The 115,343-nt window shown below is 43.2% G+C and carries 104 protein-coding genes and 4 tRNA genes (1 of these 108 only partly in view); 18 read left to right on the forward strand and 90 right to left on the reverse strand.

What is annotated here, in order from left to right; all coding sequences use genetic code 11:
- Positions 1–73: 73 nt before the first annotated feature.
- From radA to PG766_RS06370, 16 genes are all read right to left on the reverse strand, one after another.
- On the reverse strand, positions 74–1,432 hold the full coding sequence (gene radA, locus PG766_RS06295) for a DNA repair protein RadA (RefSeq protein WP_118198693.1): 1,359 nt from the start codon (positions 1,430–1,432) through the stop codon (positions 74–76).
- Between the two features lie 157 nt (positions 1,433–1,589).
- Positions 1,590–2,000, reverse strand: coding sequence for a hypothetical protein (locus PG766_RS06300; protein ID WP_008368562.1), 411 nt, complete (start codon positions 1,998–2,000; stop codon positions 1,590–1,592).
- A gap of 101 nt (positions 2,001–2,101) precedes the next feature.
- Positions 2,102–4,549 carry an ATP-dependent Clp protease ATP-binding subunit gene (locus PG766_RS06305; RefSeq protein ID WP_117557036.1) on the reverse strand — a complete coding sequence of 816 codons (2,448 nt, stop codon included), beginning with the start codon at positions 4,547–4,549 and terminating at the stop codon, positions 2,102–2,104.
- 25 nt (positions 4,550–4,574) lie between these two features.
- Entirely contained in the window at positions 4,575–4,949 is a 375-nt protein-coding gene (locus PG766_RS06310; RefSeq protein WP_008368566.1) for a GntR family transcriptional regulator, read from the reverse strand.
- 196 nt (positions 4,950–5,145) lie between these two features.
- Positions 5,146–6,696 carry a hydroxylamine reductase gene (hcp, locus tag PG766_RS06315; RefSeq protein ID WP_416810412.1) on the reverse strand — a complete coding sequence of 517 codons (1,551 nt, stop codon included), beginning with the start codon at positions 6,694–6,696 and terminating at the stop codon, positions 5,146–5,148.
- 198 nt (positions 6,697–6,894) lie between these two features.
- Positions 6,895–8,241, reverse strand: a complete 1,347-nt coding sequence (gene glmM, locus PG766_RS06320) for a phosphoglucosamine mutase (protein WP_055156102.1) — start codon at positions 8,239–8,241, stop codon at positions 6,895–6,897.
- A 34-nt stretch (positions 8,242–8,275) separates the two neighbouring features.
- Positions 8,276–9,361, reverse strand: coding sequence for a tryptophan--tRNA ligase (gene trpS, locus PG766_RS06325; RefSeq protein ID WP_008368572.1), 1,086 nt, complete (start codon positions 9,359–9,361; stop codon positions 8,276–8,278).
- Between the two features lie 42 nt (positions 9,362–9,403).
- The gene (gene mscL, locus PG766_RS06330; protein WP_118198695.1) at positions 9,404–9,868 is read right to left on the reverse strand and encodes a large conductance mechanosensitive channel protein MscL; all 465 of its coding nucleotides are present in this window, start codon (positions 9,866–9,868) and stop codon (positions 9,404–9,406) included.
- Positions 9,869–9,924: 56 nt separating this feature from the next.
- Positions 9,925–10,788 carry a putative manganese transporter gene (locus PG766_RS06335; RefSeq protein WP_117557042.1) on the reverse strand — a complete coding sequence of 288 codons (864 nt, stop codon included), beginning with the start codon at positions 10,786–10,788 and terminating at the stop codon, positions 9,925–9,927.
- Between the two features lie 166 nt (positions 10,789–10,954).
- A complete protein-coding gene (locus PG766_RS06340; protein ID WP_118198696.1) occupies positions 10,955–12,835 on the reverse strand; it encodes a heavy metal translocating P-type ATPase in 1,881 nt (626 codons plus the stop codon).
- Between the two features lie 32 nt (positions 12,836–12,867).
- Entirely contained in the window at positions 12,868–13,086 is a 219-nt protein-coding gene (locus tag PG766_RS06345; RefSeq protein WP_117557045.1) for a cation transporter, read from the reverse strand.
- Positions 13,087–13,267: 181 nt separating this feature from the next.
- The gene (locus PG766_RS06350; RefSeq protein ID WP_117557046.1) at positions 13,268–13,831 is read right to left on the reverse strand and encodes a TetR family transcriptional regulator; all 564 of its coding nucleotides are present in this window, start codon (positions 13,829–13,831) and stop codon (positions 13,268–13,270) included.
- An 80-nt stretch (positions 13,832–13,911) separates the two neighbouring features.
- Positions 13,912–15,318, reverse strand: coding sequence for a radical SAM protein (locus PG766_RS06355; RefSeq protein ID WP_118198697.1), 1,407 nt, complete (start codon positions 15,316–15,318; stop codon positions 13,912–13,914).
- Between the two features lie 20 nt (positions 15,319–15,338).
- On the reverse strand, positions 15,339–15,929 hold the full coding sequence (locus tag PG766_RS06360) for a manganese efflux pump MntP (protein ID WP_117824543.1): 591 nt from the start codon (positions 15,927–15,929) through the stop codon (positions 15,339–15,341).
- Between the two features lie 275 nt (positions 15,930–16,204).
- Positions 16,205–17,383 carry a phosphoribosylaminoimidazolecarboxamide formyltransferase gene (locus PG766_RS06365; RefSeq protein ID WP_008373294.1) on the reverse strand — a complete coding sequence of 393 codons (1,179 nt, stop codon included), beginning with the start codon at positions 17,381–17,383 and terminating at the stop codon, positions 16,205–16,207.
- Between the two features lie 29 nt (positions 17,384–17,412).
- A complete protein-coding gene (locus tag PG766_RS06370; protein ID WP_008373293.1) occupies positions 17,413–18,126 on the reverse strand; it encodes an IMP cyclohydrolase in 714 nt (237 codons plus the stop codon).
- 213 nt (positions 18,127–18,339) lie between these two features.
- On the opposite strand from PG766_RS06370, the gene PG766_RS06375 reads away from it, so the two are divergent.
- From PG766_RS06375 to PG766_RS06395, 5 genes are all read left to right on the forward strand, one after another.
- The gene (locus PG766_RS06375) at positions 18,340–19,086 is read left to right on the forward strand and encodes an AzlC family ABC transporter permease (protein WP_118198698.1); all 747 of its coding nucleotides are present in this window, start codon (positions 18,340–18,342) and stop codon (positions 19,084–19,086) included.
- Positions 19,076–19,387, forward strand: coding sequence for an AzlD domain-containing protein (locus tag PG766_RS06380; protein ID WP_117824547.1), 312 nt, complete (start codon positions 19,076–19,078; stop codon positions 19,385–19,387). The genes PG766_RS06375 and PG766_RS06380 overlap by 11 nt, the downstream gene beginning before the upstream one ends.
- Positions 19,388–19,425: 38 nt before the next feature.
- Positions 19,426–20,688, forward strand: a complete 1,263-nt coding sequence (locus PG766_RS06385; RefSeq protein ID WP_243014373.1) for a sensor histidine kinase — start codon at positions 19,426–19,428, stop codon at positions 20,686–20,688.
- A complete protein-coding gene (locus tag PG766_RS06390; RefSeq protein WP_117557052.1) occupies positions 20,689–21,546 on the forward strand; it encodes a response regulator in 858 nt (285 codons plus the stop codon).
- Between the two features lie 245 nt (positions 21,547–21,791).
- Positions 21,792–22,856, forward strand: coding sequence for a PTS sugar transporter subunit IIC (locus tag PG766_RS06395; protein WP_117834639.1), 1,065 nt, complete (start codon positions 21,792–21,794; stop codon positions 22,854–22,856).
- A 149-nt stretch (positions 22,857–23,005) separates the two neighbouring features.
- On the opposite strand, the gene PG766_RS06400 is transcribed toward PG766_RS06395, so the two are convergent.
- The gene (locus PG766_RS06400; protein WP_243014375.1) at positions 23,006–23,140 is read right to left on the reverse strand and encodes an AsnC family transcriptional regulator; all 135 of its coding nucleotides are present in this window, start codon (positions 23,138–23,140) and stop codon (positions 23,006–23,008) included.
- Between the two features lie 413 nt (positions 23,141–23,553).
- Here PG766_RS06400 and PG766_RS06405 point away from each other — a divergent pair, with 413 nt between their 5' ends.
- Positions 23,554–23,757, forward strand: coding sequence for a cold-shock protein (locus tag PG766_RS06405; protein WP_008373270.1), 204 nt, complete (start codon positions 23,554–23,556; stop codon positions 23,755–23,757).
- Positions 23,758–23,845: 88 nt separating this feature from the next.
- Here PG766_RS06405 and PG766_RS06410 read toward each other — a convergent pair whose 3' ends face one another.
- The 10 genes from PG766_RS06410 to PG766_RS06455 all read right to left on the reverse strand — a co-directional run bounded on the left by PG766_RS06410 (position 23,846) and on the right by PG766_RS06455 (position 35,206).
- On the reverse strand, positions 23,846–24,847 hold the full coding sequence (locus tag PG766_RS06410; protein ID WP_270590623.1) for a dipeptidase: 1,002 nt from the start codon (positions 24,845–24,847) through the stop codon (positions 23,846–23,848).
- Positions 24,822–25,646 carry a class I SAM-dependent methyltransferase gene (locus tag PG766_RS06415; RefSeq protein ID WP_008373267.1) on the reverse strand — a complete coding sequence of 275 codons (825 nt, stop codon included), beginning with the start codon at positions 25,644–25,646 and terminating at the stop codon, positions 24,822–24,824. Before PG766_RS06415 ends, PG766_RS06410 begins: the two co-directional genes overlap by 26 nt.
- 22 nt (positions 25,647–25,668) lie before the next feature.
- The gene (locus PG766_RS06420; RefSeq protein WP_118198700.1) at positions 25,669–26,901 is read right to left on the reverse strand and encodes an MFS transporter; all 1,233 of its coding nucleotides are present in this window, start codon (positions 26,899–26,901) and stop codon (positions 25,669–25,671) included.
- Positions 26,855–27,721: a zinc dependent phospholipase C family protein gene (locus PG766_RS06425; RefSeq protein WP_118198701.1), complete on the reverse strand. Its 867-nt coding sequence runs from the start codon at positions 27,719–27,721 to the stop codon at positions 26,855–26,857. Before PG766_RS06425 ends, PG766_RS06420 begins: the two co-directional genes overlap by 47 nt.
- Positions 27,722–28,047: 326 nt before the next feature.
- A complete protein-coding gene (locus PG766_RS06430; RefSeq protein ID WP_117557064.1) occupies positions 28,048–29,604 on the reverse strand; it encodes an ABC-F family ATP-binding cassette domain-containing protein in 1,557 nt (518 codons plus the stop codon).
- 117 nt (positions 29,605–29,721) lie between these two features.
- Positions 29,722–32,220: an ABC transporter permease gene (locus PG766_RS06435; RefSeq protein WP_118198702.1), complete on the reverse strand. Its 2,499-nt coding sequence runs from the start codon at positions 32,218–32,220 to the stop codon at positions 29,722–29,724.
- Complete coding sequence (locus PG766_RS06440) at positions 32,213–32,914, reverse strand: ABC transporter ATP-binding protein (RefSeq protein ID WP_118198703.1); 702 nt, start codon at positions 32,912–32,914, stop codon at positions 32,213–32,215. The genes PG766_RS06435 and PG766_RS06440 overlap by 8 nt, the downstream gene beginning before the upstream one ends.
- A gap of 106 nt (positions 32,915–33,020) precedes the next feature.
- The gene (locus tag PG766_RS06445) at positions 33,021–33,950 is read right to left on the reverse strand and encodes a sensor histidine kinase (protein WP_118198704.1); all 930 of its coding nucleotides are present in this window, start codon (positions 33,948–33,950) and stop codon (positions 33,021–33,023) included.
- Positions 33,938–34,606, reverse strand: a complete 669-nt coding sequence (locus tag PG766_RS06450; RefSeq protein ID WP_117557072.1) for a response regulator transcription factor — start codon at positions 34,604–34,606, stop codon at positions 33,938–33,940. The genes PG766_RS06445 and PG766_RS06450 overlap by 13 nt, the downstream gene beginning before the upstream one ends.
- Before the next feature lie 336 nt (positions 34,607–34,942).
- Complete coding sequence (locus tag PG766_RS06455; protein ID WP_117557074.1) at positions 34,943–35,206, reverse strand: hypothetical protein; 264 nt, start codon at positions 35,204–35,206, stop codon at positions 34,943–34,945.
- 1 nt (position 35,207) lies between these two features.
- On the opposite strand from PG766_RS06455, the gene PG766_RS17085 reads away from it, so the two are divergent.
- On the forward strand, positions 35,208–35,354 hold the full coding sequence (locus tag PG766_RS17085; protein WP_271813960.1) for a hypothetical protein: 147 nt from the start codon (positions 35,208–35,210) through the stop codon (positions 35,352–35,354).
- Between the two features lie 96 nt (positions 35,355–35,450).
- On the opposite strand, the gene rpsI is transcribed toward PG766_RS17085, so the two are convergent.
- The 5 genes from rpsI to PG766_RS06480 all read right to left on the reverse strand — a co-directional run bounded on the left by rpsI (position 35,451) and on the right by PG766_RS06480 (position 41,244).
- On the reverse strand, positions 35,451–35,843 hold the full coding sequence (gene rpsI / locus PG766_RS06460) for a 30S ribosomal protein S9 (RefSeq protein ID WP_008373223.1): 393 nt from the start codon (positions 35,841–35,843) through the stop codon (positions 35,451–35,453).
- Positions 35,844–35,870: 27 nt separating this feature from the next.
- Positions 35,871–36,299 (reverse strand): 50S ribosomal protein L13, encoded by a 429-nt coding sequence (gene rplM, locus PG766_RS06465; RefSeq protein WP_022220779.1) that lies wholly within the window; start codon positions 36,297–36,299, stop codon positions 35,871–35,873.
- A gap of 185 nt (positions 36,300–36,484) precedes the next feature.
- Positions 36,485–39,028: an HD domain-containing phosphohydrolase gene (locus tag PG766_RS06470; RefSeq protein ID WP_118198707.1), complete on the reverse strand. Its 2,544-nt coding sequence runs from the start codon at positions 39,026–39,028 to the stop codon at positions 36,485–36,487.
- A 9-nt stretch (positions 39,029–39,037) separates the two neighbouring features.
- On the reverse strand, positions 39,038–40,654 hold the full coding sequence (locus PG766_RS06475; RefSeq protein WP_118198708.1) for a GH3 family domain-containing protein: 1,617 nt from the start codon (positions 40,652–40,654) through the stop codon (positions 39,038–39,040).
- 17 nt (positions 40,655–40,671) lie between these two features.
- Positions 40,672–41,244: a hypothetical protein gene (locus tag PG766_RS06480; protein WP_118198709.1), complete on the reverse strand. Its 573-nt coding sequence runs from the start codon at positions 41,242–41,244 to the stop codon at positions 40,672–40,674.
- 251 nt (positions 41,245–41,495) lie between these two features.
- Between PG766_RS06480 and PG766_RS06485 the strand changes: the two genes are divergently transcribed.
- Entirely contained in the window at positions 41,496–42,800 is a 1,305-nt protein-coding gene (locus tag PG766_RS06485) for an alpha-amylase family glycosyl hydrolase (protein ID WP_270590626.1), read from the forward strand.
- Positions 42,801–42,867: 67 nt separating this feature from the next.
- On the opposite strand, the gene PG766_RS06490 is transcribed toward PG766_RS06485, so the two are convergent.
- The 29 genes from PG766_RS06490 to PG766_RS06630 all read right to left on the reverse strand — a co-directional run bounded on the left by PG766_RS06490 (position 42,868) and on the right by PG766_RS06630 (position 79,956).
- Positions 42,868–43,470, reverse strand: coding sequence for a Maf family protein (locus tag PG766_RS06490; RefSeq protein ID WP_117557080.1), 603 nt, complete (start codon positions 43,468–43,470; stop codon positions 42,868–42,870).
- Positions 43,471–43,473: 3 nt separating this feature from the next.
- Positions 43,474–43,983, reverse strand: a complete 510-nt coding sequence (locus tag PG766_RS06495; RefSeq protein ID WP_055156082.1) for a flavin reductase family protein — start codon at positions 43,981–43,983, stop codon at positions 43,474–43,476.
- Between the two features lie 12 nt (positions 43,984–43,995).
- Positions 43,996–45,219: a tyrosine--tRNA ligase gene (gene tyrS / locus PG766_RS06500; protein ID WP_117557082.1), complete on the reverse strand. Its 1,224-nt coding sequence runs from the start codon at positions 45,217–45,219 to the stop codon at positions 43,996–43,998.
- A 775-nt stretch (positions 45,220–45,994) separates the two neighbouring features.
- A complete protein-coding gene (locus PG766_RS06505) occupies positions 45,995–47,398 on the reverse strand; it encodes an alanine/glycine:cation symporter family protein (protein WP_118198711.1) in 1,404 nt (467 codons plus the stop codon).
- Between the two features lie 201 nt (positions 47,399–47,599).
- Entirely contained in the window at positions 47,600–48,442 is an 843-nt protein-coding gene (locus tag PG766_RS06510) for a carbohydrate ABC transporter permease (RefSeq protein ID WP_118198712.1), read from the reverse strand.
- The gene (locus tag PG766_RS06515) at positions 48,442–49,293 is read right to left on the reverse strand and encodes a carbohydrate ABC transporter permease (protein ID WP_118198713.1); all 852 of its coding nucleotides are present in this window, start codon (positions 49,291–49,293) and stop codon (positions 48,442–48,444) included. Before PG766_RS06515 ends, PG766_RS06510 begins: the two co-directional genes overlap by 1 nt.
- 121 nt (positions 49,294–49,414) lie before the next feature.
- Entirely contained in the window at positions 49,415–50,734 is a 1,320-nt protein-coding gene (locus tag PG766_RS06520) for an ABC transporter substrate-binding protein (protein ID WP_118198714.1), read from the reverse strand.
- 165 nt (positions 50,735–50,899) lie between these two features.
- Positions 50,900–52,189 carry an ABC transporter substrate-binding protein gene (locus PG766_RS06525; protein WP_243014377.1) on the reverse strand — a complete coding sequence of 430 codons (1,290 nt, stop codon included), beginning with the start codon at positions 52,187–52,189 and terminating at the stop codon, positions 50,900–50,902.
- On the reverse strand, positions 52,179–53,960 hold the full coding sequence (locus tag PG766_RS06530; protein ID WP_117557092.1) for a sensor histidine kinase: 1,782 nt from the start codon (positions 53,958–53,960) through the stop codon (positions 52,179–52,181). Before PG766_RS06530 ends, PG766_RS06525 begins: the two co-directional genes overlap by 11 nt.
- Entirely contained in the window at positions 53,957–55,555 is a 1,599-nt protein-coding gene (locus tag PG766_RS06535) for a response regulator (protein ID WP_118198715.1), read from the reverse strand. Before PG766_RS06535 ends, PG766_RS06530 begins: the two co-directional genes overlap by 4 nt.
- Positions 55,556–55,776: 221 nt before the next feature.
- Positions 55,777–60,942, reverse strand: a complete 5,166-nt coding sequence (locus PG766_RS06540) for a penicillin-binding Tp47 domain C-containing protein (RefSeq protein ID WP_243014378.1) — start codon at positions 60,940–60,942, stop codon at positions 55,777–55,779.
- Between the two features lie 67 nt (positions 60,943–61,009).
- Positions 61,010–61,525, reverse strand: a complete 516-nt coding sequence (locus PG766_RS06545; RefSeq protein ID WP_270590629.1) for a Gx transporter family protein — start codon at positions 61,523–61,525, stop codon at positions 61,010–61,012.
- A 14-nt stretch (positions 61,526–61,539) separates the two neighbouring features.
- A complete protein-coding gene (locus tag PG766_RS06550) occupies positions 61,540–61,938 on the reverse strand; it encodes a NusG domain II-containing protein (protein ID WP_270590630.1) in 399 nt (132 codons plus the stop codon).
- 3 nt (positions 61,939–61,941) lie between these two features.
- Positions 61,942–62,805 (reverse strand): 4Fe-4S binding protein, encoded by an 864-nt coding sequence (locus tag PG766_RS06555; RefSeq protein ID WP_117557238.1) that lies wholly within the window; start codon positions 62,803–62,805, stop codon positions 61,942–61,944.
- Between the two features lie 10 nt (positions 62,806–62,815).
- Positions 62,816–63,250 (reverse strand): FMN-binding protein, encoded by a 435-nt coding sequence (locus PG766_RS06560; protein ID WP_270590631.1) that lies wholly within the window; start codon positions 63,248–63,250, stop codon positions 62,816–62,818.
- Positions 63,251–63,252: 2 nt separating this feature from the next.
- On the reverse strand, positions 63,253–65,022 hold the full coding sequence (locus tag PG766_RS06565; RefSeq protein WP_270590632.1) for an FMN-binding protein: 1,770 nt from the start codon (positions 65,020–65,022) through the stop codon (positions 63,253–63,255).
- A gap of 28 nt (positions 65,023–65,050) precedes the next feature.
- On the reverse strand, positions 65,051–66,142 hold the full coding sequence (locus PG766_RS06570) for an FAD:protein FMN transferase (RefSeq protein WP_270590633.1): 1,092 nt from the start codon (positions 66,140–66,142) through the stop codon (positions 65,051–65,053).
- Between the two features lie 177 nt (positions 66,143–66,319).
- A complete protein-coding gene (locus PG766_RS06575) occupies positions 66,320–66,844 on the reverse strand; it encodes a GNAT family N-acetyltransferase (protein WP_270590634.1) in 525 nt (174 codons plus the stop codon).
- 9 nt (positions 66,845–66,853) lie between these two features.
- Entirely contained in the window at positions 66,854–68,005 is a 1,152-nt protein-coding gene (locus tag PG766_RS06580) for a double-cubane-cluster-containing anaerobic reductase (RefSeq protein WP_117557104.1), read from the reverse strand.
- 5 nt (positions 68,006–68,010) lie between these two features.
- Positions 68,011–68,781, reverse strand: coding sequence for an acyl-CoA dehydratase activase (locus tag PG766_RS06585; protein WP_117557240.1), 771 nt, complete (start codon positions 68,779–68,781; stop codon positions 68,011–68,013).
- A gap of 248 nt (positions 68,782–69,029) precedes the next feature.
- Positions 69,030–69,776: a tRNA pseudouridine(38-40) synthase TruA gene (truA, locus tag PG766_RS06590; RefSeq protein ID WP_270590635.1), complete on the reverse strand. Its 747-nt coding sequence runs from the start codon at positions 69,774–69,776 to the stop codon at positions 69,030–69,032.
- Between the two features lie 11 nt (positions 69,777–69,787).
- A complete protein-coding gene (locus PG766_RS06595; protein WP_117557106.1) occupies positions 69,788–70,612 on the reverse strand; it encodes an energy-coupling factor transporter transmembrane component T family protein in 825 nt (274 codons plus the stop codon).
- Positions 70,609–71,472 (reverse strand): energy-coupling factor transporter ATPase, encoded by an 864-nt coding sequence (locus PG766_RS06600; protein WP_270203299.1) that lies wholly within the window; start codon positions 71,470–71,472, stop codon positions 70,609–70,611. The genes PG766_RS06595 and PG766_RS06600 overlap by 4 nt, the downstream gene beginning before the upstream one ends.
- Positions 71,457–72,308, reverse strand: coding sequence for an energy-coupling factor transporter ATPase (locus PG766_RS06605; RefSeq protein ID WP_118217488.1), 852 nt, complete (start codon positions 72,306–72,308; stop codon positions 71,457–71,459). The genes PG766_RS06600 and PG766_RS06605 overlap by 16 nt, the downstream gene beginning before the upstream one ends.
- A 140-nt stretch (positions 72,309–72,448) precedes the next feature.
- Positions 72,449–73,138 (reverse strand): GTP pyrophosphokinase, encoded by a 690-nt coding sequence (locus tag PG766_RS06610; RefSeq protein WP_270590636.1) that lies wholly within the window; start codon positions 73,136–73,138, stop codon positions 72,449–72,451.
- Positions 73,139–73,227: 89 nt separating this feature from the next.
- Entirely contained in the window at positions 73,228–74,871 is a 1,644-nt protein-coding gene (locus PG766_RS06615; RefSeq protein WP_270590638.1) for a PucR family transcriptional regulator, read from the reverse strand.
- Between the two features lie 178 nt (positions 74,872–75,049).
- Positions 75,050–75,457 carry a hypothetical protein gene (locus tag PG766_RS06620; RefSeq protein ID WP_270203298.1) on the reverse strand — a complete coding sequence of 136 codons (408 nt, stop codon included), beginning with the start codon at positions 75,455–75,457 and terminating at the stop codon, positions 75,050–75,052.
- Between the two features lie 16 nt (positions 75,458–75,473).
- Complete coding sequence (locus PG766_RS06625) at positions 75,474–77,327, reverse strand: ATP-dependent helicase (protein ID WP_330674485.1); 1,854 nt, start codon at positions 77,325–77,327, stop codon at positions 75,474–75,476.
- Entirely contained in the window at positions 77,248–79,956 is a 2,709-nt protein-coding gene (locus PG766_RS06630; RefSeq protein ID WP_270590639.1) for a DEAD/DEAH box helicase, read from the reverse strand. The genes PG766_RS06625 and PG766_RS06630 overlap by 80 nt, the downstream gene beginning before the upstream one ends.
- A 276-nt stretch (positions 79,957–80,232) precedes the next feature.
- On the opposite strand from PG766_RS06630, the gene PG766_RS06635 reads away from it, so the two are divergent.
- The 4 genes from PG766_RS06635 to PG766_RS06650 all read left to right on the forward strand — a co-directional run bounded on the left by PG766_RS06635 (position 80,233) and on the right by PG766_RS06650 (position 83,739).
- On the forward strand, positions 80,233–81,171 hold the full coding sequence (locus PG766_RS06635) for a phosphate ABC transporter substrate-binding protein (RefSeq protein WP_117834671.1): 939 nt from the start codon (positions 80,233–80,235) through the stop codon (positions 81,169–81,171).
- Positions 81,172–81,307: 136 nt separating this feature from the next.
- Positions 81,308–82,183: a phosphate ABC transporter permease subunit PstC gene (gene pstC / locus PG766_RS06640; protein ID WP_270590640.1), complete on the forward strand. Its 876-nt coding sequence runs from the start codon at positions 81,308–81,310 to the stop codon at positions 82,181–82,183.
- On the forward strand, positions 82,173–83,006 hold the full coding sequence (locus tag PG766_RS06645) for a PstA family ABC transporter permease (RefSeq protein WP_270590642.1): 834 nt from the start codon (positions 82,173–82,175) through the stop codon (positions 83,004–83,006). The genes pstC and PG766_RS06645 overlap by 11 nt, the downstream gene beginning before the upstream one ends.
- Position 83,007: 1 nt before the next feature.
- Positions 83,008–83,739, forward strand: a complete 732-nt coding sequence (locus PG766_RS06650; RefSeq protein ID WP_173699427.1) for a phosphate ABC transporter ATP-binding protein — start codon at positions 83,008–83,010, stop codon at positions 83,737–83,739.
- Between the two features lie 83 nt (positions 83,740–83,822).
- On the opposite strand, the gene gatB is transcribed toward PG766_RS06650, so the two are convergent.
- The 7 genes from gatB to PG766_RS06685 form a co-directional block, all read right to left on the reverse strand.
- Positions 83,823–85,256 (reverse strand): Asp-tRNA(Asn)/Glu-tRNA(Gln) amidotransferase subunit GatB, encoded by a 1,434-nt coding sequence (gatB, locus tag PG766_RS06655; RefSeq protein WP_270590644.1) that lies wholly within the window; start codon positions 85,254–85,256, stop codon positions 83,823–83,825.
- Positions 85,257–86,747, reverse strand: a complete 1,491-nt coding sequence (gene gatA, locus PG766_RS06660) for an Asp-tRNA(Asn)/Glu-tRNA(Gln) amidotransferase subunit GatA (protein ID WP_118218548.1) — start codon at positions 86,745–86,747, stop codon at positions 85,257–85,259. It lies immediately after the preceding gene.
- Positions 86,748–86,761: 14 nt separating this feature from the next.
- On the reverse strand, positions 86,762–87,055 hold the full coding sequence (gatC, locus tag PG766_RS06665; protein ID WP_118218546.1) for an Asp-tRNA(Asn)/Glu-tRNA(Gln) amidotransferase subunit GatC: 294 nt from the start codon (positions 87,053–87,055) through the stop codon (positions 86,762–86,764).
- A gap of 14 nt (positions 87,056–87,069) precedes the next feature.
- Positions 87,070–88,254, reverse strand: a complete 1,185-nt coding sequence (locus PG766_RS06670) for a hypothetical protein (protein WP_270590645.1) — start codon at positions 88,252–88,254, stop codon at positions 87,070–87,072.
- A 64-nt stretch (positions 88,255–88,318) separates the two neighbouring features.
- Entirely contained in the window at positions 88,319–89,650 is a 1,332-nt protein-coding gene (gene aspS, locus PG766_RS06675; protein ID WP_270590647.1) for an aspartate--tRNA(Asn) ligase, read from the reverse strand.
- Positions 89,651–90,265: 615 nt separating this feature from the next.
- Complete coding sequence (locus PG766_RS06680; RefSeq protein WP_270590648.1) at positions 90,266–91,534, reverse strand: chloride channel protein; 1,269 nt, start codon at positions 91,532–91,534, stop codon at positions 90,266–90,268.
- Positions 91,535–91,826: 292 nt separating this feature from the next.
- Positions 91,827–92,267, reverse strand: a complete 441-nt coding sequence (locus PG766_RS06685; RefSeq protein WP_022220806.1) for an Rrf2 family transcriptional regulator — start codon at positions 92,265–92,267, stop codon at positions 91,827–91,829.
- 127 nt (positions 92,268–92,394) lie between these two features.
- Between PG766_RS06685 and PG766_RS06690 the strand changes: the two genes are divergently transcribed.
- Positions 92,395–93,171, forward strand: coding sequence for a 4Fe-4S binding protein (locus PG766_RS06690; protein ID WP_270590649.1), 777 nt, complete (start codon positions 92,395–92,397; stop codon positions 93,169–93,171).
- A gap of 107 nt (positions 93,172–93,278) precedes the next feature.
- Positions 93,279–93,842, forward strand: a complete 564-nt coding sequence (locus PG766_RS06695) for a hypothetical protein (protein WP_270590650.1) — start codon at positions 93,279–93,281, stop codon at positions 93,840–93,842.
- Between the two features lie 85 nt (positions 93,843–93,927).
- Here the strand turns inward: PG766_RS06695 and PG766_RS06700 are convergent, their stop codons facing one another.
- From PG766_RS06700 to eno, 8 genes are all read right to left on the reverse strand, one after another.
- On the reverse strand, positions 93,928–94,893 hold the full coding sequence (locus PG766_RS06700) for a carbohydrate kinase family protein (RefSeq protein ID WP_055247651.1): 966 nt from the start codon (positions 94,891–94,893) through the stop codon (positions 93,928–93,930).
- A gap of 334 nt (positions 94,894–95,227) precedes the next feature.
- A complete protein-coding gene (locus PG766_RS06705) occupies positions 95,228–96,904 on the reverse strand; it encodes a M3 family oligoendopeptidase (protein ID WP_270590651.1) in 1,677 nt (558 codons plus the stop codon).
- A 212-nt stretch (positions 96,905–97,116) separates the two neighbouring features.
- Positions 97,117–97,190: transfer RNA gene (locus PG766_RS06710), tRNA-Pro, on the reverse strand.
- 62 nt (positions 97,191–97,252) lie between these two features.
- Positions 97,253–97,323, reverse strand: a tRNA-Gln gene (locus tag PG766_RS06715).
- Between the two features lie 65 nt (positions 97,324–97,388).
- Positions 97,389–97,462 (reverse strand) — tRNA-Pro (locus tag PG766_RS06720).
- A gap of 53 nt (positions 97,463–97,515) precedes the next feature.
- Positions 97,516–97,586 (reverse strand) — tRNA-Gln (locus PG766_RS06725).
- A gap of 136 nt (positions 97,587–97,722) precedes the next feature.
- Entirely contained in the window at positions 97,723–98,166 is a 444-nt protein-coding gene (locus PG766_RS06730; protein WP_270590652.1) for a GNAT family N-acetyltransferase, read from the reverse strand.
- A gap of 153 nt (positions 98,167–98,319) precedes the next feature.
- Positions 98,320–99,627, reverse strand: coding sequence for a phosphopyruvate hydratase (eno, locus tag PG766_RS06735; protein WP_117557142.1), 1,308 nt, complete (start codon positions 99,625–99,627; stop codon positions 98,320–98,322).
- Positions 99,628–99,844: 217 nt separating this feature from the next.
- On the opposite strand from eno, the gene PG766_RS06740 reads away from it, so the two are divergent.
- A complete protein-coding gene (locus tag PG766_RS06740; RefSeq protein WP_270590654.1) occupies positions 99,845–100,687 on the forward strand; it encodes a YitT family protein in 843 nt (280 codons plus the stop codon).
- Between the two features lie 103 nt (positions 100,688–100,790).
- The gene (locus PG766_RS06745) at positions 100,791–101,504 is read left to right on the forward strand and encodes a GTP pyrophosphokinase (protein ID WP_243006456.1); all 714 of its coding nucleotides are present in this window, start codon (positions 100,791–100,793) and stop codon (positions 101,502–101,504) included.
- A gap of 77 nt (positions 101,505–101,581) precedes the next feature.
- Here the strand turns inward: PG766_RS06745 and PG766_RS06750 are convergent, their stop codons facing one another.
- Positions 101,582–102,583 carry an asparaginase gene (locus PG766_RS06750; RefSeq protein WP_022220814.1) on the reverse strand — a complete coding sequence of 334 codons (1,002 nt, stop codon included), beginning with the start codon at positions 102,581–102,583 and terminating at the stop codon, positions 101,582–101,584.
- Positions 102,584–102,612: 29 nt separating this feature from the next.
- Positions 102,613–103,149 carry an HD domain-containing protein gene (locus PG766_RS06755; RefSeq protein WP_008371469.1) on the reverse strand — a complete coding sequence of 179 codons (537 nt, stop codon included), beginning with the start codon at positions 103,147–103,149 and terminating at the stop codon, positions 102,613–102,615.
- A gap of 156 nt (positions 103,150–103,305) precedes the next feature.
- Here PG766_RS06755 and ymfI point away from each other — a divergent pair, with 156 nt between their 5' ends.
- On the forward strand, positions 103,306–104,040 hold the full coding sequence (gene ymfI / locus PG766_RS06760) for an elongation factor P 5-aminopentanone reductase (protein ID WP_270590656.1): 735 nt from the start codon (positions 103,306–103,308) through the stop codon (positions 104,038–104,040).
- Between the two features lie 3 nt (positions 104,041–104,043).
- On the opposite strand, the gene PG766_RS06765 is transcribed toward ymfI, so the two are convergent.
- From PG766_RS06765 to PG766_RS06805, 9 genes are all read right to left on the reverse strand, one after another.
- Positions 104,044–104,799, reverse strand: coding sequence for a hypothetical protein (locus PG766_RS06765; RefSeq protein ID WP_022220815.1), 756 nt, complete (start codon positions 104,797–104,799; stop codon positions 104,044–104,046).
- 205 nt (positions 104,800–105,004) lie between these two features.
- Positions 105,005–105,757: an exodeoxyribonuclease III gene (locus PG766_RS06770; protein WP_022220816.1), complete on the reverse strand. Its 753-nt coding sequence runs from the start codon at positions 105,755–105,757 to the stop codon at positions 105,005–105,007.
- Positions 105,758–105,786: 29 nt separating this feature from the next.
- Entirely contained in the window at positions 105,787–106,566 is a 780-nt protein-coding gene (truA, locus tag PG766_RS06775) for a tRNA pseudouridine(38-40) synthase TruA (protein WP_270590658.1), read from the reverse strand.
- Between the two features lie 54 nt (positions 106,567–106,620).
- Positions 106,621–107,385, reverse strand: coding sequence for a type III pantothenate kinase (locus PG766_RS06780; protein WP_008371460.1), 765 nt, complete (start codon positions 107,383–107,385; stop codon positions 106,621–106,623).
- Positions 107,386–107,388: 3 nt separating this feature from the next.
- Positions 107,389–108,054 carry an ECF transporter S component gene (locus tag PG766_RS06785; RefSeq protein ID WP_270590659.1) on the reverse strand — a complete coding sequence of 222 codons (666 nt, stop codon included), beginning with the start codon at positions 108,052–108,054 and terminating at the stop codon, positions 107,389–107,391.
- Positions 108,055–108,110: 56 nt separating this feature from the next.
- Positions 108,111–109,310 (reverse strand): bifunctional phosphopantothenoylcysteine decarboxylase/phosphopantothenate--cysteine ligase CoaBC, encoded by a 1,200-nt coding sequence (gene coaBC / locus PG766_RS06790; RefSeq protein ID WP_270590660.1) that lies wholly within the window; start codon positions 109,308–109,310, stop codon positions 108,111–108,113.
- Between the two features lie 14 nt (positions 109,311–109,324).
- Complete coding sequence (nrdR, locus tag PG766_RS06795) at positions 109,325–109,774, reverse strand: transcriptional regulator NrdR (protein ID WP_022220817.1); 450 nt, start codon at positions 109,772–109,774, stop codon at positions 109,325–109,327.
- A gap of 118 nt (positions 109,775–109,892) precedes the next feature.
- Entirely contained in the window at positions 109,893–110,588 is a 696-nt protein-coding gene (locus tag PG766_RS06800) for an NUDIX hydrolase (protein ID WP_270590661.1), read from the reverse strand.
- Positions 110,589–110,669: 81 nt separating this feature from the next.
- Positions 110,670–110,927: a PRC-barrel domain-containing protein gene (locus tag PG766_RS06805; RefSeq protein ID WP_270590675.1), complete on the reverse strand. Its 258-nt coding sequence runs from the start codon at positions 110,925–110,927 to the stop codon at positions 110,670–110,672.
- Between the two features lie 278 nt (positions 110,928–111,205).
- On the opposite strand from PG766_RS06805, the gene arcC reads away from it, so the two are divergent.
- A complete protein-coding gene (gene arcC, locus PG766_RS06810) occupies positions 111,206–112,135 on the forward strand; it encodes a carbamate kinase (RefSeq protein WP_117557150.1) in 930 nt (309 codons plus the stop codon).
- A 650-nt stretch (positions 112,136–112,785) separates the two neighbouring features.
- Here the strand turns inward: arcC and PG766_RS06815 are convergent.
- The 3 genes in view from PG766_RS06815 to PG766_RS06825 are tightly spaced (at most 21 nt apart) and all read right to left on the reverse strand, a layout consistent with a single transcriptional unit that may run on beyond the window.
- On the reverse strand, positions 112,786–113,919 hold the full coding sequence (locus PG766_RS06815; protein WP_055262143.1) for a toxic anion resistance protein: 1,134 nt from the start codon (positions 113,917–113,919) through the stop codon (positions 112,786–112,788).
- Between the two features lie 21 nt (positions 113,920–113,940).
- A complete protein-coding gene (locus tag PG766_RS06820; protein WP_270590662.1) occupies positions 113,941–115,317 on the reverse strand; it encodes a 5-bromo-4-chloroindolyl phosphate hydrolysis family protein in 1,377 nt (458 codons plus the stop codon).
- A gap of 14 nt (positions 115,318–115,331) precedes the next feature.
- On the reverse strand, positions 115,332–115,343 hold the 3' portion of the coding sequence (locus PG766_RS06825; RefSeq protein ID WP_055156041.1) for a hypothetical protein. Its footprint extends 540 nt past the window's final position; 12 of the gene's 552 nt are visible here — the last part of the coding sequence; its start codon lies beyond the right edge, outside the window; the stop codon is at positions 115,332–115,334.

Here is a 115,343-nt window from a genome sequence, read left to right on the forward strand (position 1 = left end):
TCCAACATCATTGCTATGTAAAAGAGGGAACAGAAATTATCACATCTATCCTGTTTCCTCTTTACATGTTCTCCTACTCAATCAGTCCGATTGCCTCGTTAATGCTTTTCACTCCAATGATTTTGATCCCACCAATACTCTTCACGCTATCCAGAGATACTTCCGGCACAATACACGTCTCAAATCCAAGCTTCTTCGCCTCTGCCACCCGCTGTTCCGGCATATTTACCGCACGGACTTCTCCACTTAATCCAACTTCTCCAAACACAATCGTCCGTTCATCAAATGGTCTGTTCTTATAGCTTGATACGATCGCCATCACGATTCCAAGGTCTATCGCGGGTTCATTGATCTTGATACCTCCGGCAATATTTACATAGGCATCATAATTTCCAAGATGATATCCAATCCTTTTTTCCAAAACCGCCATCAGAAGGTTCACCCTGTTGTAATCTGTTCCTGCTGCTGTTCTTCTTGGCATTCCAAAATTGCTTTCGCATACCAGCGCCTGGATTTCCAGCAAGATCGGACGTGTTCCTTCCATAGAACATGCCACAACAGATCCAGATGCATTTTCCGGGCGCCCATTCAGCATAAATTCTGATGGATTTTCCACCTCCCGAAGACCATCTCTTCGCATTTCAAATACACCAATCTCATTCGTCGAACCAAAACGATTTTTCACTCCTCGAAGAATCCGGTAAGATGCATGCCTGTCTCCTTCAAAATACAGAACCGTATCTACCATATGTTCCAATACTCTTGGACCGGCGACAGTTCCTTCTTTTGTAACATGTCCGACAATAAAAATCGAAATCCCAAGCCCTTTTGCAAGCTGCATCAGCGTATTTGTTGCCTCTCTGACCTGCGACACACTTCCCGGTGCGGAACCGACTTCTTCACTGTACATTGTCTGAATCGAATCAATGATCACGGTATCTGGTTTTTCCTTTTCAATCACATTGCGGATCAGTTCCAGATTAGTCTCACAAAGCAAAAGCAGATGATCATTAAATTCTCCCATCCTCTGTGCACGCAATTTAATCTGGCGAAGCGATTCTTCCCCTGATATGTACAAAACCTTTCGTTCTTTTTTTGCCAGTTTCTGACACACCTGCAGGAGCAGCGTTGACTTACCGATTCCCGGATCACCGCCTACCAGAATCAGGGAACCCGGTACGATTCCGCCTCCCAGTACACGATCCAGTTCTTTAATCTCGGTTGTCACCCGCTCTTCATTCTCTGTCTTTACTTCTGACAATGGTACAATACGAATCTCTTTTGCCGCTTTAACCGCTGCCGTTTTCGACGTTGTCACACACTCTTCCACGAAAGAGTTCCATTCCTTGCACATTGGACACTGCCCCAGCCATTTTGATTCTTCATGCCCACAATTCTGGCAGAAAAAAACCGACTTTTTTGCCTTCGCCATATTCCATCTCCTTATCTATCTTAAAAAATTACCAACTGCTTCTCTTGCCTGTTCCCAGTTTATATACTTTCGGTAAAGAAAGAGCCTGCCGAAGCAGACTCTTTTACTTTTCTTAAATACCTATGTACTTCAAACAACTCTTGCTGTAATCATTGTCCTATTTTCTTACAACCTTGATCTCAACGCTTTCTTTTCCAAGTTCCGCACTTACACTAAGCTTTGCGCTTAAGTTTGTCTTCATATCACCAACATTCATATCATTCATATATACGATATAGTCTGTATCCGGTTCAAGTTCCAGTGTGATCTGTGCATCTCCTGTCCCTGATACCTTGAATGAGATCACATCTTCTGATACTTCAAAATGCTCTACTGCAGTTCCCGGAACAGATTCATATACGAACATTCCATTCTTTTCAAGCTTTGTAATCTCTTTAAATGTCTTTACTTTATATATATCTCCCTGAAATTCAAATCCATCCTTTTTTGTCTTTGTATCCAGAGTGTAATCGCCGAAACTGAGTGTTCCGTCTAATTCACTTCTGATAAGTTCTTTGACTACTGTCATTGTTCAAATCCTCCTAATGGTCTTTCTCTTTCGACTTGTGGACTGTGAATTTTCCACATCCGAACCGTTTTTCTTATTATATAATAAAACTTCTTCTTTTGCTAGCTGTTTATCTCTCTGACTGTAAATTTTATTTCCTTTTTAGAAATACCGGCTTCCACATGGTCTCCACGTTTGATCTCACCATTCAAAAGTGCTTCCGCAAGTTTGTCTTCCAACTGGCTCTGTACTGCCCTTCTCAGCGGTCTTGCACCATACTTCTTGTCACTTCCGGTCTCAACGATATGCTTCTTCACAGAATCACGCACAACCAGTATAATTTCAAGCTGCTCTTTTGCTCTCTGCACAACTTCTTTACACATCAGCCCTACGATCTTCTTCATATTGTCCTCATTCAGCGGATGGAATACGATGATCTCATCAATACGGTTCAGGAACTCTGGGCGGAATAACTGCTTTACTTCATCCATCACATTTGCTTTCATACGCTTGTAATCCGCCTTCTGGTCTTCCTGCTGGGTAAATCCAAGCTTCTTCGGTTCAATGATTGCCTTGGCACCTGCATTGGACGTCATAATGATAACCGTATTGCGGAAATCTACTTTTCTTCCCTGCGAATCCGTAATATGTCCGTCATCCAGTACCTGAAGTAAAATATTAAACACATCCGGATGTGCTTTCTCAATCTCATCAAACAAAATGACAGAATATGGATTTCTGCGTACTTTTTCGCTGAGCTGTCCGCCATCCTCATGTCCCACATACCCCGGAGGCGATCCGATCATCTTGGATACACTGTGCTTCTCCATATATTCGGACATATCTACCCGGATCATATCCTCTTCATTGCCAAAGAGTGCTTCTGCAAGAGCTTTGGAAAGCTCTGTCTTTCCGACACCTGTAGGACCAAGGAATAAGAATGAACCAATCGGACGTGCCGGATCTTTCAATCCCACTCTTCCTCGTTTTACCGCTTTGGAAAGTGCCTGGATTGCCTCTTCCTGACCAATCACACGCTTCTCCAGTGTTTTATCCAGCTTTTTCAGGCGTTCGCTCTCAGATTCATTCAGTCTTGTTACCGGGATTCGTGTCCACATGGAAATTACATCCGCAACATCTTCTTCAGTTACCGGAACTTTTTTCTTTTCATTCTTTTTATTGAAACGCTTTTTCGCCTGCTCTAATTTCTTTTCTGCTTCCTTCTGTTCTCTATGGAGCTCCGATGCTTTTTCAATATCTCCTGCTTTCAGTGCCACTTCTTTTTCCTGCTCCAGCTTTCCACAGCGGATTTCTGTCCCAACAATATTCTCCGGCACTTTAAATCCACGAAGTTTTACTTTTGAACAGCTTTCATCCAACACATCAATTGCCTTATCCGGAAGGAAACGGTCATTGATATAACGGCATGACATATGTACTGCCGCTTTCAACGCATCCTCTTCGATCTCTACATCATGATGAGCCTCATATTTTTCTTTCAGGCCTTCCAGGATCCGGATACACTCGTCTTCTGTCGGTTCTTCAACCGTAACCGGCTGGAATCTTCTTTCCAGAGCCGCATCCTTCTCAATATACTTGCGGTATTCCGTAAGAGTTGTTGCACCGATCAGCTGCATCTCCCCTCTTGCCAGAGATGGTTTCAGAATATTGGATGCATCAATCGCGCCCTCTGCACCACCGGCACCGATAATGGTATGAAGTTCATCTAAGAAAAGGATAATATTGCCCGCCGTCTTTACCTCACGGATCAGTTTTTTCATGCGCTCTTCAAATTCACCACGATACTTGGAGCCTGCAATCATCCCCGGAAGATCCAGCACCATGATCCGCTTATCTTTCATGCTTTCCGGAACAATTCCTTCCGCGATCTGTCTTGCAAGTCCTTCCACGATTGCTGTCTTACCGACTCCCGGCTCTCCCACAAGGCACGGATTATTCTTGGTCCGTCTGCTCAGGATCTCCATGATACGTGCAATTTCTTTTTCACGTCCAATAACCGGATCCAGCTTTCCTTCTCTTGCTTCCTGTGTCAGATCCGTACTGTACTGGTCTATAATTCCGCCAACAGTTTCCCCATCCTTCTGATTTTCCATATACTCTTTCGGATCAATTCCCGCCGCAAGCAGAAGATCCTGAAAAAGTTTTTGAATATTTACATTCAGGGTCATCAACATACGGGTAGCCACACAATCTCCATCTTTGAGCATTGTAAGCAGAAGATGTTCGGTTCCGACTTTTTCAGATGCAAGCTGCGCTGCCTCATTCTGGCTTTCTTCCAGAATATATCGAAGTCTCGGACTGTACTCCAGATGCTTTCTTTCCTTCTTAGCTGCCTCAGGAGCAGATACAAGGATATCCATTGCTTTTTCCATCTGTTCTTCATCGACTTTATTCTTATCAAGCACCTGCCCTGCAACTCCGGTAAAAACCCTCTTAAGCCCGAAAAGAAGATGTTCTGTCCCAACATATGGATGCTTCAGTTCGGCTGCAATCTTCCGTGCCATATTCAGCGCTTCCTGCGCCTGCCTTGTATATTGCTTTTCTGCCATATAATTTTAGTCTCCTTTTTTCAATCTATCTCTGTTCATAATCTGCATAGATCTCGTCTACCAGTTCATGAACTTCTTCTTTCGTAATGTTTTTGCAACTTCCTTTTGCCAGAAGTACCCGAAGCTGCTCTTTCAGATCCTGCAAAGCTTCCAGCTTATCTTCATCAATACAGATCACCGCACCTCTTCGTCTGTCAAGCTGAAGGAAACCTTCCTGCCGCAGGACATTGTATGCCTTATTCACTGTATGCATATTGATTCCGATATTATCTGCCAGCTGTCTCACAGACGGCAAAGTATCTCCTTCATGAATCGTCGAAGTGGCAATTCCCATAATGATCTGATTCCTGAGCTGTATATAAATCGCCTCATCACTGTTAAAATCAATTTCAATCAGCATAAAACGCACTCCTTTTTCTATTGTACCGGCATCGCCATTGTTATATTCATGTTAGCACAGACGACACTTTTTGTAAAGGAAACAGTATGTAAAAAAGCACTACCTCTTCTTACTCACACTTTTTTGTGCTTTCCGTTTCAGAAGTAATGCTTTTCATTTCTTATTTCCGATTTCTTTTTCTCACGTTCAAACCTCTTCAACCTAAAATTTTCTTCAGATCCTCATCTACTGTACTGATCGGGGTAATCTGATACTCTTGTACCAGGTAATTCAGAACATTCGGTGACACAAACGCCGGAAGCGTCGGACCCAGGTAAATATTTTTGATTCCGAGCGCCAGAAGTGTCAGCAGAATCGCAACCGCTTTCTGTTCATACCATGACAGGATCATAGACAGTGGAAGTTCATTTACCTCACACCCAAACGCTTCTGCAAGAGCAATTGCAACTTTAATCGCACTGTACGCATCATTACACTGTCCCATATCCAAAATTCTTGGAATCCCCTCAATTTCTCCGAGCCTCAGATCATTCAATCTGTATTTTCCACATGCCAGCGTCAGGATGATCGTATCCATCGGTGTCTTTTTCGCAAATTCCGTATAGTAGCTCCGGCCTGGTGCTGCGCCATCACAGCCTCCGATCAGAAAGAAATGCCTGATTTTCCCCTGCTTTACCAAATCCACGATCTTTCCTGCATTTTCCAGAACTGCGTTGTGTGCAAATCCGGTCATCACGGTTGTTCCTCCATTAATCCCTGTCATCGGATGATCTTCCGGATATCCACCGCATTCCAATGCTTTTGCAATAACCGGTGTAAAATCTTTGTCCGCACCAATATGAACCATCTCCGGATAAGACACCACCGAAGTTGTAAACACCCGGTCTGCATAGCTCTGTCTGACCGGCATCAGACAATTTGTCGTAAATAAAATTGGCGCAGGAATATTATGGAACTCAAATTGCTGACTCTGCCAGGCCGTTCCGAAATTACCTTTCAAATGCGGATATTCCTTTAATTTTGGATATCCGTGTGCCGGAAGCATTTCACTGTGCGTATAAATATTGATGCCTTTATCTTTGGTCTGCTCCAGAAGCAGCTTCATATCATGCAGATCATGACCACTGACTACAATAAACGGTCCCTTTTCTATCGTAAGCGGAACTTCTGTCGGAATTGGATCTCCATAGCTTTCCGTGTTTGCTTTATCCAGAAGTTCCATGCAGCGCAGGTTGATTTTACCGGTTTCTATGACTACCGGAAGCAGTTCTTCCATCCCTTTTTCTTCTCCCAGAATCCTCATTCCCTTATAAAAGAAATTCATAATCTCCGCATCCACATATCCCAGTGCCCATGCATGATAAGCATATGCCGCAGTCCCTCGTAAGCCAAACAAGATCAATGACTTTAACGAACGGATATCTTCCGGTGCCTCCCAGATCTTCTGTACATTATAAACATCTTTTCCTGGTTTTCTGTTTTCTGCTTCTTCTCTGATCTCATCTGACAGTTTTTTCACTGTATCACTGTTGAAATTTACATTTGTAATCGTGGTAAACAGACCTTTTAACATCAGTTCATCCGAAGATCTGCTTCTTTCATTTTCTGCAACTGCCCTTGCCAGCCGGATCAGTTCACCAGTCAGTTCATCTTGAAGATTTGCTGTATCCGACTTTTTTCCACATACACCTATATGTCCTTCACAGCCCGTGTTATGAGCGGTCTGCTGGCATTGAAAACAAAACATTTCCTCCATTTCTTTTTCCTCCATGTTTTTTTAATAGCATGTCAAAATATAGGAAATCTATACCGGCAGAACATTTTTCTTTATTATTCAAATAATATTTTTCAAACATCCAGACTATGGTTCGCAAACTAAAAAAGGATGGCCCACAGACTTTCATCTGCAAGCTATCCTTTTCTGCACGATTCTATTTCAGATTTTTTATTCTACGATGAGTCCTTCTTTTTCAATCACATCGATTACCTGAGTCACATACTTTTCGCAAAGCTCGTCCGTCGCCGCTTCAACCATGACACGGATTACCGGTTCCGTTCCACTTTCACGGACAAGGATTCTTCCGTCATCTCCAAGTGCTTCTGCAACTGCATCGACTGCTTTGACCACTTCCGGATTCTCCCTTGCTGTCTTCTTATCTGCCACACGCACATTTTTCAGAAGCTGTGGATAGATCTTCACTTCTTCTGTCAGCTGTCCGAGGGACTGTTTGGTCTCCATGATAACTTCCATCAGCATCAGAGAAGTCAGAATACCATCTCCTGTCGTCGCATGCTTACTGAAAATAATATGTCCGGACTGTTCACCGCCCAGCATGAATCCATTCTTGACCATGTTCTCATAGACATATTTGTCGCCGACCTGTGTCTTTTCGTACTTCATGCCAATCTTGTCGCATGCTTTATAAAGTCCAAGATTCGACATGATAGTAGTAACGATAGTATCGTCTTTTAACTGACCATGTTCTTTCATATATTTGCCACACACATAAAGGATCAGATCCCCGTCAACAACATTTCCATTCTCATCAACAGCGATGCAGCGGTCCGCATCTCCATCGTATGCAAATCCGACATCCAGACCATTTTCTTTTACATATTCCTGGAGCACGTTAATATGTGTAGAACCGCAATTTGTGTTGATATTGGTTCCATCCGGCTCATTATTGATCACATAAGTTTTTGCTCCAAGTGCATCAAATACGCTTTTGGCAATACTTGAAGAACTTCCGTTGGAACAATCCAGTCCGACTTTCACCTCTTTAAAAGAACGGGTTGCCAGACTGATCAAATGTCCGATATAACGGTTTCTTCCTGCTGCATAATCTACGGTTCTTCCGATCGCCTCTTTTTTAGCAAGCGGAATTTCTCCGGATTCCCCATCAATATAAGCTTCCACTTTGGCTTCTACTTCTGCTTCCAGCTTCTGACCTTTACTGTTGATCACTTTGATTCCATTATCATAGTACGGGTTATGGCTTGCAGAGATCATGATTCCGCAGTCAAAATCTTCGGTTCTTACCACGTAAGACACACTTGGAGTTGTCGTCACATGAAGAAGATATGCATCTGCTCCTGACGCAGTAAGTCCTGCCGCCAGTGCATATTCAAACATATAGCTGCTTCTTCTGGTATCTTTACCGATCACGATTCTTGCCTTGTGTTCCTGTCCGTAATACCAGCCAAGATAACGTCCTACCTTAAACGCATGCTCTACCGTCAGTACTACATTAGCTTCTCCACGGAATCCATCTGTTCCGAAATATTTACCCATAATTATTATCTCTCCTCCGGCTTAAAGCCTTTCTTTATTCTGCAAATCTTGCTGTCTGTTCCCGGATCAGCTGCTGATCTTCAAAATAGTTGATCTTCATCGCATCTTTTACTTCTTTTAAAGTCTGTGCTGCCACTTTTTCAGCTTCAATACTTCCTTTATGAAGGATCTCGTAGATCTCCGGAATCTTCTTCTCCAGTTCTTTTCTTCTTGCACGGATCGGTGCAAGCTCTTCCTGCATGACCGCATTCAGGAACTTCTTAACCTTAACGTCACCAAGTCCACCACGTCTGTAATGATCCTTCAATTCATCCAGATTCTTATAATCCGGCAGATATTTTTCAAAATGTTCATCTGTACAGAATGCATCCAGATAAGTGAAAACAGAATTTCCTTCTACCTGTCCCGGATCAGATACCTTCAAATGATTCGGATCTGTATACATTCCCATGATCTTCTGTCTTACTTCTTCCTCGGAATCAGACAGATAGATACAATTGCCAAGGGATTTACTCATCTTTGCTTTTCCATCCGTTCCAGGAAGACGGCAACAGCTTTCGTTCTCCGGAATCAGCGCTTTCGGCATAACCAATGCTTCTCCATATACACTGTTGAATTTGTGTACGATCTCACGGCACTGTTCGATCATCGGAAGCTGATCCTCACCTACCGGTACAGTCGTTGCCTTAAACGCTGTGATATCTGCTGCCTGGCTGATCGGATAAGTAAAGAATCCTACCGGAATACTTGCCTCAAAATTACGCATCTGGATCTCCGATTTAACCGTTGGGTTTCTCTGAAGACGGGATACTGTAACCAGGTTCATATAATAGAAAGAAAGTTCTGTCAGTTCCGGTACCTGTGACTGGATGAAAATCGTGGATTTCTCCGGATCCAGTCCGCATGACAGATAATCCAGTGCAACCTCAATAATATTCTGACGTACCTTTTCCGGGTTATCTGCATTATCAGTCAGTGCCTGTGCATCTGCGATCATGATAAAAATCTTGTCATATTCTCCGGAATTCTGCAGTTCTACTCTTCGCTTTAAAGATCCAACATAATGTCCGACATGAAGCCGTCCGGTTGGTCTGTCACCTGTTAAAATAATTTTCTCCATTGTTTTTATGTTCCTCTCTGTCTTATTATTCCTGTCTTTTCTTTATTCTTCTTTGCCCGTATCCTCAGCCGGAAGCTCAGATGTACAATATGCACATCTGGTTGCCGCGATCGGGATTTCTGACATGCAATACGGGCAGATCTTCGTAGCCGGTGCTGCCGGTGCTTCTTCCTCCTTCTTAAGCAGCTTTTCTGTTCTTGAAGCAAGATTGTTCATCACTTTTACAAAACAAAAAATAACAAGTGCCATCAGAAGAAAGTTGATCACCGCTGTAATAAAATTGCCATATTTGATCGTGTCATTCTCACCAGATCCGATCCGGATCACCCAGTTGGAAAAATTGACTCCACCAGTCAGAAGACTGATCACCGGCATGATCATATCATTTACAAGAGAATTCACAATCGACTGGAATGCACCACCAATAATAACGCCGACTGCAAGATCCATTACATTTCCCCTTGCAATAAACTCTTTGAATTCTGCAATAAATCCTTTTTTAGCCATCTCAAATCCTCTTCTTGCGTTCCTTTTAGTCTTCTGCGCCACATAAGGATATTGTACTACATTCCAAACAGGATTTCCACTATAATTCCGCACACTACACTGATTCCGTAAAGTGTTGCGACGATCATCACATTCTTCTTCCAACTATGGTTCGTCTTAAAAAGCACGATCAGTCCGATTCCGGCACATGACAAAAGTCCGGCAAACATACTGCCGACATTTAAGACTCCCTCAAGATAAAATTTCGTAATTGTAATAGAAGCTGCGCAGTTCGGAATCAGGCCGACAAGACCAGCCAGAAAAATTCCGGCAATTGGATAATGCGTCACCACGTTCATGACCTCTTCCATTCCAATCCACTCCACAACTGCATTTAACGCAAAAGAAATTACATATATAAATACCAGAATCTGTACCGAATGGATGAGTGCTGATTTTACAATGCTTCCTTCTTCACAGTGACAGTGGTCATGCTCACAGATATCATGAATGTGCAGCCCTCTCTGGTATCCTTTGCCTAGCACCCGCACTCCGATATCAACCAGAATCCCTGCAACAATACCAACGATGATCTTTCCGATTAAAATTGCCATGATCTTACGGACATCCGCCTGCTCTGAGATCAGGATCGGAAGCATCTCATCTGATGTAGACAGAAAAACAGCGATCATCGTTCCAACTGTGATGACTCCGCCGGAATACAGATTTGCTGCTGCTGCCGAAAATCCGCACTGCGGAACAACGCCCAGGATTCCACCGATCACAGGTCCTTTTTTCCCTGCTCCAAGAAGCATCCGCACCGTCTTCTGACCGGCTTTATTCTCCAGATATTCCATCGCAAGGTATGTCAGAAAAAGGAAAGGTATCAGTTTCACAGTGTCGATTGTTGTATCTTTTAGTATATCTATAAACAGTTCCATCTTGTATCTCCCTTCTTGGTTTCACTATTCTAATCCGTTTTGTCATTTTACACTGTCGCTGACAAAAATGCAAGTAGAATAAATTAGTGTGGCAAAGCAACAAAAAAGAATTATCCCCATCACGTTAAGGATAATTCTTTCTTGTTTTACATTATGCTTTTGACATCTATTTTACTTTCAGCGTTCTCATGGAGTTCAGGATTGCGATTACGGATACTCCTACATCGGCAAAGACGGCTTCCCACATATTGGCCATGCCGAGGGCTCCCAGGATGAGGACCAGAACTTTGACACCGAGGGCAAAGACGATATTCTGATGTACAATCTGGAGAGTTTTTCCTGCAATTCTCATAATGGAGGATATCTTAAGGATATTATCATCCATCAGAACAACATCTGCGGCTTCGATTGCTGCGTCGGATCCCATGCTTCCCATTGCGATTCCGATATCAGCTCTGGAGAGTACCGGTGCATCATTGATACCATCACCAACAAAACCAAGCTTTTCTTTCTCACTGAGTTCTCCGAGAAGTGCTTCAACCTTATCTACCTTATCCCCCGGAAGGAGATCTGTGTAGACTTCATCGATTCCAAGGCTTTCTGCTACTGCTTCACCGACATCTTTTCTGTCACCGGTAAGCATAACTGTCTTTTTGACACCGCTTTGTTTGAGCTGCGCGATCGCACGTTTGGCTTCCGGTTTGACCGTATCAGAAATTACGATAGTCCCGAGGAATTCTTTTTCAGCCGCCAGATATACGACCGTACCAGGGACTGTGCATGGCTCATATTCCACGCCTTTTTCTTCCATCAGCTTTGCATTTCCAGCATAGACAACTCTTCCGTCGATCTTTGCCTTGATTCCGTGTCCGGCGATTTCTTCAGCCTGTTCCACCCTGTCCATGGACAACTCACCAAGCTCCGCTTCTTCGTACGCTTTCTTGAGTGCTGCTGAGATTGGATGATCGGAATAGCCTTCCGCAAGGGCTGCCACTTCAAGAAGTCCTTCTTTTTCCCATCCGTTCGGAATAACTTCTGATACAACGAATTCACCTTTTGTCAGTGTACCAGTCTTATCAAATACAATCGTTTTCATCTCAGAGAGTGCTTCCAGATAATTGCTTCCCTTTACCAGAACGCCCTGTTTGGATGCTGCTCCGATTCCTCCAAAAAAACCAAGTGGAACAGAGATCACCAGTGCACATGGGCAGGAGATTACAAGGAAAATGCATGCTCTCTGAATCCATTCTGCAAATCCACCGCCAAGAATGATTGGTGGAAGGAATGCAAGTACAACTGCCGCACAAACCACGATCGGCGTATAGTATTTTGCAAACTTTGTAATGAAGTTCTCTACATGTGCCTTTTTGCTGCTGGCATTTTCAACCAGTTCCAGAATCTTCGCAACTGTAGAATCATCAAACTCTTTCGTTGTGCGCACCTTAAGAAGTCCGCTTCCATTTACACAACCACTGATAATCTCGGAACCTTCTGTTACTTCTCGCGGAACCGACTCTCCGGTCAGTGCAGAAGTATCTACAAAGGATGTTCCCGATACAACCACACCATCGAGAGGAACTCTCTCTCCTGCTTTGATGACGATCTCTGTACCAATCTCTACATCATCCGGATCAACCTGTTTGAGCTTTCCGTCTTCTTCAATATTCGCATATTCCGGACAGATATCCATCATTGCACTGATTGACTGGCGGGAACGGTTGACTGCATAACTCTGGAATAACTCCCCGATCTGATAGAACAACATAACCGCTACCGCTTCCGAATATTCCTTTACTCCAAGTGCACCAAACGTTGCTATACACATCAGAAAGTTCTCATCAAATACCTGACCATGACTGATATTGCGCACAGCCCGGTAAATGATGTCCCATCCCACGATCAGATAAGGTATCATAAATAACAAAAACTGCACCGGAATTTCGGACTTAAATTCCAGTTTTCCCATATGTTCCAGTACAAAAAGAGGAACATAAATAACTGCCGCTGCGATAATACGGTACAGCATTATTTTCTGTTTTTTCATCATAGAAGACTCTCCCCTTTCATACCTTTCCGATTTTACAGCTGAATCTGGCAATCCGGCTCTACCTTCTTGCATACAGCAACGACTTCCTGCATGATTTCATCAAATCTTACATCATCTGCATCGATCGTAAGCTTCTGCATCATAAAACTTACCGTTGCATCATTTACACCATCAATTTTTTTGATTGCATCTTCCATTTTTGCTGCACAGTTTGCGCAATCAAGGTCTACCATTTTAAATTTTTTCTTCATCTCTTTTTCCTCCTGAAAAATATTTTCTCACTGAACATATGAGCAACTGTTCATATGTTCATAATAACTCTGTAATAGAAATCCGTCAAGCAATTTAAATAACATTTTTTATTTTCTGACAGTAAAACAAAAAGAAGAACCCGGAATATCTCAGATTCTTCTCAAATTTATATTTTGTTCTTTACTTTTCAAGTAGCTCCAAAATAGGATGCGACATCAGAAACAGATAATACTCCATCGCTTCATCCGCTGTCAGGTGAATCTCCCGGCTGGTCAGCCAGTATTTAAGCCCGTTTACAACGGTAATCGTATGAAACTCCAGAAAGATCTTTTTATCTTTGATACCCTGAAGCTTTTCGATCTTGATCTTATGCCTGCTTACCAGTTCTTCAATCAGCTGGCGAATCTTTTTTTCAAGAATCTCTTCAAATCCATTCTGACCGGTAACTTCAAACGCTTTCAGATAATAGATCCGGTCTTTTTCCATCTTCCGGAACAGCAGATAGATCGCTTCTTTTTCCATCCCGTCTTCCATCATCTCACGGGCATGCCGGAATACCTCTGTCTCCAGAAGCCACTCCATCACTTCATATTTATCCTGAAAGTAATTATAAAATGTCGGTCTGATAACTCCCGCCTGATCTGTGATCATCTTAATTGTTATCTTATCAAAAGATCCTTTGATTAGAAGCTCCTTGAAGCTCTCTGCAAGCAGGTTCTTTGTCAATTCTCTTTTTCTCTCCATGTATCGTCCTCTTTTTCCTGCCCATTTCTCTTGACGAACATTCTATCACAACCGAAACGCTTTTTCAAACCGATTTTCTTTTAGTTTTCTGTGCGTTTTTTATAGTTTGTGTAGCCTTTCTGCTGATGCGGATGCTCTTTCCAAAGTCTGTCTGCCGTTTCTTTCCATTCACAGGCATATGCTTCACATTTGCTGCATAAATGCTCTGCACTCTCCGGTGACTGCAGATCTGTTGATTTTGCACCAGTCTCCTTTATCATCTCCTGAAGGATTTCCGGATTCTCAAGCATCGGACATGGCCGCAGATGATTATCATTAAATGGCTGCCGGTCTCTGTATGCCATAAAGAGTGGCTGTTTGAGAGCTTCCAGGAGCGTAACTTCCCGGATATTTGCAGAAGAGTAATGAATAAATACACATGGTTCTACATCTCCATTTGCATTGATATGGCAATAATTTCTTCCTCCTGCGATACATCCTCCGACAAACTCTCCATCATTCTGGAAATCCATCGCATAAATTGGCTTTCCGCCTGTCATACTGCGGATCTCTCTTACCCGGTGATACATATATTCTCTCTGTTCTTTTGTCGGCAGCAGATCCGGTGCTGCATCATTTCCAACCGGCATATAATGGAAATACCAGGTGAAACGACATCCCTTTCCAATGATCATATCCAGGAATTCATCCGATGTAACCGTTTCAATGTTCTTTCTGGTATAACAGATAGACGTACCAAAGATCAGTCCATATTTCTTTAACCGATCCATGGTTGCCATAACCTTGTTGAATACACCCTCTCCACGGCGAATGTCATTGACCTCTTCAAATCCTTCCAGACTAATTGAAAGGGACAGGTTGCCGACTCTTCTCATCTCTTCGCAAAATTCATCATCTACCAGTGTTCCATTTGTAAATGCATGAAATTCGCAGTCATAATGCTTTTCACAAAGTCTGATAATATCTTTTTTTCTTACTAACGGCTCCCCGCCTGTATACATATAGAAATAAATTCCAAGTTCTTTTCCTTGCGTAATGATGCTGTCCATCTCTTCATATGTAAGATTCAGTTTATGCCCATATTCTGCCGCCCAGCATCCGGTACAATGAAGATTACATGCACTTGTCGGATCCATCAGGATCAGCCATGGAATATTACACTGATGTACCTCTCTCATGCTGCGGATCATTTTTGTTCCGTGAAATGCTGCTTCAAATCCAAGGTTTAATGCGGTCTGTTTCAAAACATGCGGTTCGATCTCGTCCAGTGCACGGTTCAGATAACGCATCCATTTGGAATCTGGATCCTGTATCATCTTTCTTGCGCCTTCATAGGAGCTCTTCTGGAAATTGTCTCCCATGAAACGCTCGGTCAGATCAACAAGATCAAGCAGACCTTTTTCTCTGTCTTTATCCATTTTTCGCATTGCCAAATCAATTGCTCCGCCAAATGCTGCCCTTGCTGCTTTATGTGTCAATTCGCCCATACTCTTTTCCTCCTGCTATTTTAAAATAAAAAATGCGTAACCACCATATCTGCCCCGGCGATCAGGAATAATATCCCACCGATCCAGTAAGCTTTGCAGTTATATTCACAGCCCAGTCTGTATCCAACCTCCACGCCAAGAAAACACTGAATGATCGTAACCGGAAGCAGTACCATCCCCTGTTCCAGAATCTCTACACTCCAAAAGCCGATTCCCATTCCGGCAAAAAGCGCATCTACGCTGGTAAGTACTGCCAGTTTTCTAAGCCGTTTCCAATTTATCTCATCGTTTCTACGCTCAAAGATCTGTTTATTATTTCTTGCTTTACAGATCATATAGATACCAAGTCCGATAAATATCAGCACCGACAAAATTTCCCAACCGCTTGCCGCTGTTGAAATCGTTTCATTCATCTTCCTGTCCGGCTTCAGAATATCTGCAACAACATTTCCCAGGATCAATGCAAGGAGTTGTGCCCCTCCAAAAAGCAAACTGGATAAGAGTATGTCTTTTCCGTGCTTTCTTGAAAATCCTGCTCCGACACAGATATGTACGACAAATACGTCAAACGAAAGCCCGATTGAAATTAAAAGAATTTCAAGAATCCCCATAGATTCGCCTCCTCATGCTGGCTGTTATATATATATTATGTAATTTCCTTCCGAATAATAAATCTTCAGATTACCGGTTCTGTTTATTTTTTAACGACATTTTTCCACATTTGTCGCATATCTTTTTATTTTTTCAATAGATTCGTGCGAGTGCGCATCTCCGGCACGCAGTGCCTTTTATTTCCTAGGAAGTTCTTTCGGAATTTCCTAGGAAATAAAAAATTCCCGCAAAGGTAGATCTTCTACCTCTGCAGGAACTTTGCTTTTTTATTATCTTAGTGATGGAATAAACGGATTCCGGTAAATGCCATCGCCATGTTGTATTTGTTGCAGGTATCAATTACATTGTCATCACGGATTGATCCACCCGGTTCTGCAATATATGTAACACCGCTCTTATGTGCACGTTCGATGTTATCTCCAAACGGGAAAAATGCGTCTGATCCAAGTGCCACACCCGTCAGCTTATCAAGCCATGCTCTCTTTTCTTCTCTGGTAAATACTTCCGGTTTTTCAGTGAAAATATTTTCCCAGGTTCCGTCTGCCAGTACGTCCATATATTCTTCACCAATGTACAGATCAATTGCATTATCCCGATCTGCACGCTTGATTCCTTCTTTAAATGGAAGAGCAAGTACTTTCGGGCACTGTCTCAGCCACCAGTTATCTGCCTTCTGTCCTGCAAGACGGGTACAGTGGATACGGGACTGCTGTCCGGCTCCGATTCCGATTGCCTGTCCGTCTTTTACATAGCATACAGAATTTGACTGTGTATATTTTAAAGTAATCATGGAAATTGCAAGATCTCTCTTTGCGTGATCCGGAATTTCTTTGTTCTCAGTCACTATATTTGAGAAGAAATCATCATCGATCTTCAGTTCATTTCTTCCCTGCTCAAAGGTAATACCAAATACATCCTTGTGTTCTGTAGGTGCCGGAACATAATTCGGATCGATCTGGATCACATTGTAATTACCTTTCTTTTTCTGTGCAAGAATCTCCAGTGCTTCCGGTTCATATCCAGGTGCGATCACTCCATCCGACACTTCTCTCTTGATCAGTCTTGCCGTATCAACATCGCAGACATCAGAAAGCGCAATAAAATCACCGAATGAAGACATACGGTCTGCGCCTCTTGCACGTGCATAAGCACTTGCAAGCGGAGAAAGTTCTCCAAGGTCATCTACCCAGTAAATTTTTGCAAGAGTTTCATCCAGTGGAAGTCCGACTGCAGCACCTGCCGGTGACACATGCTTAAAGGAAGTTGCTGCCGGAAGTCCGGTTGCTTTTTTTAATTCCGATACCAGCTGCCATCCGTTAAATGCATCCAGAAAGTTGATATATCCCGGACGGCCCATCAGAACTTTGATCGGGAGATCACTTCCGTCTTTCATATAGATACGTGACGGCTTCTGATTTGGGTTACATCCATATTTGAGTTCTAATTCATTCATGATTCCTGCTCCTTCTTCACCTTTGTATACTATTTATTCTTATTGATGATCTTGCTTTCGTATGTTCCTGTCTCAATATCAATATATCTTACAAACAGAGATACTTTATTATCTGCATTCAGACTGTTCCAGAGTGTGTCTGCAAATGTGTCCATATCATCCGGAATTGCAACAAGCTTTGGTTCTCCTTCAAAACTCGGAAGCGGATTTCCATCACACTTGTATGTGTGGATAAAATGTCCTTCTCCGGCTACCGGATTCTCATATGCAAAGGTGTAACGGTTGCATGCATCCGGATTTCCGTTATTGCTCTTCAAAATGGACATTGCATAGTTATATTTTCCGTTCTCAATGTGCATGATACCGGAAATACGTGGTGTGTAGTTTGGTCCATCCGGTTCAAATTCACGGCTTCGAAGGGACTGTTCAAACGTCATCTGTCTGTCCATACCTTCATAAATTGTATCAGTCTGATCTCCGTTTGTAACGATCGTCTTATTGCCGAGTACACGCACCGGTGCGTAGATAATTAAGCTTGGGTCTGTCAGCTTTGACTCGTCAAATGCCTGTGTGCGGATTCCTTCTCCCTCTTCTACAAAGACACGATTACGGCTGTTCTCACTTCTTCCCATGATAAAATAAGCTGTTACCGCTTTGCTTCCGTCGGCAGACTTTCCGATGATGATCCCTCTTCCGGGATAAGAATTGCTCTGCAGTTCTTTTTCAATAGATAACATTTCCATGCTTCAATCTCCTTTTATAACTTGTACTTATGTTTGCACATTCATTTATCACTATTTATTATAACTCATAATACCACTATATTTCCAGTCTTTCTGTAAATTTTTTTCAAGTTCTTTTAAAACATCATTTTCAAGACCACTGTTCCATGGTAAAATGTTAGTAAAATAACAATTCAAATTTGGGGATTATTTACAAAAGAGAGGTTTTACTTCATGAGTAGAAACGGAAAAATGGATTTTGCAGCCGGGATACAGGATGGCATTCCCATCTGTCTCGGCTATATTGCGGTATCATTTACCTTTGGTATCATGGCAAAAAATGCAGGACTTTCCACCTGGGAAGCCGTTCTGATTTCCCTTACAAACCTGACCAGCGCCGGGCAATTTGCTGGTCTGTCACTGATTACGGCATCCGCATCCTATTTTGAAATGGCATTCACCCAGCTCATCATCAATCTCAGGTATTCACTGATGTCCTGTGCCCTTTCACAGAAAATTGATAACCACTATCCTTCTTTCCACCGTTTTCTTATCGCATACGGTGTAACGGATGAAGTCTTCGGCGTATCCATATCCCGCCCCGGAAGGATTACTCCATGGTATTCTTACGGTGTGATGGCACTTGCCGCACCTGGCTGGACACTTGGCACTTTCCTCGGAGTAGTATCAGGAAGTATCCTGCCTGACCGGATCGTCAGCGCACTGAGCGTTGCATTATATGGAATGTTTATCGCAATCATTATTCCTCCAGCACGTGATAACAGGATCATCGGAACCATTGTCGTGATTTCCATGGCAGCAAGCTTCCTTTTCACAAAGGCTCCTGTGCTATGCCAGATTTCTTCTGGCTTCAGAATCATTATCCTTACGATTCTGATTGCCGGAATCGCAGCGTATTTCTTCCCTGTAAAAGAAGAAACAAATCCAGAAGATAAGGAGGATTCTTCCGTTGAAGCATAATCTTTATATGTATATCTTCGTCATGGCAGCCGTCACCTATCTGATCCGTATGCTGCCACTGACGCTGATCCAAAAAGAGATCAAAAATACTTTTATAAAATCTTTTTTATATTATGTACCTTATGTAACTCTGGCTGTTATGACCTTTCCGGCCATTCTGACAGCCACCGCCAATATCTGGTCTGCCGCCATTGGTTTTGCGATTGCACTGATTCTTGCATGGAACAGAAAAAGTCTGATCTGTGTTTCCCTTTTTTCATGTGCCGGCGTATTTCTTGTTGAATTATTAACCGGACTGTAGACTGTAAGACAGATGATCTGAATAAAGGAGGCTTTCTTATGTGGACTAAAAGTTTTTCACGTTATACCCGCATTTTGCTGGTCAGCGCTGCTGTTATCATTGGCGCACAGATCAGCATCTCACTTTTTGAAAGCGATTTTCGTGTTTCCATCGGAATTTTTGGCATTTTCATGTCTCTGATCCTTTTTGGGAAATATCCGGTTCTTCCGGTCACAGTGATAAGTGCCCTCTGTGTTTTCTTTTCCCGTACACTGATGCACTGGCTTCGCTTTGGCAGTTGGAATCCACAGAGCTATTTTCCGGAAATGTTTTTCTATCTGGTCTACGGAATCCTTTTTTTCCTCTACTGCCGTAAAAATGACTATGAACTTTCGACGTATTCCCTACCCTGGATGTTTCTTTTTGACTATCTGGCAAATATAACAGAACTGCTGTCCCGTATGGGTATGGACGCTTTTTCTTTTCAGTCCCAGGCAGGTGTCCTTCTGGTTGCGCTTCTGCGTACTGCACTTGCAGGTCTTCTCCTGTTCTGTCTCAGCCATTACAAGTTCAGTCTTCTGAGTGCTGAACATGCACGGAGATACCAGAATCTTCTCCTTTTGATCTCTGAGCTTAACGGCGAAGTTGTTCTGATGCAGAAAGGCACACATATGATAGAGGACACCATGAGCACCGCATACCGCCTTTACCACGATATGAGTGAACGGAATATAGACGAATCCCTCACCCGCACTGCACTTCAGATCGCACGGGATGTCCACGAGATCAAAAAAGACTACAATTTGATCGTAAGAGGACTTTCCTCTTCAATGAAAGTAAATTCTGAAAATGACGGAATGAGCCTGGATGATATCCTCACCATTCTGAAAAGCAGCCTGGATGCATCCCTTCCAAAAGGGAAACGACTTTCTTTTAATATACAGCTGGAAGAAAATCTTTATACACAGAACCATTATCTTCTGCTCTCAATCTTCCGCAATCTTTTCAACAATGCAATTGAAGCAGCAGACGGAAATCTGGTCGAGCTTTCTGTCCGTCAATCCTCCACGGATTCATCTTATGTTATTGAAGTTGAAGATCATGGGCCCGGAATCGACCCGGAGGATATGGAACAAATTTTTGAACCTGGTTTTTCCACAAAGATCAATTACGAAACCGGCGAAGTCAATCGGGGACTTGGCCTTAGCCTGGTAAAGGATTTTATCGAATTCCGCCTAGGCGGAACCATCCGGGTAACTTCCGTTCCCGGAAAAACAGTTTTCACACTTACTATACCAAAAGAGAAATGGAGCGGTTTATAAATGAAATTCTATCTCATTGATGATGATAAAAATGTACTGCATATATTAAAACGTATTATACGGGACCGGGGACTTGGAGAGATTGCCGGAACTGCAGAAAACGGTGTGGATGCACTCACGGATCTTCCTCTTATAAATCCAGACATCGTAATTGTTGATCTTCTGATGCCGGAAATAGACGGAATCACTTTCGTAAAACGTGCCCGCTCTTATGCACCGGATCTTACTTTTATTATGCTTTCCCAGGTTGCATCCAAAGATATGATCGCAGACGCCTATTCTGCGGGCATTGAATTTTATATTCATAAGCCGATCAACAGTATCGAAGTAGAATCCATACTCCGGAAGGTCAGTGAATCCCTGACCGCCCGCCGGACATTGCAGCAGGTACAGACGATTTTCCAGGCCCAGCAGAATTTTGTACAGCCACAGGGATTTATAAATGATACAGCTGAAAAACCTTATATTATCCGGTTAAAAGGAATTCTCCAAAAGCTTGGCATCACCGGCGAACGTGGCAGCAAGGATATCATTTCCCTTGTCGATTATCTGATCCAGCATAACCAGAAAGTTGACAATGTCACTTTAAGCGAACTTTGCAGCCGGTTCAGTGACAATCCGAAATCCATGGAACAAAGGATCCGTCGGACAGCCAACATGGGAATGGTCAACCTTGCCAACCTTGGTCTTGAGGATTACGCCAATGACACGTTTACAACCTACTCCAACTCCCTGTATAACTTTGAACAAGTCCGAAGGGAAATGGATTTCATCCGTGGAAAAAGTGTACGGCACGGCAATGTGAAAATTAAAAATTTCCTGAATGCACTGATTCAGGAATGCACCGAGAGGGCCTGATTTTCAGGTCCTCTCCTGCTTCTTATTTCATCTCTTTACGTAATTTTTTTATTTATATATTTTCCCTATAATTCATTATCACTTATAGTTACCGTCATTATATACAATAAATCCTTCCCGTATTTGTAGTTTTTTCCAAAAATAAATTTCATTTTGATACTTTTTGTATCTTTTTGTAACTTCCATTTTATTATGTTATCACGATAACTGATGCGAATAAATATAAATTTTAAGGAGGATATCATATGTTAACAATCGTAAAAGGTATTGGTTTACTGCTTCTCACTTTAGCCTGCTTCTCTGTATTCAGCCTGAAGTTTCCAAAAGGATCAGAAGCAATGTCTGGAATGGCTAATGCAGCTGTTGCTTCGTTCCTGGTTGAAGCTGTTCACCATTACATCACAGGTGATTTATTAGGAATTGCATTTTTCTCAGAACTCGGAACCGTATCCGGCAGCTTCGGGGGAATCGCTGCAGCTACTTTAGTTCCGATCAGTATGGGATGTAATCCGGTACTTGCAGTCGTTGCAGGTGTCGCAGTTGGAGGATACGGAATCCTTCCTGGTTTTGTAGCAGGTTATATTGTAGGCTTTGTAGCTCCGTTCCTGGAAAAGAAACTTCCAGAGGGTCTGAATCTGATCGTTGGTGCTCTTGCAATCGCACCGCTCGCAAGAATTATTGCCATCGCAGTTGATCCGGTCGTTAATTCAACACTGCTCAACATCGGACGTATGATTTCTGCCGCTGCTGAACAGTCTCCAATTATCATGGGATTCCTGCTCGGTGGTATTATGAAGATGATCTGTACCTCACCACTCAGTTCTATGGCCCTGACTGCTATGCTCGGACTTGATGGACTTGCAATGGGTATTGCAGCAATTGCATGTGTTGGTGGTTCTTTCACAAACGGTATCATTTTCGACCGTTTAAAACTTGGCGAACGCAGTAATGTTATCGCGGTAATGCTTGAACCTCTTACACAGGCTGATATTATTACACAGAATCCGATCCCGATTTACGGATCAAACTTCTTTGGCGGCGGACTTGCCGGACTTGCAGCAGCTATGCTCGGCATCATCAATAACGCCCCTGGAACAGCATCTCCGATTCCTGGGCTTTTAGCTCCATTCGGATTCAACCCACCGCTTAAGGTTGTAGCTGCAATCGTACTTGCTGCGATCGGTGGATCTTTAGCTGGATTTGTTGGTTCAGTCGTATTTAAAGGTTTTGCAAAAACACCTGCAGATATCAAAGCATCTGAAAAAGTTACTGAAACAATTGCTCCTGAAGTTGCTATCGCTGCTGAATAATCAAAATGACTATTTCAAACTGCTTGTTTATATAGCCCTTAAAGAAGAAAGAGACTCGAAAACTTTTGTTTCCGGGTCTTTTTCGATTTACGGAAAATTATATTTCTCACTCCAGTGTTTCTTCTATATCTGCGTTGATTCCTCTGTGTTCAATCGGAGTTGAAAATACGATCAGTGTCTTTGTTCTTCCAAATCGCTGCAATCTCTTTCAATGGGCATTTGGCATTTCTCTGTAAAATATTCAAAATTGTACGATCCACTGCATCCAGTTCATGATTTTTCATTTGCACTACCTCTTTCTGACATCCCATTTATACTTTTGACACTCACATCAAAGAATGCACCTCACAAAGTATTTTCGTTTTACAAAAAACACTCCTGCAAGTCAAAAAAAGAGGTACTCTCTGCGTTCTTCTCCGCAGTAAAGTACCTCTTTGTACAAATATTTTCACTCTTTAAATATGTTAAAAATAATAGCATTCCTTTTTCTTCCTGTCAATAAAAAGACATTTATTTTTTCCTATTTTTCCTATTTTGATTTGACATTTGTCCTACCACGTGATATTCTGAAATTGTGTTTTAGATAAGATTTAGATTTCACATATTTTTGTAAATCATTAACATCTGTCTGATGACTTACAAAAATATGTGATTTTTATTTTTATCGGCATCATCAATTTTTTAGGAGGTACTACTAATGAACAAGGGTACAGTTAAGTGGTTCAACGCACAGAAAGGCTACGGATTCATCACAAACGAAAGCACCGGAGAAGATGTATTCGTACATTTTTCAGGAATCGCGGGAGAAGGATACAAATCTCTTGAAGAAGGACAGAACGTTACTTTCGATATCACAGAAGGAAACCGCGGACTTCAGGCTGTTAATGTAACAGTTGCGTAATCGCTGCAAAAGATGCTAGAGTAAAAAACCCGGCTTGTGTATTACTCCACAGCCGGGTTTTCTATGTTATAAATATGCTTTGCCGGAATTACCCAAGCAGTTCTCTATATATCCGCATTACATTCTTATAGAAGATCTTCTCAATCTCGCTCTCTGCAAATCCATTCTTTTTAAATACATCTTCCAGCTTTTCCATATCTGCCGGGGATACAATCTCCAGTTCTCCATTCATACCATCAAAGTCTGAACCAAGTCCTAAAGCCTCTATTCCCGCCATATCACGGATATATTTTGCATGTGCCACAATATCCTCCGCTCTGCTCACAACCGTCTCTCCATCTTTCCAGTCGCGCAGGAAATATGCATAATAATTCAGCCCGATCACACCGCCTCTTTCCCCGATCGCTTTCAGAAGTTCATCATTCAGGTTTCTCGGATGACTGCACAAATGTCGCGCGTTGGAATGGCTCGCTACAAAAGGCTTCTTTGTGAACTTTAATACATCCCGGATTCCTGCATCGTTTAAATGTGCCACATCGATGATCATTCCCAGTTTCTCCATCTCTTCCAGAAACTCGATCCCACGCGTTGTAAGCCCATATCCGGCTTCTGAAAAGGCTTTTCCGGCAAATTCTCCGCCAGTCGCTTTTGCCGGATATCCAAGCTGATTCGGATAGTTCCAGGTCAGAGTCATCATCCTTGCCCCCATCCGGTAAAAGTCTCTTAAAAGGGCAGGATCGCCCTCACAGATTTCTCCTTCTTCCAATGTCAGCAACGCTGACATCTTTCCATTTTTCCGGTTTTCTTCAATCTCTTCATACTTCGTGACCGGTCGGATCCAGTCTTTATTTTTCTCCATTTCCTGATAAAATACATCCGCCATTTTCATTGCATAACGGAATGGACTTCCTGCAAGTATCGGATCCTCCAGATCCAGAAAAAGGGCAAAATTCTGAATCAGATAATCCCCCTTTTTCATCCGTTCAAGATCCACATTTAAATTATTTTTACGAAGTGAAATCTCTTTTCCCTGTTCCTTTCCTCTCAGAATCGCTAAAATCGTATCACAATGCATATCTGCTACTTTCATTTTCTATTCCTCCATCTTTTTTCTTTCTTATAATATCTACCGTATGTGATCCCGCACCAACCAGTTCCGGGCGTTCACACGTAGTCAGATGATAGTCAATAAACGTCTGGAAGGTCTTTTCATCCATCGTATTTAACACCTGACGCATATAATCGGATGGTCCATCCGCCGAAATAATCTGGATCCGTTCCATTCCTGCTGCTTCATTGTAGCTGTCAATATCCTCCAGGCGCACATAATCATACAAATCTTCCGGTGAAGGACATACCCGGTAATTCGCATCCAGCTTGCCATTTTCCAGGCACTCCTGAATATGGTTCTCCCGGAATCCATACACCAGAACACTGTACTCATTCATTGTATAAGCCACCAGTATCGTGCCCTCATCCTTCAGAACACGCTTCGCCTCCATCAGCGCCTTCACCTTATCTTCCTTTGTATAAAGATGATACATCGGCCCAAACAGGATGATCAGGTCAAATTCCTTATCTGGAAAACGTGACAGCTTCAGTGCATTTCCCTGATATGCTTTCACAGAGCTGTTCTTCTTTTTCAGAATTCCCAGATTGTATTTTACCAACTCTACCGCCGTCACATCGTACCCTTCTTCGGCAAGCGCAACACTGTAGCGCCCGGTTCCGGCTCCTACATCCAGAATCTTTACCTGTCCATGCTCCCGCTTAGGAAGATATTTGTGAATGTACTTCATTGAAGTGATAAATTCTACCTGTCCGTGGCGGCTCTTAAGCCGTTTCTCTTCGTTGAATTTGTTATAATATTTTTCAAGCTCTGTCATCATAAATCTATTGTATCCTTTATTTTTATTCTAGCGCTGCCGCTCTCCGGAATAAAATAATTCCGATCACGAACAAGACAGCGATCATCCCCACACCAATATTGATATTGCCGGTAAGCTGCGAGATCAGGCTCACGATCGTTGTTCCCATAAAGGACGCGCCTTTTCCGCAAATATCCATTAAGCCGAAAAATTCACCTGACTGGTTCGCCGGTATAATCTTCGTAAAGTAAGATCTTGAAAGCGCCTGCACACCTCCCTGGAACATACCTACCCAGACTGCAAGAACCCAGAACTGCCACTGGTAATGCAGAAAAATCGCAAAAATTGCCACTCCAAGGTATGCCACGATGCATACTGTGATCAGCTTTTCTGCAGAATATTTCTTCGCAAGTCTTCCGAAAATAATCGCAAATGGGAAAGCTACGATCTGCGTAAGCAACAATGCAAGAAGAAGTCCTGTACTGCTAAGTCCAAGTGCTGATCCATATGCAGTTGCCATATCAATAATCGTATAAACCCCGTCAATATAAAAGAAAAACGCCAGAAGGAACAGAAAAACCTTCTTCTCCTTCTTTACATTTTTCAGTGTAATGCCGATTCTTTTGAAGCTTTCTGAAAAAGCATGCTGCTTCTTTTCTACATAATACTTCTGGTGATAAGTTTTCAGAAGTGGTAATGTCATAATTACCCACCATACCGTGATGATCACAAAGGAAACCATCATTGCTGTTTCCATTGTAATCCCAATCTTCCCTGCATTTAACACAACCAGAAGACAGATTACAAACGGTACACAGCTTCCGATATATCCCCACGCATACCCCTGGGAAGAGACTTCATCCATCCGGTCTTCCGATGTCACATCGACAAGCATGGAATCATAAAATACCAGTGTTACGGAATATCCGACCTTTGCAATGACAAAAACTACCAGAAAGGCCAGCCAGTACTTCGCAAATCCCAGAGCAACTGAAGCAATTGTCCCGATTCCAAGTGCAATTGTAAAAACTGGTTTTTTATAGCCTTTTGTATCTGCAACGGTTCCAAATACTGGTCCTGCAAGTGCCGTAAGCAAGGTTGCAACGGATACTGCATATCCCCAGTATGCCAGATACTGTACATCCGAAAGTCCCTGCTTTCCTGCGATATAGTTGAAATAAATCGGTAAAATGGTTGCTGCCAGAAGTGTAAATGCAGAATTTCCGACATCATAAAGTATCCAGTTTTTCTCCTGTTTTGTCAGTTTTGTTTTCATTCAACGTATCCTCCTTGCCCGGAAGCTGAGAACCAAATGTGTAGGCATATACAGAATCTAATGTAGCGCTTCCTTCCAAAAACGGTTTGTATTCACAGATCAGTTTGTCTGCCAGAGGAACTGCTTTTTCATAAAGATGAAGCAGTCTTCTTATCTGTTCCCTGCAGGATCCATTCTCATGATACTTGATAATAAACCCATGAAAATCATAATAAAGTCCTGCCACTTTAAGTGCTGCATAAAGTGCCATCCGCTTTATTTTAGATGGACAGACAAGAATCCTGTCATAAAATACCATTCCATTCAGTGCTTTTTTGACTTCCTTTGCTGTAATTCCGCGATAAAAATCTTTTATAATTACCGCATTTTTCATAGAAGGAACAATATGTCCGGTCAGCCTCCTGCTCACTGGATTTTCTCCATTCATAATCATCAGCTTACGGTCCAGCTCGCCCTCCACTGCAATATGTGCAAGACCAGTCTCTTTTACTGTCTGTTCCACGTAACCATGGCAGGTCACATCCAGCGCAAAATGGCAGAGCACTCCATATACATAAGCCAGATGCTTCTCATACTGGTCGTGTGTATGTAAAACCTTTGCTGCATGAACGAAGAACTTTGCTCCGCTCTCGCTATGCATACGGCTTCCCAACTGATTGACCTTGTTCTTGCAGAGTGGTCTGTAATAAAAAAGAATATCCGGTCCATGAAGTCCAATATTAAAAAGCTCCGGGTATTTATCAATAACTTTTCTCTCATATCCGCTTAATCTGCCCCTGATCTGCTGTCCGAAAATGTAATGTGCATAGGTTGACGGCATATTATCCCATCCTTTCTTTTCTGAAACACGTTTTATTATAGACGTTGCGCTTTGCAGGCTCTATCTTACTTCTGTAAAGCTTATATAACGGCTTTGTAAAAAAGAATGTGCCTTGGCACATTCTCGCGCCAAGCGCAGTCGCTTGCGACATTCTTCATCTTCGTGCGAGTGCGCATCTCCGGCACGTAGTGCCTTTTATTTCATAGGAAGTTCCTTCGGAATTTCCTATAAAATAAAAAGTAATAACTAAAATGATACGCTCTAAATAAATAGTAACACAAAAAGGCCTTTCAGGATAGTCCCGAAAGGTCTTCTGCACAACACTTTTAAAATACTTTCATTGTCCACTTGCTCATATCCCACACTTCATTTACCACATCCTGATAAAATTCCGGCTCATGGCAAATCAGAAGAATACTTCCTTTGTATTCCTGAAGCGCTTTTTTCAGAGATTCCTTTGCATCCACGTCAAGATGATTGGTCGGCTCATCCAGGATCAGCAGATTCGTGTCCCTGTTGACCAGCTTACAAAGTCTTACCTTTGCCTGTTCACCACCACTCAGTACCCTTACCTGGCTCTCAATATGCTTGGTAGTGAGTCCGCATTTTGCAAGGGCGGAACGCACTTCATACTGGGTAAATGACGGGAATTCCTGCCACAGTTCTTCAATACAGGTTGTCTTGTTCTCTCCTTTAACTTCCTGTTCAAAATAGCCGATCTGAAGATTTTCCCCAAGCTCACACTCGCCGGAAATTGCCGGGATCAGACCAAGTACACTCTTCAAAAATGTAGTCTTTCCAATACCATTGGTTCCGACAATCGCAATCTTGTGTCCTCTTTCCATCTGGAAATTCAGCGGCTTGGAAAGTGGTTCATCATAACCGATTACAAGATCCTTTGTTTCAAATAACATTTTTCCCGGAGTCCGTCCGTAACGGAACTTAAATTCCGGTTTCGGCTTTTCCGCTGCCAGCTCAATTACATCCATTTTATCCAGCTTCTTCTGTCTGGACATCGCCATATTTCTTGTAGAAACACGGGCTTTATTTCTCGCCACAAAGTCCTTCAGTTCACTGATCTCCTGCTGCTGTCTGCGGTATGCTGCCTCAAGCTGTGCTTTCTTAACTGCATAGACCTCCTGGAAATGTTCATAGTCTCCCACGTAGCGGTTCAGTTCCTGATTCTCCATATGATAGATGATATTTACCACTTCATTCAGGAACGGAATATCATGGGAAATCAGAATGAATGCATTCTCATAATCCTGCAGATACCGCTTCAGCCACGTAATATGTTCTTCATCCAGATAGTTTGTCGGTTCGTCCAGAAGCAGGATATCCGGCTTCTCAAGCAGAAGCTTTGCCAGAAGAACCTTTGTTCTCTGACCTCCGCTTAGATCTGTAACATCACGGTCAAGTCCCAGATCCAGAAGTCCCAGTGCTCTTGCGACCTCTTCTACCTTTGCATCGATCGTGTAAAAATCATGCAGTGTCAACTCGTCCTGGATCGTTCCAAGCTCTTCCATCAGAAGATTCATCTCATCCTCATCTACTTCGCCAAGCTTCTCACAGATCTCGTTCATCCGCTGCTCCTTCTGTAAAAGCGGATCAAATGCACTTTTCAGCACGTCCTGGATCGTCATTCCACTCTGAAGGACTGCATGCTGGTCCAGATAACCTGCGCGCACATTCTTTGCCCATTCTACCTTTCCCTCATCTGGCGTAAGTTTCCCGGTAACAATACTCATAAAGGTGGATTTCCCCTCTCCGTTTGCTCCTACAAGACCGATGTGCTCCCCTTTTAAAAGGCGGAACGATACATCATCAAAAATAGCACGGTCACCAAAACCGTGTGTCAGATGTTCTACATTTAATATACTCATATTTTATTATTCTCCCTGATTCATTTCTTTACACATTGTCTTTTATTATATGTGGAAATCGGGGTTCTTTCAATATAAACAGGCAAAAAACCACAGCTCTATATCTAAAATCCAAAATCACTCAACTCCTTTAATCCTCTCGACAACAGTTCCATTCTTTTCCAAAATAATCCAAGCAAGGACTGGAACCATAGTACAAACTAGCAAACTGATTCCCACTGCAAATAAAAGTGGAAGTAATGGCACTGAAAACGCAATCCCACGATAATTCATTGATTCATAAAGAAGATACGTAGCTCCCATTCCTACTGTTAGCGTAACAAGCCATGCGCCGCCTGCATAGAGAACTCCTTCCCTGACCAGCATTCCAAGAATCTGCTTCGGAGTCATCCCGATACTCTCCATAATCGAAAGCTCCATCATCCGGCTCTGCACATTTACTACAAAGGTGTTCATGTAGTTCATGATTCCGATAAAAGCCAGAATCAGCACAATCCCGATTCCCAGTTGCGGCATATTACCTTGTGCTTTTTCAATCTCATCTGCATCTTCGATTTTGGATTCCCAGGAAAAGTCTTTTGCATTGTCATTTTCTTCTAATAACGCCATGATTTCTTGTTCTGTATCTCTATCATATTCTTTGTGATATTTTATGCTGGTCTTTAATATAATTGGATTATTGGCAAATGTTTTCACTACCTGATCACTGGCTATAATCGTCGGTGGGTATCCAAGGAGTGCCGTATAATAATTCTCGTCCGTAACTCCTTCTATGATAAAAGTTTTTGTCGTTTGTTGATCTTCATACAAAGCACATGTCACATTTTTTCCTATTACGTCAGCATCTGCGAAATCCAAACCATTTCGATAAACAATACATGCTTTTCCCGAAAGGAAGTCCTCTTTATTTATCGGATGCTCAAGACTGTTATTTAAATAATCAAATTCCTGTTCATCAATTCCGATCAAAGAGGATCCAAAATTCTCAGGATGATTCTGATACTCGTCCTTGTCCTTACTATATGGAGTACTCATCCACTTTGCATAAAATTCTTTCATCCACATCTCAGCAAAATCCGGTTCCCATGGAACTGTAATCTCGGCAAATATCATAGAATGTACTTCAGAGACTCCGGCATTTTCTTTGATTGACTTCACGAAAGCTTCATCCAGAATATCTCTTCTGTCTTCTGATTTTTCTTTGCATGCCGTATCATTTTTAATAACCATATCCGTATCCATATAATTTGACACTATGGTTCTTGCTGCCTGACTGTCCAGCATGGTCACAATACAAAGGTACACAGACAGACTGGCTGCCAAGGACAACAGTACCACCGCAGTTCTTTTCTTATCCTTTGTAAACTGCTCCATAGAAAGTCTTGCTATTACTTTCCCCTTTCCTGCTCTTCTTACTTTTACGGTTTTGTGGGTCGGACAATAACCAAGCGCTTCTATTGGAGAGATATCTGCTGCCATTTTTGCTGGTTTTCGGCTGGCCAGAAAAATAGTAACTCCAACCAGTAAGATGGTTGCCAGCAGAACTACCGGATGAAAACGAACCATATCTGCTCCTACATAACCACTTTTGATTCCAAGTGATTTTACTACAACAGGAATCAGGAAAAAGGATACCATCCCACCTGACAGACATCCAAGTACTGTCCCTGCAGATCCGATCAGAAGCATCTGTTTTTTCATCATCCTTTTTATCTGCTTTTCCGTCATTCCGACCGTCTGAAGCAAACCATAATAACGAACTTTTCCAGCTACGGAAAGATACATAATATTATAAATAAGCAGATATGCACACAAACAGGTAACTGCAATCAAGCCAATAAGACCTACCAATATCTGAACCGATGCGCCAAGATCTTCCATAAAGAAAAGATTCTGCTGCTTTCCAAGGTTCATACTTTCGATAAAAGCATTCTGCTCTGTTTTTGTCATTATTTTTTGCTTAAAATCCATAAGGTAACGACCTGAAGCTGCCTGCGAAAGCTTCCACCCCGATTGATCATAGAATTCTTTCGAAACATAAAACTGCTTCTTGGGTCCATATCCGTCCCAGATCCCACAGATTCGAAAAGTCCCTGTAAAGATCCCCTCATTTGTTCCATAAGATATAGCAAGGGTATCGCCTACATCAAGATCTTCGTAACCACATTCTTTTAAAGCGGATTGTGTTACCATTATCTCATCCAAAGCTGTCGGATATCTTCCTTCCAGCTTTTCTCTGACCGGCTCCATCATCTGTGTCCAATATCCATCATCTGCCCAGATCAGTCCCACATTCGGGGTGGAATCCTGATCTGTTTTTTCTACCCATCCACAGACTCCCACTGTACCTGTCAGAACGATATCCGGGTTGTTCTCACACATTTGCCTCTGTTCATCCGTCACTCCATACATGATTGCATCAAATTCTGCTCCTGACATACGGATGTTCTGAATTTTCTGAAGCCTAAAATAAGAATCTCCAACTGTGAATATTGTAAATACCAAAAAGGAAGAAAGAAGAACCGCAAGGAGCAAAGTAATGGTCTTTCTCCTGTTTACTTTTAAAGCGTTCCATGCCATCCTTTTGATCACTTTCTGATTCGGATTCTTAAGCATAGGAATCACTTCCCTTCCCGGTATCTCCTACAATCTTTCCGTCCTCAATATGTACGATACGATCTGCAAGCTGTGCAATGTCTCTGTCATGCGTGATAAGAATCAAGGTCTGGCTGAACTGTTTTGCTGCCATTTTCAAAAGTCCAAGTACATCATGGCTGGTAACCGAATCCAGATTTCCCGTCGGTTCATCAGCCAAAATAATGGCAGGCTTCGACGCAAGCGCCCTGGCAATCGCAGCCCTCTGCTGCTGTCCACCAGATAATGTCCCAGGAAGAGCTTCCCTCTTCTCTGACAGCCCTAAAAGTTCGAGTATCCCATCCACATACTCCACATCAACCTTTCTTCCATCCAGTTCCACCGGAAGAATGACATTCTCATATACATTAAGATCCGGGACAAGATTATAATTCTGAAAAATAAACCCGATCTTTCTTCTGCGGAATATGGCAAGCTGTTCTTTTTTCAATCCCAGAAGGCACTTCCCCTCTACCAACACTTCCCCTTCTGTTGGCACATCCAGTCCACCCAGCATATGCAAAAGTGTACTTTTCCCGGATCCGCTTTTTCCGATAATGGCAACAAATTCCTGATCTTTCACACGAAAAGCTACGCCATCCAATGCCTTTACCGTATTTTCACCCATTTGATAGTATTTTTTTAAGCTTCTTGTCTCTACAATGTATTCTTTCATTGGTTTGCCTCCTTCTTTTGATATTCTATAGAATATCTCCTAAAAATCACAAACCTGTCTCAATTTTCAATTATCACAAGATTGTGACAATCCCCGATCGGTTATGTTACGATTCATTCACCGGTAAATACAAGCGAAAACACGCTCCTTTTCCCACTTCAGACTGTACTTCTATGTAGCCCTTCTGAAGTTCCATGATTGTTCTTGCAAGATATAATCCGATCCCAACCCCTGGTTTATCATGCACCTCCGGCTCACGGTAAAATCTTGTAAAGATCTCTGCCTGCCTCTCCGGGGCAATCCCTTTTCCAGTATCAGAAATGCTGATCTTTAAAAATAATTCCTGTCTTTCTGTCTGAATATGGATCTTTCCATCTGGTTCGGTATACTTGAGTGCATTATCCAGAATATTATAAATTGCTTCCTCCGTCCATTTGCTGTCATGACGAATCATCATATTTTCTTCGCAGTTCACATATAGATCAATCCCCTTTGACGCCGCCTCCGGAACCACACCGGCAACTGCGTGGCGGATTGTTTCGTATAGATTTTTGTCTTCCTTATGTATTTGCAGAATTCCCGTTTCAAGCCTTGACATTTTTACCATGCTCTGCATTAAAAAATCAATTTTTTCCATCTGCCCTTTGATTTTTCCCAAAAACTCCTGACCGCTTTGCGAAAACTCCTCGTCCTCAAGAAGTTCCAGGTATAGTTTAATATTGGCAATGGGCGTCCTTGTCTGATGGGATATATCAGAAATCAATCCCTTTACTCTTTCTTTCTCACGAAAACCGTCTTCTTCTTTTTTCCGAAATACATGCTCGGCTTTCTCTAATTGTGTTCCTGTTCTTCCCCAGAGGCTATCCTCCAATTCCTCTTCCATATTCCATTCTTTTCCTGTTACGATAGCATCCAGAGCATCTTCCACCTTTTCAGCAAACAACTTCGCTTCTTTTTTTATCCGGTAGTTTTTCCATAACAATACCAGTACTGCTGCAAATAAAATTATCATCATGATACACATCAGCCAATCCATTGATATCCCATCCCATATACATTTGAAATATACCTGTGATTCTTATCTTCAATCTTTCCTCTCAGACGATTCACATTTACTGCCAGTGTGTGCTTGTCCACAAACTGTCCTCCACTATCCCACAACCGCTCCAATAACAGATCATAAGTCAGAAGCTGTCCTCGGTTCATAAGAAATTGACGAAGCAGACGGCACTCTGTCGGTGTGACGGGGCATTCCTGACCTTTTACCGTTACTCGTGCATGATCCAAATCTATATATAAATACTCATCTGCAAAAATCAGACGATTGACCGAAGCAGTTCTTTTTAAAATGACTTCTATTTTTCTAAGTAAAATCTTCATTGAAAATGGTTTAGTAACGTAATCTTCTGCCCCGGATTCATATCCTGCCAGAGCATCCTCCTCCATATCCCTGGCTGTCAGGTAAATGACCGGAACTTCTCTTTGCTTTTTTACCCACTGGCAAAAAGAGAAGCCCTCGCCATCTGGAAGATTCACATCCAAAAGGACCATATCTATCTGATTCTCAAAAAAAATCTGCTTCCCTTTTTCCATAAAAGTCACACCATAAACTCCATATCCTGACTTTTTCAAAGAATAACAGATCGCCTGATTCAAATCAAAATCATCTTCTACAACTAATATATACTGCATATCCTAATTCCTCCGATACAGATTCTCACAAAGAAATCTCTGCATAGCAATGATACCTTTCAATATTGTACCACAGACTTTTCCTGTGTATGAAAAAAAAGAAAGAATCTCAATTTTGTGATTATTCAGTGCACAAAAAAAGAAAATATTTTATAAGTCTTTTCATATATCGTTTGTTTTTTTGTTTACCTTATTAATTTCCTCTCTGAAATTCTTTTTTGCCATGAAAGTTTTCTGTCTTTCTTCTGCCACCTGATTCAAAGCATCATCTCTTTCTCTTCTCATCTTTTTCGTATGCAGTTACGTTCGACATATTTGTTTTCCTTTTTGTCTCAATCACTTATAAAAAGTTGCTCTACAAATCAGCAAATAGCCCAGATATTCCTGAATGGTTGGGATATCCTCTTCCTCAACCAGATCCTTTAAATACTTCAACCACATTTCGGGTTTAGGAGCTTCCGGATTATAATTGACATTTAACCGGTTTCTACAGAACTGTTTTTCTTCTTCAAACTTCCCATTCAAATAATAGACTCCATTTACAACATGAATTGGAATTAAGTGGTCGCCACACTGTACGCGCCACACTACAATTTCCATGATGAAAGAACACAGCATTGATGAAACTACCATCAAGAAGATTGTTGGACATTCTGGAGCTATGACGCTTACAGAACGTGTCTACACTCATCTTGATGTCCAGGTTCTGATCGATGCCATAAACAAAATTGTGGGAGACATTCCATAAAGATTCGAGGGTAAAGAAAAACCCCAGAAACACATGGTTTCTGAGGTTTTGTATGCATTTTCTCGTTCCAAACGATTATCGCTTTGTGAACAGAAATTAACGTTTTGAGAACTGTGGTGCTCTACGAGCTGCTTTGAGACCGTATTTCTTACGTTCTTTCATACGTGGGTCACGTGTAAGGTATCCGGCTTTCTTAAGTACCGGTCTGTAATCAGAATCTGCTTCAAGAAGTGCTCTTGCGATTCCGTGACGGATTGCTCCTGCCTGTCCTGTGTATCCACCACCACGTACGTTAACGAGAACGTCAAATTTATCAACTGTTTCAGTTGCAACTAATGGCTGACGAACTACAACTTTAAGAGTTTCAAGTCCTAAATATTCGTCGATATCTCTTTTATTGATTGTGATCTTACCTGTACCTGGTACAAGGTATACTCTTGCGATAGATTTTTTTCTTCTTCCTGTTCCGTAGAATTTAGCTGTTGCCACTTTTATTTCCTCCTTTCAAACCTCTGACTAAAATGTTAAAACTTCTGGTTTCTGTGCCTGATGAGCATGTTCTGCTCCAGCATATACGTGAAGCTTCTTGATCATTGTTCTTCCCAAAGGTCCTTTTGGAAGCATACCTTTAACAGCAAGTTCGATAACCTGTTCCGGTTTCTTTGCCATCATTTCTCTTAATGTAGTTTCTTTCATTCCTCCTACATAATCTGAGTGATGATAGTATACTTTCTGATCTAATTTCTTTCCTGTAACTTTGATCTTTTCAGCGTTGATAACAATTACGTTGTCACCTGTATCAATGTGCGGTGTAAATTCCGGTTTATTTTTTCCTCTTAAAACTTTAGCGACTTCTGCTGCAAGACGTCCAAGTGTCTGTCCTTCAGCGTCAACTACATACCATTTTCTTTCAATCTTATCTGGATTAGCCATGTAAGTTTTCATTGGTTGACCTCCTATGAATTTCAGTTTACTAATTATTTTCATTGTAGATTCTATAGAAAACAAGTTCACTCCGGGGCTTTGGTGCAAACTGTTTCTTCTCACGTCATACTTGTATATTATATTATACCAACAGGCTTTTGTCAACTGTTTCTTGCTGATTTTCATCACTTTTTTGTGGGAATTTTCTACAGTATTTCTTTCAGATTGTCCACAGTTTCTTCTGCCTTCACCAGTGTAATACTGCCATTATCCAGGCATTCAACAAACTTATATACCAGGTCAGGATCAAACTGTCTGCCTGCATCCTGAAGAAGCTTCTCCCGTGCCACTTCAATAGGAAATGCTTTTTTATAACATCGTTTGGATGTCATGGCATCAAAAGAATCTGCCACGCACAAAATCCGCGCAGTCAGTGGAATATCTTCTCCTGCGATCCGGCGTGGATATCCTTTTCCATCATACCGCTCATGATGACCGATGACTGCCGGAATTACATAATCCAGCGATGGAAGGTGACGGATAATATCGATCGATGCCTCTACATGCCCTTTGATGATCTCATATTCTTCACCTGTCAGTTTTCCCTCTTTATTGAGTATATACTCCGGAATACCGATTTTACCGACATCATGCAGAAGTGCTGCCTGCCGGATAATCTCTATCATATCTTCGTTCATTCCAAGGGTCGTCGCCAGTGACGTTGCATAATAAGCTACGTTGTTGGAATGGCTGAACGTATAGTGATCCTTCGCATCAATTGCCGCCGTCAGCGCATAAATCGTAGACTCATACTCCTGATAAATATGGGTGTGATTCCTTGTATTGTTCCCCTCACTGTTGTTCCGAAACATCATATCAAAGACCTGGATCCCATTTTTTCCATTATGTTTCACATGATAAACTGCCAGATCTACATTTTCCATCAGCTCTTTCACGTTCCTTGCCGCATAAGGAGCCGCACTGATACCGGCACTCACAGTTACCGCTTTCAGCTTCATATCCGTTCTGCGGTTATTCATAACATAAATCTGTTTTGCAATAGATTCCACCATATTTCTGGCGGAAAAAAGATCATATCCCGGTAAAAGAACCGCAAATTCCTTTCCTCCATAGCGGGCCGTGTATCCACTTTCTCCGACACTGCTTCTGATAATATCTGCAATCCGCTGCAGACACAGATCTCCTTCTTTCACCCCATACAACTGATTATACAATTTAAAATCATCTACATTGATGATCGCAAGTGCCAGCGATGCCTCCCTGTTTTTCTCAAGCTCTTCATTCAACACTTCATAGAAATATTTCCGGTTCAGTAATCCGGTCATCTCATCTGTTCTGGCTTCCTGGCGGGCTCTCTCGTACAATCTTGAATTCTTAATCGCAATCGATGCAACCGACGTAACAGATGAGATCAGCTGCACCTCATCATATACCAGCCGTTTTTTTGCCGAAGCATCTGTGATCAGAATCACACCAACCAGACATTCTCCATCTTTCAGCCCTGCACAGTAACGGATATGCTTCTTATCCAGCCGGTGTTTTTCACTCTCCCACATCGACTTATACTCCACGGTATAACGGAAATCCCGGTAAATGATCGGCTCTTCATGTTCTTTCAGCCACTGGATCATCGGGTTTTCTTCTTCCATCGTAAATGTCAGATCATTCAGTGGCTGATCACTTGCCACTCCCCGATATGGCTGTCCCGGTGCATCCTGCATACAAATATAGATATTTCCAACATCCATCAGTTCTTTCATGACACTGATCGTTTTGTCCAGAATTTCATTTAAATCCAGCGTCTTCGAAATTGCAGAGCTAAACTCCCTGATTTTTTCTGTCTGATAATTTTCTTCCCTGACAAACACACTGCGTACCAGAAGCTTCCACAAAAAAGTAAACAGCGCATAAATCACCAGAAATACAATTGCAAAAGCAAGGGCATAAAGCGTTGTATTCTTATTCATCTGTATATGGAAGATTTTCTGCAGATATGGAATTACATTCAAAAATACAATAACAGAAAACAAAAATCCCACACCGTAACACAGACTGGGCGATGCCAGCATCTGCAGCCGGAACAGACGTCTGCGGATCAGTGCATAAAACAGGAAAAATACATTTACAACACCACTTAAAATATCAATCGGAAATCCACTGAAAAATGGTATTCCAAGCAACATATTCCCTGCAAACAACACCAGAACCCCTGCCATGACCGGTTCATACTGTACTTTCATATTGGGATTTGCTTTGCAGATCCGCACAAGGATAAGGAAAAGATAAATCAAAAAAATCCCAGCCGGGAAAAAGAGTACTAATATAGTAGGTTTAATCTCATACACAAAAGTAGGAAGCCCATTCTTTTCCACCACATTCGGGCATCCCAGGAATACCCCATGCCGGATATTTACCACAAAACAGATCAGCATAACAGCCAGATATATTTTCCCTGGCAGACCTTTTTTCACCCCGCCAAATGCCAGAATAAAACAATAATATGCATACGGCAGTAGTAAAATTCCAAGCAGGGAAACCTGATACCAGAATTCATAACTTGGCCACAGATGAACACGCATAAATGCCGATCCTCCAGCCCAGAAAAGCAGTCCAACCAACACTACCAGAAAGCTATTTACAATTTTATTTCGCTTCGCTGTCAGAAACATCAGCAGCATAAATCCATAGCACACCATTGCTATGATTGAAATATATCCATAGGTTCCCATAATTCCCTCTTATCTCACTTTGTTCAAACATTCCTGCACTTCCAGCAACGCCTTCAAATCATAATAGGAAGGATTCATCTGATGCAGTTTTTTTCCAGTCTGTTTTTCATAAGTTTCAAATGTTCCGCACGTAAAAATTGTAACCTGCAAAGGATCCATTCCCAATATTTTCTTCAAGTCACGGTAATCCTGATCAATATATTTGAAATATGTACTCAGTAACTCTTTTAAAATATCGGCGCTCATGGCACTGTTCAGCAAGGATTCCCGTTCCAGTTCTACATACATATGCAGATATGGGCGCTTCTGTTCATTATATTCCTTTGCCGCAACCCAGTTTGTGATCGGAAGCTTTGACAGACGAATCACATTTCGGATCCCATTTTCTGAAATCCTTGTAAATCCTGCAATATCAATGATCCATGGTACCCGGTCCACATATTCAAAACGGGGGATCTGCGTTTCATCTTCCCTGTTTTGCAGTCCAACGCACCGGTACATATCACCACAGCGATATCTCGCGAATGCACCGCCTTTCAAAATTGTAAATACGAGCTCATATTTTTCTCCTGGCCGGACTTCATCCATCAGATATGTCGGTGGAATATAAGACGGATCCTCATGATTTTTCAACATATCCTTCTCTGTGATAAATTCATAAAATGCCGTATCCGGGAAGAAATACATTCCTTTTCTCGTCCAGGTCTCTGTCCCCATTATAGATGGTTCCGTACCGGCAAACAATTCCATCGGCCGGATTCCCCAGAGTTCTTCCAGATCATCTTTATAGCACTGATTATCCGTACCCGCTACCATGAACCCTTTTAAATGGAATAAATCCTTTGGAAGTAATTTCCGATTCTCCTTTTTGCAGCGGTACTTTGCCTGTATCAGGCGGAAAATCATATGTGGTCTGCATTTCAGAATACTTGATAGTTGGATACCACCGCCACCGGTCAGCGAAGAAAGGCTCAGGCTTACTGCATAAGCCACACTTCCAAGGCCAAAGAAAAATCCCAGATCTTTTTTCATCGCCATTTTAAATCCCAGCTTGTTTCGTTCGCTGAAACTCATATTCACAGCATCTTTTACTGCCGGAAGGAACTCGATATCGATTTCTTCCCCGAGTGCCAGTGGAAAAAGTCCGGTAGCATACGGAAGCGGTGCCAGCGCATACAGAAATTTGTCCGTAGATGCAACATCAAAAGATCCCTTTTTCCTGCTGGTCGATAAAATCAGACATGCTGTCACATTATTCCGGTAGGTATCCAGCATACTTCTTGTATACGGCGCAACCTTAATCGGATGTTTCCCGCCTTCCCAGGTTGTCTGAATCCAGATCACCGGATTCCCAGGAAGCATATCAGGCTGCTTGGTCAAAAGAATATCTGCATAATCTTCATACTCCGTCAGTGGTACCATTTTACGGAATTCATCCAGATTTCGGGGATGTTTTCCTTTCAAAATCGACTGTCCAAGTCCACAGTTACTCCACAGCTGGATCTGTTCTTCCATCAGCCGCCGCTGGATTTTCATGTAGCCGTCCATCGACAGATCCAGAAATCCACAGTATTGCTGCCATATTTCATTATACTGTTGTTTTTTTAATTTTTCTTTTAAATTCATAGACTGTCCGCTCCAGATCAATCATTTTTTCTGATAGTACGCAGGCACACCAGTATGCTTTTTCTGTTCGGTATCAGAAACGGCGTACTTTGCTGATATTCTTTATAGTTAAAAAATGTCCGTGGGAATGTCCACAGATCCTGAAAAATAATATACAGATAATTCCAGAAAATCATAAGTAAAAAATAAATCCCATGCTTCCATCCACCGACCATTCCCCACATGCACAGATACGCTCCCGCAAACCATAAAACACCAGGATGGCGGCACAATCCATACATACCTTCCGTATAAGCCGCACGCAGTTTATTTTCTTCACAATAGGTTTCTTCAAAGGGAAGCGCAAAAAACAACGTATAAATGAGCAGACAAAAGAAAAGGAGTCCTCCTAATCCAAATCCGGTCATTGTTCCGATCTTCCGATGGCAGCTCCCCCATGCTGCATAAAGCTCTGCAATCAGCGATACTACAACGAGAATACTCCCAACTGCAAAAAATTTTTGTAATACGGCATTCTTCATACGAACACTGTTAATATCATAAATAAAATACAGAATAAATCCTGTACTTCCTAGTATAAACTGCCACATTTTTCTCTCCATGATTTGTGCATTATTATGCACAAATACCTTTTCACGCACTTTAAATTATAATAAAAGCAACTATAAATTGCAACAAAAAAAAGCTTTCCTTTCTCCTTTTTTCAAAAACATTACCATATCATTACATTTTTACAAATTCCACTTTTGCTTTAAATAGTATACCATCTTTTGACTCTATCTGATACAATAGATATATGGGATTTTTATCCAAATTTTGACTAAAAGGCAGGTACTAGAATATGTGGGCTTATGAAGGAATTTTTTATCAGATCTATCCAATTGGATTCTGTGGCGCTCCGACCGCAAATGACGGCAAAACCGTATCCCGGATTTTAAAATTAAAGGACTGGAGCAGTTATCTGGAATCCTTAGGTATCTCTTCTATATTATTAAATCCAATTTTCGAATCAGACAATCATGGTTATGACACCAGGGATTATAAAAAAATCGACTGCCGTCTCGGAACCAATGAAGATTTCGAAGAAGTATGCAAAGATCTCCATGCACACAATGTAAAAATCGTTCTTGACGGTGTGTTTAATCACGTAGGACGTGGCTTCTGGGCATTTAAAGATGTACTGGAAAAGAAATGGGATTCTCCATACAAAGACTGGTTCTGCATCAATTTTGACGGTAATTCCTGCTACAATGACGGTTTCTGGTATGAAGGATGGGAAGGACATTTTGAACTGGTCAAACTGAATCTTGCCAATCCTGCTGTTGTAGATTATCTTCTGGAATGTGTAAAGGGTTGGATCGATGAATTTGACATCGACGGTCTCCGGCTTGATGTTGCATACTGCCTGGACCGCAATTTCATGAAACGTCTGCGTAGTTTCTGTCAGGAATTAAAACCTGACTTTGCACTGATCGGAGAGGTTCTCTTCGGGGATTACAATCAGATCGTCAATGACGAAATGTTGCACAGCTGCACCAACTATGAATGCTATAAAGGCATTTATTCCAGCTTCAACAGCATGAACATGTTTGAGATCGCGCACTCTCTGAACCGTCAGTACGGACCGGAACAGTGGTGCATTTACCGTGGAAAACATCTGATGTCTTTTGTTGACAACCACGATGTGACCCGAATTGCAAGTATCCTGACCAACAAGAACCACCTGCCGCTGACTTACGGTCTTCTTCTTGGTATGCCGGGTGTTCCTTGCATTTATTATGGAAGTGAATGGGGTGAGGAAGGAGTAAAAGCTCCGGACAATGACTATGCTCTCCGCCCATGCTTCGATGCGCCAAAACCGAATGCACTGACTGAACAGATCAAAAAAATGATCCATGTCAGAACCGGAAGCAATGCTCTTTGCCATGGAAGTTATCACAATGTTGTCCTTACTAATCATCAGCTCATCTTTGAGCGCAAAACAGATGATGAACGGATGCTGGTTGCAATTAACGCATCGGATACACCATTTACCGCACACAACGGCGAACTCGGGGGAACTATGACTGATCTGCTCACCGGAAATGAAATCCAGATGAACGGCCAGCTCGAAATGCCACCATACAGTGTGCAGTATCTGAAATAAAACTTTTTCTTCCTAAAAAACTGGGAGAGATGACTTTTCCAACAAGTCATCTCTCCCAGTTTCTTTTTTAATAAATATATTCCTTCATTTCCTGATAAACTCTCGCAAGAGGAAGACCCACGATCGTATTATAATCGCCTTCAATCCCACGGATATACATGCCAAATGCACCCTGGATCCCGTAGGCTCCTGCCTTGTCCATCGGCTCTCCTGTTGCAATATATTCCCGGATTTCTTCCTTGCACATCGGATATACATGCACATCACTGCATTCATGAAATGTCTTCCGGATCTTTTTCCCATCCTTCTTTATCAGAAGCGTAACACCGGTGTAAACCTGATGCGCTTTTCCCTGAAGCATGGAAATCATCTGATATGCCTCTTCTTTATCCTTTGGCTTTCCGAGAATCTTTCCATCTGCTGCAACCACCGTATCCGAACCGATCACCAGAAAATCCCCTGCATTTTTCTTTTCATACTGCTGGTAGACATCTTCTGCTTTCTGCGCAGAAAGTTCTTCCACAACCTGGCTTGGAACCTGGGATGTAATTACTTCCTCACAGTGTGACGGCATGACTACATGCTTTATATTTCCCTGTTCCAGCAGTTCTGTCCTGCGCGGTGATGCAGAGGCCAGAACTACAGTCAGCTTCTGTATTCTACTACACATAGCCTAATCCTCTTTCACAAGAATCTTCTTAATTTCTCCCATATACATGTTATGCATATCTTTGTCAGCATACCATTTGTCAAGATTTGCTTTCTCAACAAAATTTTCTTCTCCCATGCGCTGTACATAAACCTTCTTGCATACAAAGATCATTTTTGCTTCTTCAAACGCAACTGTTCCATCTACATAATATGGTGTCAGACCGGCTTCTTTGATCTTATCTTCGTCCCTTCCGGAAACTCTTCCACAGAGATTTAACGCTTCTCTATGCTCTTCTCCAAAGAATGCCAGTGTAAAATAATCTTCTCTGTCCACAAATTCTTTGGTATAACGGGAATCACGGATATAAGCTGTCGCAGTCGGCTTGCCCCACATAATTCCAACACCACCCCAGCTTGCTGTCATGGTGTTACATTTTTCTTCATTTCCTGCTGTGATCAGCATCCACTGTTTTCCGATCAGGTCAAATGGATTATCCTTTAATTCTTCTGCTTTTATTTCTGTAAAACTCATTTTTTTGTCCTCTTATTTTGCGATTACTTTACGGAAATTCTTCTTTCCTTTTCTTACAACTTTTCCTTCACCTTCAAAGTCTGCTTTTGCAAATGTTGTCGCAATATCGGAAACCTTTTCTCCGTCAACGGCAACTCCACCCTGCTGTACGGCACGGCGTGCTTCTGACTTGGAAGCAACCAGTCCACTCTTGTGAAGCAGTGTCAGGATATCGACAGACCCGTCTGCAAAATCTTCATCAGAAAGCTCTGCTGTCGGCATATCTGCTGCATTTCCTGAACTGAACAGTGCACGTGCGCCTTCCTGTGCCTTTGTAGCTTCTTCTTCGCCGTGAACCAGTTTTGTCAGTTCGAATGCAAGGATTTCTTTTGCTGTGTTAAGCTGTGCGCCTTCCCATTTGTCCATCTCATCAATCTGCTCAAGCGGAAGGAATGTCAGCATACGCAGGCATTTAAGAACATCTGCATCTGCCACATTTCTCCAGTACTGGTAAAATTCAAACGGAGAAGTCTTTTCCGGATCAAGCCATACAGCTCCAGACTGTGTCTTACCCATCTTCTTTCCTTCTGAATTCAGAAGCAGTGTGATTGTCATCGCACTTGCATCCTTACCAAGCTTACGACGGATCAGCTCTGTACCACCAAGCATGTTGCTCCACTGATCATCTCCGCCAAACTGAAGATTACAGCCGTATTTCTGGTATAACATATAGAAATCATAGCTCTGCATGATCATGTAATTGAACTCAAGGAAGCTCAGTCCCTTTTCCATACGCTGTTTGTAGCATTCTGCAGTCAGCATACGATTTACGGAGAAATGTGCTCCGACTTCACGAAGTACTTCCACATAATTCAGATCCATCAGCCAGTCCGCATTATTAACCATCAGTGCTTTTCCGTCTGAAAAATCAATAAAACGGCTCATCTGCTTCTTAAAGCAGTCACAGTTGTGCTGGATTGTCTCCGGTGTCATCATCTGACGCATATCTGTTCTACCGGACGGATCCCCGATCATAGCAGTACCGCCCCCGATCAGAGCGATTGGCTTATTTCCAGCCTCCTGCAGTCTCTTCATCAGACACAGCGCCATAAAATGTCCAACATGCAGACTGTCCGCCGTCGGATCAAACCCAATATAAAACGTAGCCTTCCCATTATTCACCAGATCCCTAATTAACGGCTCATCCGTAACCTGCGCAATCAATCCTCTGGCCTGCAGCTCTTCATAAATACCCATTTTCCTAATTTCCTTTCTCTTACCAATCTTTTTATCTTATTCACAGCCAATTTTCTCCGCCAGGAGAAGGAGGCGTCCCTGTCCGGAACTCTTCGAAGTTTTTCAAGGATGTCAGCCATCCGGAATCCATTTCTATTTGACTGCATGTGCAGGCGGATGCTCATACTTCTTAGGTTTTGGAAATTTGTGTTATGATTGAAAATCCATCTGTCTGAGCGCAGCGAGTTATGGATTTTCAATCATGCCCTTAACAAATTTTCAAAATCTTAGAAGTATCAGTCGCCGAACCCGCAGACAAATAGAAATAGATTCCGGATAGCGTCCCCCTTAAACCACCCTTCAAAAATTTCCAACAAAAAACCTCGTCCTCCGACCAATCAGCCTTTAAGGACGAGGTATATTCTCTCGTGGTACCACCTTAATTCACACCCGGCTCACACCGAATGCCTCAGTCAGTAACTAACATTACCGCAGCAGGTATAACGTCCGCCACTCCGTCACAACTTACTTACACTTACGCGTGTTCGGCGTGAAGCTCCGAGATGTATTCGCATCTGACTCTTCGTGCACCTCTCATCAACCGGTTACTTTCTGTCTGAGCCTTGTCATCTGCTACTTGTTCTCTTCATAGCCTGTAATTTTCTCTTCTTTTGTCATACTACCGTATCCGGCAGAATTTGTCAAGCCGGATTTCACACCAAATTTTCATAAGACAGATTTTGTAAAATCCAGTTCACATACTTCCATTATTATCCTGTTCAGCCTCCCAGATTTCCTAATTCCAGAAATCCGTCTTCTGCGCAAGCCCGATATCCGCACTTTTAAACACCGGATTTACTTCCCGCTTCAACTGATCTTCATAATCCCGGAGTGCCTTAAATGCCGTCCCGGACAGGATCAGGATCACCGGAATATTGATCAGAGCCATCACGCCCATCAGCACATCCGAAAGATCCCACAAAAGTGACATTTCCATTCCTGCACCTAAAAATACAACAAATGCCGATACCAGACGGAACCCTCGCATAAAGTTTCTGTCTGGTTCCTTTTTATGAATATAGGTCAGAAGGTTGTCGCAATAGAAGCAATTTCCAAGCAACGTTGTAAACGCAAAAAATACCATCGCCACCGTGATAAATACCGGTCCAAATGTTCCCAGTGACTCCTGAAGGGAAGCCTGAACCCATGGCGCGCCCTGCATTTCTTTTGTCGGATCAATGCCGGATGACATACACATCATCGCTGTTGCCGTGCACAGTAAAAGCGTGTCGATAAAGACAGACAACATCTGAACCAGTCCCTGTTTGACCGGATGGCTGACGTTTGCAGAAGCGGATGCATTCGGCGCCGAACCGATTCCGGCTTCGTTGGAATACAGTCCCCGGCGGATTCCCTGCATCATTGCGGAGCCTGCAAATGCTCCGAAAATTGCTTTGAAATCAAACGCTTCCTCAAAAATGCGGAGGAACATTTCCGGTACATTGCGGATATTGATGATAACCACAATCAGCGCAATTCCGATATATGCAAGTCCCATCACCGGCACAACCGTCGATGTCACCTTTACAATACGGCTACCGCCGCCAAGCAGACACCATCCAGTCAGAACTGCCAGAATCCCGCCAATGATCCATGGGCTTACCTTCGGATCATAAAAAGAAAATCCGGAAAATGTAGATTGCAGATTATAGGATGCTAGCATATTGAATCCAAATGCATAAGTCATGATCATGGCAATGCAGAACACGATTGCCAGTGGTCTGCAATGCAGCGCCGCCTCAATATAATAAGCCGGACCACCATAGCATTTCCCATCCTCTCCCTTTTTCTTATAAATCTGTGCCAGCGTACTTTCAATCAGTGCTGACGCACTTCCGATGATCGCAATCACCCACATCCAGAATACAGAACCAAATCCCCCAATACAGATTGCTGATGACACCCCGACAATATTTCCTGTTCCTACTCTCGATGCCGTTGAAACCATCAATGCCTGGAATGATGAGATTGCCTCTTTATCGTCCGGCTTCTCCATCACGGACTCACAGGCTCTCTTAAATAAACGCGCCTGTGGAAATCTTGTCCGGATTGTAAAATATAAACCTGCTCCGATCAGCATAATCACCAGAAGTTTGCTGTACATAAATGAGCTGACCGCCCCAATAATTGTCTGAAACATACCTTCTTTCCTTTCTCAATGTTTTCTACCATTTTCGCAATATCTTAACGGAAACTCTCAAAATTTGCAAGCTTTTTCTATTTATTTCCTGTCATTTCGTCCCCAATCACTTTGTAAAAATATTACTTTTTTCAATCAAAATGTCAAAACTGAAAAAAGCGGACAAGCAACACCTGTCCGCCAAATTTATACTATATTTTTCTAACCCTTTACAGCTCCTGCAGCAACACCCTTGATGATGTACTTCTGTCCTGCCAGATATACAATGATGATCGGGATTACTGTAAGCATGATGCTTGCCATCATCGGTCCCATTTCAACTCTTCCGTAACTTCCGCGGAAATACTGGATCAGCATCGGGATTGTTTTATATTTCTTAATATCAAGTACAAGAGTTGGAAGCAGGTAGTCATTCCATACCCACATTGCTTCCAGAATACCTACGGATATCATGGTAGGCTTCAGGATATGGATATCGATCAAAAAGAAGGTCTGCAACGGATTACATCCATCGATCATCGCAGCTTCTTCGATCTCTACCGGAATCGATTTTACAAATCCGCAGAACATAAATACCGCAAGACCTGCGCCAAATCCGAGATAGATCACCCAGATATTCCATGGCATATTCAGCTTTAAGGTATCTGCTGTCTGCGACAAGGTGAACATAACCATCTGGAAAGGTACAACCATTGAAAATACAAACAGATAATACAAAATCTTTGAAATCACACTATTTACACGGGTGATATACCATGCACACATTGAACAGCATACAAGGATAGCAACCACAGAAGTAAGCGTAATAAATGTACTGTATCCAAGACTGCTTAAAAATCCTTTTGAAGCAATGGCATCTACATAGTTTGCGATTCCTGCAAATGCATCTGCAGTCGGAAGTTTAAATGCAGTTCCTGTACTGATCGCTGATTCTTTTTTCAAAGAGTTCATCAGGATCATGATGATCGGATAAACCCAGGCGAGTGCCGCAATTGTTAAAATGACTGTCCATATTGTATTTGCAATACTTTTCTTCTTTTTCATTACTGCTGCACCTCCTTAGATCTTGTTGCTTGCAGCTGTACCAGTGAAATAATAATAACCAGAGCACAGAAGATCACTGCTTTTGCCTGCCCATAACCTTTCCACTGCATTCCGGCACGTGCGTAGAATGTCTGGTAAATATTCAGTGCCAGCATTTCTGTCGCATGGTTCGGATCTCCACCTGTAAGAGCCAGGTTCTGGTCAAACAGTTTAAATGAATTGGTAAGTGTCAGGAAGACACAGATCGTGATGGAAGACATTACCATCGGAACTCTGATCTTCCAGAGGATATCCCACTTTGCTGCTCCGTCAATCTCTGCTGCTTCGATCAGATCATCCGGTACATTCTGAAGACCTGCGATGTAAATGATCATCATATATCCGATCTGCTGCCAGCACATCAAAATGATAAGTCCCCAGTAACCGGCTGAAGAATTCAGTGCCAGAAGAGGCTGGCCGATGATCGTAAGCAGACAGTTGATCAGGATCTGCCAGATATATCCAAGTACGATTCCACCGATCAGGTTCGGCATAAAGAAAATAGTTCTGAAAATATTTGTTCCCTTTAACTTCTGTGTCAGAAGCAGTGCCAGACCAAATGCCAGTACGTTAATCAGTAAGATCGATACAATCGCAAATAATACTGTAAATTTAAATGAACTCGTAAAGGATGTATCCTTGATCGCTGCTGTATAATTTGATATTCCAACAAATGTTGCATTTCCTACTGTTGTAAATTTACAGAAAGAAAGATAAAATCCCTGTGCAAACGGAATGATAAATCCGATCACAAATGCAAGAAATGTTGGGAGAACAAATATTGGTGCATGTTTTTTAAGTGCCTTCTCCATAGAAATCCTCCTCTTTTCCTTTTGCCCGGAAGGATCTCCCTACCAGGTTAACTCTCATTTCATAAAAAAAAGGGGCAGGCAGATTGCCTGCCCCTAGGTCAGTTCTTTTTATGCAGCTTATTTATTCATTTGCAAGTTTGTATTCAGATGCCCATCCATCTACGAATGAACTTACTACTGCATCCCAGTTAGCATCTGTCTGATCTGCTGCATAAGCTGTCAGTGCAGATCCAACACCATTTTTCCACTCTTCTGAAGGCATTGTTGAGAAGTTCCATGCTACCGGAGTCTTTCCGTCTTCGGTCATCTGTTTGTCTTCTTTGATAAAGAGATTCTGAGATTCCTGAGCTTTCTTAAACGGAATGTTGAATCCCATATCGTCTGCCATACATTTTGTTCCTTCATCGGAAGTTACACACCAGTTCATAAAATCTAATGTAGCCTGAACATCAGCTTCGTCCGCTTCTTTATTTACGCACCAGTAATTTTCTGTACCTGTGCAGAGTCCCTGGTTTGCCTCATCGCCTACACCAAAGTAAATCGGAAGCATGGTCAGATCATCATCTGTAAGACCGCCATCGATCAGCTGTGTATATTCCCATGTACCATTCTGATAGAATACAGCTTTTTTATTCAGGAATTCATTTCTTGCATCGTCACCTGTCTTTGCAGCAAGATCCTTCGGATCGCATGTGCTGTTGTTGATGTACAGATCCCACATATCGCGATAATTGTCAAGATATGTGCCTTTGATTGCATCTGTTGTGTTAATTCCTTCATCCTGATATTCAAAGTAGATTGGAAGGTTTGCAAGGTGTGTCTTGAATCTCCAGTCAGAAGATCCGTCCATACCTGCTGAAGTAAATGCAGAAAATCCAAGTTCAGAAGATCTCTTTGTAATGTCTTCTGCCACTTTCTTCAGATCTGCAAAGGATTTGATGTCATCCGGTGTATATCCTGCTTCTTTTAATAATGTCTTATTTGTGATAATTCCATATGTTTCGATAACGTATCCGATACCTGCTACAGAATCTCCGTCTTTCAGTGCATAATCATCACTTGTGAGTTCTTTGTAAACATCAGTGTCAGATAAGTCGTAGCAGTAATCTTTCCAGTTTGCAAGTCCTACCGGTCCGTTTACCTGGAATAATGTTGGTGCTCCGCTCTTTCCCATTTCACTCATCAGAGTGGTTTCATAGTTTCCGGAAGCTGCTGTAACAACCGTTACATCTACACCTGTTTCTTTGGTATAGTCTTTTGCCAGCTGCTGCCACTGTTCATCCTGCTCCGGTTTGAAGTTCAGATAATAAACAGAACCTTTGCTGCTGTCCCCTTTACTGTCTGCACTCTTGTCATCGCTCTTGCTTCCACATCCTGCAAAGCATCCAAGTGTCATGATTCCTACCAGTCCCAGTGCCAGCCATCTTTTTTTGTTTTTCATAATTTTCGTTCCTCCTCGTCTGGATTTCTTTTCTATGGTTAAATAATAGCAAGGATCCAATCAAAGGCTGTAACAAATCGCAAACCTCCTTTAACAAAAAATATACTTTTCGAAATGTAAAAAATTTGTTATTGATAAAATGGCACCAACAGCCTTCTCCTCCCATCATCTCTCTTTCTCATACTCCCGGATACTTTCATCGGCAGTCTCCACCATCTGCGCAGGCGTCATTTTCCCGGCGGCAAGCTGTGGCAGGCACTCCCCGATCGTCTCTTCCTGAAGGATGGAGTTCCATTTCACCTGATAGTTCGGAACGATCTGCGGATTGTTATTGTAGGCATTTACATAATCCTGAAGGAGCTGGCTGATTTCAGTGCGTCCGTTCTTGTCCATCAGCTCTTTCTTCTCTTCCAGATTGAATTTCGTGCGAAATTTCAAAAATTCAACCGCTCCTTCTTTGACCTCCTCGCTGTAAGTGGAAACCACCGCCCAGCCAAAGGTTTCCGGTGAGGCGATCAGTTTATTTCCCGGAAATGCGGAAAATCTTACCTTTTCTTTCCATTCTTCCGGCAACTGGTCGATCATCCAGTATCCGTTCGGAATCATTGCCACCTTTCCTGTGACAAAATTATTGTATGCCACATCGTAGTCTGCATGAATTGCATCTTCTGTTGTATACCGAAACAATTTCTGCAAGGTTTCTGCAATTTCAAAACCGGTATCATTGGAATAGCTTTCTGGGAGAAGCTCTTTCATAAATGCATAGCCTTCTTCCGTGTGTGCTGCCTCTGCTGTTGCAATCAGCATCGGCGCCCAGCCGGTTCCTTCAGTGTGAAGTCCAAGCGGTGTGATTCCGTTTGCCTGCAGCTGGTCACAGCAGTCCCAGAATTCTTCCCATGTCTCCGGGAATTTCTCAATCCCTGCTTCCGCAAAAAGCTCCGGATTCCAAAACATGCCGGCGCACGCAAATGCCGCCGTACTGATCGGTCCAAGATAGATATTGCCATCCTCATCCGTACAGCCTTCCATCACCGCCGGTTCGATCATATTCCTCCACTTTTCATCCTCTTCCAGATACGGACTCAGATTCTCGATCCGTCCATCCGCAACCATCATCTGATAAAAGGACGGCAGGGTGCGCACATCATAGATCACAGCCGGAAGCTCGTCTGTGACATTTAACCGTTTCAGATTTTTTCGGTATTCCTCTTCCGTCTCCATGATCCATTCTACTTGCATATGATACGTACCGGCATATTCTTCATTAAATGCATCAACGACATCCTGTTCCGTTTTCTTGCCGGAAGTCGGATCTACCGTCAGAATGATCGGAATATCAATCTCCTTTTTTTCTGTGCTCCGGCTTGTCTGCCCCGTATTTTTACCACATCCGGTAAGCACTGTCAGAACCAGTGCGATACAAAACACCGATTGCAAATATTTTCTATAAATCACGTTTCTCCTTTCCGTCATCCGGAATTTGGATTGTACACCGAGTTCCATTTTCTTCTGCCTCATAGTAAAACAGCACATCCTCTCCATATTTCAGCCGCAGTCTGGTCAGTACATTCACCACTCCATATCCGTGTTCCTTATCCTGGAAGCATTTTTTCGCCTCCAGAATCGGATGCCCGTTTAAGGCATTGATCTTTTCCATCATTTCCCGGTCAATCGGCTTCCCATTATTGAATACCACGATTTTCAGCTGGCTATCCTCCCTCGCAATCTCAATCCGGATCAGACCATTCTCATAAATTTCGCAGAATCCGTGCTTGATCGCGTTCTCGACAAGTGGCTGCAAGATCAGCTTCAGCATCCACGTACTCTTCTCTTCCACCTTACACTCAATCTCATACCGGAACAGATTTGCATTCCGGATCTGTTGGATTTCCATATAACTCTTTACATTTTCCAGTTCGTCCTCCACCGTCACGATATCACTGCCCTTGCTGAGTGACAGACGCAGATATTTGGAAAGTGCCTGAATCATCTTCATGGTTGTCTCTTCTCCGTTTATCCGCGCAAGCATGTAAATTGTATCCAGCGTATTATAAAGGAAATGTGGGTTGATCTGTGCCAGAAGCATGTTCAACTCCGTCCGTCTGAGCACCCCTTCCTGTTCTTTGATCTCTGCCAGAAGATTCTCAATATTTTTTAGCATCTTATTGTAGGAATGTCCGATCTGATCCAGTTCTGTATTGGTATTCAGTTCAATCAGGCGACTGAAATCATTTCCGTCAAACTGTGTCATCTCTTCACTGATCTCCCGGATCGGACTGGTGAACCGCTTAGAAAAATAGATACTGAGCACAACCGCTACCACTGCCACAAACAGATAAATCCCGATCAGCACCGTAAGTACCCTCATCGTTCCCTGTGTCATCACACTCGACGGAACGACTGTGAACACCGTCATTTCAGAGCTGCTTTCTTTGTAAATGGAGCAGACACCACCGCTCACTCTCCGGCTTTTTGCAAGAATACCACTTGTTTCCTGTGCGCTGATCTTATAGACTTCCTGCTTTACCGCATCCGAAATCTTCGTCCCTTTCGGGCACCAATCAGCACATAAATTTCCCTTCTTATCCAGAATTCCGATCTGCACTTCATCTGTCATACTCCGATCCTTTCCAAGTATCGTTTCCAGAAAGCTGTCATTCATCTTGATGAGCAGCAGTCCTGGTTTGCTGGCGTATTCCATGCTGTGTACATATCTTCCGATAAACAATGCTTCTTTCTCCGTCCCAAACAGAGTATCCTTCGCCCAGAACCATTGTGTTTTCGCATAAGAATCTCCCATGTAATCTTCCAGATGGCTGTCTGAAAAATCTTCATAATCAATATGCGAGTAGGATCTGGCATAAACATTATTTTTATTATCCACATAGCAGTATTCTGCCACATGATCCAGATTCATATAGGCAAAATATTTCTGAAGAGAGTTCTTTTCCACATCTGCAAATGAAGCTTTTTTCAGGCTTTCCTGAACCTGATCGTAAGTAATACATTCTGCTGTCCCTTCATCCGCCTCTTTTGACAGTGTATCCAGAGCCAGCCCCATCTTCTCATTTAAAAATTCATATTTATCTGTAACCTCTGTGGTCAGACTCTGCCTTACATAAATCCAAACACCGATGCTTGACAGCAAAATTGCCAGCAACAACAGCCCCATTATATATCGAAGGTATTTTCTCTGTATTCCGGATTTAATCACCCATTTCTTCATTCTTCGTAATCCTTTTTGTATTCACTCGGTAATTTTCCTGTATATTCTTTAAATAAATGTGAAAAATAGGATGCATTGCTGATTCCCACCTGCTCACATACCGTTCCTATACTCTCACATCCATCCTGGATCAGCCTCTTTGCTTTCTCCATTCTCTGCTGTAAGAGATACTTTTTAAAGGTTATATGAAATGTATTTTTAAATACACGCCCGAAATATACCGGATTCAGATAAATCTGCGTTGCCACCTGAACAATAGAAAGTTCTTCCTCCTGCAAATGCTCACCGATATAAGAAAGTGCCACTGTCATATATTCCTTTGCACATTTATTTTCTCCGCTTTCTGCGTATTTTTCCCGTTCCTCAATTGCTTCTCCGAGGATCCTATAACTGACATCTACCGCCTGTGCCGCTGTCAGGCTCTCCATATTCGAATAATAATTCCGGAACTGTTTCTGCAGTTTTTCCGTCATTCCGTAAGTATCGTTCAGCATCATCTCTGCTTGCAGCATAATCTTATGTATATAACGAATCTGTAGCTCTTCCTCATGCGGAAGTGCGTAGATCAACGCAATAAAAGCCTGTTTTAACTCTTTAAACGCATTCTTCCGAACAGCATTGACGATCGTAAGTCCTGCCTCTTCACAATCACTTTTTGCCGCTTTTTCTTCCTTTTTCACAGGTATGGAAAAAGTATTCTCATTTGTGGCACTGCTGCAGATTGGCTCGAAAAGTCCCTGCGCCTCTTCGTAACTCCGGCGGATTCCATCCAGTCCTTTATACGGTTTGGAAATCGATGCAGTAACCGGACTTTTCTGTTCCCTTTTAACCTGTTCCAGAATCTGCGCAATCTCGCGCACTGACGCATTTTCCTTTGTCTTGATCAGAAATACATGACAGCCTTCTGCCTTTTCAAAATGCCAGAAAAAATACCGCTCTGAAAACATTTCTTCCAGAGATTGTATCAATTCCAGCCTGGCTGCTTCGTAATTCAGTGCATCCGTAATCTTATATGTAAGATCAAGATCCACACACATTGCAATAAAACGGTCGCCCTCTTCGATCACATCTTTCAAGATTGCAAATACTTCCTGCATTTTTTCATAGGAAATTTTATTCTGTAAATATTTCTGTACAACAACCTGGAGAAAACTGGTGGAATCTTTTCGAACCATATTTTCCCAGCTTTCATAACGCTCTTCGCTCTCCAGTTTCTCCATACAGGTCTGGTATGCGCCCTGCATGGTCTCCTGCAGTTTATCTTCCTCGATTGGTTTCAGCAGATATGCATATGCACCAAGATCACACGCCTGCTGTGCATAATTAAAATCACGGTACGCACTGAGCACAATAAAAACCGGATCCAGCTCTGTCTTCTGGATCTCTTCCATCACCATCAGACCGGAAACCTGTTTCATCCGGATATCCGTCAGTACGACATGGGGCTTCACTTTTTTGATCACTTCGATTGCCTGCTCCCCACTCTGTGCCTGACCGGCAACTTCAAATCCCATCTCATTCCAGTTGTACGTCTTAACCAGTCCCTGCAGAAGGATTGGTTCGTCATCTACAATCACAAGTTTTAATAATTTCATACCATTTTCCCCATTCCTGATAATCTTCCTACTTCTTATTTTAGATAAGACATGATAAAGAATTTATCAAAAACTATACTTCTGATGCAAAAAATCATACTTTTACCAAAAATTATACATTCTCGTTCGGTAAATAGCAAGAAAAGCCGGCAGAACTGGCTTTTTCTTGCCGTCTGCCGACTTTCCGGATCCTATGATTTGTTAAAAATCATATCTTTTTATTATTTTCTTTTTCTGCGTTTCCAAGCAAATCCACCCATACCAGCTCCGAGTGAAGAAACTGCAAGTCCTAACCATCCAAATACGCTTGCCGGATCTCCGGTCTTCACGGAATCACTTCCGCTTGTCTTGGATTTATTTGTTGTACCATCTGTCTTTTTTACAGATGAGCTGTTTTTCTTTACAAGTGCCTTGATTGCTTTGTTCAGGCTGTTTGTTGCATTATCTACTGCTTCCTGGCTTTCTTTTGCTTCCAGTGCTTTCTGGGCATCTGAAAGTGCGCTCTGCAGTGCTTTCCAGCTATCTGCTGTGTAATCTGCTTCTTTAAGCGCTTTTGCATCTGCAATTGCTTTTTCAAGAGAAGCAGTATTGATTGTAACCGGTTCTTCTTCAGCTTTAACCAGTGCATCTTTTGCTGCATTTAAAGCAGCAAGTGCCTGATCAACTGCATCCTGACTTTCCTTTGCTTCCAGTGCAGTACGTGCGCTCTGCAGTGCTGCCTGGTATACACTCCAGCTTTCTGCTGTGTAGTCTGCTTCTTTAAGGTTATCAGCTTCTGCAATTGCAGCTTCCAGTGCTGTTGTATCAACCTCTGCCGGTGCCGGAGTCTCTGCTATCTTGTAAGTAAATGTAACAGGAGTTGTATAACCTGTTGAAGCTACTGTAATCTGGAATTCTGTTCCAGCTACCGCATCTTTAAACGGATCTGCATCTGTCTTGATCGTACCATCCTTATTGATAATAACTACGGAGCCTCTTCCACTTGCTGCATAATCTTTACCATTTACATTTACAGAAGTAATATTTCCAAGATAAGCTTTAAGCGCATCTGTGTCAAATCCTTCTGCCTCTACAAGTTTCTTATTCTCTTCATCATATGCTGCAGGCATATCTTTTGTTGTCAATGTAAATGTTGTAACAACATCTGCATATTTGTTCTTCTTATCTTTAATAGTAAGTGTATATTTTCCAGGTTTTACAGAAGCTGCTGCTCTGCTCTCTGTCACTGCTTTAAAACTCAGTACATTACCTTCTACCGACACATCCAGTCCATCCACACTGTATTCTGGTTTGAAGTCTTCCGGAAGCTGTACATCAATTGTCGTCTTACCTGCTGTGATATCTGCATCTGCAATTTCTACTTTTGTAGTTTCTGATTTTACAGGAACATAGATATCTGCGATATCCATTGTATACACCCCATTTGTTGTATAATACTCAATGCTGTCAATGGTCTTGCCCATCATAGATTTGTAATGTTCAGATGATGTCGGGCAACCATGCACTTCTCTTGTAAATCCGGTGCTCCATGCGAGCTCATTACCCCTCCAGATATTTTCCAGATGACGCATACCATAAGCGGTTCCGTCTGTTGTCTTTACTACAACTGCATTTACATTCGAAGCAGTAATTTTATCTTCCGGAAGACCATCAAGGTTCAATTGATAATCCCCGTAAGAAGACTTTGTTAATAATTCTGCTTTGACACCTGTCAGTGCCTCCGCTTCCTGTCCTTTTACTTCACCGAATACAAGCTTTCCATTTTCATCAGCAGAAACTTCTTTGTAGTTTGCCGGTGCTTCTGTAAGTGGATAGTATGCATAAGATGCATTCTCAAATAATGTGTCTTTTCCAGTCAGAGTTGTAGTACTTGTCTTTCCTCTGTTTGTAACTGTAATCTCCACCGAATCGCTGTCTTTTACTTCTTTGTATTTTGAAAGATCTACCGAAGGATCTACTTTTACAGCATAAGTGATACCATCAATCTTGGATCCATCCGCGTTTTCATGGTATGATCCACCTGCAAGACCTGTTGTTCTGGTCTTGTTCTTTGTTGCAGAAGTAAATGCATCTACGGCAATATCATTATTTGTTGTCTCAGCTTTGTAGAATTCTGCGTATGGGATGTTCATGAGAATATATTTATCTGCTTTCACAAGTGCCTTAATTGCCTCTGTCATGTGAATTGTCTGCTCTTTTACTGCTGACTGTAATGGATTGTCTGACGCAAGAAGTTCTTTCGATTCTTCCAGTTCACTCATCATCTTATCCCAGCTATCCTTTGTATAATCAGATTCTTTCAATGCACTTGCTTCATCAATTTTAGCCTGTAAAGCTTTTTTATCTTCTTCACTCGCAGTTTTTGGTTTCGCTATATTTTCTGTTCCGACTTCAAAGTTATAACTGTAATCAGCATAGCCAAGTCCATATACAGTCAATTTCCAGTAACCCGTTCCATCTGTTCCTTCTGGAAGTTCACATCTGAGAGATTCTGTAAGTCCAAGCTGAATACCCATGGATTTGTGCATCCAGTTATCTGCCGCGAATTTTGTTCCAAATGTTCTTACCGGTGTTGTATAAGTTGAATCATTTCCATAATAAGTCCATTCGACAGCCTGCATCGCAGAACCAAGACCACCATAGTTACCATTTAAATCCACACGTATGAATTCTCCATAGCTTCCAACAGCTTCCCCTTCTCTAATATTTGGAGTAACATCAGCAGTTTCAAGCTGTGTATCCTTTAATCCAGAATAAGAGCCTGTTGTTCTTGCTGAAAATGTGAAAGAACCATCTTTCTGCTTTTCTGCTGTTTTAAGACCATTCGTATTCGCTGTTACATCTGCAATTGCTGTATATGATTTAAGCTGGTTTTCAGAAAATCCGCCAATCAATGTGCCTCCATTTTCTACAACCACATATTTTTCTTTCAATGCACTTAAATCTGCTGTTTTCACTTTAACAGGAACATATTTTATACCAGTCACTTTGTAATCTGCCTGAATAAATGAGCTTCCATCTTCTGCAGTAAATACAGCCTTCTTTTCTGCATTTGTAGTTCTTGTATAAATGCTGCCATCTGTCATCACTGCTTTTCCATTTTTGTCCCAGTAAGACAGGTTATATTGATTACCATCTGTATCTTTAATCACTGCCGTACACTGAAAACTTCCTCTATGTAAGCCATGATTTGCAGTTGCTCTTGTAACGGTATCAAAAGCGCCTTTATCATATTCATTACGAGAATCAGTAACACCAGATGCTTCGGTATTTCCGGCTGCATACACACCTTCATTTGCCCAGTATTCTGACCAGTTCATTCCTACATAAACATAAGAATATTCACTGTCCTCTCCTGCTACTTTATAAGTAAATGTATATGCCTGATATCCATCTTCTGCAATTGTTACAGTAAATGCGTCTCCTGCCTTTGCATCTTTAAATACATTTTGCTCGAGATCAAGTTTACCATCTTCTTTAATCAGTTTTACTTCTTTCTTTCCAGATGCTGCATATTCCTTTCCGTTCACTGTAACAGATTTAATCTTTTCTAAATATGTCTTAAATTCTTCTTCAGTAACATCGTCATTCTTTACAACTGCCGGTGCTTTATTATCTTCATTATATTTCACCGGCATTGTCTCTGTATAAGCATTAAAAGTAGTTGAAATCGGTACATAAGTGCCACTCCTATCGCTAAGTGTAACGGTATATCGACCTTTTGTAAGAGCTTTTTTGAATTTAATTGTTCTTGTAGTAGTCTTACCTTCTGTTTTAATTTCCACAGAATATGCATCTTCATCGATTCCGATTCCATCAACTTTGTATTCTTCTTCAAAATCACTTGGAAGTCCACTTACCACAACAGATGTTGTATCTGATTTGGTAGAAATATCTGCCACTGATACTTCGCCATCAAATTTCTTCGCTACTTTCTGGTCCATCGGGATTTCATAAATACCATCATTTGTGTAGTAAGTTACTTTATTAATCGTCTGTCCCATCATGGTAGCATAATCTTTGGAATCAAGTTTGTTTCCATGTGATTCTGTTACAAATCCAGTGCTCCATGCGAGCTTCTGCTCCTGCTCCTTAAGCTTCCAGATATTTTCTACATGACGAAGACCGTAATTACTTCCTTCTTTTGTACTAATCACAACACCATATACTGTATTAATACTTGTTGGAAGACCATTTATATTTAACTGGTAATCACCATAATTAGACGAGGTTTTAAATTCTGTTGTAGCACCGGACAGAGGCTTTACTTTGGAAGCTTCTCCTTTTACCTCACTGAAGTTAAATGTTCCATCTGCATTTACCGTTGCTTCTTTATAATATGACGGTGTATCACTTAATGTGTAATAAGAATAGCTTGCGCTTTCAAACAATGCATCTTTTCCATTATACGTTGTTGTTGATTCTTTTCCTTTAATTGATGTTGTAATATCCACCTTACTATCATCTGTGATCTGTATATATTTTTCTAATACAGATGCATCACTGATCTTAACCGGGAATGTCACACCTGTAATATCAGAACCGTCACTGTTTACATGATAAGAACCTGCTGCAAGTGAAGCTCTGGTCTTCTGTTTTGTTGCTGATGAAACGGCATCCGCACCTGTCACTCCATCTGCTTTGTAGAAATCAGCATATGGAATGTTCATTAATACATAGACTTCTTTCTGTGCATCTGGTGTTTTCTGCACAAGTGCATCAATTGCTTTTGTTAAAGTATCTGCTGCTGTATTTACTGCTTCCTGGGATTCTTTTGCTGTAAGAGCTTCTTTTGCTGCTGTCAGCTTTTCCTGCATTGCTGTCCAGCTTGCTTCTGTGTATGCATCCTTACTTAATCCTTCTGCTTTTGAAATTGCAGCTTCGAGAGCAGATGTATCTACCGTTACGGTTGAAGCTACTGGTGCGGACTGAATTGCCTCAAGTGCAGCTGCTTTAACTGCCATTGCTGTACGTGTAGCGCCACTTACTGCATCTGTATCCGTTTCAGTTTTTTTTGTTTTCCAACTGTTCACTACATCTTCTGTTGCAGCTTGTCCTTTAAGTAATGTCTTGATTCCTTTTTGTTTATCATAAGCTTTATTAAAGTAACTGCTATTTCCAGAATCATATCCTTCTCCTGGTGTTACAGTAATATCTTCAAATTTTCCATCTTTTACTGTAAGACTTACCTCTACATCATATTCATTCCATTCATCATCCGAATCTTCAGATTCTATTCTTGTTACATGCGCCGTTTTCGTATAAGTCCCATCTGCCGCAACTTCACTTCCCGATGCCGCAAACACCGTCGACGGGCAGAGCCCGGCTACCATCGACATTGCCACAGCCATTGTCATAGCTTTTGTCTTAATCGTTCCCTTTCCCATAATTACCTCCTTGTTGTTGATAAAATTTATTATTAAGTTAGTTTCTGCTAACCCATAATCAAAAAAATTAACCTATCTGTGCCACTCTCTCCGATTCTCTTTTTACGATCGGAAGCAGCTTTTTACTTATACTTCCCATCACGAATCCGGTCACTGTACCGGCGATCAGAAGTGCCGGCAGATAATAAATCAGTTTCAGATTCTCTACTACAACGGATGCCACGATAATCTGACCGATATTGTGCGACACGCCTCCCGCGATACTGACTCCGGCTATGGAAAATCCTTTCAGCCTCTTCATCAATGCCATAACCAGAAAGCTTAAGATTCCTCCTGCCAGGCTGTAAACGATCGACATTCCATTTCCAAATAAAAAGCCAGTCAGCAGGATCCGCATAACTACCACCAGAAATACTTCCGGAAGCTCCAGGAAATACAGCCCGGTCACAGTCACCAGATTGGCAACTCCGAGCTTCATTCCCGGTATCCCGAAATTGATCGGTATTAAGCTTTCCACATAACTGAATATCATTGCCAGTGCAACCAGCATTGCCATATTGGCAAGTTTTTTGTTTTTATTCATCTGTTTTTCCTTTATCATTTTGCGATCGTATCTGGAGCTACATCTTCCGGATCTGAAGTTTCAAAGCTCTGGTCATTCTCATTTTCCAGAATCTCTACTACGAGCTTATGTGGCAGACAGACGATCGTCTGTGTATGTCCGCTGATTTTTCCCTGTTCCTCGCAGTAACCATCCGGACAATTCGCCTCTTCCATATACGCCTTTCCGTCTTCAATCCTGATCCGGTTATAAAAATCGCCATCCTTTACTTCGATGGTCTGATCCTTCGATAAGGAATACGTTCCATAGATTTTCCCATCCAGCGTAATCTGGATCTGGTTTCCTTCTTCCCCTCTCGTCAGCTGCATCACAAGCAGCATCGCAAGCGCAATCACAATAATGCCTGCTCCAAGCATCATATCTTTCTTTTTCATCTTCTATACACCAAGCCAGAGCAGAAGCGCCAGTAAGATCGCCGCCCGTAAAATCGTAAACCAGAATTCATTTCCGCAAATTCCTTTTACACCGGTATGAATATTTCCTTTCGGGCAGGTATCAATACATTTCTGACACTGGAAACAGTCACCTTCTACCCTCGGCGATCCATCTTCCGGAAGTCCGATGTTAGAAGGACATTTCTTCGTACATGCCTTACATCCTTTGATGCAGTTTTCCCGATCTCTGTGAAGAGCGAAAAACGGCAGGATCGGAAGCAGCGAAAAAACTGCTCCCATCGGACAAAAATTTCTGCAGAAAAAACGTTCTTCAAAGCACATTCCTGCAAGGATCAGAACCAGAAGGACGAGTCCCACCAGATATCCGCCAAGCTTAAAGTTGCCGGCATGGAGCATGGAAAATACATCCCATGGGCTGGTTCCTTTTGCCTTGCTGTATACGCCTGCAAAGCACAAGATTGAAATCAGTGCCAGTACAATATATTTCAGATAGCAGAGTTTTTCTGTCCACGCTTCTGCGATCTGAAGCGGTTTCTTTTTCATTTTTTTACAGATCCACACATAGAGTGCATGCACGCCGTCTCCCAGCGTACCGAATGCACAGGCAAATCCGCAGAAGAATCTTCCGAACAGGATCGTATAAATGCAGATCACAACCAGCACTGTCACGAAAGAGGTCATGGCAACCTTTTCCCCTGCACCGATCTGTGTAAATATGTATTTCACTCCGGCAAATGCCGCTGTATACACAGATGGGATAAACAGGAAATACAGTATCTGGATCAATGCTCTCAGCCATATATGTAATTTTTTTATATCTTTCGCCGTTAAATTATGAATATCCATCTTTTTCACGTTACTTTACCGCCTTTTCCAGAGCCTGTTCCGATGCATTTTTGATTCCGGTCGAGCTGAATGTCGCACCACTGATCGTATCTATATCTGCGCTCTGTGCATCGATGATTTGGGGAATAATATCCTTTGCCAGGGAAAGGTATGCTCCGTCTTCTTTCTCTGCAGATATCACATTGATCTCTGCAATCTTGCTTTTCTCAATCTTTACTTCTACCTGGATCGTTCCGCCAAATCCATCAGCTTCCCCGGTATAGGTTCCGTCCTTGTAGTTTGTGGAACCTCCATTTTCGCTGTCTGATTGTCCGTTTCCGGCAACCTGTGCGGAAAGCCGGGCGATCTCTTCTTCTTTCGCACGCGCATCCAGCACTGAATTGTATCCCAGCAGAACTCCCACGATTGCGAGCATACTTACCAGTCTTACCCAGAATTCTCTCATTGTTATTCAGCCTCCATATCTGTCGGTCTTTCTGCTGCTTCCAGTACTTTTTTGCATCCTTCCAGGATTGCATTGGAAGAGCAGGTTGCACGGGAAACAGTATCAATATCCTCCGGCATTCCTTTATCTATGATCTGGGATACCACACCTTTTATGCTTGAAGTACCATTTGCCGCTCTCTTAATATAGCTGTCATTACTGCTTGCGCCATCGCCTGTGATATCCGTAATTGACACAATTTTATCGTTGCGGATCTCCACCGACATTGTCAACTCATACTCTTCAAAGTCTTCGTCTTCATCCGGCGTACACGGAACGGTCACTTCATAAGTTCCACTGACATATTTTGTATTTTCTTTGTCTTTTCCATCTTTTGATTCCAGCTGAGCAATTGCTGTTTTCAGCTTTTCTACTGCTTTATCAACAATAGTCTGTTTTGTTTCCTCAAGTGCTTCTTGTGCGTCCGCAAGTCTGGTCTGCAGAACTGCCCAGCTTGTTTCTGTGTATTTATCTTCTTCCAACTTTTCTGCTCTCTCGATCAGCTCTTTCAGATCAGTCAGATCCGGCTTCTCATCAATGGGTTCTCCATTTGTCACTTTCTCTGCCTGTTTCAGTGCATTCTTGATTGCATTTAACAGTCCTTTGGAACTGTAGGTTGCTCCTGACACAGTATCTACATCGTCTGTCTTCTGTGTCCTTATCACCTTTTTCACAATATCCATTGCCCGATTGAAGAACGCCTCATCATCGGAATTTTCTGTGATCAGGATTGCTTTGATCGTCTTTTCCTGGATCACGACTGCAACGGATACATCGCCGCTGTAGCCTTCTGCTGTTCCGTAATAGATTCCTTCCTTGTACGGAACGGTTCCGGTCACAGTAGAATTATTGTCGTCTGACGAACTATTGTTATTGCTGTTATTACTATTGTTATCCTGTGTGCCATCCGATGTCCCGTTTACCGCCGCCTGGCTCAGCGCATCCCGCACTGCCTGAATAATTCCGACCGAACTGTAGGTTGCCCCGGACACCGTATCCACATTGGTGCTCTGCTTCGCGATAATAGAATCGATCAGAGAAGCTGCTTTGGAAATGTAATCGCTTCCGTCACTGTTCTCCACGATCTGGATGGATGCGATCTTTCCTCCGCTGATTTCTACCATAACCTTCAGTGGACCGCCAAATCCGGTTCCTGAACCGTAGTAGGTTCCATCCTTATATGCTGCCGCATCCTCTACTTTTGCCACACTGGTCGAACTTCCTGCTGCCGCCGCTGTCTGGCCGGACTGTGCCTGTCCTGTCGTGCTGTTATCCTTTTCCCCGGTCAGCGCATTTTTCACCGCACTGATGATTCCTCTGGAACTGAAAGTTGCTCCCGATACAGTATCCACATCCAGTGTCTGTCCTTCGATAATCTTGTCGATCACTGCTTTTGCCCGTGAAAAAAATGCCTCATCATCGGAAGAACTCAGAATGTCAATCGAAACAATCTGCTTATCCTTGATCTGTACCGATACGGTAATGTCTCCTGCATACCCGGTTCCGGTTCCTTTATATACGCCATCCTCCAGATCAAACGAACCTTTGGCTGCTGTCTTTTTTTCTTCTTTCTTCTCTTTTGCCTCTTCTTTTATCGGTGTTTCTTCCTGCGTCGCTGCATAGACCGGCGCTTCATATCCGCTTAAGGAGCCTGCCACGCACGCCGTAACCAGTGCAACTGAAAGAACGGGTGCAAACGGTTTTAATTTTTTACCGGTTTCTTTGATGTCCATCTCTCATTATCCTCTCATTTCACGCAAATTATTTCGTAATAACCTTCATGTCAAGATCCGTTGTAAAGCTGTCTTTCAGACCTTCTGTCACATAAATCGTTCCGTCATCTGTCTCAAGGATCGCCTCAAACTCATCACTGTGCGCCTTCCAGAACTCTGCCGCTTTTTCTTCTCCCATGATAAAAAGCGAGGTAGAAAGTCCGTCTGCAAGGGTTCCGTCCGAGCTTACGATTGTGACAGATACCAGTCCGTTCTCTGCCGGATATCCGGTCTTTGGATCAATAATGTGATGATAGGTCACACCATCCTGTTCAAAATAGCGTTCATATCCACCAGATGTGATCACCGCTTTATCCCGAATGGATAAAACTCCCAGATAATCCTCTGTGTCGTCCGGACTCTGTACCGCAACCCGCCAGTTGCTTCCGTCTGTCTTGGTTCCGAGTGCCTGTACATTTCCACCCAGATTTACCAGACCACTTGTAATCCTGTTTTCTTTGAAAATATCCATAATCCGAGAAGAAGTATAGCCTTTTGCAATTCCTCCAAGATCGATTTTCATCTGGTCATCTTCAAAAGAGATTTCTCTTGTATCCGTATCGTATGAGATCTCCGCTGCATCCACATGCTTCAGAAACCCTGTCAGTTCGTCAGCTGACGGGACACGGAAATTCTGTGTCGGAAATCCCCACGCCTCCATAACCGGATAAATTGCGATATCAAATGCCCCATCCGTTTCCTTATTCAGTTCCAGTGCGCGCTTCACAAGATATCCGCCATCTTCTGAAAGTGCTGCACTTTTCTGTTCATTCAGTTTCGCAATCTCACTGTCTGCATTCCCCGTTGATAAAAGTGTATCTAATCTTTCAATCTCTGCTTCAGCGGCATCCACCGCATCCTGTGCTTTTTCTCCATATGCTGTCACTGTCATATAGGTATCCATTGCAAAAATGTCTTTTGATGCCTCGGTATCCGAAGAAGCCTGCTCCGTACTCTTTTTCGAACTGCCTGTACTTTCAATTTTTTTACTCTTTGTCGTATCCTGTCCACTTTGACCGCATCCGCCTGCAAATACAGATGCACACAAACAGACCGCAATGATCTTATTTATGAATTTCATTTTGTTTCCTCTTTGTTTGTATATTCTAACTTATAGTAGTTTATATTATCACTAGTTAGCATGTCAATATTAAAGTTATCAGTTAAGAAACTTTCTCATTTTAGCTCTTTTTGCTGTACACAAAAAGAGCTTACAAAAAATGTTTCATTACACTTTCTGCAAGCTCTTTCACTTTTTCTAATATTCTAATGTTTTACTCATAACATATCTTCGTTGCCCGCCATACTTCTTTGTCTCGAGAACTGCCTTCATCCCTAGCTTTTCCATATTGCGAAAACTATATATATTATCCGGATGAACTGTTGCCATCAGATACCGCATCTGCTTATTTTTTACGATTTCTTCTGCCCGACAGAAAAGCTCATATTGCAGTCCGTATCCCTGATACCCCGGTTCCACAACAGCAATCTCCAGATGCGCAACCCGCTTCATTTCTCCCCTGGAAATCTTCAGATATTCTCCCAGGTTGTCCTCTGCCATTCCGGGAATACGGACAATCATGATCGCTGCAGTCTGTCCATTCTTCTTTGCCAAGAGGGTAAATCCTTCCTCGCGGATATGCTTTGCAAGAAATTCTTCATTCTCTGCCTCAAACCATTCTTTCGCGGGAACAATTTCTCCGGCAAGCTTTACCATACGACAAATTTCAGGAAGATCCTCCTCATTCGCCTTGCGGAACTGAAACTCATTTTTCTTCGTCATACTCTCCATTTACAGCATCTCAACAAACGCAGCAAGTCTGGTGTTCAGCTGTCCGATGTCTGCCTGAGAGTAATCGGTTTCCACACTGATATACGGAATTCCCTTTTCACCTGTCACAAACTTGCGGATCGTATTGGTCTCCACATTGTACGTATGACATGCCTGAAGGATCATATCCACTACACCGTCTACCTGATATTCATCGATCAGTCTTCCAAGAAGCTCCAGACGGTTCGGGTTCGGTGTCATAACCGAACATCCGATGTTGAGATATCTTCTTGCAATTGCATCATAAATATCCTCTGCATCTTCATCCACCATCTTATCGATTGATTTGGCACCGCTGCAGTTCTCAAAAGTCACAACAATACCGCCATTGTCTTCTACTGCTCGGATCACTTTTTCTGTTGCTCCTCCGATCGGACATCCTGTGATCAGAATACGCGGTTTCTTCTCTTCCATCTTGCCTTCTGCATATTCTTTTTCAATCTTCGCAGTAAGAGCATCCACTTCGCCCGGGATCAGGGAACGGTCAAATTTGAAGGTGCTTCCGTACAGAACTTTGAACAGATCCTGTCCTTTGATCGGAGCCGGATCATGTTTCATCACTTCATAAAGTTTCTTTAAGGACTGGCGTGCCTGATTCTCTGTCTTTACAGCTTCACGGATCTGCTCTTCCGTGATCGTCACGCCAAATTTCTGTTCCAGATATTCCTTGAAACGGATGATCTCGCCTTTCCAGAGCTGAAGTCCCGGTTCTCTCTGGCTATTCGGAAGTTCCATGATAAATACATCTTTGAATTCTGACATATATTCATACATCTTCTTCTTTCCATCACAGGTTGTTTCCCCAACTACTACGTCTGAGAAATAGAAGAATGGACATTTGTCTGTCTTTGCAAATCCATAACTTGATTTGATCAGCGGACAGAGATTCTTCGGAAGATCCTTTTCTGCCTCCGGAATCGTCTCGTCCGAAGTCGAGCAAAGGCTTACACATCCTGCTCCCATCGCCATTGCAATCTCTTTCGGGAAATATGTACAGTAAGATCCCACAACCGGAACACCTTTTTCTTTCAGTTCCTTAACAGCCAGAAATGATTTCTGTCTCTGCTCCGCAAATTCTTCAAATACCTCTGGCAAATCTTTAATCAGTTCCATCTTCATTATCTCCTTTTGTCTTTCTTTTCTCTGGCAAGAAGTGCTGCCCCGTATGCCCCCGCAAAACGGCCAAACTCTTCTGATTCCACTTTCTGATCCAGCTTGTCTGACAGGATTCCTGTGAAATAAATGCTGTGACTGAGTCCTCCGGTCAGGATCACTCTGTCTCCAAGTTCCTTTTTCTGCGCAAGCTGCACTACTTTATTGGCAACAGAATCTACAACTCCGGCTGCAATATCTTCACGCTTTTTTCCTTCTCCGATATAGTTGATCACCTCAGATTCGGCAAATACCGTACAAAGTGAGCTGATCGGAATAACTTCTCCTGCTGCCGCCATATCAAATAATTCATTGATCGTAACACCCAGGCGGTTCGCCATGATCTCCAGAAACTTTCCGGTTCCCGCCGAACATTTATCATTCATCTGGAAATCGGCTACCATTCCATTCTGTACAACGATCACCTTCGTATCCTGTCCTCCCACATCAATGATCGAACAGTCCCCCCCTGCAAGCTCACGCCCACCTCTGGCATGGCAGGTAATCTCTGTAATTACATGATCTGCAAAATCAACTGCGATTCTTCCATATCCTGTAGCAACTACCTTTGTATCATCTGAGGTAACATCTATCCCCATCTCAAGCAGCTTATTCTTGATCTTTTCGCACGTCTCTTTGCTGCTCCATCCTGTCGGCAGTACGAAATGTTCTTTCTTATCTCCTTCAACAACAACCTTGGATGCTGTTGATCCGATATCAATTCCTACATAATTCATATTTTTTCCCTTTTCTCTCTTTAATTACATCCTGTTTCTATGCTGTTTTCCCAAAATGCCTCTGATTATTAGGATAACATTTTCACAATATTTCTTCAATAAAACTGCCTGTTTTACTTATTGTTTATCCGAATAGATTAACTTCTCTATAGTTTTTTTCTATCGCAAAAATTCCTCCGATATGTAGTACCTTCTATTCGGAATTTCCTGTTAAAAAAATGAGCCTGCCTAAAAAGCAGACTCATGCACTATTCTTCATTCTGATAGCTGATTTCCATCAGGCAGAGTCCTTGCGGCGGTGCCGTGACCGCTTCCCTGGTTCTTTCTCCGCCTTCCAAAAGTTCCTTTACCTTTTCCGGTTCGTAAAATCCTCTTCCGACACGCACCAGTACCCCGGCTATGATGCGCACCATGTTATACAAAAATCCATTTCCCGTAATCCGGATCGTAATATGCTCTCCGCTTTGCAGAATCTGCAAATCCGTGATTGTCCGCACCGTTGTCTTTGCATTAGTACGGATACAGCAAAATGGTGCAAAATCGTGTTCTCCTACCAGATAAGCCGCTCCCCGCCTCATCTGCTCCACGTCCAGATCAAAACTTACAAAGTAATTATAAAGCCTCTCTGTCGGAATCGGCACTTTTGTATTGATGATGTGATATTCATAGGTTTTCAGAGTATCCTGATAACGCGGATGCCAGTTAAGATCCACCTCATCCGATTTTACAACTACAATATCTTTCGGAAGACGCTGATTCAGGGCATAAGAAAAACGTTCTGCCGGTATCCTGCTTTCCGTGTCAAACACAGCAATATTTCCTCTTGCATGAACCCCGGAATCCGTCCGACTCGCCCCTGTCACCTGAATCTCTTCTCCGGTGAGCTTACAGATTGCCTTATTCAGCACTTCCTCGATCGTAATTCCATTTGGCTGGATCTGCCAGCCACAATAATTTGTTCCATCATAAGCCACTGTTAATCTGATTCTTCTCATCTTCTGACTCCTTAAAAGATCCACAGCTTGAATGGAACATATCTTCCAACAACAAATGCGATCACCACATACAGGATCGTAATCAGGTATGCCATGTGGTCAGCACTTTTATAAATCAGAGGTTTCATCTTGGTTCTGCCATTGCCGCCGCGATAACATCTTGCTTCCATTGCCATTGCAAGATCATTGGCACGGCGGAATGCGGATACAAAAAGCGGAACCAGGATCGGAATCATTGCCTTTGCCTTCTGGATCAGATTTCCACTTTCCATATCCGCACCTCTGGCAATCTGTGCCTTCATGATCTTATCCGTCTCCTCCAGAAGAATCGGAATAAAACGAAGTGCGATCGACATCATCATCGAAATCTCATGCACCGGTACATGGAGCTTATTCAACGGGTGAAGAAGCTTCTCCAGTCCATCTGTCAGTGAATTCGGTGTAGTTGTCAGTGTCATAAGTGAGGATCCCATGATCAGATAGATCAGCCGGATCGCCATATAAACTGCTGTGCTTAAGCCGTACTCCGTGATCTTGATAAAGCCCACATGGACCAGTGTTTCTCCGCCCGGTGTCAGAAATAAGTTAAATCCTACTGTGATCAGAAGCAGAATGATAATTGGCTTCAGTCCTCTGACAATAAATTTAAACGGTACCTTCGACAGCTTAATGCATCCAAACAGGAACACAGTCGCAAGTACATATCCCAAAATACTTTTAAATGTAAAAAGAGAAATCAGGTACAGCAGTGTGCATACAATCTTCACACGCGGATCCAGCTTATGGATACGGCTGTCAGCCGGATAATATTGTCCAATTGTTATGTCTCGAATCATTTGGCTGTCCTCTCCTTCTTCAGTGCTTTCATAATGCCATCCGCTGCTTCTTCTATCGTGGTTGCATCTGTCGGAACATCCATTCCCTTTTCCTTCATCTCATGCATGATGTACGTTACCTGTGGTGCTGCAAGTCCCACACTTTCCAGTTCTTTGTAGTGTGCAAACACTTTCTTTGGCACATCATTAAACATGACGCTGCCTTTATTCATCACAATAATACGATCCACATATTTTGCAATATCTTCCATACTGTGGGAAACTAAAATGACAGTCATATCTGCTTTTTCGTGCAGATAGGCAATCTGATCCAGGATCTCATCTCTTCCCTTCGGATCCAGTCCTGCAGTCGGTTCATCCAGAACCAGTACCTTCGGACGCATTGCCAGTACACCTGCGATCGCCGCACGTCTTTTCTGTCCGCCAGACAGATCAAACGGGGAATGATCGTAATATTTTTCTTTGAGACCAACAAGCTGCAATGCCTCTCTCGCCCGCTTTTCACATTCTTCCGGTGAAAGTCCCTGATTCTTCGGTCCAAAACAGACATCCTGAAGTACATTGACCTCAAAAAGCTGATGCTCCGGATACTGGAAGACCAGCCCGACCTGATTTCGCAGCTCACGTAAGTTATAGTTTTCTCCGTAAATATTCTCTCCGTTGTAATAAAGTGCTCCGCTTGTCGCCTTGATCAGTCCGTTCAGATGCTGGATCAGTGTCGATTTACCGGAGCCGGTGTGACCAATGATCCCGACAAATTCACCGTGTGGGATTTCCAGGGATACATCCTTCAGCGCATGCTTTTCATATGCAGTTCCTTCACTGTATACATAATTGATATGTTCTAATTTAATCGACATAATATCTCCACCAATTCTTCCTTCTTCAAAACTCCCGCCGGAATATCAAGTCCTCTTTTTCTCAGTTCATCAGCAAGGATCGTCACCTGCGGCACATCCAGTCTGTAGTGCTTTAAAGTATCCACCTGTGAAAAGATTTCTCTCGGTGTTCCCTGCATTACCACATGACCGTGATCCATTACGAATACGTGGTCTGCATCTACAACCTCTTCCATATAATGGGTGATCAGAATCACTGTAATGTGTTCTCTTTTTCTCAGCTCCATCACACTTCGAAGTACTTCTTTTCTTCCATTCGGATCCAGCATCGCAGTTGGCTCATCCAGTACAATACACTTTGGACGCATTGCCATGACGCCGGCGATCGCAACCCTCTGCTTTTGCCCCCCGGACAATTTATTCGGTGAATGGTGACGGTATTCAATCATCCCAACCGCTTTCAGGCTGTCTTCCACTCTCTGCCAGATCTCCTCTGTCGGCACGCCCAGGTTCTCCGGACCAAATCCCACGTCTTCCTCAACGACCGTTCCTATGATCTGATTATCCGGATTCTGGAATACCATTCCGGCGCTCTGACGTACATCCCACAGATGTTCTTCTTCCTTCGTGTCCATTCCGTCTACCCACATGGTTCCGTCAGACGGAACCAGCAGGGCATTCATATGCTTTGCAAGTGTAGACTTCCCAGAGCCATTATGCCCCAGGATCGCAATAAACTGTCCCGGCTCGATATCCAGCGATACCTCATCAATAGCGCGGCTTTTCCCTATAATATTACCTTCTTCGTCACGCTTTGCATATTCAAATACAAGTTTATCTGTCTTAATCATTTTCATAGTATTTCCTCATATCCATTCTGTAATATATCTGTCCATACTGTACTAGATTATAACCTAACTGCAATGCCTATGCAATTGATTTCCTGATTGTATCAAAAAAAGAATGCGCCTTCGCACATTCTTTCCCTGTGTTTCTACTACATTTTTTCAATCTTATCCCTGAGTTTCAGCATTTTTGCATCCAGCTCAGAAATTTCATCTGCATAGGTTTTTAATTCCTTTGCAACCTCTTCATTCTCTGTCTTCTTATAAAATATCTGGTACTCGAGCACAGACCAGTAATCCATTGCCACCGTACGGAGTTGGATCTCCACCTTTTCCTTCAGTGGTCCTTTGGATGAATAAATTGGGACCTCCACGATCATGTGAAGACTCTTGTATCCGTTCTTTTTGGGATTCTTAATATAATCTTTCTCACGGATGATCTGTACATCTCCCTGCGCTTTCAGACGGTCTGCGACCTCGTACACTTCATCTTCAAATGGACAGACCACGCGGATTCCGATCAAATCCTTCAGTTCTGCTCTTGCCGTGTCAAAATTCGGCTCCAGGCCTTTCCGGATCAGTTTTGTATAAATACTCTCTGCCGTCTTCACTCTGCTGCTGATCTGGTTGATCACAATATGGCGTTTCTTGCGCGAAAGATCTGCATTTATCATATTCAGCTTTGCTGTAAGAAGATCGATTGCAGCTCTGCATCTGAGCTGATACTTCTGATCCTGAAGCGAACGGTCTATCTCTGCAATCTCTTTTGCAGCCTCTGTCCGGATCAGCTTTTCAGGGCACTTATTTTTCTGCTTTATCTTTGCCTTCTGTTTCTTTGGCATAGGCATCTCCCTCTTTGTCTTTTTTTTCACACAATATACATTGTATCATCTTTTGCCCTGAAAATCATCAATTCTTGTTCAAGGAAACGTTAAATTTTTTCTTCCAGATTCAAAAAGCGCAGTAAAAGCTCTGCATTCATCCGTGCAATATTATCGGTCCAGTCAATCTGCAGAAGTTCGTTTACCTTGTCGATCCTCTTCCTGATCGTATTGATATGTACATATAATTTTTCAGCTGTTGCGCTGTAGTTCATATTATTTTCCAGATATACTTTTAAAGTCTTTAAAAGCTCGATATTCTTTTCATCTTTCAGGAGTACACTGTAAGCCGAGAGCATATGAGTAAGCTCTTCTTCCGGAATATCCAGCCATGCAAGTGCACCAAGCTGAGAATACTCCCATGCAAAAAGGCTTGGATAAATCATTTTCCCCATATTCAGTGCTTTCTGACATTTCTCTATGCTCTGACGGATATGCCCAAGAGAAGCGGCATCCAGTGAATAACCAAATTCCAGTGCCGTCTCCGGACAGCTCTTCAGAACTCTTCTCCGGAATTCTTCCAGAAGTGCAAGGATATGACCTTTCTCCCAGCCTTCTTCTCTGTCTTCCAAAAAAAGAATTCCCACATTTTCTCCGATCATTGCGATTCTGGCATATTTGATCAGACTGCTTTTCCTGTAAGCCTCAAGGATCTCTTTTCTCCGGTTTGGAAGTTCTTCCTGATTGTCCGCGCGCCGGAACAATACATACCTGTATTTTGTACTCATGGAAATTCCCTGTACATTCGCCTGAAACATCATCTTCTGTGTATCATCTTCCGTTGCACTCAAAGCGTATAACACAAAGTTCTCAAATCCGATATTCCCCATGTTCTGTGCCGCTACGATCTGCTCATATAATCCCTGCAGCATCAGATAGGCAATCCGGATACTGTACTCATCATAATAATCCAGGAATTCCCGCGCTTCCATCACGGCAAAATACGCCTGTACACTTCCATTTACAGAAATCGGGACCCGTATCCAGCTGATTCTCGGTCCCTCCTGGTGACTCTGATTCACAAGACGGTATCTCACCATGTCCATGTAATCACAAAGCGTATGCCGGGTATACGGCATTGACGGCTCCCAGAAATCCTCTGTTTCAAGTCCGAATCCTTTCGCTATCTTCTGAAAATTCATCGAACTGTAATACGCCTCTTCTTCTACAAAATCATATAAAAATGCCGGGAAACCCATCTCAGCCTCCATCGCCTGCAGGATCCGCTTGATCTTCTGCTCTTTATATGAAAAATTCGACATTTGAAATGTCATATGACTGGTATTGATCCGCAGCCTGCGTATGGTCCGGTTCAGCACAGCAGTATTAATCTGGCTCATCACTTCCATCCATGGTGCTGAAAATGGCATGGAGATAAGGGGCACCTCATACTGTTCAAAAAGCTCCAGTATCTCCTCCGGTATCTTCTCCAGATATCGTTCTCTTTTGATCATCATTCCCGCTGATTTCTGGACACTTCCCTCCCGGAACGCTTTTTCAATACAATCCGGTTCCTTTGCAATAACGTACCCTGATGAAAGTACCAGTTCCTTCCCTTTTGTCCAGTGGAATGCATCCGGTGCCTCCATAACTGTGATCCCCTGGATCTCACGGTGCAGTCCCTTTGCCCCCGCCAGAACGTAAAAATCCTTAAAATATTCCTGCGATAATAATTCCTGTATTGCGATACCCATTTCTGTCTCCTGCCTGACTGCACTTATCCCCCTCACACAGTCTGTTTTTCTCCTATTTTCTCAGTGTAACATCCATGAAAATTCTTGTCAAATCCAGTCACACACTTACTTTTTTTCCTCATAAAAATCCCGGAAACCTCACGGCTCCGGGATCTTTTTTCTTTACTTTTTCTTGTTCTTATTCACCCTCATACATCGGTGCATATGGTTCTCTGTCCTGCGCATCGAATTCGTCCTGAATTTCTTTTCGCAGTTCCGGCTGTGTATACAGGTCATATGCTGTTGCTGCAATGACTTTCGCTGCGTAAAATGCACCTTTCTGTCCGATCGTGCTTCCGGCAGATGCACAGCTCTGCCAGGTATGCGGTGCAACACCAACCGGCCAGCAAACTGCAGTAAAGAGGTTCATCGGCATCATCTGGCTCACATCTCCACTGTCCGAAGAAGCAGTAAGCGGTGCTTTTTCCCAGGCATTTCTGGAAACAACACCATCTGCTAATGCCTTTTCTTTTGCTTCATACATTCTCTGATCTCTGTCTTTGATAGCCGGATCAACGGTAGCCTGCAACTGTCTTGCAAATTCCATTTCCTCTTCCGTTTTTCTATAAGCCTTTCAAAACTTCCACTTCGCCAAATGCTTTCAGAAATTGTTTTTTCCCATATCCCGGAAATTCCAGTTCGATCATCATCTCGTCCTCAGAAATAATCTCCCCTTCCCCGTACTTCGGATGTCTGCCTTTTCGCTCTGGTTTCCGTGTTTCTTTCTGTTCTTCTTCCTCCTGCTTTTTCTCCCTAATCAGCTCCCGCGTATCTTTCCGCAGTTTCTGCAGATTCGCTTTCCGCGACTCACTTCCTGGCTTTTCTTCCCAGTCGAGCAGCTCCTCCGGCAGCATCCGCAGATAATTGCTTGGTGTCTCATATGTCCCCGGGATCGTCGGATTTGTATAATAGGAAAGTTCCAGATTCTTCCTTGCACGGGTCAGTCCTACGAAGAACAGACGGCGCTCCTCTTCTTCCTGTTCTATGCTTTTGCAGCGAAGCGGGATCAGTCCTTGATTCATTCCGATGATGAATACATAGTCAAATTCCAGACCTTTTGAGGCATGCAGTGTCATAAGATGAACTGCGTCTTCTTCCTCCGTCTGTCGTTCTATATCCGCCGCTTTTTCCATCGTATGTTCGCCCGAAACCGCATTCAGCTTCCCTTCTGCAACATACTCCCGGATCATATGAGGTCTTTCCGGAACCGGATCCTCATCCTCTTTCTGTTTTGCCGGAAGAACATAAGGAAGTTCTGCTCTTTCAAATACTTTTTCCAGAATCTCTGCCTGCTTCTGCACCCGGTAGAAAACCGCAATCTCCCGGTAAGGAAGTCCCTGCTCATGAAGCTCACGGATCCGCTCTGTCAGATACTCTGCCTCGATAAATGGATCATAATGATTCCTTACCAGAATCTTCTCCCCTCTTTCGCCACTTCCCTCAATCTTTCCTCCAAACTGAAGAAAACGGTTCGCCGCTTCCAGGATCACTTCATCGGACCGGTAGTTAACCGGCAGAGTCAGTTCTTTTGCGTCAAATCTGTGCTTGATCAGGAAGAACATATTCGGTCCGGTTCCTCTCCAGCTGTAGATCACCTGATTCGGATCCCCCACCGCAAAAAAGTGGGTCTGTGTGCCTTTTAACGCCTCCAGAAATTTCAGCTGTTTTTCGTCACTGTCCTGTACCTCATCGACAATGATCCACTTAAGATCCAGCACCGCTTCCTGCTCTTTTGCCACCTGCGTTCCTTCTTCCAGAAGATCTGCAAAAGACATTTTATTCTGCTGTCTTTTTGCCTTCTCAAGAAGCGGAAAGATCTGAAACAGATCATCTTTGTATTTTCCCTGTGTTCTTCCTTTCCGATATGCCGCGTAATCCTCTTCCATCCGCTTTTTCAGACGGTTCTGGTATTTGATCTTATAACCGCCTTCTTTTGCGATGGCAAGCACCATTTCCATTTCATCTTCCGGTGTGATAACGGTAAATTCCCGGTTCCATTCTTCCAATTTTGTTCCGTCTTCTGCCTTTTCCGGAAGAAATCTTCGCAGAATCCTTAAGGCAACACTGTGAAAGGTTCCAAATCCCCACAGTTCTTCTTCCGTAAGCTCTGCTTCCTTTCTGGATAGACGTTCTGCGATCTCATCTGCCGCCTTGTTGGTAAAGGTAAGCACTGCCATTTTCTCATACGAAACCTGCTTTTTCTCATGCAGATGCCGCACTTTCTCGATCAGCACTGTTGTCTTTCCGCTCCCTACATTTGCATTTACCAGACATGCCGGGCTTTCATCCAGCACCGCCTCCTGCTGGTAAGGATTTAAAGTTTTTATTTCTTCTATATTATTCATTTCCAAGCTGTTCATCATATCGCCTTTGCAAACGGTCTCTCTTCTTCTGTCGTTCTTTTTTCTCCTGCTCATCCATTTTTGCTTCATACCGTACCCGGATCTGCATATCCGCCGGACAGATCACATGATACCGTAAGGTATTGGTCAGACTTTGGAGGTTATCCGGCTCCATCAGCCATTTTGCATAAAATTCATTTTCCATCGTCAGGATCAGCTTGTGTCCTTCTGTACTGACTTTTTTAATGGTCTTCAGGAACTGCCCACCTGCCTCGCCATTTTTGACCACGGCATAACAGACCTTCTCCCACTCATCCGGCAGATTGAAGAAAGAAAATTCTTTCCGGATCACAGGCTGTGGCTCTTTGATATTTTTCTTCAGATATACCGGCGGTTCGCTCTCTTCCAGAAGATTATCAAGTCCCCACAGAACCGTCTTCTTATCCAGATTGTAGTCACCTACGCATGCCGGACAGCCATCCTCACACGGACAGCCGCTGACCATTTTAATCGCACTTTCCAGAATTTCCGGAATCAGATCATAGATCTTCTCCGAATAACCAAGTCCGCCCTCATATTTGTCATAAATGAAGAGGGACACCTTTTCCTCCCGGAACTCATCCGGAATGGTCGCATTGTTGGACATGGTCACATCGATATCATCCCGTTCCGTCATCGTCACCATCATTACCGCATTCTTGATCGCATACTGCATTCCGTCAAAATGATTGTTCAGCACCAGCTCTCCCATCCGATTTGGCAAAAGAAGACTCCGGTAGACTCTGACAACATTCTCCGGCATCGTAATCCAGGTGCTTTCCGTGCCATAATCCTTCTGAAGCGGCTGTGTCAGCGTCACATAGCCCAGATTCTGATGGTTATGGAACTGCAGTTTCTTGTACATAGCAATGATTTCGTTTACATTGATATCTCCAAAACGGATTTCCGTCCTCTGATACGCGTCCTCCTGAAATACATGCAGGATACGCGTCTCTTCCTGTCCTGCCGGTACCGTATAATAATCCCCTGTAAACGGAATGGCGTAAGCTGTCCGGCTGACCAGATCCATCTTCGTGATCTCATAGGATGCACCATCATGCATATATACAGCACCCGGATGGATCTCATGGTATGCCTGAGATTCGTCCATCTCCGTGATCTCATGTCCGTCCTCCTGCGCGAGCAGCTTGAACCTGGTCTTGTCCATATTACGCAGGCTGTAATCCCCTGCCGGAAATGCAGGTCCCGCCCAGGCAAATCTTCCGGCAAGGCTTTTTACTTCTCCGGCGCTTAAAAGCACCGGGATCATTTCTCCAAGATCCGGAAAAAGCGCAATATCATCCAGTGAAAGTGGCATCTCAGCAGCCGCTGCGCGCAGATGTGCAAGCTCGATCAGAAGATTGTCCGGATCCACGATCGCATTTTCACTTTCTCTTGAGAACAGCCATTCTGGATCGATGGCAATGTACTGGTCAAACGGTTCATTTTCCAGGATCAGATAATTGACACAGGCACTGCCGCTTCGTCCGGCACGTCCACTCTGTTGCCAGAAGGACGCCCTTGTCCCCGGATAACCGACGATCACAGTTGCATCCAGCTTTCCGATGTCGATCCCAAGCTCCAGTGCATTCGTCGATACCAGCCCGGTCAGTTCTCCCTCCGTCATCTTCCGCTCAATCTCTTTTCGCTCCAGCGGGGTATAACCGCCACGGTATCCTGCGATCAGATCTGCCGGATTCTTGCCGCCCACCCGCGCCATTCCAAGAAATCCGGCAGCATCTAATTTATCCTTTGCTTCTTTTAGAATAACTTCTACATTTCTCCTGGATCGTCCAAAGGTGATAAAATGATGATCCTCTTCCACCAGCTCCGGTATCAGTCCGGCTGCCACGGTTGACGCCGCAATCCTTCCGTATACTTTGTCATTATTCCCCTTGATCTCTGGCGGCTGGATAATACAGTATTCCTTTTCCGGTGCCGGCGATCCATCCCGGTCAATCAGCGTAAATCCGCTTCCACAGATCTTTTCGGCAAGCTCTACCGGATTGGCGATCGTCGCGGAGCTGCACAGAAAATGCGGATTCGAATGGTAATACCGGCAAATCCGGTGCATTCTCCGGAAAATATTTGCCAGATGTGCTCCAAAAGCACCGCGGTAAGAATGAAGCTCATCGATCACTACATATCGTAAATTTGCAAAAATCGCGTCAAACCCGTAATTGCTGTGATTCGGAAGGAATGCCGAGTTCAGCATCTCCGGATTGGTCAGGATAATATTTGCACTCTTGCGAATCCTTGTCCGCTCGACAGGTTTGGTATCTCCATCGTACACGCCTGCTGAAACTCTTCCCTCTCCGAAAAATTTCAAAATCGACTGCATCGCGCGGTACTGGTCACTTGCCAGTGCCTTGGTCGGGTAAATAAAAATCGCACGTGTCAGCGGGTCTTCCAGAATTTCCTGCAATACCGGGAGCAGAAAGGCAAGCGTCTTTCCACTTGCCGTCGAAGTCGTAATAACCACATTTTCCCCGGCTCTGACCTTCTCAAACATCTCAACCTGATGTGCATAGAGTCTGGAAATATGGTTGCTTTCCAGATATCCCCGGATTTCTTCCCGGAACTCCTCCGGGTAGTCCCGGTACAACGGCTCCCTTTTCTTCATTTTTCTTGTATAAATGATCAGCTTTTTAATTTCTTCCGTCATGAATTCCTCCATAATTTAAAAAATGTGCACCTATGGCACGCAATACCTTTTATTTCACAGGAAGTTCCCGTAGAATAAAAACCAAACACATATTCGTATGTACAGTATAGCATGGCTTTCCCATTCCTTCCATAGATATTTAGTGTATAGATATATTCTATATCATTCATGTAAATTATCTATAAAAAATGTTGTCCATGCAACATACATTTTATTAAAAGAATGTTAAATTTATATTTTGGATATGTAAATTTTATTCAGGGAGGAATACATACAATGAAAAAGAGATTTTTATCAATCGCTCTTACACTTGCTATGGTATCATCTATGGCAGTAGGATGCGGAAGCAGCAAGTCAGATTCTGCTGACAGCAAAAAAGAAGAGGGTGCAAAGACAGAAGCTTCTGCCGATACAGAAAGTAACCAGATCTTATTTAACGGATCTTCTACTTTAGCACCGGTTATCACTTCTATGGCTACTACTTTCTTTGATACTTATGGAACATGGGATGCATATGATTCATCTCTTCCAAAAGAAGATATCGCAATCTACGTTTCAGCAGGCGGATCCGGACAGGGAACCAAAGCCGTTATCGATGGAACTGCAACATTTGGTATGGTTGCAAGAAGCGTAAAGGATGAAGAAAAAGAAGCAATCAAAAATGAAAAAGAATACCAGGTTGGTATCGATGCTCTGACGATCGCAGTAAACCCGGCTAATCCAGTAAATGATGTTCTTGATAACCTTACAACGGAACAGATCGTAGGACTTTTCTCCGGCGAATATGCTACATGGAAAGATCTTGACTCATCTCTTCCTGACGAAGAAGTTGTTGTTATTACACGTGATATCAACGGTGGAGCTCACGAAGTATTCCAGAAGAATATCATGGGTGACACAGAAGTAAAAGCGGATGCGATCCAGGCTTCTTCTATGGGTGAACTTGTTCAGGATATCATTGATAACCAGTACGCAATCGGATATGCTTCATTTGGTGTTGCTAACCAGAATGAAGGAAAAGTAACTCCACTGAAAGTAAACGGTGTTGCTGCAACCAAAGAAAACATTCTTGATGGATCTTACATCATCCAGAGACCACTTCTTCTTGTAGGTTCTGGTGATCCGACAGATGTACAGCAGGCTTTCCTTGATTACGTTCTTGGTGATGAAGGACAGAAAACTGTAGAAGATATGGGATTCATTCCTATGAAATAATCTTCCGATATTGAAGGGGTGTGCAAAGACACACCCCTTTTTCTTGCTATATGTCGCTGGTTAATCCCAGGGATCAATTTTGATTTGTATCCGGACAGCGCTGTCTGTCCTGCATCATACCTAGAAAGGATTTACTATGTTTAAGAAACTTTCAGATAAATTCAGCAAAGGAATCATTTATCTGGCTGCCTTTCTCGTAACGGCACTGATGGCAGTCATGATGATCCATATTGTGAAGGAAAGTATTCCTGCCATTTCACAGCTTGGAATCAAAATATTCCTGCCTACCACTGAATGGCGCCCTGTCAGTCAGAAACCGCAGTACGGACTTTTACCTGCGATTGCCGGTACCCTTTATGTCTCAGCAATCGCAGTTGTCCTCGCACTCATCTTCGGCGTTGCCTGTGCCTGCTTTCTGGACTATTACCTTCCGAAAAAGGTGGCATCCATATTCCTTGCGTTCATCGATCTGGTTGCAGGAATCCCGTCCGTCATCTTCGGATTTATCGGACTTACGGTTCTTGTAAAAGCCTTTGCCACCCACCTCCATATGGCAGCCGGTCAATGTATCCTGGCAGCCGGGATCGTACTGGGGATCATGCTTTTACCATTCGTTATTTCCACCTGTCATGAATCTTTACAGACTGCACGAAAGACTTACGAGTTCAGTGCGATCACACTTGGATTCTCCAAAGAATTTACCCTGCTGCATTTTATTCTTCCGGCAATCCGGCCGGGAATCATTGCAGGTGCAATGATGGCATTCGGCCGCGCACTTGGCGAGACAATGGCCGTCATGATGGTAATCGGTAATTCTCCGATTTATCCCAAACTCCTTGGACGTGGTCAGACACTTCCAGCCCTCACCGCACTGGAAATGGGAAGTATTGAATACGGAAGCCTTCACCTTTCCGTACTTTACGTTGCAAACGCTGTGCTGCTTGTGATTCTTTTCATCGTACTCGGTATCAGCTATCTTCTGAAAAGGAGGCTTGCCACCCATGAGAACTAAACTGCAGAAATTTTTCACACGCCTGATTCTCAGTATACTCGGACTTTGCGTGATCGTTGTTACACTCTTCCTTTTCCTTTATGTCTTCTGGAAAGGGAAAAAAGTATTTAGCCTGTCCTTCCTTCTGGGCAAGCCTGCCGGTGTTCCACTTGGAACTGCAGGCGGTATCTATCCGGCACTGATGGGTTCCATTTACCTTGGCGCACTTTCCGCACTGATCGGTGGTGTCCTTGGTATCGGCGCTGCCATTTATCTTGTATTTTACAGCACCGGAAAACGATTTTCCGTCCTTGTAAATATGGCGATCACCGGACTTTCCGGAATCCCTTCGATCCTGTTCGGGCTGGTTGGATATACGCTTCTGATCTACCGTTTTGGACTTAACCGCAGCCTCCTTTGTTCGGCACTGTGTGTTGCAGCAATGATCATTCCTTTTGTTGCAATCCGAGCAGAAAAGATTCTGGAAGAGAAGGGGCGTGAATATATGAAGAACTCCCTAAGTCTCGGACTTTCCCGTGAGTATGCCCTCCGGAAACTGATCCTTCCGGTCTGCTTTGTAGAGCTTCTCGGAACCGTTGCGCTTGGAATGGCATACGGCATGGGTGCCGTTGCACCGATTTTATACACCGGAGCTGTCATACAGGCAGATGTTCCGCATTCTCTCTCCGATCCGTTCATGTCACTTCCATATCACCTGTATATCCTTGTGAACAACGGATTTTCTCTGGATTATGCTTATGGAACCGCATTTGTACTGATGCTCTTCCTGCTCATCATCCAGTTAATATGTAAATTTATCACCTATCTACGAAAGGACAACTGATATGCTGAATATAGAAAATCTAAAATGTGGATTTGGAAAACACGAAATTCTTCACGGAATCAGCCTGACGATCCCGAAAGGACAGATTACAGCCATCGTTGGTCAGTCCGGCTGCGGAAAAACAACTTTTCTGAAAACCCTGAACCGTATGGTAGAAGAAGAAGGCGGCTATCTCTCAGGAACAATTACTTTAGAAGGAACCGACATCAAATCTCTTCCGAAAGAAAAACTCAGAAGGCGTGTTGGCATGGTTTTCCAACAGCCGATCGCTTTCCCGCACAGTATCGAAAAGAATCTGTCTTATGTACTGAAATACCACGGTGTCCGTAATAAGAAAGAGATTGCTGAAAAAATTACAGAGTCTCTGCAGAAAGCAAAACTCTACGATGAGGTCAAAGATCAACTGAAAAAATCCGCCCTCAAATTATCCGGCGGTCAGAAGCAGCGTCTTGCTATCGCACGAAGCCTCTGTGCCGGTCCGGAGATCCTGCTCCTTGACGAGCCGTGCTCCGCACTGGATATGAAGAATACAATTGCAATCGAAGAAACGCTTTTGGAGTTGAAAGACCAGTATACTTTCGTCATCGTCACACATAATCTGGCTCAGGCAAAGCGAATTGCCGATCAGGTGATCTTCATGGATCAGGGAGAAGTACTGGAAGTGACAGAAAAAGAGAAATTCTTTGAAAATCCGGCATCGGAACCGGCGAAAGAGCAGATACAGTATATGTAATAAAAAACGAGCAAATGTCTTTTCACATGACATTTACTCGTTTTTCTTATTTATTCCGCAAAGGATTTCTGTCAGTCTGATTTTTATTTCAGCATCTCTCTGAGCAGTTCATTAACCATACCCGGATTTGCTTTTCCTTTCATTGCCTTCATGATCTGTCCAACCAGTGCGCCAAGTGCTTTTTCTTTTCCACCCTTGAAATCTTCCACTGCCTTTGGATTCTTTGCAATCACTTCTTCCGCAAGTGTGCGGAGTGCACCTTCATCGTTGACGGTCTTCAGTCCGTGATCCTCTACATATTTTTCCGGATCCACATCCTCTGCAAATACCTTTTCAAATACCTCTTTTGCTACAGAACTGTTGATGGTTCCCGCGTCTGCAAGTTCAATCAGTTTTGCAAGGTTCTCCGGTGAAAATTTAATATCTGCCGGCTCCTGTCCGTTTTCATTTAACAGACGCATGGTTTCTACCATCAGCCAGTTGGACACTTTTTTCGGCTTGTTGCAGATTGCACAGGTCTCCTCAAAGAGATCTGCCATCTTCTTCGTTCCGGTAATGAGCTCCGCATCATAACGTGGAATATCATAATCTTTCTCATAACGTGCAAGTTTTTCACTTCTCAGCTCCGGCTGTTGGTCTTTGATTTTCTGGATCCATTCATCACTGATCACGATCGGCACCAGATCCGGTTCCGGGAAATAGCGATAGTCCTGCGCATCCTCTTTGGAACGCATCGCATAAGAATATTCTTTATTATCATCCCATCTTCTGGTTTCCTGAATGACTTTCTTTCCTTCTTCGATGAGTTCGATCTGTCTCTGTCTCTCTCCCTCGATCGCATGTGTAATCGCTTTAAAGGAGTTCAGGTTCTTCATCTCAGTACGTGTTCCAAACTCAGAAGCACCTACTTCACGAACCGAAAGATTGACGTCTGCTCGCATGGATCCTTCCTGAAGCTTACAGTCCGATGCTCCCAGATACTGGCAGATCATACGCAATTTTTCCAGATAAGCAATGACTTCATCTGCCGAACGCATATCCGGCTCCGATACAATCTCGATCAGCGGAACCCCACTTCGGTTATAATCTACTAAAGAGCAGTCCTCCCACTCATCATGGATCAGCTTTCCGGCATCCTCTTCCATATGCATCTCATGGATCCGGACTTTTTTCTTCTGCTCTCCGACTTCAATCTCTACATAGCCGTCTCTCGCAATTGGCAGATAGAGCTGTGAAATCTGATAGTTCTGCGGGTTATCCGGATAGAAATAATTCTTACGGTCGAATTTGCACACCTGTGTAATCTTACAGTTTGTCGCAAGTCCTACTGCCATCGCATATTCTACTACTTTTTTATTTAATACCGGAAGGGAGCCCGGCATACCGGTACATACCGGGCAAGTATGTGTATTCGGTGCGCCCCCGAATGCGGTACTGCATCCACAGAAAATTTTTGTCTTTGTTGCAAGTTCTACGTGAACTTCCAGACCGATTACGGTTTCATACTGCTTTGACATCTATGCTTCCTCCTTTCCGGCTGCTTCTGTTTTGTCGTACATAGATACCCATTTTTTCTCTGTCAGGCACTCATAGGTATAAGCTGCCTGAAAAAGCTTCTTCTCCTGGAAGCAGTCTCCGATGAGCTGCATTCCAACCGGAAGTCCTTTCGCATCCCGTCCAACCGGAATACTAATCCCCGGAAGTCCTGCCAGGTTGACGGAAATCGTATAAATGTCGCCCAGATACATTTTGATCGGATCACTTAAGGAAGCTCCAAGCTTCGGTGCTGTCGTCGGTGCTGCCGGCGCCAGGATCATATCATATTTTGCAAATGCACTGTCAAATGCCTTTTTAATCAGTGCTTTTGTACGGAGTGCTTTCAGATAATAAGCATCATAATATCCGGAACTGAGTACGAAAGACCCAAGCATGATACGGCGCTTTACCTCCGGTCCGAAGCCCTCGGAGCGGGTCTTTTTGTACATCTGGTGAAGCTCTTCATAATCCTTTGTGCGGTATCCGTATTTCACACCGTCAAATCGGGACAGGTTGGAACTTGCCTCTGCTGATGCGATGACATAATAAGCCGGAATCGCATATTTTACAAGTCCAAGATCAAATTCTTCAATCTCAGCTCCTGCATTTTTCAGAACCTCTGCGGCTTTCAGAATCGGTTCTTTCACTTCTTCGTCCAGACCTTCTCCAAAATAATCTTTTGGAATACCGATCTTCATCCCTTTTACATCGTTTACCAACGCACTTGTAAAATCCGTGTCCTGGCGTTCTACCGAAGTGCTGTCTTTTACATCATGGGATGCGATGGTCTCAAGAACCGTTGCACAGTCAGTTACGTCCCTTGCAACCGGTCCGATCTGGTCAAGAGATGATCCGTAAGCGATCAGTCCATAACGGGATACCGTTCCGTAGGTTGGCTTGATTCCAACGATTCCGCAGTAAGAACTTGGCTGACGGATCGATCCGCCGGTGTCAGATCCAAGAGCATATGGTACTTCCAGAGCCGCAACTGCCGCACATGAGCCACCGGAAGATCCACCCGGTACATGCTCCAGATTCCACGGATTCTTTGTCTCTCCATAATAAGAAGTCTCAGTCGTGCTTCCCATCGCGAATTCATCCATATTAGTCTTTCCGATCACAACTGCACCTGCTTTTTCCAGGTTCAGAACTGCTTCTGCTGAAAATGTCGGTACAAAATTACTCAGAATTTTTGAACTGCAGGTGGTCGTCACACCTTCCGTACACATGTTATCCTTGATCGCAACCGGTACTCCTGCAAGCGGTCCGGTCAGTGTTCCGTCATCGATCAGCTTCTGCACTTCTTCCGCTCTTTTTAAGGCAGCTTCTTTTTGAAGTGATACAAAACTGTTGACTTCTTTTTCTACTTTATCAATCTGTGCGAAGCAGGCTTCCACTGCTTCTTTTACTGTAACTTCTTTTGCCTGAATCTTTTTTCCAAGTTCAACGGCAGTAAGACCTTTCAAATCCATCTTTCGATTTCCTCCTATGCGAATGTTCTAGGTACTTTGTAGCTCTGTTCTTTCTGCTGCGGCGCATTTGCCAGCATTGCTTCGTGATTGTCTCCATTTGTCACTACATCCTCACGGAATACATTATTTACCGGAAATACATGTGACATCGGTTCAATTCCTTCTGTATCCAGTTCATTCAGGATATCAATATAATCAAGCATGGTTTCCATATCTTTCTTTGCCTGCTCTTTTTCTTCGTCAGAAAGCTCCAGCTTTGCCAGGATTCCAACGTATTCGATTGTTTCATCCGAAATCTTGTTTGCCATTGTACTCGTCCTTTCTAATAATAATTATCGTAAAAGCTTTCGTACTCCTCCGATTCAATCCACTCACTCGGTGTAAGTTCTACTGTAAGTCCTTCCAGATCAACTTCTGTTCCATCGATCAGGACAATATTTTTCAGCTCCTGTGGAAATCCTGACTCTTCATTACCGATCAGCATTCCCATATAATTTTCGTATCCGGCGCTTACTGTCACGTCGTAATCAAAAATCCCAAAACCTTCCACACATTTCACATCATAGACACCTGCAGGTACGTCTTTTCCTACTGTAAATTTATCCGATACGGTTTTCGATTCTGTAAGCGGATTTGGAATTCCTGTTAAATCCATCTGTGCATTCTCTGCCATCATATGAAGCTCCATTGTATCCTCTACTACTACATAGCATCCCGGAAACACTTCAAAACCGCTGACTTCTTCTTGCGAATCCTCATAATCATCTCCAAAATAATACTGCGTCCAGATATTGTTTTTGCTGTCTATCAGTTCTACCCGGCCACTTCCACCATTGCAGGTCAGTATGTAGGTTCCCTGCGGAATATGTACCCCGCCTTTATAAATACCGGCCGTCAGATCTGTTTCGTAGACTTCTCCGTCATCTGGCATCACTTCCTGCACATCGCTGTACGGATCATCCTCGGTGTAGCTGTCACTGTCATCATATGTATAGTCTTCAAAATAATTCTGAACCTCATGAATGATCGTTCCACCAAGCTCGCCTGCAAGTGTGGCAATGATCACAAAACCGGCCAGAAACTTTCCAAACTTCTTTTTCTTTTTTACCGAACGGCTGCTTTGTTGCATTGAAGATGATGTATAACTGTAACTCTGGTTTCCTGTCTGGCTGTAGCTTGTGCCTGCGGTATTGTAGCTCGCATTTGCTGCAGAATATCCATTTCCCGCCGGATTTACTTTTCCTGCTGCCGCATTCTTTGACGCCTTTTTTGCAGCTGCTTTCTTTGCATTTTTATCTGCATTCTTCGCCTTACGCACATTTTCCCGAGTCATGGTCTTTCCTTCATACGGCTTTTCCGCTTCCGTATGTATATGTGTCAGCGATTCTTCATGACCGGAATTTCCAAGTGTCACATACTGATCGTCATTCTTTGAATTGTCAAGCCCACACTCTGTGCAGATATTTCCGTTTAATTTTCCTCCACATAAGGAACATCTTCGTCTCATTTTGACCTCCCCCGCTGCCTCTTGTCAGCTTCCTTTTTTACCTGCCAGCCAGGGAGCTTCGTCTCTACGGAGTAAGTCTGCTTAAATCTCTCGGGAAGAGGGTTGTCTCACGGACGTTATCTTCACCAAGAAGCTGCATTGTCAGACGTTCCATTCCGATTCCAAGACCTCCATGCGGCGGCATACCATGTTTGAATGTATCCAGATAGGTCTCCAGTCCTTCTTCCGTCATTCCCCGCTTTGCAAGCTTTTCCATCAGCATGTCGTAGTCATGGATTCTCTGTCCTCCGGTCGTGATCTCAAGTCCACGGAACAAAAGGTCAAAGCTGAGTGTGAATTTCTCATCCTGTGGATCGTCCATTGCATAGAACGGACGCTTCTTTGACGGATAGTAGGTTACAAATACAAAATCAGAATCCCATTCCTCTTTTGCGTACTGTCCGATCAGATGCTCTTCCTCGGGTTCCAGATCAAATGGATTGCGGATCTTACGTCCATACTTTTCTGAAACCTTCTGCTTTGCCTCGTCAAAACGGATTGCCGGAATTTTAGAGACATCCGGAAGTGTCACGTCCAGGATTTTAAGTTCCTTCGCATAATCCTTTTTCAGAATCTCCATCGTATACTGAAGGAAGCCCGTTTCCATCGCCATGATATCTTCAAAGCTGTCGATATAACCCATTTCAAAATCCAGACTGGTATATTCGTTCAGATGACGCTTGGTGTTGTGTTTTTCTGCTCTGAATACCGGTCCTGTCTCAAATACTCTGTCAAAAACACCAACCATCATCTGTTTGTACAGCTGTGGACTCTGTTCCAGCACTGCCGGACGATGGAAATAATCCAGTCGGAAGAGGTTAGATCCTCCTTCTGCTCCTTTTGCTCCGATCTTCGGGGTATGAATTTCTGTAAAACCTTCTTTATACAGGAACTCTCTGAATCCTCTTACGATTCCTTCCTGAATTTTAAACTTCGCTCTTTCCCTTACGTTCCGAAGAGAAATGGAACGATAGTTCAGCTTCGCTTCCAGGGAAGTGTTCAGTTTCCACTTTGAAACAGCAAGTGGAAGGCTGTCTTTTGGCATACTGAGTACTTTTATCTCACTCAGACGGATTTCAATTCCGTTCGGTGCCTTCTCTGATTCGGTCAGTTTTCCTGTTACTTCTACTGTAGCGGCTTCTCTTAAATCTTTCAAGTTAAATTTTGTAACGCCTTCTTCGTATACACACTGGACCAGACCTTCCCGTTTTCTCAGAATCACGAAAGCGACTGTTCCCATGTCACGAATTGTATGAACGGCTCCATTTACCTTCACTTCTTCTCCAAGTCTTCCCTCTTCCAGTAATTCACTAAGTTCCAGCGTTTCTTTTTCTTTTACACCTGTCATAAATTCCATGTCACAATCCTCCTAAAATATGTTTTGCTTTTGTCAACTTCGTATTCCGGATTGTTTTTTGATGTACATGGCACTAAGAAAGAATGTGCCTCGGCACATTCTCGCGCCGAGCGCGGTCGCTTGCGACATTCTTCATCTTCGTGCGAGTGCGCATCTCCGGCACGCAGTGCCTTTTGTTTCATAGGAAGTTCCTTCGGAATTTCCTATGAAATAAAAAAGCCCCGGAATACTTTTTCGTATTCCGGGACGGATAATCTGATGATCCGCGGTACCACCCGCATTGAATCCTTTGGGATTCCTCTCTTACATACGTAACGTGCATGAACCGTATTACCCTACTAAAGCACCTGTGCTTTCCATTCAGATAATCTGCTCCAGAGTGTTCCCTTCACCTCATTCCTCAAACAGCGCTCTCAGTCGGTGACGCCGTATTCCTGTCAAGTTCCAGAAGCAAGAGTCTCTTTCATCGCTTTGCTTTACTAAATTATTTTTAGATACTAGCACACGTTCTTTACTTTTTCAAGTATTTTCTTCTATTTTTTAATTTTTTCTCGTTAATTGTCAGCTTTTTTGCTTTAAAATCATCAATTCACTTTGTTTCTTTTTGTTTTTTGATTATTTCGTATGTTTATCCACGTATTTATTCTCTGTTTTGGAATAAACAATTTTCTGTTCCTTATATAAGCTGTAATATCCGGAAAGCAGATAGCTTACCGCAACCACAATACAGTAAAACGGCATCCCGTTAAATCCAAACAACTCTGCTGCAATCAAAAGAGATGTGATCGGACTGTTTGTAACTGCACAAAAGACACCAACCATTCCACATGCCGCACAGATATCTGTCGGTGCTGCAAGGATCGTAGACATAAAAGAACCAAGTGTCGCCCCGATAAACAGTGACGGTACGATCTCCCCACCCTTGAATCCGGCGCAGAGCGTCAGTGCCGTAAACAGCATTTTCAGAAGGAACATCTGTGGTCCTACCGTCTCTTTAAAGCTTGCCTGGATCACACCTGTTCCAAGCCCCAGATAGGCATCCGTTCTGAGTGCAAAATACAAAATGATCACTCCTGCTGCCCCTGCAACCACACGCACATACGGATTCGGAAACCATTTCTTCAGATAATGTTCCCCATTATGCAGCACAATACAGAACAGTGCTCCGGCAAGCGCACACGCAATTGCCAGAATGATCGCCTTGATCGAATCCACACTGTAAAAATTCGGAACCGATTCTACCAAATACGGCGGAGTAACGGTCCTCACTTTCAGAAGCAGCGCAATCCCCTGTGCGGCAAATGCAGAAAATACACATGGCACCAGCGCGGCATAATACATCACACCAACACTGATCACTTCCATTGGAAATACAACCGCCGCCATCGGTGTCCCGAAAAGTGCTGAAAATGCGGCACTCATACTTGCCAGAATGATGATCTTCTTGTCACTCTCATTCAAATGCAGATATTTCGCACATACATTTCCTACACTTGCTCCAAACTGAAGCGCTGCACCCTCTCGTCCGGAAGATCCTCCAAACAGATGTGTGATCGCTGTCGATATCAGAATCAGTGGTGTCACCCATCCCGGAACCTCTTCCTCATCCGACCGGACTACTGTCAGAACCAGGTTCGTTCCGGAGTTCTTCTCCTGCCCGGTAATTTTGTACAGCCAGACGATCAAAAGACCTCCTAGCGGTAGCCCAAGAATGATCATCGAATTTGCCTGTCTAAACGAAGTCGCCCATACAATCGCATAGGAAAATCCGCTGGCGATCAGTCCGATGAGACTTCCGATCACCCCGGACAAAACGATCCATTTGAACAATGAACCATACAGATTTTTCCATGCTTCTCTCATTTCTTTTAATTTTTCATTCATCCTTTGTTCCTCGTACTCTTATTTTCTTAAAAAAGAATATGCCCTGGCACATTCTCGCGCCGAGCGCGTTGCTGAGCGCCAGTGGCATTAAGCAACGACCGAAGCGGAGCGTAGACCGCTTGCGACATCCTTCATCTTCGCGCGAGTGCACATCTCCGGCACACGGTGCCTTTTATTTAACAGGAAGTTCCTTCAGAATTTCCTGTTAAATAAAAAATGCTGTATACACATCCTTATTCCACTTTTTATTATAGAAAATTTTTCTTTTTTTGACAATTCCAACTGACAAAGATTATTTCTCTTTTTCTAACTGCATATGATAATCCCGGATCATATCTGCAAGCGTAACTGTCTTCAGGCTGTCTTCCAATGCAGATTCAAATTTAGAATAGGAGTGTTGCAAAACCGCCCGGATGTTACGTCCAACTGGACACAATTTAGAAGCTTTGGTATGTACGTGAAATATATTTTTACAGAACTGCGGTTTCACGGCATTGCAAATTCTGTATACTGTAATTTCTTCCGGCGGCATATTTAAAGTCGTTCCACCGGTACCGTTTTTCACATTAAGGATTCCATCTTTTTTTAAAGCACTCATGATACTGCGTATCGCTACCGGATTCGTTCCCGTTGATAAAGCAATCTTTTCACTTGTGATCTTATCCGTCTCTCCAAATTCGCTGACCAGTATCAAACAATGGATTGCAAGCGATGCCCTTATTGATAACTGCATACTCTGACTTCCTCCTTTGATTTCATTTTAGCTTATCATATTTTTCTATAGGTGTAAATATTGACATTACATCTATGAAATGATAGTCTTGTTGTAAATTCAAAAGTTACACCAAAGGAGTAAAAAAATGAAAACATATCCAATTGTAGAAATTACATTTAGTCCTACCGGAGGGACCAAAAAAGTTGCAGACCAGATCAGCTGCTATCTGGGAAATATTACAAATACCGTGAATCTTATCCGGCACGATGTCAGCTTTTCAGATGTAACAGTCCCTTCTGATTCACTTGCTGTCATCGCAGCTCCTGTATTCGAAGGCGTTATTCCTGATATCGCCATTGAAAGGCTGAAAGAGATACAAGGGAACCATGCAAATTGTGTAGTTATTGCCGTATATGGAAATCGCGCATATGACGATGGTCTGATCCAGTTAAAAGATACCGCCGAGTTATGCGGTTTCAATGTTATCGCCTCCGTTGCAGCTGTTGCAGAACATTCTATCATGCGCCAATTCGGCAGTGGACGACCAGACGAGGAAGATAGCAAAGAGTTAAAGAAATTTGCAGAAGAAATACTCGAAAAACTTTCCTCTGAAAAAGAATTGTCTACTGATTATTTCGTGCCTGGCAGTCATGAGTATAAACGCCTTGGCAACCTGAATGTTGTTCCAAAAGCAAGTGCTTCCTGCACTGGCTGTGGAAAATGTGCCGATGCCTGCCCAACAGGTGCAATCAATAAAAATAATATCCGAACCGGCGATAGCAGCAAATGTATCAGTTGTATGGGATGTATCGCCGCCTGTCCAAAAGGTATCCGGAAGCTAAATCCTGTCTTTTTGGTTGCCGCATCTCTGAAAATGAAAAATCTGTTATCTGGACGAAAGCCAAATGAGATTTTCTTATAATCCTCAGCAGACATTTCCTTCTCGCTGTCGATTGAAATTTTTATACGAAACTGGTATTCTATAAGAAAAGAAAATCGATCATTTTCATGATCGAAGGAGGTTAAGATATGTCTGAAATTTTAGCTTTCTCAGAATCTGCCGATTCTGATCCAAAGCTTTCTACAGAACCAGTTTCCGAATCCGGAGACATCCATACAGCCACTGATGTACCACCCAAAGAAGCTCCAGCTCCGGAACCAGATTCCTCTGAAACAGAAACCATTTCATCTGAGGAAAAAAAGAATACTTACACGGATTTTTCATCGGAAGATTTCAAATCTTCTGACGATTCCGAAAAAGATCCGTTTACCGGAGAAAAGAAAAGTTTCCACCACCACATTTTCCATACAGTAAAAGAACTGAACTATCTGCGTGAAAAATATATCCTGGAAAAAATTCCGGATGACCAGCTTCTTGAGTATCTGAAGCTTGAAGAAAAGCGTCATGAGCTCCAGGTGCAGGAACGCAACATCCGCGAAAAACGGATTATGAATGCCTTTATGCTGACAGTGATCCTTGCTGCAATTGTAGCTGTAGTATACAGTCTGCATGAGAATCCGACGGTACTCATCAGTATCCTGTATATTGGTGGAATCCTTGCGGGCATCCATGTCTGGAATAAGAAAAAATAAATATTATAACATGCACATAAGAACCTCTGCCGGACAAGATGTCAAGCAGAGGTTCTTCTCTTCTGTCTTACAACAGATTCCTTTTTTATACATTCTGGATAAAGTTCTTGATTTCTTCTCTGGTCGGCATAACCCGAAGTGCCCCTTTTCTTGTTGTGATCAGGGATGCTGCCGCATTTGCAAATGTGAGAAGCTCTTTTAAATTTTCTTCGGTCAGCTCTTCCATTCCATGCTCCAGAATATAATTCAGGGAATTGGCACAGAACGTATCTCCGGCGCCGGTCGTCTCGATCGTATGCTCCTGGACAAAGCCCGGAACTTCTACCCGGAGATCTTTATAATATGCACGGCTTCCGTCTTTTCCGAGGGTAATGAGTACCAGCGGAATCTGATATTTTTCACGGATCAGTCTTGCTCCCTCATCATAGTCCGTGGTTCCGAACAAAAATTCCACTTCATTATCTGAAATTTTCAGGATGTCACATTTGGAAAGTCCGTATTCGATCTCGGCTTTCGCCTCATCCAGTGATTTCCAGAGTGGCGGGCGGAGGTTCGGGTCAAAGCTTACGATACATCCTGCTTCTTTTGCCACATCGATCGCATATCTGGTTGCTTCTCGCACGCCTTCATGGGTAGAGGAAAGTGTTCCGAAATGGAAAATCTTTGCCCCGCGGATCAGATCTTCGTCCACTTCTTCTTTTTTCAGCATCATATCTGCTCCCGGATTCCGGTAGAAAGAGAAATCTCTGTCACCATCCGGATAAGTATGTACGAACGCAAGTGTGGTATGTACTTCTTCATCCATTACCAGATTCCGTGTATCAATTCCAACTTCTTCGACTGCAGTTTTCAGCTGTTCTCCGAACATATCTTTTCCGACTTTTCCGATAAATGCGGTCTTTTTCCCAAGCTTTTCAAGCATGGCGAGTACGTTGCATGGTGCGCCTCCCGGATTGGCTTCCAGAAGCGGATTGCCCTGTGCACTTGTTCCATTTTCTGTAAAATCAATTAGCAGTTCGCCTAAGGCGGTTACGTCATAGATCTTTTCCATATTCGATTCCTCTCTTTATAATCCTCTTGGATGCAAAGTTATAGGCTGTGAAGACGGATTACACAAAAGAACTGTTTCAAATTCAGTTGTGCAAACCATTCCGATGAACCTCTTAGGGCGAAAATCGTGTTCAGCAGAGGTTTCCACGATTTTTGAGTTTCATCTCCATTGCACAAAATCAGAATTTGAAACAGTTCTTTTGTGTAATTCGTCCATCAAGGTTATCGATAATAATCTTCGATCCCATACTCTTATAAGCAAATTATACCTTGTCCCTCCAGTACATGCAATAAGATTATGTAATCGATATCATGTTTTTTCAGTTTTCTTTCCCTTAAATCAGGTTCAGTTTTTTCAGAACGTTGTAGATAGTTCCCTCTTTAAATGGATCGCTTAGGTTTCCAATTTTCAGGAGTTCGTGGTAGCCTTTGCTTCCGCCCTGGCGGCAGAGGGCGTAGTAATCTTTCCATGCACTTTCCAGGTCTTCCTGCATTTTTCCGTAGTATTCAAGTGCTCCTACACGGGATACGGCGTAATCAATATAGTAGAACGGACACATGAAGAGATGCTGTTTCTGCATCCAGAAGCCGCCCTGTTCCAGGAATTCATTGCCGTCATAATCTCTCCATGGAAGATAGATTTCTTCCAGTTCGTGCCATACTTTTCTTCTTTCCATTGCGTCTGTCAGATTTTCAGCGTACACACGGTGCTGGAATTCGTCTACGCATGCCATGTACGGCATTGCTTCCAGGGAATCCCACAAATACGCTTTTTTCTGTTTCTCTGCATTTTCACCAAAGAACAGATGCATCCATGGCAATGTGAAATATTCCATTGCCATCGAATGGATCTCGCTGATCTCTGCGGTACTGAATGTCTGCGATAATACCGGAATATTGCGTGACGCTGTGTATGCTTCAAAGGCATGTCCTGCTTCGTGGGTAAGGACATTGACATCTGCATTGGTTCCATTAAAGTTTGCAAAAATGAACGGTGCCTTATATTCTTCCATAAAGTCACAGTAGCCGCCCTGCTGTTTTCCCTGTCTTCCTTCCAGATCAAACAGACGGTATTCCATCATAAAATCAAAGAACTCTCCTGTCTCTTTGGAAAGCTCATGATACATGGTTCTCGCCTTTTCCAGAAGTTCTTCTTCCGTTCCCTCCGGAACTGCATTTCCATCCGGATAGGTAAGACTTTCGTCATAATATTTTAATTCTTCGATGCCAAGCCTTTCTTTCTGTTCCTCATAAAGTTTCTGACAAAGCGGTACGATATGCTCCCGGATCTGCTTACGGAATATTGCTACATCTTCCGGCGTGTATTCAAATCTTTCCATCTTCTGATACATCATCTCGGCATATCCATTAAATCCAAGGTTCTTTGCCATCTGCTGACGGATTCCGATCAGTTCCGTATAAAGGGAATCCAGTTCATCCGAAATCGATTTATACAGCTCTGCCCACTTTTCAAAAGCTTCTTTGCGGATGCTTCTGTCGGTATCTTCCATCATCTTTAACAGACCATAGAATCCAAGCTGTTCTCCGTGAAAATCTGTAACCGGTGCCGCTGCAACCTGGAAATACTTTTGAACCAGCTTGTTCTCCTGGATCTGCAGATCGGCATTACACGGATCGGTAAGCCGGACTTTGTTCTCTGCCTGTCTGGAATAAACTTCTCCGAACTCTTTTTCAAGCTCTGTTCTGTAAGAAGACTTCAGATAACTCTCATAGAACTTTTTCATTTCGACATCAATCTGTGGCTCGATCTCGAAAATATATTCCATCTCTTTTCGATAGAATTCATCATTGGTATCCTGGCTGTTGCGAATACTTGCCATGACGCGTGTCGTATTAAAGTGGCTGTTTGCATTCAGGATTGCGACAAATGCCTGATGCGCGCCTTCAAAATCTGCAGCCTCGTTAAAGTTCTTTGTTTCTTTCTGGATGGTCTGAATATACGCTTCCCCATCTGGACGTACATATTTCATCTCTGAAAATTTTTCCATCATCTTTTCCTTCTTTCCAATCTTTTTCCTCTGCCTGTCAGAATCATATTCTTTTCCCCAAAAGCAGCTCTATCCCGATTTTATCACAACTCATCCTGTGATTCCATCACCTTTTCGTACAATGTTACGAAAGAATAAAAATCTCTTCTGACACAGCCGGATTCTTCAATCCACATCTGCATCAAAAGAGATTCTTATCTTCAGACATACAAAAATCGGAGTGACAGGATTTGAACCTGCGACCTCTACGTCCCGAACGTAGCGCTCTACCAAACTGAGCCACACTCCGATAATAAATATATTGGATATTCCAAACGGAATATCCAACTTAAATTCTTATTCAATTAAAAACTACGGATAGAGGACTCGAACCTCTACTAACAGAGTCAGAGTCTGCTGTGCTGCCATTACACCAATCCGCATCAATCATCTGTTAATCTCTGTCCATCGAAATGAACAAAACATTATAAATTTTCAGAAAACCAAATCGGAGTGACAGGATTTGAACCTGCGACCTCTACGTCCCGAACGTAGCGCTCTACCAAACTGAGCCACACTCCGATAACCGTACCGGACAACTAACTGTCCGGTTAAGTCCTTATTCAATTAAGGAACTACGGATAGAGGACTCGAACCTCTACTAACAGAGTCAGAGTCTGCTGTGCTGCCATTACACCAATCCGCATCATCTGTTTGTTCGCTCTGGTTCTCAACAGCGAACAAACTTATTATAGCAAATCTTTACGGAAATGCAAGCATTTTTTTACATTTTTTTAAAGAAAGTCATTTCAAGTACTTCTTCTTCTTTTTTCTGACATTTTCTAGCAAAATTCTTTTATCATCTGATCATACTCCAGCCAGTCATAGCCCTGTCTCTTATACAGCTTCCAGGCTCTTTCATTCTCCTTTTCCACTTCCAGACGAAATCTTGTCACACCCTCTTCTTTGTGCTCTTCCATATATCTGAAATACTCACTTCCAAGTCCTTTGGAACGATACTCTTCTAATATATAGAGTTCTTCCAGCCAGTACACCATCCCGCCTGCTTCCTGCGAAAAGGTCTTGGCGATCAGTCCATAGCCTGCGATCTTGCCTTCCCATTCCAGGATAAACAGTTCCGCATAGGTATCACTTTTCAGACATTCTTCAAATGTCTTTTCCAGATAAGAATCCGGAACCGGATGATCCACTGCTGATGTCTGGTAAAAATCATGCGCCATTTTTATGTAGATTTCTTTGTCTTCTGCTTTTATTTTTCTGATCATTTTCCAGTTCTCCTTTTATTATCCTCACGAAAAGAGGTCACTCCCTGTTTGCTTAGAAAGTGATCCCTTTTCCCATTCTTATACTCTGCATAATATCATGCACCGCTTTTATTTTCAATACCTCCTGCCCGGAGGCTGGGTTTTCCGGAAATCTTATGAAAATCGTACAAATGGATTCTCATATCTGGCAATATTCCCAAGTCTCTCTTCAATCCTCAGAAGCTGATTATATTTTGCCACCCTCTCCGATCTGCACGGTGCTCCGGTTTTGATCTGTCCCGTGTTAAATGCCACCGCAAGGTCTGCAATAAACGGATCTTCTGTCTCTCCTGACCGGTGGGATACAATTGCCTGATAACCAGCCTTCTGCGCCATCTGGATCGCATCGATGGCTTCCGTCAGAGTCCCGATCTGATTCACCTTGATCAGAATTGCATTGGCGATCTCCTTTAAAATGCCGGCGTTCAGCCGTTTCACATTCGTCACAAACAGGTCATCCCCGACAAGCTGCATATCCAGTCCCAGTCTCGTCGTCAGAAGCTCCCAACCTTCCCAGTCTTCTTCATCAAGCGGATCTTCAATGGAAATAATTGGAAATTCTCCTGCAAGCTCCTCATAGTAATCAATCATCTCTTCCGTCGATCGCGCCACACGATGTCCGTGCATCTTCGCCTCTCCCGGAAATACATACTCTTTTCTCTCTTTATCATACAGCTCACTCGCTGCAGCATCCAGTGCGATCACAATCTGCTCTTTCGGTTTATAACCTGCCTTTTCAATCGCACGCATGATCATGTGTAGTGCTTCTTTCGCATCCGGCAGATTAGGTGCAAATCCACCTTCATCCCCGACTGCGGTCGGATAATCGTATTTTTCCAGAATCGCCCGAAGCATCTTATAGATCTCGGCGCACATCTGAAGTCCTTCTTCAAAGCAAACTGCTCCGACCGGCATGATCATAAATTCCTGGAGATCAATGGAATTATCCGCATGCCGTCCCCCATTTAGGATATTCATCATCGGAACCGGCATCTGCTTTGCATTTACACCGCCAAGATACTGATACAACGGAATCTCCAGCGCATCTGCTGCTGCCCTTGCTGCTGCAAGAGACACTCCAAGCATTGCATTTGCCCCCAGATTGATCTTATTGTCTGTCCCGTCAAGCTCCAGAAGCACCCGGTCGAGCTTCGCCTGCTCCAGCACGTTCATTCCCAGAATTTCCCGGATGATCCGGTCATTCACATGCTCCACGGCGCGTCTGACACCAAGTCCTTGATAGCGGTGTTTTCCGTCTCTTAACTCAATTGCTTCATATTTTCCTGTCGATGCCCCGGAAGGAACCATCGCCCTTCCTGTAAAATGACTCCCTGCAAGTACCTCTACTTCTACAGTCGGGTTCCCGCGCGAGTCCAGAATTTCCCGCGCAATAATATCTGTAACCGGTATATATTGGTCCATAATCCATCCTCCTTTTTTGTCTTTTAGTATGTCCTTTCGGGCGCTGAATCATGCACGAAAATCCCCGTATTTTCGTATCATCGTATACATTACGAAAATGCTCTAAAACGGTTGACTTCATACATTTTCGGCGTTACAATACCAACGGAAATCGGGTGATATTTTTCAGTATTTCATCCGTTTTCTAAAACTTTATGAATCAATCGGGGAATATAAAATGAGAGAAAAAATCGAAAATTTTATTGCAATGAGCGGAGCAACTCTGCTGATCGCAGTAGGGACTTATTTTTTTAAGTTTCCAAACAACTTCACATTTGGCGGAATCACCGGTCTTGCCGTACTGATTGCCAAAACCGGACTTATTTCTGCTGCCGACTTTTCATTCGTTGCCAATATGTCACTTCTGATTCTTGGCGCAGTGATCCTCGGTAAAAACTTCGTTGCAAAGACAGCCTACTGCAGTGTCCTGCTTTCTGTTGCGCTTTCTTTATTTGAACGGATCTTTCCAATGAACCAGCCATTTACCAATCAGCCTATGCTTGAGGTAATGTTTGCGATTGCACTCCCGGCACTCGGTTCTGCAATCCTCTTCAATATCGGATCTTCCAGTGGCGGTACAGATATTATTGCCATGATCCTGAAGAAATTTACAAGTGTTGACATCGGACGTGCACTGGTTTGCTCCGACATTGCGATCACCGTTGCAGGTTTCTTTATCTTCGACGTAAAAACAGGACTTTATTCCTGTTTCGGACTGATCATCCGTTCCTTCCTTGTAGACAGCTTTATTGAAAGTCTGAACCTTTCCAAATATTTCAACGTTGTCTGCAGTAATCCGGAACCGATCTGCGATTATATCGTCCACTCACTCGGTCGAGGCGCCACAATCTGTGAAGCACACGGAGCCTTTACCGGTGAACAGAGATACATTATTTTTACAGCGCTGAACCGTCAGCAGGCAATCAAACTCCGTAACTTTATCAAGGCAAATGATCCTTCTTCCTTTATTCTGATTTCCAACACCAGCGAGATCATCGGAAAAGGATTCCATAGCATTTAAAAGATTGTTATTTTTAAAACAATTTCCGTACTCTGTATGCTATGCACCTTACCATAGATATGCTATAATAATATAAGCAACCAGAATAAAGAGGAGTAATCATATGGAGACACAACTTAACCTGATTCCGGCTTCTGAGCATCCCACTGCGCTGGAATCACAGTGGCTAAATGCGATTAGTCCGGCTGATTTTATCAATAATAATAAGAACTTTGATGTTCTGATGATGAAGTATCGCTGTGCGATCCGTGAGATCCAAACAAAGCTGGAAGTCCTTGATGATGAGTTTTCAGCAGTAAACAGACGCAATCCAATCTCATCTATCAAATCACGTGTAAAAAGTCCTGCCAGCATCTATGAAAAGCTGCGCAGACGTGATCTGCCATTTACAGAGGAGAGTATTGTCAAGAATTTGGACGATGTCGCCGGAATCCGGGTGATCTGCCCGTTTATCAGTGACATTTATACAATTGCCAACCTGATCACTTCACAGGATGACATTACCGTTCTTAAGATCAAAGACTACATAAAAGCACCAAAGCCAAACGGTTATCGAAGCTATCATATGATCGTTGAGATCCCGGTTTTCTTTACAGAGGGAAAAGTTCCAATGCGCGCCGAAATCCAGATCCGCACGATCGGAATGGATTTTTGGGCAAGTGTAGATCATCAGCTTCGTTACAAAAAAACAATCGGTGCTGACAAAGATATCGAGGCCATCGAAGCCGAACTTTTGAAATGTGCACAAACCGTAAGCGAGACGGACTGCCACATGGAAGAAATCAAAGACATGATCGGCGACTTTGAAAAAATCTAACCGGAGAAAATTAAATATTCAAAAAGAGGAAGGTGTTCCATTCATCCGGAATCCTTCCTCTTTTATTTGCACCTGCTTTATCCTCTCTTTGTAAAAAGGATATCGTGATTGATCTGCGTGTAGAATGCTTTCTGCATATCCTGTTCTTCTCTTCCCATCAGCCACATCAGCTTTGTGATCACTGCTTCCAGCGTCATATCATAGGCTTCGATCATATTGAAATCCTGCTTCACTTTTTTCCCGACTTCATAGACCGTCATATTACTTCCCTCATTGGCAACCTGTGTTGTCATCACGACAAATTTACCCTTACCTGACCATTTTTCCATCTCCTGATAGAATTCCTGAACAAGCGTCTGCGGAATACCACCTACGCCAAAGCTTTCAATTACCAGACAGTCATAGTGTTCAAACAGATAGGACAGAATATCCGGCTTCATTCCCGGGATCAGCTTTAATACATATACACTGTCTTTCATATCATAATAAAACTTAACTGCATGGCGGCACGGAATCTCCGGAATATACCGGACCAGGATACCATCCTGAATAACTGCAAGATACGGAAAATTGATACTCGAAAATGCATTGTAACTCTTTGCATGCTCTTTCTTTGCACGTGTTCCGACAATTACCTTTCCGTCAAATACAAGGTTGACCCCCTGGGAATCATCATCCGCCGCATAAATAAAGCTGTCCAGCAGATTTGTCTTCGCATCTGTCACATCCATATTGATTGGCTTCTGCGCTCCTGTAACAACAATCGGCTTGGCTGAATTCTGTATCATATAAGAAAGTGCTGCCGCTGTATATGCAAGCGTATCCGTGCCGTGGCAGATTACAAACCCATCATAATATGCATAATTGTCTTCCACTGCTTTTACCATCATTTTCCAGTGTTCCGGTGTTACATTCGTGCTGTCAAGATTACACACCTGCTTTGTCTGAACCTCACATACATTTTTTACAGCCGGAATATAAGATAAAATATCCTCCGGTGTCAGTCCCGGTGCCAGTCCATCCTTTGTCTGACGGGATGCGATCGTCCCACCTGTACCTAACATCAAAATCTTCTTCATCTTTGATTGTCCTCTCTTCTACCTCATTATTATCCAAAATTTTTGTCAATCAGACTACAGTATTCTGCAAATGCTTCCGTCTCTGCAAATGCTTCCCGTAATGCTTCTCTGACGCCTTTATAATACCATCCGATCGTTGCTTTATCTTTCATTCGGAATCTGTTCCACAATTCCTCTCCACATACAGGATAATCCCGATCAATATCCCGCATATTCGACAGCTTGTCCGCAAGTCCAATCATCTGAACCTCAATTGGTGCTGTCTTAAGCCTTTCTATGGTTGCACTTTTTCTTTCCATCCAGGTCTTGGATTTATCTTCGCTTTCCTGTGATACGATTCCCGCGACTCTTGCTGAAAACATCTCTTTTAACACATTTGCATCCACACCCTCACAGTCCTCGATCGTATCATGCAGGATTGCTGCACTGATGATCTCCTCATCCTGTGTCATCGTGGATACTATCTTTCCTACTTCCATCGGATGTACAATATACGGTCTGTCGGTCCCCTTCCGATACTGACCTTCATGTACCTTGGTGGCAAAATCAATGGCTTTCTGTACCATGTTTTTCCTCCTCGCATCTGTATGACATTTTTTCAATATTTATCATAACACCAGCGTCTTTAAATCACAAGAAAATCAGTGTATAATATTGTCTGATTATGTAGAAAAAAATAACTGTAAAGTAATTCTTATAAATAGCAAAAGGAGTTTTTATAAATGAACAGAAAACAGATTCTTGTCACCGGCGCTTCCCGTGGAATCGGAAAAGCCTGCGCTATCCACTTTGCAAAAGAGGGATGGCATGTATTTTTAAACTGCCGCAAATCCATCAGTGAATTGCAGGCTACTGCTGATTTTATCACAAAGGAAACCTCCGGTTCCTGCGAAATCCTCCCAGGAGATGTAGGTGTTCCATCCGAAGTCGGACGTATCTTTGACCAGATTGAAATGTCCGGCTCCGGTCTTGACGTACTCATCAACAATGCCGGAATCGCATGGATGGGACTTCTGACGGATATGAGCATTGAAGAATGGAACCGAATGATTTCCACTAATCTTTCTTCCGCATTTTACTGCTGCCGTGCAGCACTTCCTTACATGATCCATCAGAAATCGGGACGTATCATCAATATTTCTTCGATGTGGGGAACTGTCGGTGCTTCCTGTGAAGTCGCTTATTCTGCCACCAAATCCGGTCTGAACGGTCTTACCCGCGCACTTGCAAAGGAACTTGCGCCAAGCAATATCCAGGTCAATGCGATCGCCTGTGGTGTCATCGATACCGTAATGAACGATCTTCTGGATGCGGAAGAAAAAGCTGCCCTCGCAGAAGAAATCCCTGCCGGACGTTTCGGGACACCAGAAGAAGTCGCGCTTCTCGCATGGCAGCTTGCAAATGCCCCTGCCTATCTTACCGGGCAGATACTGGGTATGGACGGAGGATATATCTAACTCCTACTCCCAGATCTTGTCCCACTTCGCATAAAGTGTAATACTGGATGCCGGGTATCTTTCGGATTCCCGGTTTTCCAGAAGCTTTGTCTGCTCCGTATATTTCTCATTCAGCTCATCTTCAAGTGTCCCATACTGCTCCTGTTTTGCAAGCTCTGCCAGTTCTTTTTCCTGCACAACTCCAGCATCAGTCCACGCATACCATCCTTCAAATCGATATCCGTCTTTCACTGCCGTTGGCATACATCCTTCACTTAACCGAAGGCTCTGCCCATACACAGTATAGTCTGCCGCAAATTTTCTTTTGTTCTTTCCTTTATTCTGCCCGGCTTCAAGCTCTTCACCATTTCCCCTTGTCGCAAACAGCCTTCTTCCGCCTGCTGTTGCCGTACCGTAATTCTCAATCTCACCACCTGCAGCGTCATAATAAATAACCGTATAAGGTGCCCAGACATATGCCGTACCAAACTTTTCTGTCTCTGGCCCTGTCCCATTTCTGTCAAACCGGAATCCGTAATGGTATTCTTTTCCTTCATAAAAATAAGTGAAAAATCCTGGTATTCCTGCCGGGATCCCAACTTCCTGATTTACCGACTTGTGAAAATCAAACCGGATCAGCTCTGCTCCATCCGGTGTCTCCCCATCATCTGCGTAAACCGATATTCCTGCACTATTGCACGCCCAGACAATCACTCCACCAAACATCACCAGCAGCAAATACCGAACTATCATCGTCCAGATACTTCCAATCCGTTCCATACATGTCCCTCCTCATCCCAAAAGCTAAATTACCCATGTATATTTATATGCAGGCAGAATTTTATATATTCCCTCAAACAGAATCATCCACTATCCCTGAACGAAAAATTTCAAAAAAATAAACTGATCAGATTCCATCGCACAAAAGTGAATCTGATCAGTTTATTTTTTTACAATTTGATGTCGCAGCTTATCGATCTCACCCCTACTTAAAATCCAGTTCCACCGGACAGTGATCAGACCCAAATACATTTGTCAGAATCTTCGCATCTTCCAACCTGCTTTCCAGTGCTTTTGATGTACAGAAGTAATCGATACGCCAACCTGCATTCTTTTCTCTTGCCTTAAACCGGTAGGACCACCAGGAGTAAATTCCTTCTTTATCCGGATAGAAATAGCGGTAAGTATCAATGAATCCCGCATCCAGAAGTGCTGAGAATTTTGCTCGCTCTTCATCTGTAAATCCGGCATTCTTCCGGTTGGTCTTTGGATTCTTCAGATCAATTTCTTTGTGTGCCACATTCAAATCTCCACAGAAGATCACCGGTTTTGTCTCTTCCAGCTTCTTAAGATAAGCAAGAAACGCATCTTCCCAGGTCATACGGTAGTCAAGTCTTGCCAGTTCGCTCTGGGAGTTCGGTGTATACACGGTAATAAAATAAAAATCCTCAAATTCCAGTGTGATCACGCGCCCTTCCTGATCATGTTCTTCTATCCCAAGTCCGTAAGTAACCGATAATGGCTCTTTCTTTGTAAAAATTGCAGTCCCTGAGTATCCTTTTTTCACAGCCGAGTTCCAGTACTGGTGATATTCCGGCAGATCAAGTACAAGCTGCCCTTCCTGCATCTTTGTCTCCTGCAGACAGAAAATATCCGCATCTGCCTCTTTAAAAAAATCCATAAATCCTTTCTGCACACATGCACGGATTCCATTTACATTCCATGAAATAAACTTCATCTCTTCTCTTTCCTCCATTTCTTTGGTTTTTATTTTTCGCTGATCTTCTGTACCGCTTTTTTAAGCTCCGCTTCTGTATAAAAAACACGACCTAAAAACAGTCCCTTCGCCGGTGCCGGAAAACCAGATTTCTTCCGGTCTTTCGCTTTCAGAATCTCCGGTATCTCTTCCGCTTTTATTTTCCCGATTCCCACATCCAGAAGCGTTCCGGTAAGTATCCGGACCATATGATATAAAAATCCATCTCCGATCCACGATAACGTAAGTGTATCCTTTTCATACACGATCCCAACCGCATAAATCGTCCGTACCGTATCTTTGTCCTCTTTCAAATCCGTAAAGGCGGAAAAATCGTGAGTTCCCATCAGATACTCTGCTGCTTTTTCCATCGCAGCGATATCGACCGGATGTGGAAAATGAAACCGGTATTTCCGATGAAATACTTCCATCTTGTCACGCAGATCAATCTGATACTCATAGCATTTCCCGACCGCACTCTTTCTTGCATGAAAATCCCGTTTTTCTCTGCTGATATCCAACACTCTGATATCTTCCGGGAGAAGTGCATTTAACTGCTTCTTAAAACTGTCCATATCAATTTCCTGTTCCAGATACAGACTGCACTCCTGCCCTAACGCATGTACACCACTATCCGTTCTTCCTGAACCACTGACCACCGTCTTTTTCCCTGCAATTTCTGAAATCCGCCATTCCAGAATTCCCTGTACAGTAAGTTCCGTATTCTCCTGTCTCTGCCATCCACGATACGCCGTTCCATCATAGGCAACTGTTATCCGGTAAGTATTCATCCTTTTATAAAAGGGGCGAAAACTTTATAAGTCCTCGTCCCTGTCACCTTTCTGTTATCTGTTTTTCCGGTAAATGATCAGAAGTCCTTTCAGGAGCAGATCGTCATCCAGTATGACCTCTCTCTTGCAGTACGGAACAATCTTCTTGGAAAGTCCACCTGTTGCGATTGCAGTCATCGGCTGTCCAATCGCTTCCTCAATCCGGTCAATAATTCCATCGATCGCCGCTGCACTGGAATAGAGAACACCACTCTTCATACATTCAATCGTATTCTTTCCGACAATCCGCTTCGGTGCTTCCAGACCGATTCCCTGAAGCTGGGATGCATTTTCCGTCAGGGCGTTCAGTGAAATATTCACTCCCGGATAGATCATGCCTCCGATATAATTTTTCTTTTCATCGATCACACTGACTGTTGTCGCCGTTCCCAGATCGAAAATCATCATCGGTGCTTTGTATTCTGCAATTCCGGCAACTGCATTTGCCACCAGATCACTTCCGAGCTGTGCCGGATTATCCATCAGGATATTGAGTCCGTTCTTCACGCCAGGTCCGATGACCAGTGTCTCTTTTTTCAGAATCTTTTCTGCCGCCTCTTTTACGACATATGTAATCTGCGGAACTACCGAGCTGATGATCGCTCCTTCCAGTTTCTCCGGTTTGATCCCGTGAATATCCAGAACCATCTTGATATCAATGGCATATTCCAGTTCCATCTTTGTCTTGATCGTGGAAAGCCTTTCGATAAAATAGGTTTTGTTGTCATCCACACATCCAAGTACAATATTTGTATTTCCTATATCAATCGCAAGTATCATTTTTTACACTCCTAATCTTTCCTGTACCCCTTTTTTCATCAGTGTTTTCCCAAGTACCAGCGTGATCACCGCCGCTACGATCGCCTCCGGAATCCCATTGATTCCGATAATGCTCAGAATAAATCCATATACCGCTTTCACGGTAACACCATTGGCTGCCGCATAGTCATTTCTGAAAAATACAAAAATAAGATTCATGACAAGAAGCGTATTGGTCAGTGCTCCGGCAAGTCCCGCCGCAACTAGTCCAACAGAAGATACTCCGTTGTTCTTAGAAAGCTTCTTGATCAAACGGTAAACATAAAACGGTACTACACCGATCAGAATACGCGGCACAAAACAGATGATCAGACTTCCGATCCCTCCACTGTATTCACCCAGACTGTAAAATGGAGTAAATACGAATGATGTCAATGTCGGATTTATCGTATTATTGATAAAACTTGTAAGACCAAATACGCCTCCAAGTGCTGCGCCCTTCTTCGGTCCAAGCATCAGAGATCCCATGATCACCGGGATATGGATGATCGTCGCCCTTGTAAATCCCAATGGGATATATCCGATAAACGGGGTGAATGCCAGCACTACAATAAGTGCTGCAAAGATTGCCATCTGTACGAGTCCCTTTGTTTTGGACATGGATGTAGTACGTTCATTGCCTTGATTCATTTTTCTTTTCCTCCTGTTACTATTCTCTTTACGAGATACAATACATTTTGGCTTTTTTATTTATTCATACACTCCAGAATCTTGTCCAGAATACAAGCTGCTGTCTCTTCCTTGCTGATCAGCGGAAGTGCAGTCTCATCTTCCTTCGTGATCAGCGTCATCTGATTTGTATCGCCCTGAAATCCTGCTCCGGCAACTTTAAGATTATTTGCCGCGATCATATCCAGCTTCTTCTTTTCAAGCTTCTTTCTGGAATTTTCAACCATATTCTCGGTTTCCATCGAAAATCCACACAGGAACTGTCCGTCTTTTCTGTACTCTCCGAGATATTGCAGAATATCATCTGTCTTTTCCAGTTCCAGACTCATCTCACTGTCCGATTTTTTCACCTTTTCATCCGCAATATGCTTTGGCCGGTAATCTGCAACCGCTGCTGCTTTACACACAATGTCTGCATCTGCTGCCTCTTCCTTTACCGCCTCGAACATTTCCTTTGCAGTCGTGACCGGAACAATCTTCACAAACATCGGCTTTTTGATCTCTGTCGGTCCGGTGACAAGCGTAACATCCGCTCCTCTTGCCACAGCAACGCGTGCAAGAGCATATCCCATCTTACCGGATGAGTGATTCGTAATGTAGCGCACCGGGTCGATTGCTTCTCTTGTCGGTCCTGCTGTGACAAGAATTTTCTTTCCGGTCAGATCTTTCTCATAAGCAGTATCCCGGTAAATATATTCATACAAAGTCTCCGCTTCCGGCATCTTCCCGGCTCCGTTATCTCCGCATGCCAGATGTCCACTTGCCGGCTGGATCACTTCATATCCATAATGCTCCAGAAGTTTTAAATTATCCTGTACGACCGGATTCTCATACATTCTTGTATTCATCGCCGGTGCAAGGATCTTCTTACATTCGGCACATGCCATCACAGTCGTAGTCAGCATATCATCTGCAATCCCGTGTGCCAGCTTGCCGATCACATTTGCCGTGGCAGGTGCGATCATCACAATATCTGCCCATTTTGCCAGTGTCACATGCTCCACACTGTACTCAAAATTGCGGTCAAATGTATCGATCAGGCACTTATGCTGTGTCAGCGTCTCAAATACCAGCGGATTGATAAAATTCGTTGCATTCTGTGTCATCACAACTTTCACATCGTATCCTGTCTTTACCAGCATACTTGCCAGTGTTGCAATCTTGTACGCCGCGATACCGCCGGTCACGCAGAGCAATACTGTCTTTTTCCGTTCCATTTGTCTTTCCCCTTTTATTCTAATATTTTCTTCAGTTCATCCATGAAGGTATTCACGTCTTTAAATTCCCTGTATACCGATGCAAAACGTACATAAGCAACTGGATCCAGCTTTTTCAGGCTTTCCATAACAATCTCACCGATCTGGCTGCTCGGAATTTCTTTCTCTTCCCGGCTGAAAATCGCTGTCTCGATCGAGTCGATCGTTGCCTGAATATCTGCTGCCGCTACCGGACGTTTATAGCACGCCCGGAGTACTCCGCCTTCCAGCTTAGTACGGTCATACTGCTCGCGGTTGTTGTCCTTCTTGATCACGATCAGCGGTATGGTCTCCACCTTCTCATAGGTTGTAAAACGCTTGTTGCACGCATCACAGGATCTTCTCCTTCTGATCGTCGTTCCGTCATCTGCCGGTCTTGAGTCGATGACTCTTGTATCAATGTTACCACAATATGGGCACTTCATCTTTTTTCCTCCTGCCTGGTTCTTGATTGATTCTACTGCCGAATCACGCACATTTTTAATGTCTATAGTATAAATCCTGTATACAGGGTTGTCAACAAATTCACACTTTATCAAAAGGCTATATAAGCCGGCTTTCCACCAGCTTCCATGCCTGTACGATCAGTGCCGCATGGTCACAGGCGATCCGATTCGATTCTTTTACCTTATAATAAGTCTCTCTTACCAGTCCACTTCTTTCCTTTTTTTCAACGATCGCCGAAATTGTAAGCTCTGCTTCTTTATTTTCCAATGCCAGTCGATAAATGGTTCTCTTCCAATCTCCATCCTCCTTCACCGATTCTGTCTGACAATGAAGCTGCATCCACTTTGCATCCGCCGCATCGTCACCAGCCTGCACCTTTACCTGCTCTTCATCCACAACCGAAAGATATGCCGATGTAATAATCCGTGCCCTCGGATCACGGGTCACATTCCCATAGACTGCAAACTGCTCCATCGGAAGATCCGCCACGCCGGTCTCTTCGGTCAGTTCTCTTCTTGCCGTATCTTCCAGATTCTCATGAAGTTCAATAAACCCACCCGGCAGCGCCCACCAGCCAATGCTCGGATGATTCCGCCTTTTAACCATCAGAACTTTCCATTCTCCGTCCACTACCTTTCTTTTACAGGAGAATATAACTGCATCCGTTGTCACACAAGGATTCTTATATTTATAAGGATCATACTCTTCCAGAAATTCTTCCAGCGTCTGTCCCTTTTCATTTTCGTTTCCGTTTCCCCGGAATGGCTCGATTTCTTTAAAAAATGCTGTCATTTTTCTTCTCTCCTTTGTCTTTTTACTTGTTCTCATTTATTTCACTGAGCAGTCTGTACTCTTCTTCCTCTTTTACTATTCTTATTTACACGGCTTCAGATATTTGTCCTCTTTAATTTCCACAAGAATAATATCCTCTCCAATCCTGCGAATACACTCAAACGGAATAATATACTCCGCATCATACCCAAGAATTCCACAGATTCTTCCCGGTCCCGGTACGATCAATGCTTCCACACACCCTGAACAGATATTGATCTGCAGATCTGCAACAAACCCGAGCCGCTTGCAGTCACATATGTTGATGACCTCACGTTCTTTTAATCCGCAAAATCGAATCCGTTCCTCTTTCATACTGCACCATCCATCGGACTTCTTATTATATTATATGAACATCTCCCCTTGTTGTCAGCATGTTTTCTAAAAATCTCCGTCCTTGTGCCATTTAGCTTCTGCCCACCAGTAATTCCTTTTTATACTGTGCATTTTTGCCAACTAATGATTGCAATTTCCATAAAAAAATACTATAATTTTTATATATTTTTTATCGCTGTTGTCTGCGTTATATGTTTTTCATACGCAGACAATTCAAATTCTGAGAAACAGAGGGATGTAATATGAAGAAAAAAGTTGTTGTTGCATTAGGACACCGCGCACTCGGAACCACACTTCCAGAGCAGAAGGTTGCCGTTAAAAAAACTGCAGTTTCCATTGCAGATCTTGTTGAAGAAGGATACCAGGTAGTAATCACACACAGTAATGGACCTCAGGTTGGTATGATCCATACTGCTATGAACGAATTCAGCACCAATCATCCAGATTATACCGCTTCTCCGATGTCAGTCTGCTCTGCTATGTCGCAGGGTTACATCGGATACGACCTGCAGAATGCGATTCGCGAAGAACTGATCGGACGCGGCATCTATCGCAGCGTATGCACCGTTATCACACAGGTAACTGTTGATCCATATGACGAAGCATTCTATACACCAACCAAGATTGTCGGACGTATCATGAACGCAGAAGACGCTGCCGCTGAACGTAAAAAGGGCAATTATGTAGTAGAAGTTCCTGGTCAGGGCTTCCGCCGTGTCGTTGCTTCTCCAAACCCGGTTGATATCGTAGAAGTTGATGCCATCCGCACCCTTACCGATGCAGGACATATTGTAATCGCCTGCGGTGGTGGCGGAATCCCGGTACTCCAGCAGAACAATCACCTCAAAGGTGCCAGCGGAGTCATCGAAAAAGACCTTACTGCCGGCAAGCTTGCTGAACAGATTGATGCTGATGAACTCATCATCCTGACCAGTGTGGAAAAGGTATGCTTAAACCACGGAAAAGAAGATGAAGAAGAACTCGATAATATCTCCGTAGAACAGGCTAAGCAGTATATGGATGAAGGACACTTCGGAATCTACAACATGCTTCCAAAATTCCAGGCATCCGTAGGATTCATAGAAAAGAAAGAGGGAAGAAGTGCTCTGATTACTTCTTTTGATACTTTGAAAGATGCTCTGAAGGGTAAAACCGGAACTGTTATTGAATAACTATACAAAAGGGACGACATAAAGGACTCCGTTTTCTGTGGGTAGAAATGGTGAAGAGTCCGTAGAGAAAAAAGGCACCAGTAATTTGGATACCGGGCTGATTCGCGGAATAATCCTGATGATTATTCCACTCAGCAGCCCTCTGGATTTCGTGCTTGTAGCACGAAACCAGATCCGAATTACTGGTGCATTTTTTCTAACGGACTCTAGCACCGTTTCTAATCACAGAAAACGGAGTCCTTTATGTCTATGCGCTGGCAAACTTTTAGTTTCATAAGCATTCACACTAAGCACTTTATTCCTACTACCTGCCATCTCCTCCACTCGCACCCACCCCATAACGGGGGCAGCCTCCAGGTGTCCCCCCGTGGAATACAGCAAGGCAGGGACAAGTAGATTCTGTTTTTTTATGTTAGAAAGCGGCGATTAGGGTCCGTTGTAAAAAGGCAGCCGGTAATTTGGATCTGGTTTCGTGTTTCATACACGAAATCCAGAGGACTGCTGAGCCGAATAATCATCAAGATTATTCAGCGAATCAGTCCGGTATCCAAAATTACCGGCTACCTTTTTACCTACGGACTCTTCGCCGCTTTCTCCTCATAAAAAAACAAAATCTACTTGTTCCGGCCTGTATGTCATCCACCAAACGCTTACCCCTGAACCTGTAACAGCTTCGCTTTCAGTTCAGCTTCGATGCGTTGCATTTCCACCTCTGCCTGCTGACGTTTCTGGCGGCCTTCCTGTTGGATCTGCATGACTTCATCGAAGGTTGCGATCAGCGATTCATTGGTTGCTTTTAAGGTTTCAATATCTACGATTCCACGCTCGGATTCTTTGGCAGTCTCTACAGTAGCAATCTTCAGCTTTTCTGCGTTCTTGCGCAGGAGTTCATTGGTCATATCGTTGACCTCTCTCTGGGCTGCGGCTGCCTGTGCGGAATGTTCTACACCAAGGGCGAGTACCATCTGGCTTTTCCAGAGTGGAATCGTATTGACGAGTGTAGACTGGATTTTTTCTGCCATCATTGTGTCGTTTCCCTGTACCAGACGGATCTGTGGTGCGGTCTGCATGGCGATTGTCTTGGTCAGTTCCAGATCATGCAGCTTTTTCTCAAAACGTTCGCATCTGGAATCCAGATCTTTTGCTGCCTGTGCATCCTCGGCAAGTCCACTTGCCATCGCTTTATTCTTCAGTTCCTGTAGCTCACCGTTTCTTGTCTCGGCAAGCTTCTGCTTTCCGGCAAGCACATACATGGCCAATTCTTTATAATATGTCAGGTTCACTTCATACATCTTGTCCAGAAGCGCAATGTCTTTCATAAGCTGCACTTCGTGAGATTCCAGTGCTTTGACAATATTGTTTACATTGGTTTCTGCTTTTGCATATTTGGCTTTCATTGCCTGGATCTTGTTTCCGCCTTTTTTGAAGATTCCGAGAAATCCTTTTTCCTCTTCCTCATCAAATCCTTTCAGTTCTGTCACCACATCACTTAACAGTGTGCCAACCTCTCCAAGATCTTTTGTTTTTACATTTTCCAGTGCTTTTTCTGAAAAATCTGCGATCTTCTTCTGGGTTCCGGCTCCGTACTGAAGAATCATGTTCGAATTGGCGAGATCAATTTTTTCTGCAAATGCACTGACCATATTCTTTTCTTCCGGTGTCAGGACGATCTCCGGTGTTTCCGGTTCTGCCTCCTGATAAATCTGCGGAGTCTCTTTTTTTTCTTCCTGGAACGGATCCAGCGTCAGCTCCGGTGTCACATTAAATTCTTCAAAATCGTTCATACTCTTCTTCCTCCTGCGACTTTATTTTTTCATTCCGTCCTCTTTCAGACCTTCCTGTGCAAGCATGGTATTCAATACGGAAATATCCGATGAGACATCCCACATGGTATCCTGAAACAGGTCATCCAAAAGCTTCTCAAACGCCGTATTTAAAGTATCGAGCGTTGCCTCAATCTCACGTTTTGCAGTCTGGATATTTTCTCCATCAACCGGCTGTCTGTCAAGCTGTTCATATGCTTCCAGAAGCTTGATCGTCGTCGGAAGATAATATTCCATCAGCTTACGGATATCCGAAACTGACTGTGGATTTTCTTCCACCCGGTCGAAGATCCGGTCTACCAGCATCTCCATCCGGCTGATCTTTGCGGAAATCTCTTCTCCCGGAATGGCTTCATTACACTCGTGGATCTTTCTGATAAAAGCATCCCCCTGGTCAATGATCTTCTGCACCTCCGGTGCCAGCTTTTCATTCTTTGCTTCTTTTTCTTTTGTATTTTCCTGTGTCTTCTCTTCTTTCTTTACCGGCTCTTCCGCTTTCGACTGCTGTCTGCGGGTTTCGATCTGTAAATATTCTTCATAAGCACGGTTTGACAAGATCAGGCATTTCTTCTCACCATCCATGTGCCCCTGACGGAACCAGCCTTTGGAAATCATTCTTTCCAGATCCTTTGTCACAAATTTTATGGATTTTCCGGAATTGCTTCCGATCTCCGAAATATTGCAATACTCTCTGCCTGCAATCCTGCGGCTATAGTTCTTGAATCTTCCAACCTGTTTCAGAAGCTTAATGCCCCATCCTGTGATCATGCCACTTGCTGCCGTAAACAGTCCAAATACCGCACGCATGATCCATAAAGCCCCCGGACTTTCCGGCAAAGAAGCAATACAAGATGCAAGGAACAGAATCAGAAATATAAGTGCCATGCTTCCGCCTACTGCGATCATGACAATTCCGCCTGCCTTTGTTCCCGTCGTCGATCCATACAAGACAGGTGACTGCTGTGCATTGCTGTATCCATACCGGCTGCTGCCCTTTGATTCCGCCTTATAGTCCTGCATTTCCGGATTCCATGCTCTTCCATTTCCATCCGTTCCGCTCCACCTGTAAGTTCCAAACGGAGGTACACCTCCTCCAGGCGTTCTTCCCCATCTGTCAGCCCCGCCCATCTGTCCATATCTTCTACGCGGTCCTCCCTGACCTCTTCCCATATTTCTCGTTGCCTGATCAAACGCATTTCCAAAAGAACGCATGCCCTGTTCTGCGCCATTTACCGCACCGTTCACTGCCCGGTTGATCGTATCCGTGATCGTCTGGTTCAGCCTCCGGTAATCCTGCGAGTCTACAGCATCTTGCACGGTTCGTCTGATCTCTTCTCCAAATCTTTCCCAATCCTGCATTTTCAGCTTCTCCTTTATTTTGAAAA

Source organism: Coprococcus sp. LG101-27, assembly GCF_027695515.1.
In the GTDB taxonomy this organism is placed as follows: domain Bacteria; phylum Bacillota; class Clostridia; order Lachnospirales; family Lachnospiraceae; genus Allocoprococcus; species Allocoprococcus comes.

What these genes read in the sequence shown, in the direction of transcription:
- radA (WP_118198693.1), bottom strand. Translation starts at nt 1,432, where the DNA reads ATGGCGAAGGCAAAAAAGTCGGTTTTTTTCTGCCAGAATTGTGGGCAT.
- PG766_RS06300 (WP_008368562.1), bottom strand. Translation starts at nt 2,000, where the DNA reads ATGACAGTAGTCAAAGAACTTATCAGAAGTGAATTAGACGGAACACTC.
- PG766_RS06305 (WP_117557036.1), bottom strand. Translation starts at nt 4,549, where the DNA reads ATGGCAGAAAAGCAATATACAAGGCAGGCGCAGGAAGCGCTGAATATG.
- PG766_RS06310 (WP_008368566.1), bottom strand. Translation starts at nt 4,949, where the DNA reads ATGCTGATTGAAATTGATTTTAACAGTGATGAGGCGATTTATATACAG.
- hcp (WP_416810412.1), bottom strand. Translation starts at nt 6,696, where the DNA reads ATGTTTTGTTTTCAATGCCAGCAGACCGCTCATAACACGGGCTGTGAA.
- glmM (WP_055156102.1), bottom strand. Translation starts at nt 8,241, where the DNA reads ATGGGTAAATATTTCGGAACAGATGGATTCCGTGGAGAAGCTAATGTA.
- trpS (WP_008368572.1), bottom strand. Translation starts at nt 9,361, where the DNA reads ATGGAGAAAATTATTTTAACAGGTGACAGACCAACCGGACGGCTTCAT.
- mscL (WP_118198695.1), bottom strand. Translation starts at nt 9,868, where the DNA reads ATGGCTAAAAAAGGATTTATTGCAGAATTCAAAGAGTTTATTGCAAGG.
- PG766_RS06335 (WP_117557042.1), bottom strand. Translation starts at nt 10,788, where the DNA reads ATGGAACTGTTTATAGATATACTAAAAGATACAACAATCGACACTGTG.
- PG766_RS06340 (WP_118198696.1), bottom strand. Translation starts at nt 12,835, where the DNA reads ATGATGAAAAAACAGAAAATAATGCTGTACCGTATTATCGCAGCGGCA.
- PG766_RS06345 (WP_117557045.1), bottom strand. Translation starts at nt 13,086, where the DNA reads ATGAAGAAAAAATTTAAAATGGTAGACCTTGATTGCGCAAACTGTGCA.
- PG766_RS06350 (WP_117557046.1), bottom strand. Translation starts at nt 13,831, where the DNA reads ATGGAGAGAAAAAGAGAATTGACAAAGAACCTGCTTGCAGAGAGCTTC.
- PG766_RS06355 (WP_118198697.1), bottom strand. Translation starts at nt 15,318, where the DNA reads ATGGGCGAATTGACACATAAAGCAGCAAGGGCAGCATTTGGCGGAGCA.
- PG766_RS06360 (WP_117824543.1), bottom strand. Translation starts at nt 15,929, where the DNA reads ATGGGGATTCTTGAAATTCTTTTAATTTCAATCGGGCTTTCGTTTGAC.
- PG766_RS06365 (WP_008373294.1), bottom strand. Translation starts at nt 17,383, where the DNA reads ATGAATGAATTAGAACTCAAATATGGATGTAACCCAAATCAGAAGCCG.
- PG766_RS06370 (WP_008373293.1), bottom strand. Translation starts at nt 18,126, where the DNA reads ATGGAAATGTTATCTATTGAAAAAGAACTGCAGAGCAATTCTTATCCC.
- PG766_RS06375 (WP_118198698.1), top strand. Translation starts at nt 18,340, where the DNA reads ATGAGTAGAAACGGAAAAATGGATTTTGCAGCCGGGATACAGGATGGC.
- PG766_RS06385 (WP_243014373.1), top strand. Translation starts at nt 19,426, where the DNA reads ATGTGGACTAAAAGTTTTTCACGTTATACCCGCATTTTGCTGGTCAGC.
- PG766_RS06390 (WP_117557052.1), top strand. Translation starts at nt 20,689, where the DNA reads ATGAAATTCTATCTCATTGATGATGATAAAAATGTACTGCATATATTA.
- PG766_RS06395 (WP_117834639.1), top strand. Translation starts at nt 21,792, where the DNA reads ATGTTAACAATCGTAAAAGGTATTGGTTTACTGCTTCTCACTTTAGCC.
- PG766_RS06400 (WP_243014375.1), bottom strand. Translation starts at nt 23,140, where the DNA reads ATGAAAAATCATGAACTGGATGCAGTGGATCGTACAATTTTGAATATT.
- PG766_RS06405 (WP_008373270.1), top strand. Translation starts at nt 23,554, where the DNA reads ATGAACAAGGGTACAGTTAAGTGGTTCAACGCACAGAAAGGCTACGGA.
- PG766_RS06410 (WP_270590623.1), bottom strand. Translation starts at nt 24,847, where the DNA reads ATGAAAGTAGCAGATATGCATTGTGATACGATTTTAGCGATTCTGAGA.
- PG766_RS06415 (WP_008373267.1), bottom strand. Translation starts at nt 25,646, where the DNA reads ATGATGACAGAGCTTGAAAAATATTATAACAAATTCAACGAAGAGAAA.
- PG766_RS06420 (WP_118198700.1), bottom strand. Translation starts at nt 26,901, where the DNA reads ATGAAAACAAAACTGACAAAACAGGAGAAAAACTGGATACTTTATGAT.
- PG766_RS06425 (WP_118198701.1), bottom strand. Translation starts at nt 27,721, where the DNA reads ATGCCGTCAACCTATGCACATTACATTTTCGGACAGCAGATCAGGGGC.
- PG766_RS06430 (WP_117557064.1), bottom strand. Translation starts at nt 29,604, where the DNA reads ATGAGTATATTAAATGTAGAACATCTGACACACGGTTTTGGTGACCGT.
- PG766_RS06435 (WP_118198702.1), bottom strand. Translation starts at nt 32,220, where the DNA reads ATGCTTAAGAATCCGAATCAGAAAGTGATCAAAAGGATGGCATGGAAC.
- PG766_RS06440 (WP_118198703.1), bottom strand. Translation starts at nt 32,914, where the DNA reads ATGAAAGAATACATTGTAGAGACAAGAAGCTTAAAAAAATACTATCAA.
- PG766_RS06445 (WP_118198704.1), bottom strand. Translation starts at nt 33,950, where the DNA reads ATGGATTGGCTGATGTGTATCATGATGATAATTTTATTTGCAGCAGTA.
- PG766_RS06450 (WP_117557072.1), bottom strand. Translation starts at nt 34,606, where the DNA reads ATGCAGTATATATTAGTTGTAGAAGATGATTTTGATTTGAATCAGGCG.
- PG766_RS06455 (WP_117557074.1), bottom strand. Translation starts at nt 35,206, where the DNA reads ATGGAAATTGTAGTGTGGCGCGTACAGTGTGGCGACCACTTAATTCCA.
- PG766_RS17085 (WP_271813960.1), top strand. Translation starts at nt 35,208, where the DNA reads ATGAAAGAACACAGCATTGATGAAACTACCATCAAGAAGATTGTTGGA.
- rplM (WP_022220779.1), bottom strand. Translation starts at nt 36,299, where the DNA reads ATGAAAACTTACATGGCTAATCCAGATAAGATTGAAAGAAAATGGTAT.
- PG766_RS06470 (WP_118198707.1), bottom strand. Translation starts at nt 39,028, where the DNA reads ATGGGAACCTATGGATATATTTCAATCATAGCAATGGTGTGCTATGGA.
- PG766_RS06475 (WP_118198708.1), bottom strand. Translation starts at nt 40,654, where the DNA reads ATGAATTTAAAAGAAAAATTAAAAAAACAACAGTATAATGAAATATGG.
- PG766_RS06480 (WP_118198709.1), bottom strand. Translation starts at nt 41,244, where the DNA reads ATGTGGCAGTTTATACTAGGAAGTACAGGATTTATTCTGTATTTTATT.
- PG766_RS06485 (WP_270590626.1), top strand. Translation starts at nt 41,496, where the DNA reads ATGTGGGCTTATGAAGGAATTTTTTATCAGATCTATCCAATTGGATTC.
- PG766_RS06490 (WP_117557080.1), bottom strand. Translation starts at nt 43,470, where the DNA reads ATGTGTAGTAGAATACAGAAGCTGACTGTAGTTCTGGCCTCTGCATCA.
- PG766_RS06495 (WP_055156082.1), bottom strand. Translation starts at nt 43,983, where the DNA reads ATGAGTTTTACAGAAATAAAAGCAGAAGAATTAAAGGATAATCCATTT.
- tyrS (WP_117557082.1), bottom strand. Translation starts at nt 45,219, where the DNA reads ATGGGTATTTATGAAGAGCTGCAGGCCAGAGGATTGATTGCGCAGGTT.
- PG766_RS06505 (WP_118198711.1), bottom strand. Translation starts at nt 47,398, where the DNA reads ATGTTTCAGACAATTATTGGGGCGGTCAGCTCATTTATGTACAGCAAA.
- PG766_RS06510 (WP_118198712.1), bottom strand. Translation starts at nt 48,442, where the DNA reads ATGAAAAAGAAGAAAAGTATTGCAAATACAATATGGACAGTCATTTTA.
- PG766_RS06515 (WP_118198713.1), bottom strand. Translation starts at nt 49,293, where the DNA reads ATGGAGAAGGCACTTAAAAAACATGCACCAATATTTGTTCTCCCAACA.
- PG766_RS06520 (WP_118198714.1), bottom strand. Translation starts at nt 50,734, where the DNA reads ATGAAAAACAAAAAAAGATGGCTGGCACTGGGACTGGTAGGAATCATG.
- PG766_RS06530 (WP_117557092.1), bottom strand. Translation starts at nt 53,960, where the DNA reads ATGAAGAAATGGGTGATTAAATCCGGAATACAGAGAAAATACCTTCGA.
- PG766_RS06535 (WP_118198715.1), bottom strand. Translation starts at nt 55,555, where the DNA reads ATGAAATTATTAAAACTTGTGATTGTAGATGACGAACCAATCCTTCTG.
- PG766_RS06540 (WP_243014378.1), bottom strand. Translation starts at nt 60,942, where the DNA reads ATGGGAAAGGGAACGATTAAGACAAAAGCTATGACAATGGCTGTGGCA.
- PG766_RS06545 (WP_270590629.1), bottom strand. Translation starts at nt 61,525, where the DNA reads ATGAATAAAAACAAAAAACTTGCCAATATGGCAATGCTGGTTGCACTG.
- PG766_RS06550 (WP_270590630.1), bottom strand. Translation starts at nt 61,938, where the DNA reads ATGAAAAAGAAAGATATGATGCTTGGAGCAGGCATTATTGTGATTGCG.
- PG766_RS06555 (WP_117557238.1), bottom strand. Translation starts at nt 62,805, where the DNA reads ATGGATATTCATAATTTAACGGCGAAAGATATAAAAAAATTACATATA.
- PG766_RS06560 (WP_270590631.1), bottom strand. Translation starts at nt 63,250, where the DNA reads ATGAGAGAATTCTGGGTAAGACTGGTAAGTATGCTCGCAATCGTGGGA.
- PG766_RS06565 (WP_270590632.1), bottom strand. Translation starts at nt 65,022, where the DNA reads ATGGACATCAAAGAAACCGGTAAAAAATTAAAACCGTTTGCACCCGTT.
- PG766_RS06570 (WP_270590633.1), bottom strand. Translation starts at nt 66,142, where the DNA reads ATGAAATTCATAAATAAGATCATTGCGGTCTGTTTGTGTGCATCTGTA.
- PG766_RS06575 (WP_270590634.1), bottom strand. Translation starts at nt 66,844, where the DNA reads ATGACGAAGAAAAATGAGTTTCAGTTCCGCAAGGCGAATGAGGAGGAT.
- PG766_RS06580 (WP_117557104.1), bottom strand. Translation starts at nt 68,005, where the DNA reads ATGGAACTGATTAAAGATTTGCCAGAGGTATTTGAAGAATTTGCGGAG.
- PG766_RS06585 (WP_117557240.1), bottom strand. Translation starts at nt 68,781, where the DNA reads ATGAATTATGTAGGAATTGATATCGGATCAACAGCATCCAAGGTTGTT.
- truA (WP_270590635.1), bottom strand. Translation starts at nt 69,776, where the DNA reads ATGAGAAGAATCAGATTAACAGTGGCTTATGATGGAACAAATTATTGT.
- PG766_RS06595 (WP_117557106.1), bottom strand. Translation starts at nt 70,612, where the DNA reads ATGATTCGAGACATAACAATTGGACAATATTATCCGGCTGACAGCCGT.
- PG766_RS06600 (WP_270203299.1), bottom strand. Translation starts at nt 71,472, where the DNA reads ATGTCGATTAAATTAGAACATATCAATTATGTATACAGTGAAGGAACT.
- PG766_RS06605 (WP_118217488.1), bottom strand. Translation starts at nt 72,308, where the DNA reads ATGAAAATGATTAAGACAGATAAACTTGTATTTGAATATGCAAAGCGT.
- PG766_RS06610 (WP_270590636.1), bottom strand. Translation starts at nt 73,138, where the DNA reads ATGCCAAAGAAACAGAAGGCAAAGATAAAGCAGAAAAATAAGTGCCCT.
- PG766_RS06615 (WP_270590638.1), bottom strand. Translation starts at nt 74,871, where the DNA reads ATGGGTATCGCAATACAGGAATTATTATCGCAGGAATATTTTAAGGAT.
- PG766_RS06620 (WP_270203298.1), bottom strand. Translation starts at nt 75,457, where the DNA reads ATGGAATTTGCAAGACAGTTGCAGGCTACCGTTGATCCGGCTATCAAA.
- PG766_RS06625 (WP_330674485.1), bottom strand. Translation starts at nt 77,327, where the DNA reads ATGAGCAGGAGAAAAAAGAACGACAGAAGAAGAGAGACCGTTTGCAAA.
- PG766_RS06630 (WP_270590639.1), bottom strand. Translation starts at nt 79,956, where the DNA reads ATGACGGAAGAAATTAAAAAGCTGATCATTTATACAAGAAAAATGAAG.
- PG766_RS06635 (WP_117834671.1), top strand. Translation starts at nt 80,233, where the DNA reads ATGAAAAAGAGATTTTTATCAATCGCTCTTACACTTGCTATGGTATCA.
- pstC (WP_270590640.1), top strand. Translation starts at nt 81,308, where the DNA reads ATGTTTAAGAAACTTTCAGATAAATTCAGCAAAGGAATCATTTATCTG.
- PG766_RS06645 (WP_270590642.1), top strand. Translation starts at nt 82,173, where the DNA reads ATGAGAACTAAACTGCAGAAATTTTTCACACGCCTGATTCTCAGTATA.
- PG766_RS06650 (WP_173699427.1), top strand. Translation starts at nt 83,008, where the DNA reads ATGCTGAATATAGAAAATCTAAAATGTGGATTTGGAAAACACGAAATT.
- gatB (WP_270590644.1), bottom strand. Translation starts at nt 85,256, where the DNA reads ATGTCAAAGCAGTATGAAACCGTAATCGGTCTGGAAGTTCACGTAGAA.
- gatA (WP_118218548.1), bottom strand. Translation starts at nt 86,747, where the DNA reads ATGGATTTGAAAGGTCTTACTGCCGTTGAACTTGGAAAAAAGATTCAG.
- gatC (WP_118218546.1), bottom strand. Translation starts at nt 87,055, where the DNA reads ATGGCAAACAAGATTTCGGATGAAACAATCGAATACGTTGGAATCCTG.
- PG766_RS06670 (WP_270590645.1), bottom strand. Translation starts at nt 88,254, where the DNA reads ATGAGACGAAGATGTTCCTTATGTGGAGGAAAATTAAACGGAAATATC.
- aspS (WP_270590647.1), bottom strand. Translation starts at nt 89,650, where the DNA reads ATGGAATTTATGACAGGTGTAAAAGAAAAAGAAACGCTGGAACTTAGT.
- PG766_RS06680 (WP_270590648.1), bottom strand. Translation starts at nt 91,534, where the DNA reads ATGAATGAAAAATTAAAAGAAATGAGAGAAGCATGGAAAAATCTGTAT.
- PG766_RS06685 (WP_022220806.1), bottom strand. Translation starts at nt 92,267, where the DNA reads ATGCAGTTATCAATAAGGGCATCGCTTGCAATCCATTGTTTGATACTG.
- PG766_RS06690 (WP_270590649.1), top strand. Translation starts at nt 92,395, where the DNA reads ATGAAAACATATCCAATTGTAGAAATTACATTTAGTCCTACCGGAGGG.
- PG766_RS06695 (WP_270590650.1), top strand. Translation starts at nt 93,279, where the DNA reads ATGTCTGAAATTTTAGCTTTCTCAGAATCTGCCGATTCTGATCCAAAG.
- PG766_RS06700 (WP_055247651.1), bottom strand. Translation starts at nt 94,893, where the DNA reads ATGGAAAAGATCTATGACGTAACCGCCTTAGGCGAACTGCTAATTGAT.
- PG766_RS06705 (WP_270590651.1), bottom strand. Translation starts at nt 96,904, where the DNA reads ATGATGGAAAAATTTTCAGAGATGAAATATGTACGTCCAGATGGGGAA.
- PG766_RS06730 (WP_270590652.1), bottom strand. Translation starts at nt 98,166, where the DNA reads ATGATCAGAAAAATAAAAGCAGAAGACAAAGAAATCTACATAAAAATG.
- eno (WP_117557142.1), bottom strand. Translation starts at nt 99,627, where the DNA reads ATGGACCAATATATACCGGTTACAGATATTATTGCGCGGGAAATTCTG.
- PG766_RS06740 (WP_270590654.1), top strand. Translation starts at nt 99,845, where the DNA reads ATGAGAGAAAAAATCGAAAATTTTATTGCAATGAGCGGAGCAACTCTG.
- PG766_RS06745 (WP_243006456.1), top strand. Translation starts at nt 100,791, where the DNA reads ATGGAGACACAACTTAACCTGATTCCGGCTTCTGAGCATCCCACTGCG.
- PG766_RS06750 (WP_022220814.1), bottom strand. Translation starts at nt 102,583, where the DNA reads ATGAAGAAGATTTTGATGTTAGGTACAGGTGGGACGATCGCATCCCGT.
- PG766_RS06755 (WP_008371469.1), bottom strand. Translation starts at nt 103,149, where the DNA reads ATGGTACAGAAAGCCATTGATTTTGCCACCAAGGTACATGAAGGTCAG.
- ymfI (WP_270590656.1), top strand. Translation starts at nt 103,306, where the DNA reads ATGAACAGAAAACAGATTCTTGTCACCGGCGCTTCCCGTGGAATCGGA.
- PG766_RS06765 (WP_022220815.1), bottom strand. Translation starts at nt 104,799, where the DNA reads ATGGAACGGATTGGAAGTATCTGGACGATGATAGTTCGGTATTTGCTG.
- PG766_RS06770 (WP_022220816.1), bottom strand. Translation starts at nt 105,757, where the DNA reads ATGAAGTTTATTTCATGGAATGTAAATGGAATCCGTGCATGTGTGCAG.
- truA (WP_270590658.1), bottom strand. Translation starts at nt 106,566, where the DNA reads ATGAATACTTACCGGATAACAGTTGCCTATGATGGAACGGCGTATCGT.
- PG766_RS06780 (WP_008371460.1), bottom strand. Translation starts at nt 107,385, where the DNA reads ATGATACTTGCGATTGATATAGGAAATACAAATATTGTACTTGGATGT.
- PG766_RS06785 (WP_270590659.1), bottom strand. Translation starts at nt 108,054, where the DNA reads ATGAATCAAGGCAATGAACGTACTACATCCATGTCCAAAACAAAGGGA.
- coaBC (WP_270590660.1), bottom strand. Translation starts at nt 109,310, where the DNA reads ATGGAACGGAAAAAGACAGTATTGCTCTGCGTGACCGGCGGTATCGCG.
- nrdR (WP_022220817.1), bottom strand. Translation starts at nt 109,774, where the DNA reads ATGAAGTGCCCATATTGTGGTAACATTGATACAAGAGTCATCGACTCA.
- PG766_RS06800 (WP_270590661.1), bottom strand. Translation starts at nt 110,588, where the DNA reads ATGACAGCATTTTTTAAAGAAATCGAGCCATTCCGGGGAAACGGAAAC.
- arcC (WP_117557150.1), top strand. Translation starts at nt 111,206, where the DNA reads ATGAAGAAAAAAGTTGTTGTTGCATTAGGACACCGCGCACTCGGAACC.
- PG766_RS06815 (WP_055262143.1), bottom strand. Translation starts at nt 113,919, where the DNA reads ATGAACGATTTTGAAGAATTTAATGTGACACCGGAGCTGACGCTGGAT.
- PG766_RS06820 (WP_270590662.1), bottom strand. Translation starts at nt 115,317, where the DNA reads ATGCAGGATTGGGAAAGATTTGGAGAAGAGATCAGACGAACCGTGCAA.